This window comes from Brevibacillus sp. AG (assembly GCF_028369215.1).
Classification (GTDB): Bacteria; Bacillota; Bacilli; order Brevibacillales; family Brevibacillaceae; genus Brevibacillus; species Brevibacillus porteri.
In genome coordinates this window covers 1-94,328 of record NZ_JAQMYO010000016.1, presented here as the reverse complement: position 1 = coordinate 94,328, position 94,328 = coordinate 1, and the positions used below count along the sequence as shown (strand labels likewise).

Sequence of the window (94,328 nt, the reverse complement as noted above, 5' to 3'; positions counted from 1 at the left end):
AAAACGCCTTAACAATGGTTAAGGTACCTGCAAAGTTCTCAGAGTATGCTAAGCAGCATACTCGTCACTTTGTCAGGGATTTGGAGGCTTAGCTCAGCTGGGAGAGCATCTGCCTTACAAGCAGAGGGTCGGCGGTTCGATCCCGTCAGCCTCCACCATAAAAAATGGGGAGATAGTGAAGTGGCTAAACACGGCAGACTGTAAATCTGCTCCCTCCGGGTTCGGCGGTTCGAATCCGTCTCTCCCCACCATTTTTTTATTTTGCGGGTTGTTGGGGTATAGCCAAGCGGTAAGGCAACGGACTTTGACTCCGTCATTCCTAGGTTCAAATCCTAGTACCCCAGCCATTTTGCGAGCCATTAGCTCAGTTGGTAGAGCATCTGACTTTTAATCAGAGGGTCGAAGGTTCGAGTCCTTCATGGCTCACCAGTTTTTTAAAATTATAATAGGTGCCCTTAGCTCAGCTGGATAGAGCGTTTGACTACGAATCAAAAGGTCGGGAGTTCGAATCTCTCAGGGCACGCCACTTATCGGGAAGTAGCTCAGCTTGGTAGAGTACTTGGCTTGGGACCAAGGGGTCGCAGGTTCGAATCCTGTCTTCCCGACCATTTTTATATGCGGGTGTAGTTCAATGGTAGAACTCCAGCCTTCCAAGCTGGTCGCGTGGGTTCGATTCCCATCACCCGCTCCATATGCTTACTAGAAACGAGAAACCGAAATGGTTGCTCGTTTTTTTGTGTTTTTGACAAAGCTTGTCCGACAGGTTATTTATGCAAAATCATGTCGAGTTGAGTCATTTTGCTTTCCGGGGCTACAATATAGGGGTAGAGAATGAATGAACGAAGGAAAGGGTGGCACTTCTATGAACAAAAACATGAGCATTGTTGGTGTACCGATGGATCTAGGTGCAGACCGCCGCGGAGTTGATATGGGACCTAGCGCTATCCGTTATGCAGGTGTGGTAGCACGCATGGAAAAGATGGGTTTCAATATTGAAGACCGAGGAGATATTTTTGTAACGCGCCCTCATCACTTCACCGAGACGGAAAATCATAAATACCTGGATGAAGTCGTGGAAGCCAATGAAAAGCTTGCCAATGTTGTAAGCGATATCATGACTGCTGGTCGATTCCCACTCGTATTGGGGGGCGATCACAGCATTGCCCTTGGAACCATTGCAGGTGTGGCTAAGCACGTAAAAAACCTGGGCGTGATTTGGTTTGATGCTCATGGTGATCTGAATACGGGTGCCACTTCTCCATCGGGAAATATTCACGGTATGCCTTTGGCAGCGAGCTTGGGTTATGGGCATGAGCGTCTGACGAGCATTGGGGGATATACACCAAAGGTACAAGCAGAAAACGTGGTCATCATCGGTGCGCGTGATCTGGATCAAGGTGAGCGTGAATTGATCAAGCGTATTGGAATGAAGGTTTTCACCATGCATGAAATTGATAAATTGGGTATGGCTCGAGTTATGGATGAAGCAATCGCGCATGTGTCCAAAAACACAGATGGCGTGCATTTGAGTCTCGATTTGGATGGACTTGATCCACACGATGCTCCGGGAGTAGGGACGCCAGTAATAGGTGGTATCTCCTATCGTGAAGGGCATGTCTCATTGGAAATGCTGGCAGATGCAGATATTCTTTGTTCGGCAGAATTCGTAGAGGTCAACCCGATTCTAGACCGAGAAAACATGACAGCTCGCGTTGCAGTCGCTTTAATGAGTTCCGTTTTTGGCGATAAATTACTGTAAAATAAATGAAGATCATCATGAAAAAAGAGAGGCTTTTGGCCCTCTTTTTTTGTTTTTCCGCATCTTTACATTGATAGGGGAAAGCGGTACATTCTAAGGATGGAGACGAAGTTTATTTAATAGCTGGTCCAGTTGTACACTTAGCGTAACTAATTCTGGAGTAATGCAGGCTTGTTTTTTGTACTGTTCGTTGAGTTCTTTTCGCAGCATCTCAATCTCGAGGAGAACGTCTTTTTTTGACAATCGTTGCACTCTCCTTTCCACCCGTGAGATAAATGAGCTATCATTACTTATATATAGAGGAAAGCAAAACGCTTATTCCTCTATTTCCCAACAAATTATCCGCACAAACACAAGATAAAAAATGAAACCATATGCAGTATCATCCGTATATAGGATTACGGTATTGTGGGGAGGATCGCATGGATTTTGTAGAGAAACGGTTGACTCAGCGGGCAAAACGCGGAGACCGTGAAGCTTTTGCGGAGTTAATCGAGATTTATAAAGACAAGATATTTCAGCTCGCATATCGTATGGTGGGAAACCGTCAGGATGCAGAGGACATCGCGCAAGAAACATTTTTGCGTGTCTATGCCAATTTGCATTCATACGATGACAGCTATAAGTTCTCCACGTGGATCTACAGGATCGCGACCAATCTATGTATCGACCGTGGCCGGAAAAAACGACCTGACTTTTCATTGGATGAAGAAACCGAACCAGGGCAAGGCCTGGACTGGTATTCACGCCTGTCTTCTAACGAGCGAACACCGGAAGACAAAGTCGTAACGCAGGAGCTGCAGGAGACGGTGCAAGATGCTTTGTCTCATTTACAGCCCAAATATCGCTCGATTATGATCTTGCGTTATATTGAGGATTTGTCGTTGCAGGAGATCAGCGATATCGTAAAGCTTCCCATAACGACAATCAAGACGCGTATCCACCGAGGAAGGGAAGCATTACGCAGCAAGTTGCGATTGATGTGAGAAAGGAGAAAATCACGATGGAATGCCGGGATATGATTTGCCTCATCCACGAATATTTAGATGGGGACACTGATGAATTAGCCAATCTGCAATTGCAAACACACATACAGTCTTGTGTGAATTGTCGCCAGCATATGCATGAGTTGCAGAGAGCCATCGCGTTTGTTCAAAGCGCTTCACATATTCATGTCTCTTCTGATTTTACAGCTCGTGTACTTGCGCAATTGCCTGCGCCGACAAAAGCGAATCTGTTATCAGGATGGCTTCGAAATCATCCGTTTTTGACAGCTGCAGCGGTATTTCTCTTTTTGATGACCGGCAGCGTATTCAACAGTTGGTTTGACCGGGATGACACTTTACAGGTATCATCTGCTAATTTGGATAAATTAAAAATAGATCGTGAACGCAATGTCGTAGTTGTACCAGCAGGAACCAATATTAATGGAGACTTGGTTGTCCGCAACGGAAACGTAGATGTTCAAGGCCATGTAACAGGAAATGTTGTGGCTATTGAAGGAAAAGTGTTCGTTGCATCGACCGCCCAAGTCGTGGGAAATACCGAATCAATCGAAGCAATCGTAGATTGGATTTGGTATGAGGTGAAAAATATTGGAAATGACTTGCTTCCGATCTTGCCATAAGAGAAAATAGAGAGTACAGCTATCAGAGCACGGCAGTGGAGCCGTGCTTTTTCCGCAGGAGATAGACTGACTTCATTAGATGGAGCGAGATATGGGGGCTTCGTTATGATATCGATATCCATGGAATATGGGGATTTGCTACGGTATGCAACGGATATTTTACTCGTTACATACGTGTTCTATAAAATCATTATGCTTATTCGCGGGACGCGCGCTGTACAATTGCTGAAGGGGATTATGGTCATCGTCATCACATGGTTCCTTAGCAAATATTTTCAGCTGACGGCACTGCACGCGCTGATGAATCAAGCTTTTACATTCGGGGTTTTGGCGGTCGTCATCATCTTCCAACCGGAGTTGCGTCGAGCACTGGAGCAGCTTGGTCGAGGCAAGCTTTTTTCCCGTTCAAGCAGTACGCAGGATGACGAGGCTGTTAGCCGCTTGGTTCAAGAGGTGGGCAAATCGGTTACGTACATGGCCAAGCGTCGTATTGGTGCATTGATCGTCATTGAGAGAGAGACGGGTCTAAATGACTACGTGGAAACGGGTATTGGCATTAACGGGCGAGTCAGCTCAGAGCTGTTGATTAATATTTTCATCCCGAATACACCGTTGCATGATGGTGCAGTCATTATGCGAAAAGACATGATTATGGCTGCTGCCTGTTATCTTCCACTGTCTGAAAACAATTCCATCTCCAAGGAGTTGGGGACGCGCCATCGTGCGGCAATAGGGTTAAGTGAGGTTTCCGATGGCATTGCGATCATCGTATCCGAAGAGACTGGTCAGGTGTCCTTTGCCGCGCATGGAGCAATGAATCGCAATCTGACGGAGGCGCAACTGGCAGAGATGCTGACAGAACAGCTTCAGCCTCTGTCCAAAGGCAAATCCATGGGAAGTCGTTGGCAATGGAGGCGAAAACATGGATAAATGGTTAAACAGTCACTGGTTTGCACGTGCTGTTGCGTTGCTTTTGGCTATCATGACATGGATGATTGTCAATCTGGAAGCAGAACAAACGACGACTCCTGAGGCAAGTCAGCCAACTTTTATTGATAGTGTCAATTTGCATGTGAGATACGATACCGATCGTTATCAGGTGGTCAAGCAGCAACGAACGGTAAAGGTCGCCTTGGAAAGCAATAATCCTTTTTATCGACACAATTTCTTCCCAGAGGAATCGTGGGAAGTGTATGTCGATGCGACAAGCCTGGGAAAAGGAACACATCGTGTACCTGTCCAGTACAAAGGATTCCCGGATGAAGTCAAGGTAGGGATCATCCCGAATATCGTGGAAATTACATTGGAAGAGAAAAAGACCGTTGAGCGTGAAGTTTCCGTGGAGAAATTGGGACAGGTCGCCCCTGGTTACACGGCTGGAGAGCCTATTGTGAAGCCGTTTAGGGCGCTTGTAAGGGTACCTGAAAGCCAAGTGAATAAGGTAGCAGCAGTTAAGGCTTCGGTTGACTTGGAAGGGGCTACTTCGGCAATCAAGACAACGGTTCCGCTCAAAGTCGTGGACAAGTCTGGTAACGTGATTCAAGGGGCGGATGTGGTGCCACTTACGGTAGAAGTGAACATCCCCGTAACGAGTCCGTTTGCCAAAGTGCCAATCAAATTAAACTTGACGAATGAATTACCAAATGGCTATAGTTTGGCTAGTATGGGTATGAATGTGGAAGAGGTCACGGTATATGGACCGAAGGAAGTCATTGATGGCATCAAATCCAACACATACCCAGGCCCGGAAATCGATCTCGGCAACATTACATCAGATCGCGATATAGAGTTAAAGATACCGTTAATGGATAATATTGTGAAGGTCGAGCCGGAGTATGTGACCGTATCGCTGAAAGTCGTTCCATCAACGACCAAGCGTTTGGATAAAATTCCGATTCGCATTAGCGGGCTATCAGAAAGCATGGAAGCAAAGGTACTATCCACCGATGGCCAGGAGATGTCTACAATCGACTTCGACGTGATCGGCGCACCAGACGTGCTGAATCAGTTGAGGCATGAAGACTTGCAGGTCGTAGCAGATGTCAGCAATATGCCGGCGGGTGTATACGAAGTACCATTGAATTACATCTTCAATCAGTCGGAGTATATCAAGACTTCTGCGGGCGCACCTAGAAAGGTCACAATTCAAATCACGAACAAGCAAAGGTAGACATAAGCTGTTGTGTGCACAAGGAAGGAAATGAGGGACAATCATGGGGAAGTATTTCGGAACAGACGGTGTACGCGGTGTAGCAAATACACAACTGACACCCGAACTGGCATTTAAAATCGGACGCGTTGGCGGTTACGTTCTCACCAGACACAAGCAGGAAGGGAAACCAAAAGTGGTGATTGGGCGCGATACGCGCATTTCCGGACAAATGCTGGAAAACGCACTTTTGGCTGGACTGTTATCGGTTGGAGCAGAAGTGGTCAGATTGGGTGTTATCTCCACCTCGGGGGTAGCGTATCTCACACGTGCACTTGGTGCAGATGCGGGTGTTATGATCTCCGCCTCTCACAATCCGTTTCCGGATAACGGAATCAAGTTCTTCGGCAGCAACGGTTTTAAACTGTCCGACGAAGTGGAAGCTGAAGTAGAACAGTATTTGGACGCGGCAGAGGACACTTTGCCTCGACCAACAGGCGAACAAATCGGGACGGTTCTGGAATTCCTTGAGGGTGGACAAAAGTACCTCTCTCACTTGAAGAGTACCGTATCTGAGCGATTTGACGGTCTGAAAGTAGTCCTGGACTGTGCAAATGGTGCTGTCTCATCATTGGCAGCTCGTCTGTTTGCGGATGTGGACGCTGAAGTGATCACGATTGGTGCGAATCCGAATGGAATCAACATCAATGACCAGTGCGGTTCAACGCATCCTGAACGTCTAGTAGAAGAAGTATTGAAGCATAAAGCTGACCTGGGTCTTTCCTTTGATGGGGATGCGGATCGCTGCATTGCAGTAGATAATACTGGTGAAATCATCGACGGCGACTATATTATGGCGGTCTGTGCACGAGCACTCAAGGCAAAAGGAAAGCTCAACAACAATACAGTTGTCACGACAGTAATGGCCAACATGGGCTTCTTTAAAGGGATGGAAGAGTGCTCCATCAATACGACGAAGACTGCTGTAGGGGATCGCTATGTAGTAGAAGAGATGCTGCGCGGCGGCTATAATCTCGGTGGCGAACAATCCGGTCATATCGTCTTCCTGGACTACAATACGACAGGAGACGGTCTGTTAACTGGTTTGCAGCTCTTGAACATCATCAAGGAGTCTGGCAAGCCGTTGTCCGAGCTCAAACAAGTGATGGTCAAGTATCCGCAGCTTCTGATCAATGTCCGTGTAGAGGACAAGTCAAAGCTGAATGGCAATGAAGCGATTGCGCAGGCGATTCGTGAAGTGGAAGAAGATTTGGCTGGCAATGGTCGCGTTCTGGTTCGTCCGTCCGGAACAGAGCCAATCGTACGTGTCATGGCAGAAGGTCCAGATGCGGCTCAGTTGGAAGGGCTCGTGAATCGGATTGTTGACGTGGTTAAACAAGAACTGGTGTAAAATTAGTGTAAAAAGTAGCAGGGAGCGGTTTCGATGCCGCTCCCTTTTGCATACAACTAAAATACGACGACGAGATATTGTCGCTCTCCACAATCTGTGGTACAGTGTTCATGTGCGCTAGCACCAAGAAAGAAAAAATTGGGAGGGATTGTGCAAAAAAGAACAAGCATCGTAAATCAAATGCATACCATTGAAAAGCGCCAGCACTGAGGCTGCCCGACATGGAGCCCAGTGGACGAGGTGGAGGTTTATCGAAGCATTCGGCGGATACCTCCCGGCAGCAGTATCACTGCCGCAGAGCACAGGGACAAAACATCAGGGTGATCTGATGGACAAAACCTTGCGTGTGATACGTTTTTTACCATTGCCGAAATAGATGAAACAGAATGATCATATAAAAAACATGGAATGGCGGGGGACTCACCCCCGTACCATTGTTCGGGTCGAAGTCCCTCGCCAAATTGGAAGGGGACCATACACTTATGTGCGGAATCGTTGGATATATTGGAAATAAACAAGCGCAAGACATCGTGATCGGAGGACTTCGCAAGCTGGAGTATCGCGGCTATGATTCAGCAGGGGTCGCTGTCGTGAATGCAAACGGATTGGAGTACTCAAAAGCTCAGGGTCGACTGGCTGTTCTCGAAGGTCGTTTGGAGTCGAATCCATTGGCTGGTTCTATGGGAATCGGGCATACACGTTGGGCGACACACGGAAAACCGTCTGACGAGAACTCCCACCCACACACAGACGAGAAATCGGCTTTTGCAGTCGTTCACAACGGGATTATCGAAAACTTCCTGCCATTGAAAGAAGAGCTGCTGGAAAAAGGCTACACGTTCACTTCTGAGACAGATACCGAGGTTATCGCTCACTTGCTCGCTGACATGTACGACGGCGATATCGTTTCTACAGCGCGTCGTGCTGTTCAACGCATGCGTGGTGCCTATGCATTGGGAATCATGACAGAGCACGAGCCAGATAAGCTGGTAGCGATTCGTTTGGCTAGCCCGTTGGTAGTTGGTGTGGGTCAAGGCGAGAGCTTTATCGGTTCTGATATCCCGGCTATTTTGGAGCATACACGTGACGTGTACATTTTGAACGAAGGCGAAATGGCTGTATTGACTCGCGATGGTGTGGAACTGATGAACGCAGAGACCGGCGAGAAAATCGAGCGGGAACTGTTCCATGTCGAGTGGGATCTGGTACAAGCGGAAAAAGGCGGATATGATTCCTTTATGCTCAAGGAAATGCACGAGCAGCCTCAAGCTGTTCGCGATACCATGGGTGCCCGCATTGACGAGGACAACAAGCGAGTGATTTTGCCTGAGCTGAAAATGAGCGATGCGGAGCTGGCGACATACGATCGAATCTACATCGTGGCATGCGGTACTTCCATGCACGCAGGTCTCGTCGGTAAGGATGTTATCGAAAAATGGACTCGCGTACCTGTAGAGGTAGCAGTGGCTTCTGAGTTCCGTTACCGTGATCCGATCTACACAGACAAGACACTGATGATCGTCATCAGCCAATCTGGTGAGACAGCAGACACGCTGGCTGCGCTACGTGAGGCGAAGAAGAGCAACGTGAAGGTATTGGCTATCACCAACGTGGTAGGCAGCTCTGTAGCTCGTGAAGCTGACGAAGTGATCTTTACGTGGGCGGGCCCAGAAGTAGCGGTAGCATCTACGAAAGCATACACCTCCCAAGTCGTTGCCCTGTACTTGTTCAGCCTGTATCTGGCTCAAGTAAAAGGCACCATGGCGGCTGCTGAGGTTGCTGAGGTTGTTGAGCACCTGAGCGAGATCCCTGGCAAAATCGCTTCCATGCTGAATGACGATGATCAAATTCGTCGCTTTGCAGAGGGCACAAAAGAGGTAAGCAGCCTGTTCTTCATCGGCCGCAGCCTCGACTATGCGGTATCGCTGGAAGGCTCTCTGAAGCTGAAGGAAATCTCCTACATTCACTCCGAGGCGTATCCAGCTGGTGAGCTGAAGCACGGTACACTTGCGCTGATTGAAGATAATGTTCCAGTTGTAGCTTTGGCTACGCAACCAGACATCTACGAAAAAACGGTAAGCAACATCGTGGAAGTAAAAGCTCGCGGCGCTCATGTACTGGGCTTTGCGACTGAAGGCAACCACGACCTGGCGAAGAGTGTGGATGAGGTCATTTACATGCCAGCCACACTGCCAATGCTCACACCGATTCTGACCGTCATTCCATTGCAATTGCTTGCTTACTACGCTTCTGTCGCTCGTGGCCTTGACGTGGATAAACCACGGAACTTGGCGAAGAGTGTGACGGTTGAGTAGGGTAGAAGAATAAGAACATCCTTTGTGTCAAAAGAAAATAAAGTATTAGACTGAAAAATAAAGTATTAGACTAGGAAAATAAAGTTGTAGACTGAGAAAATAAAGTATTAGACTCACATTTCTGGCCATACTGCTACAAGGAGCTCTTCTACTGTCTACAGAATCGACATCTAGAACAATCAACATGACTCCATTTGGGGCTGCCTTCGGGTAGCCCTATTTTTTTGTTCGTGGAGGTGACATCATGGCAAAAAGAAAACGCGAGATCACGGAAGCAAAGATTGAACGATTCATTAAAGAAGGAAGAGGCCAAGGGACGGGCAAGGAATACCTTCCTTGGCTTAGAATTCAAGACGTTCCCTCGGAAGGCAGAGCAACTCGTGGAGTTGGCTGGACGACTGGCCGAAGACATGAGTTACTTTCTGATATCGAACGCGATTATTGCTATCTGCTGGATTATTCCGATGATGTATCGGATATCCGCGAGCAGTTCCCCCTTCTTCCACTCGAAGAAACTTTGTTAATTGCAGAAAAAGTAGGCGTTGAGCATCCAACAGATCCTAAAACCGGAATCCCGATTGTGATGACAACGGACTTCATGATTACGTTCAAAGATAAAAACTATGCTAGGACGGTAAAGCCTGCCTCTCAAATTGAAAATGAGCGTACGATTGAAAAATTCGAAATTGAGAGGTTGTATTGGGAATCGCGACATGTCGATTGGGGAATGATCACGGATCAAGACTTGCCTGAAGCATTGATTCGAAATATCGAATGGGTTCACAAAGAGTATCATAACGATGATGTTTCCGAATTAGGCGTATATACAGTTCAGAATTTGCAGCGAATGCTGGCATCTCGTTTGCAAGATGGAGAAACAATTGCTAGAGCCTGCTTATCTTGCGATGAACAACTAGGACTGGAAGTAGGTACATCATTGGCGATGTTTCGTCACTTTATTGCTCGTAAGATATGGTCGGTAAATATGAATGAAAGAATTCAGCCAACGCTTGCAGCGAAGGACTTCATTGTTAACGTACAGGTCGAAAAGCTTGCGAAAGGCGGGTAAAAATCTTGCAAACTCTGTTTGAGAATATGGTTGTTGAGTGGAGCCTGTCTCACTCTGAGAATCGTCTTATCGAACGTATATTATGGATATCACCCTCAAGAGATTTGCTCTTTATCATTGCGATGCAAGATGACAAAGCATTTCCAGTCATGAAGACTTACACTGAGTATACAGTCGGTTTTGAGTCGAATCTTTGTAGACAAATTGAATGGATTAACGACAGCATCCCTTTATTGGATTCAGGAATTGATAGCGAGCATCTGTCTTTGCGAGATAAATCATGGGACGCAATCAAAGAAATTGTTGTGGACGAACCGGCGTGCTTCGATAAAGGGTTTCGAGGAGCGCGAATTCGAGAAGCACAAGAACGGACAGGTCTACATAAGAGCACCCTTTACCGTTATTTGCGTAGATATTGGCAAGGTGGGAAGATGAAAAACGCCCTATTGCCCCACTTCAATAATTGCGGGAGTTTCGGAAATGACAGGGAACCAAAGGAGATAAAGCGTGGTCGTCCGAGAAAGTTTGAAGACGCGCCTGTAGGCATTAATATCGACGAGGAAACCAAGCAGTTACTTCGTTCCGGCATCCGATTGTTTTATAACAACAAGGATAAAGCGCCGCTAAAGCATGCCTATCAGAAAACACTCGAAAAATTCTTTGCATCTGGGTTCAGACAAAGCGGGAATGCTCTTGTGCCCATTCTTCCTCCACCTGAGAAGTTGCCTACATTCGGGCAATACAAGTACTGGTTCAAGAAAGAAATGGACTTGGAAGATACGCTAAAAAGCCGACATGGAAATAAAAGATTCGCGTTAGACTTTCGTCCGATTCTCGGAAGCTCTACCTATGAAAGCTTCGGTCCCGGCTCCCGATTTCAGATCGACGCAACTGTAGCTGACGTTTACTTGGTTAGTGAGTATCGGCGAGAATGGATTATTGGCCGTCCGATTATCTACATCGTGATTGATGTATTCAGCCGATACATTGCCGGTATTTATATTGGGTTAGAAGGTCCTAGCTGGATTGGGGCCATGATGGCACTTGCCAATACGACGACCGATAAGGTTCGATTTTGTGCGCAATTTGGAATCGCTATTGAACCTGAGGAGTGGGTAAGCAGCCATTTGCCTCAAAAACTGACGGCGGACCGGGGAGAGCTTGAAGGCAATAAACCAAGTCATCTTATCGATGTATTGGGTGTGGACGTAGAAAACGCTCCTCCTTATCGTGCAGACTGGAAGGGAATTGTAGAACAGCAATTCCGATTAACCAACCTGCGAAGCATCCGATTCATTCCGGGAGCTATCAAAGAGCGATTTCGCGAACGTGGCGAAAGAGATTATCGCTTGGATGCGAAGTTGACCCTCCGCGAGTTCACTAAAATCATGATCCAAAATGTTTTGTATCACAATAATAATCATCATATGCTCTGGTATGACCGGAATGAATTCATGGTTGCAGAAGATGTAACACCAATACCGAGAGAGTTGTGGCGTTGGGGAATCATTAATCGGAATGGCCGACTCAAGAAACAGCCAGAGCATATCGTGAAGTTGAATTTGATGCTGCAAGGAGAAGCTACAGTAACCTCTGCGGGGATTCAATTTAAGGGTATGCATTACGGATGCGATCTGGCGATGCGCGAGCAATGGTTCGTTAAGGCGCGTGCGGGTAAAACGTGGCGAGTTAAGGTGTGCTATGACCCTCGCTCGACGAATGAAATTTATCTGTGGCTGGATAATGGTCATCAGTTTGTGACATGTACGCTTCTTGAACGCGAAGAGCGATATCAAAATAAGAGGTTCGAGGAAGTAGAAGATTTACAGGAAATCGAACGATATCAAGGACGACATCAAGAAACGAGCAATATGTATTCCAAAGTAGAGCTCGATGCCCAGCGGGAGGCTATTGTGAAAGAGGCAACCCAGAAGACGAACGAGGCCATTAAGCACAGCGAGGAAAGCAATAATCAGCGCGTTAAGGGCTCAAGACAACGACGTACGAACGAGAAACTATTAAATCGAGAACAAGAAGCGTTTCAGTTATCTGAGAAGGCTCCATCTACGGAGCGTCCAAGCGATAATGTGGTCCCCTTGAAACGTGATAATCACAACGAGATGAAACAATCGTATATTCCGCCAGCGGATAAGCTATCGAAAATCAAAGCTTTTTTGAATGAAGAAGGTGATGACGAGTGAGCGAATTCGATATTCCGTTATTTCATTTCAGCCGCGGCGAATTTGTAGAAGCCGATTATCAAGATCCCCTGTTGGAGGACTATCGTGGTAATCCACTCTTAGAAGCCTTGCCGGCGATCTGGGACGATAAGACAGTCGTGAACAAACTGGCCTCCAAACCGATTTTCCAAGTATCCGAGCGAGATCTACCTGTCCATCTCCGACTTCATTGTGTTCAACGCATTTCTCGAGATTTTTTCCGGCCTTTATCCAGACATTTGGAATTGCAGAGTAGCATCTCTAGGTTGATTAGAGACGGTTATGTAGGGCGTAACCCACTTACCCCCAACTATGCATTCAGGGCTCGTAAAGACGCCTATGAACTCATTATGCAAGGCAACACAAGTGGGTATCCGGTGAATACACCCACTTCAGCCGGGTTCGCTTTAGTTGGAATATCCGGCATCGGCAAATCTAGCAGTTTGCTTCGCATTCTGCAGATGTATCCACAAGTGATTTTGCATCGCAAATATCAAGGCCAAGATATGCCTGCACCGTATCAAATTGTATGGTTGAAGATGGATTGTCCTCATGACGGCTCGATTAGAGGACTATGCCTGAACTTCCTTCTAGCGGTAGATAGCTTAGTCGGAACCAAGTATTACAAGAAAAACGCGACTAAGAATCCGGACGAATTGCTCCCTTTAATGGCTCAAGCCGCCGCTGTGCATTGCCTGGGAGTGCTTGTCATTGATGAAATTCAGAACCTGCAAGAGGCCAAGGATGACCGAGCGGCACAAATGCTTAATTTCTTCGTTCAATTAGTCAACACCATTGGATTGCCGGTCATTCTGGTTGGAACGTATAAGGCTCTTCCTGCACTTAACGGAGAATTCAGGAATGCCCGGCGTAATAGTGGTCAGGGAGACGCCACATGGCACCACTTCAAGAAAGACGACGAATGGACTTGGCTGCTGCAAGGGCTGTGGAAATATCAATGGACGAACAACAAAGTGGATTTAGACCAAACCTTTATCGATGTCATGTATGACGAGTCTCAAGGAATATCAGACATCGCGATTAAGTTGTTCATGTTAACCCAGTGGAGAGCACTTGATAAAGAAATTGATCATATTACACCGGAATTAATCCGTTCTGTTGCGAAGGATCGATTGACCCTCATTCGACCGGCTTTAGAAGCTTTGCGTTCAGGGAAGAAGAAACAAATTCAGAAGTTTGCCGACATCTACGACAGCGTGTCCATCGATGATTACTTGGACAGAATTGAAGCTGAACAACGGCAGGCCGAACGTTTGGAAGTTATCCGTACAGAGCTGGGTTACGATGTGACCGAGCAAACGGTTACTGAATTAAGCGCATGGCTTATTGATGTTGGAGTAGACCAAGGAATAGCGCTTAAGTCAGCGCAAGAAGTGACAAAAGCTCATTTGCACGAACTTGATCATGTGGATTTACATAAAGAAGCACTGAAGCATGCATTGGCTATTCAGAAGAAAAATCCGATACCTGACAAGTCATCTGAGCTGCGCCAAAGAAGGAAGCCGAAAATTGTGCCCTCAGAACCAGCTGATATACGTGTGATCGTATCCCATGGAAAGAAGAAAAAGATGGCTGCTTACGATTCGCTTAAGATTGCGGGATACATTAAAGATCCCTTAGAATTTCTCGGTTAAAGGTCGTGAGCAAATGATACAAGGTTGTGTGCTTCCAATTCCATATCCGGATGAACTCCTCTATAGTGTCATAACTCGATATCACTTACGAATCAACAATGAGAGTCCAAAATGGACTTACAGAGAAATATACGAGACTGATAACGTAATTCCAACAATCGACCTTCCGAGTCATCTTGAAGCATTATCGAAAAGTAGCAAATTACAAGGGATGTGTGCTGATGTTTGGATCGATCGCCACACCTTTTTCCTGTATTACGCTCCTTTTCTACCGAGAGAACGTGCTAATCGAGTAAGAACATTAATGAAAAGCTCGGATGGATCGGGTATTCATGCTCTGGTAGGTATTACTGCAAGCACGATTGATAGAACGAATCGTTTGCGCTTTTGCCCTTCGTGTTACGAGCAAGATATTCAAAGGTATGGTGAACCCTACTGGCATCGAATTCATCAATTACCTGGCGTATATCTTTGTCATGTGCATCAAAGGATTTTACATGAAATCACGGCACCATTGTCTGATCGGCATGGGCTAACTGTTCTGCCGATTTCCAGACATATGTTTCGTTCGGCACCAATCATTGAATCTTTACATGATAAAATAATCGATCACCTATTGGGTATTGCAGATGATATTCAGATGCTCGTCCAATTGGACGAGCCGCCAGCTTTATATGATTCACGGCAGAAAATCCTTCCTAGATTAGCAGAGCAGGGATTCGTGACAGCGGGAGAGCATATTCGACAACAAAAACTGGAAGAACAGCTTGTCCGTTTTTATAGCCCCGAGCTATTAGAATTGCTCGAGAGTAATCTGACGGATAGGGACTACTCTTGGTTGGCGCTATCAACAAGAAAAGTGCGTTGGGCCATTCATCCTTTGCGGCAACTACTTCTTATCCGCTATTTGTATGGTTCATTTGGCGATTTCCTAAATTGTTCGAAAGATTATGACGGGCCATTTGGTATTGGCCCTTGGCCATGTCTCAATAAAGCAGCTGAACACTATGAAGAGCTTGTTGTAACGCAATGTAACATTACTCGTTGCTCTGATACTGGACGCCCTGTCGGGACCTTCATGTGTTCGTGCGGCTTCTCCTATTCTCGGAGAGGGCCAGATCAATTGGAAAAAGATAAGTTTCATCGAGGACGCATTAAGTCGTTCGGGCCCGTATGGGTAGGCAAACTTGAACAATGTATTCAAGAGGGGTTATCCTACCGTGCCGTCGCTAATATTCTTGGGGTAGACACGAATACCGTGATTAAATATGCCCACACCGATATAGTTGAAACAGCTAAACAGCCGCATGAAAGGAGATCCCAAAAGGCCAGAAGGAATCTTTCCTCGCCCGTTTCAAGGAATGCACCCATGATACGCGTTGATTGGGAAAAGCGCGATTTGGAGCTAAGCTGGGAGGTTGAATCGGCATGCAAATCTATTTTATCCGATCTCAACTCCAAGCCTATTCGGATTTCGATTGCTTTAATCGGCAAACGTATTGGCAAGTTAAGTTGGCTTGAGAAACACGGCGATAAGCTTCCAGTAACAATGCGGACCATGTCAACCTATTTGGAATCGGTAACTCAGTTTCAGAAGCGCAGAGTACGCTGGGCAGCAGAACAACTGACAGGTGAATGGCCATTGAAACGGTGGAAAATTGAGAAACTTGCAGGGCTAAGGCCGAATTATTCGCAAGAAGTATCCGATGAAATAGATCGTTGTATCGGTCAAAGCAGATTTATGTACACAGTCATATCTTCAGAGGGGACATCTTCATGGTTGCACTGAAACTGAAATCTTGGCCATTTCCGGAGAACCAAGAGGCAGAGTTAGTTTGGTTTGGCTCTCCGTTTATGGATTACAAGGGGAACTGGCGCATTCGTGTGGCGTTCAGAACGAGTGCCTCGGGGATAAAAGTTGTATCCTACCCTTGGGGAACACTTCCTTATTTGCGCATAGGTCAAATCTATTCGAACGGCGTTTATGATCAGATCAGACCTATGAGCGGATCAGCATTCCAATTTAGGATAGATTCCCTAGATCAAGGGACAGTTACAAACAGTTTTAAGCTGCCGAAGCGTCTAATCGATTTCGGTAAAAATCCAGAACTCGGGCTGCAGAATATTATTCAGTATCGAACAAGTGGTCCAACGTACTGTATTCCAGTCATTGAATTAGTCAGAGCCATGTTCATTAATTCGAGGTACTTGGCCTATTATTTGCTTCAACCGCACGGTTTGGAACTGCTTGTCGATAATAGTCATTCTCAGGGGAGAATATTTCATTTCGATTTGACCAGTCGAGTTCCGGCCAAATTAGCTACCGACAATAATGCACGTCATTTATCATGGATACATACAGACTCCAGGATTCGATCCTTGTGGGATTCCGTTTATCAGAACATGTTCAGTCAAGCGGTTAAGAATTCGCCATACAATCCTACTGCAACATTTAAAAAGGGTATACCACTTGACGTTAATCTGCCTGTGATAGGCCCTATTGAATTACATGTTCGAGGCGATCAGTTTATTGACTATGTATTGGTAAAAGAAATTCTCGCAATTGGCGGCTTTCGGCATCCGGCAGATGAGATCCTCTTCTGGCACCCTTCCAAGAAAAAGCGTGAATGGAGTGCTGGTGATAAATCTGTTCGAATCACCTCTGGAGCTAAGAATAATGACTATGTTCTGAATGATCAAAGCGACAATGCCAAAGAAGATACCAACCAAGATGTCCTCGAAACTCCGCCTGCGATCATGAAGTTCGTCAATTATCCTGTTGTTGAGACGCGTCGGCTAAATGTAAAACATTCGAATACCGGAACAGACGTGATTGTATCATCAGGACGAGGCGGGAAATATGCGGGAACTAAAGAAATAAGTACTCAGGACTCCATGGTTGGAGGAGACACTCCTCCTATCGAATTTTTGACCCTGGAGACGATCCCTGTAAATGAAGCAACAGGGTTAGAGTCGTTTTTTCAAATGATTGAGATTCTTAAGAAGTTATTTTTGGTAAACATCAAAATGTCAGTTTTGCGGATTCCTCTAGGGAAACGCTTCTCTGTCTGTCCAAACGGAACTCGTAGGACTTGTGCTGTTGTTCAGGTAGCATACGGAAACTCGGCATTATTCATTATCGAAGTGGCAAGACCTGATGATTGGTCTATATCGACACTAATACTTCGACCAATTAATAAGATTGAGATGAAGGTTGTTGAGCAAAGCATTAAGCAGCTTCTCAACGGATTAGTACAAAAAGGCGGCCATTGGGATCAGTCCGTCCTTAATCAATGTAATGGAATGAGTATTGAAAAGCTGAAGCATTATCAGAGTGACACGATACCTGATTGGGCGAATAGACTTTTCGGTAAATTCATGAACTAAAAAACCGTTCTAAGCTGGCCATCCTTAGATCGACTGAAAAGCTTCGTACAGGATATGAACTGAAGGCCGACCTTGTATTTGTGATTCATGAAGCTAATGTAGCCGTGCAGTGCAAAAAGTATTTGCAAGCTCATCCGGAACCGAAATAACTTATTTTCGCTGCGGTTCCGGAGGCACTCCCGTCGGCTTATGACGTTATTTTTTAGCCATAACTCTTAGTATTAGTTTCAGGCATTTAGATGTATAACTGTAATATTCGTGGTATTATTTAGGCTATCCCATTAGTTTTCTCGAAAGGAAGGAGTTGGTTCTAATGTCAATGATCCCATTTAAAGTTTCAGCTAGAGCCGCGCGCTTAATAGGGCGAGAAAATGTAAGTAATGCAGAAGGGGCAATAATAGAACTGGTAAAAAATTGTTATGATGCGGATGCCAACTCCAGTTTGATTTTTTTTGAAAACCATTTTAGAGATATTCCAGTTGCCCTCACAAGCGATGAGTATAGTAGTTTGCTTAGTTACGATTTTGATTTGTCCCCTTATTACTCTCTGCAAAAAGGTAAATATATCTTAAAAAGTGAAGCGAAAGAAGACGGTGTGTTACTATCCTTTTTTTTAAGTTTTAACGTCTTGTATATTTTTGATGATGGGAGTGGAATGAGTTTAGATGTAATTAAGAACTCATGGATGACAATTGGCACAGACAACAAAGCCACAAATTTCATTAGTGAAAAAGGGAGAGTTAGAACTGGTGCCAAGGGGATAGGAAGATTTGCCTTAGATCGCTTGGGAAGTAAATGTGAGATGTGGACTATTGAGAAGAATAGTGATATTGGGCAGCTCTGGATTGTTGACTGGGAAGACTTCGAATCAGAGGGAAAAAATCTTGATGACGTTTATGCGAACGTAAGGGAAATTAATCGGATTGAATTTACAAACACAATTCAAAATTTAATTCTGAATAAAATAGATTTGGCGAAATATAAAGAAGATCAACTTGAAAATTTCATGCCTGAAAAATATACGACAGGGACTTTGTTGAAAATTTCTGGATTAAGGGATGTATGGAATGATAAATATACAGATAGAGTATTCGCGAGTTTGGATTCATTAATTCCACCAAGGGAACAAAGAGTATTTGACATATTTATGTTTGTGTTAAATAGTTCAAAGCTATATGGTGGTGTATATTCTTCAGCTTGTTATGACTACGACTATAAGCTCGAAGCAACTGTGGATGGCCAACAGTTGGTTAAAATTGTAATTAATAGAGATGAGCTGGATTTAGACAAAATAGATCATGATTTATTCAAGTTGAATGACTTTAAGGCCCCTCCTGTTGATATTGCAACATTCCAAAGAAAAGAATTTGAACTTAAATATCATGTTAAAGAATTGCTTCCCAGACATAAGGATAAAGATTTAAGCACACTATCGAATTTTTCTTTTCATTTTTATTTTATTAAACGTGATGGTTCGGATGATGATGGCAAATATCCTTATAAATATGTTGATGCTAACAAAAGGAGGTCGTGGTTAAACAGAAATGGTGGAATAAAAATATTTCGTGATTACTTCAAAGTACGGCCATATGGTGATCCTAATTCTGCGTCCTTCGATTGGTTAAAACTGAGTGAAAGGGTGCAAAGAAGCCCAGCAGGTGTTGGTAAGTCAGAAGGTGCATGGCATGTTCGAGCCAATCAAGTGTCTGGGAGCATTTTCATTTCAAGATTGCATAACGTGTTTGAAGACAAATCAAGCAGGGAAGGGGTACAAGAAACAGAGGATTTCGAGATCTTCCAAGAGTTGATAATTGCAATCATTAGAGAGTTTGAAAAAGACCGACAAAAAATTATGAGAGCTTTAAAGCAATTAAGAGATAAGAAAGATGAAAAAGATAGAATAAAAAACGAAGGAAGTAAACTAGCTGATGAAACAATAAAAAATAAAGGTACTGAAAGTCAGCAGAATACAACTACTGAGCCAGATAGTTCAGAAAAGATTGAACAACTAAAAAAAGATAATCTTTTATTGGCGCAGTCCGTAAAAACTTTTCAAGAGGTTGTTGAAGAAAAAGAGTCTGAACTAAGGTTGATCAGAGCTTTGGCTGGTACGGGAATTGCTTTAACTTCGTTGTCGCATGAAATAAAAACTGTGGTAGCACCATTTGTTTCAAGAAATGTTCATTTAAAAAGTTTAATACAAGATGCAGTTATCGATCTCTCAAAACATGAAAAAATAAATACTTTTATTGATTTAATGATAGAAAAAGATAAAGTTCTTAAGGGTTGGTTAGATGTTTCATTAAATATCGTTTCCAAAGATAAACGAAAAAGAAAACAGTTGAATCCATTCGATACTATTAACCGAACGATTCAGGCTTGGTTGCCTGCATTAAATGAACGAAATATTGATATCAATATTCATCAAAGGAATGGGCTGGCAATTGACTGGAGAGCGTATGTTATCGACATTGAAAGTATCTTTAATAATTTAATTATTAATTCATTTACAGCATTTCAAAGTAAGGAACATCAAGGTGAAAGGGCTATTAACATAACAATTATAGGTGATACCGATAGCAAGAGCTTTGAAGTCCTCTATCAAGATTCTGGTCCAGGTTTATCTGAGGTAATAAAAGATAAAAACGAAATATTTGAACCCTTTTTTTCTACAAGTTCTGATGAGGGTACTGGTTTGGGAATGTGGATAGTTAAAACAACGGTTATGGAGTATAAAGGCACCGTGGAAATTCTGGATTCTGAAAAAGGATTTGAGTTAAAGTTTACTTTCCCGTTAAGAAATGAATAGGAGAATCAGATTATGGGCGACTTTAGAATCGGATTAATTGAAGATGATCTTATGATGGAAGCAATGATAATAGAAAGGCTTAACAGGGGTAACGGTGAGCATACTATCACCTCGGAGGCCATAGATTTTCATGATAGGAATCTAGAAGAGTTAATCGATCTTATTTATAGTGAAAGATATGATGCTCTAATAATTGATCATAAACTTAAAGCTAACAACTCACATATTACATACGAGGGAACAGATATTGCCCTTGCCGTGGAAAAAATCGTATATTTCTTTCCAGTTTTCATACTAACTTCATATCCAGTGAATGCCGAATCGGATAATAAGTTTAGTGATGTGAATAAGATTTACTCAAAAGATAAGTATGTAGAAGACCTGACTTACGAGTTTGTAGATAACATTAACCTGAAAATCATTAATCAAATACTGCATTTCAGAAATAGAATTGATGCTGCGGAACAAGAGTTACTTGTCTTAAAGGAGAAAGAGAATCTGAATGATTTTGAAAAAGACAAGGTGTTGGAACTAGATCACTTACTTGAAAAAAGTGTTTGTGGTCGTAAAGCAACGCCTTTATCATTAAAAAGCAAAGACGAGGATTTACAAAAGTTAATTAAATTGGCGGAATCTATTATAAATGAGAGTGATACAGGTGGAACAGACTCCGGTATTAAATAGATTTAAATTTCGTTTACAAACTCCACAGAAAAGAAATATTGCGTATCAAGCGGATGTTTTATATACGCAGTACAGAAAGGAATTAAAAGAAGATTTTAAAGGCAGATGTGGGTACTGTGATTCTTTATTTAGTATTGTAAAGAAGGATTATCACATAGATCATTTTGTACCGCGGAGAGTTCTGAAGAAATTCCCTGGTCATGCACATTTAATTCATGAATATAACAATTTGATTTATTCATGTCCTTCTTGTAATGGAAGTAAGAGCGGTAAGTGGCCATCGGAGCACCCTGACGAATTTATTAAAGGTGAACAGGGATTCGTTGATCCTTGTCAAGATGCGTATGGGGATTTGTTCTTTAGAGATAATGAGGGTAAAATTCATCCCAATAACACTCAATTTCCTGTAGCCTCCTATATGTACAGGGAATTGAAATTATATTTAGAAACTCACAGTGTTGTTTGGAAGATCGAACAGTTGATGAATCTAATAAAAGCATTTTCGCCTGAAGGAATTCAGGCTAATAAAGTTGAATTATTTGAACAGCTACAGATATATCTAAATAAACATTTCGAAATGGATATCAGAGATAATGAATATCAAGAGTGAAGGCTCCTTTTACACACCAACTGTTTTGGCAAATTTCTTAATGTCAGAGTCATTAAGCTTTTTTCATGATACAGAGGGCATTTCAATTTTAGAACCGAGCTGCGGGGACGGTGTCTTTTTGGCAGCACTATTAGAAGATAAAAAAGGTGCGAAAAACGTAAATTCCATTTATGCAGTTGAAAAGAATATGAAAGAACTAAAGAAAGCAAAAACTACTAGGAAAGAATTAATTGATAACGGGATTATCCCCTCTTATTTTGTTGCTGATTTCTTAAATTTTAAACCTAAGGGGTCAACTAAATTTGAATTAATAATTGGGAATCCACCGTATATTCATAAAAAACATTTATCAAGTGAACAAATAGAACAATCAAAAGAAATTTTAGAACTTAAAGGAATTAAAAATACCAGTATATCTAACATATGGATTTCTTTTGTTGTTAAAGCTATTGATATGCTGAAGGATAACGGTGTGTTATGCTATATCCTTCCGTCGGAAATGCTACAGGTTAAGTATGCAAAAGAAATAAGACGATTACTTTTTTGTGAGTTCGATGAAATTACTTTTCTAACTTTTTCCGAAAAAATATTTACTGATATTGAACAAGATGTAATAGTATTGATCTGCAAGCGTAAGAGTGAAAATAAAGTAATCAAGCATGGTAGTCTTACGCGTGAAAGAGATAGCTTCAAAATTGAGTATCGTACTATAAGTCCAAAGAGCTACTTTCAGGATAAGTGGCTATGGTACCTTTTAAAGCAAGAGGAAGTTGCATCTATAAAAAAAATATTGGACCAATTTACCAAAATCAATGACCTGTGCGAAAGTGGGGCGGGTATTGTAACCGGTAATAATGACTATTTTATTGTTTCTAAATCCTCTATAAAAAAATATGGCTTACAGAAATACTGTAAACCAATCTTAAAGAAAAGTTTTTTTATAAAAGACACTATAATTATTCGTGAAAATGAATTTCGAAAAATATCTGACAAAGAACTACCCTGCTATTTAATTGATTTAAACAGAATAAAATCCAATAGAATGCCCAAAAGGATTAAAGAATATATAGCGAAGGGCGAATTGGAAGATGTACATAAAGGTTATAAATGCAACATCAGACCAGAGTGGTATAAAGTTCCCTCGATTTGGAGCTCGGAAGGTGTATTCTTCAAAAGGAGTCATTTATATCCTAAGATACTGTATAACGAGTGTGGAGCTTTTATAACTGATACAGGATATAGAATAAAAATGAAAGAAAGTGTTTCCATAAAAAATTTGGTTTTTTGTTTTTATAATTCTCTTACGTTGTTACTTGCAGAATTAAATGGAAGGAATTATGGTGGCGGGGTCTTGGAGGTTACTCCAAAAGAATTCCAAAATCTCAGGCTCCCTTTTTATGATGCGGGAGAGATATTATTTGAACAATTGCAGCAGCGGTTTAGTTCAGGGGTTCCGATTGAGGACATTTTAGATTTTACTGATAGGGTTATTCTACACCAGCAATTTGACATTAGCATGGAGACAATACAAATGATAAAGAATGTTAGAAAAACGCTCTTAATTAATCGATTGCCAAATGGATATAACAGCCCAGAGTAACCGACTAAATAATTGCGACTGATCTCAGTCTTTTTGGTGAGATCAGTCGCAATTTATACAAAGATTACAACTGAATTGGTTTTCGTCGTTTATTTTGGGGGTAACCGTTTTGTTCGAGGAAGTCCAACACTTGAGTAATTGTGATGTGCCCTCCTCCTTTATTTTCAACATCAACAAGATACTCCATAAGGGCATCTCGTTTGAAGACGACATCTAGGTACTTGAATTTATTTAAAATTTCAGTTTCTTTGATGATATTCATGAATAATCCCCCCTTAGCTATATTATGATCTCCAAATTAAGCCATTCCATTCATGCGCGGTTCCTGTAGTCAGTCTAATACTTTATTTTCTTGATAGAGCACTTCCGATTAATCATAAGATAAAGTCAGTCTAAAACTTATTTTTCAAAAGCTGACGATTTTCAAACTGAAAAACCCAGTCAAATTAACAACTCCAGTCTAATACTTTATTTTCATAGAACACTTTGTCGGTGTTCGTTGACATTAGAGTAAGTAAGTTTACATTAGACTTGGTAAAGAGTATAAAGTTTTTCTTTGCGATTAAAGTCATGTTAATAAGTCGAGTGAAATTCAGGTATGCACATCTGTTTTTCCTCGGCTTATTTTTATTTTCAAGCCATAAATTTACCGGAGTGCAAATTAGGCACTCTGCAATTGCCAAACCCCGCCACAAGCTCTATCAGAGTCGAGGCGGGGTTTAACGGTATAACGTACTTTTAACTTCTATGGTTCCTCATTTGCAAACATCTCCAACGTAGCGATAAGAATGTCTTTCTTTTCAATATAGTAGTCTACATATGGAGAACCTATTAGCGCCGCACCTTCAATCATTGAACAAAAATCATAAACAGGTATAGGGCGTCCGATTCCTAGGGCAGCACCTACTGTCGATAGTAATGCCAGTAAACGAACCGGGTTCCATTTCCATTCCAAGAGTTGAAGAAGTTGGATGGCACTAGAAGCTCTTTTCGTTTGCTCGAGCGTATATACTTCGGGGAATCGCCCATCCGTCTTGTAGGTATGGAAAAACTCGTTGTAGTAAGCTTCTGCTGCGAAATCGATATCGCGGTACATTTCTCTAAAATCAGTGTAAGGCTGACTTTCATTCTTCATTACTGTCACACCAACCTTATTTAAATTTCCCTCTTCTGTCATAGGGTAATGGGGGAGATTGGAAAGTTGTCCCAGCTTGATATGCGCACCTTCATCATAAAATGAATACCCATCTTGATCAACTACTCGTTCTGCACGACTTTTGTTAATACTAAATGTGTCTTTTCAGTTCATTAATTCATTTTGAAGTATTTCAAGATCATCTAAATCCATTTCGCTTTTTTGTACGACCTTATTCCAAACTTGCAAAGTATCTTACCAATTAAGTAAATTGAACTAATAACAAATAACATCGGCAATAATGACTATATGGCTCAATCAACGTAACATACGATTCTTGTTTTTACATTGGGTTACGATGTGTTTCGTAGATCAACAGTATATAGATATTTTGAAACCAGGGGAGGATTAACATTGAAGGTTTTAGTAGTAGAAGATGACAAGACCATTGCAGATGGTTTGCACTATTCGCTTTCCAGTGAGGGTTATGAAGTCGTTCTTTGTGAAGGGAAACAAACTGCAATTGAAACAATCAAGCAACAACGTTTTGATATTTATTTACTGGATCTAACTTTGCCAGATGGTAATGGCTATGAGATTTGCGAATATGTAAAAGAAAATCAGGCGGCACCTGTCATCTTCTTGACGGCGTGTGATGATGAAATCAATGTGGTTCGGGGGTTAGATATGGGAGCAGACGACTATATCACAAAGCCGTTTCGTATTCGGGAGCTGATTAGCCGAATGAAGTCATCCCTTAGGCACTACCAAAAAGACCATACCCCGACTGACAAAGTGAAGATTGGAAATGTTGTCGTAAATACGAAACTGGCTAAAGTGTACAAAGGAACCGAGGAAGTGATGCTGACTGCTTTAGAATACCGTTTACTGTTGGCATTCATAAATAATAGAGGGCAAGTTCTGTCCAGAAATCAGTTGTTAGAGGGCATTTGGGATCTAGATGGTAACTTTATCAATGACAATACCCTTTCTGTCTACATTAAGCGGCTTCGAGAAAAGTTGGAGGATGATAGCCAGAATCCCAAAGTGATAGAAACCGTACGCGGACTTGGCTATCGAATGAGTGGAAGTCATGCTTAAAAACAAAGAAATACGGAAGTTATGTATATATAGCGTGCTTATTTCCATCATGGGGATCACGATTCTTTGGATAATCGATTGGAAAGCGGGGATTGTGGCGATTGCTATGGTATTTCTGCTCCTTTCCTATTTTTTTCTGTTTACCCGCAAACGCTATCAGGACATCAGTAAGCTCGCTTATTATTTGGCTTCTGTCTATTCAGGCCAACCCACGATGGATATTAGGGATAACGTTGAGGGTGAATTGAGCATTCTGAAAAATGATATTTATAAAGTCACATTAACGTTGTCTGAGCAGTCTACTCTTCTGAAAAAGGACAAACAATACTTGGCAGATACTCTTTCGAACATCTCCCATCAACTAAAAACGCCACTTGCCTCCATGTTTGTCATGGCTGATTTGTTAAACAACCCGAGTCTGCCAAAAGACAAGAGGGAGGAGTTCTTAGGCAAGATTATCAATCAGCTGAAACGTATTGAATGGCTCGTGACTTCATTGCTCAAGCTGTCCAAAATCGATGTGCAGAGCGTTATTTTCAAGAAGGAATCCGTATCTGTCAAAAAAATGATAAACAAGGCATTAGAACCACTCCTTGTCCCCATGGAATTAAAAAATCAGGAGCTTTCTTTTTCCTGTAAAGAAGACCTTTTCGTGTATGGAGATGAAAACTGGACGGTAGAAGCCATTTTGAACGTAATTAAAAACGGAATTGAGCATACGCCGGTTGGGGGACGTCTTGCTATTTCGTGTGAGGAAACACCATTGTATACACAAATTGTCATTGCCGACAGTGGCGAGGGGATTAGCCCGAAAGATGCTCCACACATTTTTGAACGATTTTATAAAGGGAAGAATGCTGGAGCGGATAGTATTGGAATAGGGCTAGCTATGTCAAAAACAATCTTGCAAAGTCAAAACGCCGATGTGTTTATGGAAAGCCAGATTGGTGTAGGCACAGCATTCAAAATCAAATTCTACAAGCAAATGATTTAGATGACAAAATTGTAAGATTGAATGTCACCGACGAGACATCTTTGGCAGCTATTCTATACGTAATAACGAATCTAGGAGGTTCATGATGGAGATTTTGCGAGTAGAGAACCTGTCAAAGACGTACGGTGATGGTGAAACAGCTGTTACTGCACTGAACGATATCTCATTTTCCGTACAAAAAGGGGAGTTTGTGGCGATCATTGGACCATCTGGTTCAGGTAAGTCTACCCTTCTGCATATTCTGGGGGGCGTTGATACGCCCACATCCGGTAAGGTGATTGTTGACCAGACTGATATGTACGCGATGGATGAAACGGCACTGGCCATCTTCAGACGCAGACAGATTGGGCTTATCTATCAATTTTACAATCTGATCCCTGTCCTTACTGTAGAGGAAAATATTACTCTACCATTGCTATTGGACGGTAGAGAAGTAAATCAAGATATCTTTTCCGATATCGTAGAGACTCTAGGTCTTCAACAGCGATTAAAGCATCTGCCAAACCAGCTTTCTGGAGGACAGCAGCAGCGTGCGTCCATTGGCCGTGCCTTGATTAGCAGTCCCGCCATTGTATTGGCTGACGAACCTACGGGAAATCTAGACAGCAAAAACAGTGCTGAGATTGTGAAGCTCTTGAAAAAACTACACAAAGAGCGGCATCAAACCCTGATTGTTATTACACATGACGAAAACATTGCCTTACAAGCGGACCGTATTATCGGCATTCAGGATGGCAGGATTTCTAGAGATGAGGTGATCAGGCGATGAATATCGTAAATCAGCTCACTTTACGCTATATGAAGCAGAATAAGAGCCGTACTCTTGTTACCATCATTGGGGTTATCATTTCTGTCGCAATGCTTACAGCAGTATTTTCGATTAGTAGTTCTTTCATGGATATGATGCAGAGAAACACGATTGCCTACACTGGTAAATGGCAAACAGCTTTTCTCGATGTTGCAGGAGAAGATGTTGCGGTTATTACAAATACAGAAGCAATTGAAAGATACGACATTGACCAGGAACTCGGATTTGCACGACTTTCTAACTCTGCAAACAGGGCTAAGCCATATTTGTATATTACTGGACACAGTAATCATGATGTAATAGGGGTCAGCCCAATTGATGGGCGTTTGCCTCAGAATGAAAATGAACTGGCACTTTCATCACAGTTTCTTCAAACCGCCGGTGTTAGCTGGAAGGTTGGAGATGTAGTCACATTAGATTTTGGTAAACGTAGCTTGAATAAAGATGGTACGAGCGAGATGTTGGGCAACAATGATGCCTACCAATCAAAGGAAGTCTTTACGCCTACAAAGACGAAAACATACACCATTACCGGGATTGTTCAAGCACCAGCTAGAGAGCAGGATGCAATGGCTGCATACCGTGCATTTAGTGGTCTTTCAGAGGGTGCTTTGGAGGAGGGTTTTCCCTACACGGTAAGAGTTGAATATAAGGATTTTAAAGGTTTAGGGAATGACATTTATGAAACGAGTGACACGATCGCTAGTAAGGTGAGCGGAGTAAAGAATCAAGTTAAATCTAAAGGAGTAAAAATCAAGTACAACCGGGATCTTTTGCTTTATTCAGGGATTTCGAGTGATTCCCGCTTTCTTAACACCATGTATCTGGCAGTCCTTACCGTTGGAAGTATCATTCTGATTGGATCTTTCTCACTCATCTATAACGCGTTTTCGATCTCGCTTTCAGAGCGTAGTCGCACTTTAGGGATGTTATCTAGCGTAGGGGCAACCAAACAGCAAAAAAGGGCTTCTGTATTTTTTGAAGCTGCTGTGATCGGGGTCATAGCGATTCCAGCTGGGTTGTTTTTCGGGTCCATTGGTATTGGGGTTACTCTCCATTTGCTTAGTCCATTCATTCAAAAAATGTTTGTCGTTAGTGAACCGATGCGATTGGTGATAGAGCCGTACAGTATGATTGCTGTCATTTTGTTTTCCATTTTGACGCTGCTCATTTCTGCATGGTTTCCAGCAGTGAGGGCATCGAGAATTACACCGATAACTGCGATCCGCCAGACAAAGGATATCGAAATAAAAGGAAAAGATGTACGTACATCCAAAATGACCCGTAAGTTGTTTGGATATGAAGCGGAACTAGGATTAAAAAATCTGAAAAGGAATAAACACCACTATCGCTCAACTGTCTTTTCTCTTGCGATCAGTGTAATCTTGTACCTTGCAGCTTCTTCCTTTTCGTTGTATATGGATAAGTCCTATAATATGGCACAAGCACCGCTACCATATGATCTGTCCGTATACGCAAGGGGAGCCGATTGGGAAAGGGTACGTTCATTAACAAATGATTTGATGTCTGTCCAAAACGCAACAACAAAAGTGAAGACTCAACTTCTTTATAATGATCTATACCTAAACGAAAACGAGGTTACCACAGACATCTCCAGTCGCCATACTCTTAATCCAGATGGGAAATACAACATGTCTGCAAAGATTGTTTCTCTTGATGAGGCTTCTTTTGCAGCGTACCTGCAATCCGCGGGGATTGATGCAAAGAAATTGGAAGGTGACGAGATTTCCGCCATACTTGTCAATCAGATCACCTTGAAGGAAAAACATAATTTTACAGATATCACTCAACTAACCGTACAAGAGGGATCAGAAATACCTCTCACTATGATTGAAGGAGCTAAAGTCCGAATTGCTTCTATCACGGATAAACGTCCACCTTTTATGCTACGATACGAGGAAGATGTTTCTAGCGTGACATTTGTCGTTTCTGAACGAGACTTTGACAAGCTACGAAAACTAGGTAACGATATGCTGACTGAGCAAATTTTCAGCGAGGTTGAATTTACAACAGAGCAGTCTGCGGTATTGGAAAATGAAATAAACCCGATTATTAACAGATATCCAGATATCCATGTCTATACGACCAATCTGATTGCGGAGCGTCAGGATGCACTGAATCGCGCCACAGTCACATCCGTATTCCTTTATGGGTTTGTGGTTCTCATCGGACTCATTTGCATGGCAAATATTATCAACACGATTTCGACTGGGATGGCCTTGAGAAAACGTGAGTTTGCGATGTTGGCTTCCATAGGCATGACACCAGAGGGCATGAAGAAAATGCTACGCTTCGAAGGATTCTTTTATGGAATGAAGTCGCTTATTTACGGTTTACCGATTAGTTTATGCGTGATGTTTTTCATCTACATGAGCCTTAGCCGTAATTTTGAATTTGCTTTTACGTTGCCTTGGGCGAATCTCATCATTGCAGGGATAGGTGTGTTTGTCATTGTGGGTACATCCATCCTCTATGCGACTAGAAAATATAAAGAACAGAGTATCGTGGAATCGCTGAAGAACGAAAATATCTAATGTAGAGGGTAATTTTGGGACTAGCGAAGAATGGTTATTCAATCCATAAAAAAGAAGGATAAAAATCACAACGATTTTCATCCTTCTTTTTGCTATTTTAATGATTTTTAACTACTTCTTGTCCCCGCACATTCCACGTAAGGGCAAAAACAAGAGCAGCCAATGCGCACGAAGCCGTCAGCAACATAAATCCTGCATCCCAGCCGGAGGCATCAACGATAACCCCCATCAATGCATTCGCTGTAACTGTACCGCCCAGGTAGCCAAACAGACCCGTCAGCCCTGCAGCGGTTCCGGCAGCTTTTTTCGGAACAAAATCAAGGGCTTGCAAACCAATCAGCATGACTGGACCGTAAATCAGGAAACCGATAGCGATCAGGCAAATCATATCGACCACGGAATTTCCAGGTGGGTTGAACCAGTAGACCAGAACAGCGATCAATACGCCGAGCATAAAGACAAACCCTGCGGGTCCACGGCGGCCCTTGAACAATTTATCGGACAGCCAGCCGCACAGGAGCGTTCCCGGGATACCTGCCCATTCGTACAGGAAGTAGGCAACGCTCGACTTGCTCATATCAAAGCCTTTTTCTTCACTCAAATAGGTCGGCGCCCAGTCCAGAACACCGTAACGGACGAAGTAGACGAAGATGTTGGCAATCGCGATTGCCCAAACCCATTTGTTGTTCAACACATATTTGAAAAGGATTTCTTTTGTGGAGAATTCTGTTTCAAACGTTTTCTTCTCCTTGTTTGGATAGTCATTGCGATATTCTTCAATAGGCGGCAGGCCGACTGACTGCGGCGTATCGCGAATTAAGAAATACGTAATGAATCCAAAGACAATGGCAACCAGAGCAGGCAGGACAAACACGCCTTCATACCCGGAAGAGGTATTACCCGAAAGCCCGGTGAACATTGCTACACCTGCAACAGCGAGGGGGGCCATCAAGCCACCACCAACGTTATGGGCTACATTCCAAATGGCTGTTTTATTTCCTCTTTCACTTACACTAAACCAGTGTACGAGAACACGCCCGGATGGAGGCCAGCCCATTCCCTGGAACCAACCGTTCAGGAACAGCATCACAAACATGATCGAGACGGATGAAGTGAAGTAAGGAACAACGCCCATCAGCAAACTAATAAGTGCAGAAAGAATTAAACCGGCAGGCAAGAACATTCGCGGGTTGCTTCGGTCTGAAAAAATGGCCATTACAAACTTGCTGATCCCGTAGGATATCGAAATGGCGGATAACGCAAAACCGAGCTCTGATCTTGTAAATCCTTCTTTAATCAAATAAGGCATGGCGAGTGAAAAGTTTTTGCGGATGAGATAGTACGCCGCATAACCGATGAAGATTCCGAGAAACACCTGAAGCCTGAGCTTTTTATACTCAGAATCAATTTGTTCGTCAGGCAATCTGTCAATCGGCGGTGCAGGCTTAAACAGCTTGAGCATCTTATTCCTCCCCCTACGTAATTTCTAACAATGATGACGATACACGTAAAAAAACCCATACCTTAATGGCGCTTTCAAAAATGAAAGTGCCAAAAAGTATGAGTCTCCGAATCTCCATCATAGTTAACTTGTTAAGTGTATTCTATTATTCTGTGAAAACGTTGTCAACGAAGTTATTCTGGGTTATTTTTCCATACGAAGATGCGATCTATAGCGAACGGTCATGTAATCGTATAGCTGGAAGTATGATATGTCTGTCTCTGTGGGAGGCAGGCTAAGAAAATTTTCCGCAAAAACGCGGTCGCACCTCTTCGAAAAAGCCTCGATAGAGGTTTTCTTACGTATACTTTATTCATAAAAATACATTATTTCCAAATATAAGGATATCTTTATATTAGCTCATCTGTATGAGGGGGGTTAAGCAAAGATGTAAATGACACTCTTTTTTGCACAAGTAAAAATGAAGGAGGCTTTGTTTGATGCATTTGATGAGAAAAGCAGGAGTTTTGGTAGTGCTGTCGCTTATCTTAATTTTTTCTATATTTCCGCAGTCTTCACACGCCATGACACCGTGGACTCCCAACACCGTATACAAGTTAGGAGACATGGTTACATACCAAGGGCAAGATTACAAATGTACATTTGCTCATACATCACTTGTCGGATGGGAACCACCCAACGTACCGACACTGTGGCAACTGCAAGGTCCCTCTGCTCCCGATACCATCCCACCTACGTCCCCCACAAATCTTAGTGAAGTAGGGATATCAAGTAGTTCGGTCAGCTTATCTTGGTCAGCTTCTACGGATAACATAGCTGTTCAGGAGTATCTCGTCTACAACGGAGATACACTCGCTGGTACATCGAGTACAACATCCTATACCGTGACTGGGCTTCTAGCAAATACGACATATTCATTCACGATACAGGCAAAAGATGCCGCAGGCAATGTATCCCCACCCAGCGCCTCGATAACCGTAACAACTTTATCTAAATCCCCAAATGAACCGGTATCCAAACGAGTTTTGATCGGCTACTGGCATAATTTTGACAATGGTTCTACGGTACTCAAGCTAAGAGATGTCTCAGATAAATACGATGTAATCAATGTTGCGTTCGCAGAACCAGTCGGTGGCGATCATGCGACAATGGGATTCGTGCCGTTCAATGCATCGATTGAGGAATTTAAGTCGGATATCGCCTTCTTGAAATCAAAGGGGAAGAAGGTCCTCATCTCGATTGGCGGAGCGAATGGTACAGTAGAGCTGACGACGGAAGCTGCCAAACAAAATTTTATAACCTCGATGACCTCGATCATTCAAACGTATGGTTTTGATGGTATGGATATTGATCTGGAAGGAAGCTCCCTGTCGCTAAATGCGGGGGACACTGATTTTAGAAATCCGACAACGCCGAAAATTATAAACTTAATTTCAGCGACTCAGACGATCACGAATACATTTGGCCCATCCTTCATTTTGACGATGGCGCCAGAGACGGCTTATGTCCAAGGAGGCTACGCTTCCTATGGTGGGCCGTGGGGCGCTTATCTTCCTGTGATTCATGCCCTTCGCGATCGAATGAATTATATCCACGTCCAACACTATAATTCCGGAGCGTTAGAAGCATTAGATGGTCGTACGTATCAACAAGGAACGGCTGATTTCCAAGTAGCGATGGCAGAAATGTTATTGAAGGGATTCCCTATCGGTCGTAATCCTAATAACATGTTTCCGGCCTTGAGGGAAAACCAAGTCGCAATCGGGCTACCTTCTGCTCCAAGTGCTGCCGGGGGAGGCTATACGTCTCCTGCCGATATCCAGAAAGCACTTCAATACTTGGTAAAAGGCACGTCTTTTGGAGGAACTTACAAACTCCAAAATCCAGCTGGATATCCGCAGTTCCAAGGAGTTATGACCTGGTCTATCAACTGGGATGCAAAAAATAACTATTCGTTTGCCAATCATGTTCGCACTTCGCTTGATTCACTGAGCCAGTAATAACGTGCCAATTAAGAAAAAACACCCACTCTCACGGGTGGGTGTCATTGTCACTATGCAAATTTGATCTGAGTACGACCATCCTCTATAAGTAAGGATAAATAAGTCTGATGTAGCGTACGCCCAGCTCTATGCGAAGCAATTTGATATGGTTGCTTCTTTGAAGTTAATCCACGCTGCTTTTTTCGTTATGGAAGCATGATTCTTGGTTGTGTAGGTGAAGCCATAAATTCATGTAAAAAGGTAGTTGTTCCGTTTAGCAAAATTTGTACATTTGTAATATATCAAAAAATCAGTATAATGATACTTATTTGTCTCTATGGAGTGGACTTTGATTAGAATAGCCACCCATCGAAGAAATAAATCATACAGAAAGTGAGAGTCTATTGCAGGGTCGGGAGAAGTTTATCTTAGTGGGGGGACATCTATGAAAAGTATGCTGACGAAGGTAAGTCAAGTAAGTCTGGTAAAACAAATAATTGTAGGTTTGATTATTGGTATTATCCTGGCTATAACGATTCCCGAAGTAGCAAAACCCGTAGTAGTTTTAGGTTCTTTATTTGTAAGCGCTTTGAAAGCGATTGCACCTGTGTTGGTACTCTTTTTGGTTATGTCAGCTATTGCTCAACATAAAAGTGGGCACCAAACGAATATGAAATTCATAATTGTCTTATACCTTTTAGGAACCTTTTTAGCTGGATCAGTCGCCGTTATTGCAAGCTTTCTATTCCCTGTAAGCTTAACACTTGTAGAGGGAGCTAAGGATGTGACGCCTCCTGGCGGTGTTGTTGAGGTTCTCAAGACATTACTGCTAAATGTGGTTGATAACCCAGTTAATGCAATTGTTAAAGCGAACTATATCGGTATTTTAGCTTGGGCGGTACTTATTGGTTTAGCTTTACGAAATGCCGTTGATACGACAAAAACGATGATTTCTAATTTTTCGGATGCCGTTTCGAAAATGGTTGGTTGGGTAATTAAGTTTGCACCATTAGGAATCATGGGACTAGTATTTGAGTCAATTACTACAAATGGACTTGCTGCGTTACTAAGCTATGCGAAGTTACTCGCTGTTCTGATTGGTTGCATGCTCTTTGTGGCACTGGTTGTCAATCCAATCCTTGTCTATTCAGCTATAAGACAAAACCCTTACCCGCTTGTTTTCAAGTGTATAAAGGAAAGCGGCATTACAGCATTCTTTACACGAAGCTCAGCTTCAAATATTCCTGTAAATATGAAATTATGTGAAAATCTAGGTTTGAATAAAGATAGTTATTCAGTCTCGATACCATTAGGGGCTACTATTAATATGGCTGGTGCAGCTGTTACGATTTCTGTTTTGACCCTTGCAGCGGTTCATACACTTAGTATTCAAGTGGATGTCCCTACCGCTATCATCCTTAGTATAGTATCGGCTATATGTGCTTGCGGTGCATCAGGGGTGGCTGGCGGATCTTTATTACTAATTCCTCTAGCATGTAGCCTCTTCGGTATTTCAAATGAAGTTGCGATGCAGGTAGTCGGAGTCGGCTTTATTATTGGAGTGTTACAAGACTCTTTTGAAACGTCACTTAACTCCTCTTCAGACGTTCTTTTTACAGCAGCAGCTGAGTTTAAAGAGTGGCGAAAAGAAGGAAAGAAAATAAGTATCTCCAAAGCAGCATAGGTGAATGAACAGCACCCCAATTTTGAGACTTCATTAACCATTGGGGTGCTGTTTTATTTTGGTAGATCGAGAACCTCACAGAAACGCTGTTACCGCGTTTCTCCACGTATAAAATTATAGAACTAAGAAAGAACAGCCTGCTTTTGAAATCCTCTCATAATCCCCACAAGCATCTCTTTATCCATCTGCAATTCACTTTGCCCCACTTTTTGCAGCAGCTTCCTGGTGTTGTCATTCGGGAAAGAGATACTCCGCTTCCAATACGAATGGAACAAGCTCATGGATGCATTGAAGGCTTTCTCTTCTTCGGTTAGCAGCTCGTCTGTTTCAAATGGAACAGGAACTAGATTCGGAAAATCCAAGACTTCTTTGATGCAATCTACTACCAATTGTTGGGTAGGTGGAACAGGGTTGGTAGCATGATAGATTTCCTTATGTTCCCCATGAGTAAGTGCTGCGAGCAAGACAGAAGAGACATAGTCAACCGGAACGAGGTTCGAGTTCACGTCGACATCCACCAAGATCCGGTACTTTTGCTTGTCCCAGCCTTCTGTTCGCGATGCTCTTCTTTTCAGTACGCGAAGACCTTTTAATAATCCATACAAGCCAAAAGTGGTATCGGCTTCGCCCGTTTTGGAATCGCCGATAATGATCGACGGTCTGACAATGATGGTCTCCATTTTGTCGCTGTAGGAGAAGACGAGATGTTCCGCCAAGCATTTTGTCTCTTCGTAGTTGTTTACGAAGGAGCGTTCCGGGCTGTATAGCGCTTCTTTTCCTTCTGTTTCGGTGCCGATGGTGTAAGCCGTACTCACATAGATAAAGCGGGGGGAGCGAATGGCTTCTGCGAATTGTAATGTATTTTTTGTTCCCTCTACATTTACCTCGTACGTCTGCGGTTTCTGAGCGGGATCGAAGGACAGGTATGCGGCAATATGGTACATCGCATCTATTTTTTTGTTGAGCTGTCCCAGATCATTTTCAGAGACGCCCAAGTCTTTTTTCGAAACATCACCTAGTAAAATATGTACCCGTGTCCGGTGTTTTTCGGCAAAGCTATGCAACAAATCGCTTGCCTTCTTTTCATTTCGAGCGAGTAAGTAAAGGGTATGGCCTTCGTTTAATAGATCTTGAGAGAGTTTTTTTCCGAGAAAACCTGTTGCTCCGGTTACAAGGATATTCATATGGTTAACCAGCTCCGTATGTTTGTTAGGTAGGGAGTTGCTGAAATATCAATAATTCATTATATGATGAAAAATGCAGCTTTGACGAGTGCGGATGAAACGGTATCGTGAAAATACACTGAAAAAACCTCCAGAGCTGCTATTGTTTGTATATCTGAATTTTACGACGATTGGCAAACTGTCGTGTTTGGATGCAGTGAAGTTTCAGAGTGGTAGTAATAGGGGAAATATACTTTACATGAACTTGGACAAGGCCAGCACAGCTATGGGGCTTGGCCGTCTATCCGTACGCCTTTAGTCGACCTGTGAGGCGGTGTTTGGGCTGCAAAAAACGGTTTGTTCGGCTGCTCTCACAGCAGCTAGTTATCTTATTTCCATAAGAGAGGAGTCATCATAGATGATCAAAAAGATGTTTACTGGCTATAAAGCATCGCTATCCAAGCAGATGCTGTTTTTTCTCGTCTTGCTTATCGTTGTTCCTTCTGTCGTTCTCAGCCTTTCCTTGACACAACTGGCACGCAACCAGTTAGAGCGCGAATTGTTGTCCCAAGTTGAATCGGTTACCACAATGATTACACAAGTACTCAATAATTCGTACCGGGATTATTCTGTTACGATCGATAGCTTTGCGGATGTTCAAGTTCCTCCTGGGCAAAATGCGGATACGTATATCTACGATCGTATCCACAACATAGAGAAAGACATCGACAATGTTTTGGCTGCGTTCATGTACTATGACAATCGATACTACAACTCTGCGAAAAAGGAAATTGATCCGACTACGCGAGATTGGTACAAGCAAGCGATTCAGCATAAAGGGCAGATCATTGTGACGCCCCCTTACATCGACGCGGTCAGTGGGAGCTACGTGATTACGTTTGCCAAGACGCTCTCGGGCGGTACAGGAGTAGCGGGTATCGACGTTTCTATCGATCACTTAAACAAGCTGGTAAAGACGTACAAGATCGGTGAAAAGGGATATGTCAGCCTGTTCGATCAGAACAACGTGACGATGTCGCATCCGCGATTCCCACAAGGCAAGCCACTTGAAGACGAGCGCTTCCAAGTGATGCGTGATCAAGAGCAGGGTTCTTTTGAAATGGACGTTGACGAGCTTCGTGAATATTACCATTTCAACAAGCAAAATTCGCTCGGATTGAACGTCGTTTCCGTGATTGATTGGAGTGAAATCAAGCAAAAAACAGGGCCACTGTTACGGATGTCGTTCATGTTTATCGTGCTTTTGCTTGCCCTTATTGCCTTGTTTGTCTGGATCTTCATGAAACGGACTGTGCGACCTATCCTACAATTGAAGCAACTGACCGATTCGATCGCGCAGGGGGATTTGACAGTCAGGTCCATCGAGAGCGGAAGAATAGATGAGATTGGACAGCTACAATCCAACTTCAATACGATGTCGCAATCGTTGTCCGATGTTCTGCGTCAAATTACCGATCATTCCGAGCAAATCTCTGCTTCCTCCCAGCATTTGTCTGCCAATTCGGAGGAGAACGTGCAAACGATTGAACAAGTGGCAGCCTCCATGCAAGAAATAGCGTCCATGTCTTCCGATATGAATCGGAGTATAGATACCGTGAAGCAATCGGCGACGCAAGCGCAACAGGAGCTGGATGATGCCATCCGCATTCTGCGTGAGAGCACGGAAATGTCGCAGCTCATCACAGGTTTGGCCAATACCGGAGAGGAGTCCCTCGGAGCGGCGAGACAACAGGTGAATATGATCGTGGAGCATTCCACTCGTTCAAAAGATGAGATGGAGGAGTTAAAAGGGGTTGCTGGAGAAATTAGCGGGGTGACGAATTTTATCCAGGAAATCGCCTCTCAGACAAATTTACTTGCGTTGAATGCAGCTATTGAAGCGGCACGTGCCGGGCAAGAAGGCCGCGGGTTCGCTGTCGTTGCTGATGAGGTACGCAAGCTGGCTGATCAGACAGGTTCTGCTGCTGAAAAGATCGACAGTCTGATCGGCGAGGTTCAGAATCGCGTCCTGCACATGGTTAGACGTACGGAGGAGGGCGTGGATTCTGCTACAGCGGGAAGTGATTTGACACAATCGGTTGAGCAGCGCTTTACGGAAATGTATGAGGCCATTAACCGCATTGATGCGCACCTCGCGCAAGTAGCTCGCGTCAGCGAAGGGTTGATGCAATCAAATACATTGATGCTTGTGGCCTTTGGTGAATCGAGTGCCATGAGCCAAGCCACTGCACAAGAGGTCGACCAAGTCGCCGCAGCCAGTGAAGAACAGAATGCTTCAATGGAGGAAGTGGCGGCTTCGGCAGCGCACCTTGCTAACATTGCGGAAGAGTTGCAGTCATTGGTTCAGCGTTTTAAATTGCAACGCTAACAGTAGTTGTAGTGATGGAGAGAAAGAAGACCAACAGACGTTGGTCTTTTTTTTGTCCAAGTTGATCGTAATAGTTACCTAAGTAACGTAAGCGTAACTTCTATTGAATTATCAACAAATGATCGATTTGGACGAGATTTCATGATTACGGTCAGTCCAATTAACGATACGATAAGCGCTTGTGCGGTAGCTTTCGCGTCTATACTCGAATCGAGTTCACCTGTTTGGATACCTCGCTCGATTGTTTCTTGAAAGATGACAGAGAGGTACATTTGGTGTTCCCTTGTCAAAATCTCAAATTTCTCATCATGAGGGGCAAGTTCGACCATGGTATTAATGCAAAAGCATCCGCGGCTGAGACCTTCCGTATATTCCTCGTCGGCCACCTCTTTAAAAAAATGGCGAAACGCCTCTTTTACGGATGGATTGTTTTGAAGCTTCGTTCGTATCTCCGAAGCACGAGACATCGTGTATCTGCGTAGTGCGGCTTCGAACAATTCTTTTTTGTCCCCAAAGGTTGAGTAAATACTGGGGCGCTGGATACCCATTCGGGAAGTTAAATCACTTAATGAGGTAGCTTCATACCCCTTCTCCCAAAAGAGCTGCATAGCTGCATCGAGTACTTTTTCTTCGTCAAATTCGCGTGTTCTTGCCATAAAGAGTTCCTCTCATTACTCATGTATTCGAATCTATGTAACTGCCAGTGGATTTATTTGTACTGAACGGTAATTTATATTTTATTGGTTTTCATCTGCGTTGTCAATTTTAGGACGGTTTATCCTACCGTAAAAAGAATGCTGTTGACAGAAAAAGAAATAGTGGGATATATTTACTGGGCACAATAACGTACCGATCGGTATGTTATTTTGTTCTAAACGTAAAATGAGAGGAGGTAAGGTGAAGACAGATGGAGGAGGTTAGCGAAAAAGTAGCGGCTAAAGCCGATAGGAAGGCAGATTCAGTGCAAGGCTCTCCCATGCCTTTCTATGTAACACTATTGTTTGCGGTTGCTTGCGGGATGTCGGTTGCGAATATCTACTTCGCGCAACCACTACTTGATCATTTGTCGATTGAGTTCGGAATTGATTATTCCATCATTGGGATTCTCATTACCCTTACGCAAATCTTTTATGCAGTAGGACTGTTGCTGCTTGTGCCACTTGGCGATCTATTGAATCAGCGTCGCTTGATTATCGGTCAGATGTTTTTATCTGTGGTAGCGCTGGTTATCGTAGGGACTGCCTCCACCAGCACAGTACTATTCGCAGGTATAGCTGCGGTAGGATTGCTTGCCGTTGTGACGCAGACAATTGTTGCATTTGCGGCGACAATGGCCGCCCCTGCTGAGCGAGGACGAGTGGTGGGAGTCGTTACAAGTGGAATCGTTATTGGCATACTTCTAGCGCGAACCATTGCAGGAGTTTTAACAGATCTTGCGGGGTGGCGTGCCGTATATCTGGTCTCTGCTGCATTTCTATTGGGATTGGTTTGTGTATTATTTCGGGTATTGCCAAATAGGGAGCGGGAGGTAAAGCCGCTATCCTACTTCCAGTTGCTTGGATCGGTCCTGATGTTGTTCGCACAAGAACGGCTATTACGTATTCGTTCTGTTCTGGCTATGCTGATTTTTGCTGCCTTTAGTATTTTGTGGACGCCATTGGTACTGCCTCTGAGTGCGCCGCCATTATCTTTGTCGCATACGGCGATCGGGGCGTTTGGCCTCGTAGGAGTTGCCGGAGCGTTAGCTGCAGCAAGGGCAGGGAAGCTCGCAGATCGAGGTTACGGACAGAGAACGACGGGCTTTGCCTTGAGTCTATTGCTACTATCGTGGCTGCTAATCGGCTATTTAGAACAGTCGCTATTTGCCTTGGCGATAGGTATTGTTTTGCTTGATTTGGCGGTGCAGGCCGTACATGTTACGAATCAAAGTATGATCTTCACCTTGGGGGCAGAGGCGCGGAGTCGGCTCACGGCGGGGTATATGGTTTTCTATTCGATCGGCTCTTCTGCTGGCTCCATTGCCTCGACCTATACATATGCGCATTTTGGTTGGGAGGGAGTATGCTTGCTCGGAGCCTCTGTCAGTGCTTTGGCTCTGGTGTATTGGGCAGTGACCAGACGGGTTTCGGCTATTACAAGAGAATAGAGCTGCTGGAATAGTTCGAAAGTGAAGATATCTGAAATGAAACTATTTTGCTTCCAGAGCTGTTGACTGATACAAGTTTTGCAAAAGGAGAGATGGTCTGTGGAGATTGGTATTACTTCGTTTGTGGAAACGACGCCGGATGTTCAGACAGGTGAAGTGATGAGCCACGCACAGCGATTGCGTGAAGTTGTCGAGGAAATCGTCCTCGCTGATCAGGTTGGGCTTGATGTATTTGGCATAGGTGAACATCATCGCAAGGATTATGCGGCTTCTTCTCCAGCAATGGTGCTGTCTGCGGCTGCGCCACTGACAAAAAGGATTCGGCTGACAAGTGCTGTGACAGTGCTTTCTTCGGCTGATCCAGTGCGTGTTTTTCAAGATTTTGCGACACTCGATGGCCTTTCAAATGGACGGGCAGAGATTATGGCGGGACGGGGTTCCTTTATTGAGTCTTTTCCCCTATTCGGCTATGACTTGAATGACTATGATGAGCTGTTTGATGAACATTTGGAACTGCTCCTTAAAATACAGGCGTCCGAAAAAGTAACCTGGAGGGGCGGTCATCGGCCAGCTATTCAGAATTTGGGCGTGTATCCACGACCTGTTCAGAATCCTTTACCTATATGGATTGGCAGCGGAGGCAATCAGGAGTCTGTTGTTCGTGCAGGTCTGCTGGGATTGCCACTGATGCTAGCGATCATTGGTGGAAGTCCTCGGCAGTTTGCACCACTTGTGCAGCTTTATAAGAAGGTGGCCGTGCACGCTGGTCATGACGTATCGCGATTAACAGTTGGGTCCCATTCACTAGGATTTGTTGCGGAAGAGACGGAACTAGCGGCAGATACATTCTTTCCTTCTACCCAAGCAGGAATGAATAAAATCGGAAGGGAGCGGGGCTGGGCGCATTATAACCGTGCTAGCTTCGATGCCGCACGCAGCTTCGAAGGAGCGTTGTATGTGGGTGATCCAGAGACGGTTGCTCAAAAGATCATTCACCTTCGCAAACATGTAGGCATGACACGCTTTATGATGTATGTGCCGATATCTACGATGCCTCATGATCAGGTAATGAGAGCCATTGAGCTCTTGGGAACAGAGGTAGCGCCTCGGGTGCGAGAGGAAATAACCAAGTGGGAAGCAGAGACACAGCAAGAATCAACATTTGCTTAAGGGAGGGATTCACGTGGATTTTCATCGTCGAGTACTGCCGGAATTAAGGCAAACATTAGCGCAATTCCCTGGTTTTCAACTCGAAGAAAATTTGGAGTCGAGCAGGGCCATGCTGAGAAATCCGCCTATTGTGAAGTCAGAGCATGTACGTACCACAAGTCGAATGATTCAAGGCGCAGCAGGAGAGATGCTAGCGAAAATATACGAGCCCGCCCAGCGGACAGGCAGTAAGCTTCCGGCCATGCTGTGGATTCACGGAGGAGGCTATGTGCTGGGGCACCCCGATATGGATGATGCTCTCTGCGAACGCTTCGTACAAGCGGCTAATTGTATCGTCGTATCGGTCGATTATCGTCTGGCTCCCGAACACCCCTATCCAGCCGCCATCCATGACTGTTACGCCGGGTTAACGTGGATGACAGACGAAGCAGAGTCACTCGGCATCGATTTGGATCGGGTTGCGATTGCTGGTGCAAGCGGGGGAGGGGGGCTGACCGCAGCACTTGCTTTAATGGCTCGCGACAAAGGTGGACCAGCCCTTATTTTCCAAATGCCGTTGTATCCAATGATCGACAACCGTAATCGTACAGCGTCGAGCTATGAAATTGAGGCTGAAAATGCAACCTGGAACCGGACAAACAATTTGGATGCGTGGAGTATGTACTTGGGCGAAGGTACCGACGACAGTCAGCTATCCGCATATGCGGTGCCATCGAGAGCAGAAAGCTTGGCGGGGCTGCCGCCGACCTATACGTGTGTAGGACAGCTCGATTTGTTCCGAGATGAGACGATCGAATATGTGACGCGCCTTGCACAAGCGGGCGTAGACGTAGAATTTCATCTGTATCCCGGCTGCTACCACTGCTTTGAAGTGTTTGTCCCCGAAGCGGAAGTGAGCCAGCGTGCCAGCCAAAGCTATGTGGATGCGATGGCAAGAGCGCTTAATCCTGACTAATCTAAGAGACAGAGACAGAGACAAAAAGCACAACAACCGAACGAGGGCGATCTCGGCGATTGTTGTGCTTTTGTAAGCTCTTATAACCGCAGTGGCACAAAAATTTTCGGTCATCTTCTCATTGAATCGTTCCCTGTTTTTCCTCCATCACATCATTGATTAATATGACTCCATGCGAAAGGGTCGTTCCGCCGCCGAATGCTCCGGCTACCGCTACTGTTTCAGCAATTTCTTTTTGGGAAACTCCGTCGTTGAGAGCTGCTTCCAAATGATAGACAATACAGTGCTCATTTCCGGAGTAAAGGGAGATAGCCAGTGCCTGCAAATGCTTATGCTTGGATGACAATTCACCGGACGAAAAGCATTGGCTGGTGAATTCATTATATGCTCGCAAGGCCTCTGGCATCAGCTGTCCAAAAGCTTGCAGTCCTTCACGATACTGTTCGGCCAAATAGTGCTCCATGGTTCCATTTCCTCCTATTTTAAAATCGCTGATAGTATTTCTTTGCTGGTAAATTTTCATACTGCTTATCCTTGATAGAGGTAGGATCACATTCCGAAATAATTGATTTGTCACATATTATTTCTTCTTTTTAGATACAAGTATATTTGGTTATCAAGTATTTTCCTTGTAAATATAATTGTGGATATTATAAAAACATATTAAAATGTATGAAGTGATCAACAAATGTTACGTAAGGCAAGTGAGGTGAATAATCTTACTAACTAGTAGGAATGCTTGATAAGAAGTGAAGAGAATTTTAAGCGGCAGTTTTTCAATCAATAAAATCAGAATGACTAGAAGCTTTCCAAAAATACCGCCAACAGCAGAGAGGAAGAGGAATCTTACGTGGAAAACAAAGAACTGAAGAGAGGCCTGGAAGCCCGTCATATTCAGATGATTGCTTTGGGCGGTACGATTGGTGTTGGGCTATTTATGGGGTCTGCCAGCACGATCAAATGGACAGGACCATCTGTCATGCTAGCTTATGCAATTGTAGGAATTTTTATTTTTTTCATCATGCGTGCAATGGGTGAAATGCTGTATATGGAACCGAGTACGGGTTCATTCGCGACTTTTGGGCATAAGTATATCCATCCGTTAGCAGGTTATATGACGGCTTGGAGTAACTGGTTCCAGTGGGTCATTGTCGGGATGGCAGAGATCATCGCCGTTGGGCAGTATATGCAGTATTGGTTCCCGGATTTACCGCCTTGGATTCCAGGCATAATTGCCATGGTGATTCTCGGTGCAGCAAACCTGGTCTCGGTAAAATCATTTGGTGAATTTGAGTTTTGGTTCGCCATGATCAAAATTGTAACGATCGTTTTGATGATTATTGCAGGGTTTGGATTGATTTTCTTTGGCATTGGAAATGGTGGAAACGCAATCGGATTATCGAATCTGTGGGAGAATGGCGGATTCTTTACGGGCGGTTGGACAGGCTTTTTCTTTGCCCTTTCCTTGGTGATTGGGGCGTATCAAGGTGTCGAGCTTATCGGGATTACCGCAGGGGAAGCAAAAGACCCGAGAAAAACATTAACGAGTGCGATCCAAAGCATTATCTGGCGTATTTTGATTTTCTATATCGGTGCGATCTTTGTTATTGTAACCGTTTACCCTTGGGATCAATTACAGGCAATCGGCAGTCCGTTCGTTGCTACTTTTGCGAAGATTGGTATTACCGCTGCTGCAGGTATCATTAACTTTGTGGTGATCACTGCTGCTATGTCTGGCTGTAATAGTGGGATTTATAGTGCAGGGCGTATGCTGTATACCTTAGGTGTTAATGGCCAAGCCCCGAAAGTTTTTACGAAGCTGTCTTCGAATGGTGTGCCGTTGTTAGGTACGATTGGTGTGTTGATCGGTCTGGGCATTGGGGTTATCTTAAGCTATATCGCCCCAGAAAATCTCTTCGTGTATGTGTATAGTGCGAGTGTGCTGCCTGGTATGGTACCGTGGTTTGTCATTTTGATCAGTCAAATCAGATTCCGAAAAGCAAAGGGTGCTGAAATGGACAACCATCCATTCAAAATGCCTTTTGCCCCAGTGAGCAACTATTTGACTATTGCTTTTCTCATCATGGTACTCATTGGTATGTGGATCAATGATGACACACGCGTTTCCCTGATTGCCGGAATTGTCTTCTTGGCGATTGTGGTCATCAGCTTCTTTGCACTAGGAATTAGCAAGGCCGTACCACTGGACGAGCAATCAAATAAGAAGTAACGAAAGGGACCAACATTTGTTGGTCCTTTTTTTGTTCATCAAATCGCCTTTGTACGGCATACCTACTTCGTTTATCATTAGGATGACTGGACTGGTTAACCGTCTTCGGCTGCCAATGTCCGGGCTCGTCAATGGGTAGACTAAAGCGGGATACTCATTCATGATCTGAGAAAAAAGGAGCATAAGAATGAAACAACGCAACTATACACCGATTATCGTTATTCTCACCATAGCGATTAACACGCTGATCGCCATCTTGTACTTCATGCCGAAGAACAATGATTTCAGCCATCTCGATCTGACCTTTCTGCCGTTTTTTAATGCTGTCATGAACAGTTTTACCTTTGTATTTCTGGTTGCCGCACTCGTTTCCATCCTGAAGTTCAAAAACATGAAGATGCATCGAGGATATATTTTTGCAGCCTTCTCGACAACAGCTCTCTTCTTGGTTTCGTATGTGATCTACCACGGAATGGCACCTAGCACTTCCTACGGGGGAGAGGGAATTCTGCGGCCGATCTATTACTTCATTTTGATTACACATATTCTGCTGTCGGCGCTTATCGTGCCTTTTGCGCTGATTACGACTGCACGTGGACTCAACATGAAGGTGGAAAAACATAAAAAAATCGCCCGCTGGACGATGCCGATGTGGCTGTATGTCAGTGCGACGGGTGTCATTGTTTACATCATGATTTCTCCGTACTATTAATCAAAAAAAGAGCATTAGCTGCTGAAGGCTAATGCTCTTTTTTTATGGCCGAAGCCTTTATATTTTCGTTTCACGTTTCTTAAACCAGCGTTTGGGCAGGAAATAAATGAGCCCGGAGACGACAAGAAAAGCAGTTAAAATGGAGATAATCTCTAACACAGTCACATAGTTAAGGTCTTCCCATTCGCCCACATGCAGTCCGTAGAAGAAATCTAAAATGGGATCTTGTTTCAAGGCTGTGATGTGCCCTTCTGAAGAAACAGTCAGCCGCAGAATAGGTTCTCTGCTGACGTAGACTTTGAAAGAGTCACCTGATTTTGCGATCGATCTGATCTCAGCCCAAGAATATTCCCCAGTTTCTACTAACTTCTCCCCCACATAGGCAATGGTTAGCTCTTCTGGTTTTGCGGGTACCTCGATCATTGTGGTTTTCAAGTCTGTGGCTTTTTCCTGATACCAAGGAACATTTAACAGGAGAAAACCAGTAATGGCCCACATCAGCAAGAAAAGGCTAACGATAAGTCCGATGTAGCGGTGGAAGTTACGGTTCCACTTCTTAAATAGCATGCAGGGTTACTCCTCTCGATGACGTTCTTGATGATTATATAAACTTTGTTGATAAAAGGAGATGGCTCACATGAGCTATTTTCCTTGAACAATTCGTGAATCAAAACCTGGTGCATTTACCAATCCCAGTGGCTTTGTTTCATTCCAAGGTTCTCGGCGAGTATGGAAGCGATCGGTTGCTTGATGGGGGCAAGTGAATTTGCCGTGCAGCTGGATTCTGGCTGATAATTCAATTCCTGCGCTTTTTTCATATCAGCTTCGGCTAGATTGTTCGTTTTGTTAGCTTGCTCATAACAGGGCGGTGAAATATACGTCTTGTTCGTGTGCTCCAATATGATACGTGTATCGGGGGAAGGGCTAGCCTCAACAGGAATGGAAAGCACGCCTGTTACTGCGACTACAGCACCAATGCCAATAAGAAGTCCTCGCTTCATCATATTCACTCCATCTATTTAATAAAGGATTGTCCAAATGAGCCGATTTATTGTAACACCATATTTTCAAGACAGTAATGGCTCATTATAGCTATTTACATGGAAAAACCACCGCCTCCAATCGGGGACGGTGGCTGGTTTTATTTAGTAAGAAATCTCTTTGCCGTTTTCATCGACTCCCAGAGCTTGTTGTGCCATGATCTTGAACTCTTCCAGTCCTGATTTCAACGCAAAGGTGGCAAGAATGACGGGATACACGGATGTCATTTCTGCAATGTGCTCATGCATGCGCGGCCATACACGGCCTCCTGCTTTTTCGTAGCGTTTGATGAAATCAGCCAAGCCTGAATCCCCAAACAACATGTAAAAGACCGTAAAGTCCGTCGCTGGATCAGCTACTTCGGCCTCCGTCCAATCCAGGAGCCCCGTTACCTTTCCGTTTTCATCAACCAGGATATGCCCCGGATGGAGGTCACCATGCACGAGAACAGAGTGAGCAGGCCAGAATGTATCATCCGCAAGCCATTTTTGCCAACGATCCCATAGCGCTTGAGAAACGCCAAAGACGCGTTTGACTTCATTCATCTTTTCTCGAAGGCTTGCTCGTGCTTCGCTAGGCTGCTTGACGCGGATACCAGCATCTCGAGCAAGATCATGATGGATACCGTGTAACTCGACCAATGCTTCTGCCCATGTTTGTATGCACAGCTCAGGTAGAGATTCAGGGTTCAAATACCACTCATAATTTTTTGTTTCCATATTGATCGTTGCCATCGGTGTGCCACTTAGGATCGGATAAGCGATGAATTCAGAAGTGTGAACCTGCCAATCCGGTACTTCTACACGTAGATGTTTTGCCACGAGATCTAACACCTTTTTCTCGTAACGAGCTGTCTCCACGACATCGTCACGGCGCGGTTGGCGCAATACCCATGGGACGACATCTATCGTACTTGCAAAAATCGCAAGGAAATCTAAGCCAGATTCATTCACTTTCACGGTAGTTGGGTCTACAAGGATTCCGTTGTTTTTCGCGATGGCGAGCATTTGCTCTACATTGTTTTTAGACATAATAAAAACACCTCATTCATGAATAGTTAAAATCAATCAAACACAAATAAACTCATCCCATTCCGAGTTTTGAAAATGGCTGAGCCGACTTGGGGTCTTGTCGATATTAACGAAGTCTCATGAATGCGATGCCCATTGCAATGTCCATCATTGTACCCTCCTATAATTGAAAACAAAGATAGTGTACCATGGAATCTAACGAATAGCGACGAGGAGATAAGCGATGATGAAATTGATATCTTGGAATGTAAATGGACTTCGCGCATGCGTAAACAAAGGGTTTTACGAGTACTTCAAAGAAGCGAATGCCGATATAGTTTGCTTGCAGGAAACGAAGCTGCAAGAAGGTCAAATCGAGTTGGAGATCGGCGAGGAGTATCATCGATATTGGAACTACGCAGAGAAAAAGGGCTATTCCGGGACGGCTGTTTTTACAAAAATGGAACCACTCTCTGTTCGTTATGGACTGGAAGAAAACCATGAGCCTGAGGGCCGCGTGATTACTTTGGAGTTTCAGGATTTCTACTTGGTCACGGTCTACACCCCGAATGCGAAGCGTGATTTGTCGAGATTGGATTATCGGCTGGAATGGGAGGATCGGTTTCGGAACTACTTATTGCAGCTGGATGCGAAGAAGCCCGTGGTGGTTTGTGGGGATCTGAATGTCGCCCATCAAGAGATTGATTTGAAGAATGCGAAGTCGAATCGCAATAATTCTGGCTTTACGCCGGAAGAGCGTGAGAAGATGACGAGATTGCTTTCATCCGGATTTGTGGATACCTATCGATATTTTTATCCGGATCAGACCGATGCTTATACGTGGTGGTCTTTTATGCCGAAAGTGAGAGAACGGAATATCGGATGGCGTATTGATTATTTTCTTGCTTCTGAGAGGCTAGCTCCATCGTTGCTCGGGGCGGGAATTGACTCACAGGTGATGGGAAGCGATCATTGTCCAGTTGTGTTGGAGCTGGGGAACATCGAATAAAGAGTGGGAGGAAGGGTAGGATATGAGTGAGTATGCCATGCCTGTAGTCAGCAATTGTGAGGGTGAGTGACCTGAAATAGCAAAACTGCCTATAATCAAACAATTAAGACGAAATTGGATATAAGCGAACTTTGATATGAGGGAGTGGAGTTTCGTACAATGAAAACGTAAGACTTCTAAATGAAGAGGGGATAGGATATTGCTAACCATTAATTTGTTACTAATTGCTTTTCTGATTGTTGCTACTGCATTTTTTGTGGCAACTGAATTCGCAATTGTAAAGCTTCGCCCAAGCCGTGTGGACCAACTGGTCATGGAAGGGAGAAAGAATGCTCTTGCTGTTCAGAAAGTAGTTAGTAACCTAGATGGATATTTGTCAGCGTGTCAGTTGGGGATTACGTTGACAGCCATTGGCTTGGGGGTATTAGGGAAACCGACGATTGAAAGCATCATTAGCCCATTTCTTACGCCTTATTTACCCGAACAAGTCGTTGCAGTTCTGTCGTTTGTGATTGCTTACTCGCTTGTTACGTTTCTACATGTGGTTGTCGGGGAACTGGCACCGAAAACAGTGGCGATTCAAAAGGCAGAAGCGGTTAGCTTACTTTGTGCGAAACCTATTATTTGGTTCTATAAATTGATGTACCCTGCAATCTGGGTGCTGAATGGCTCTGCTGCTCTACTTGTGCGTTCATTCGGGATGAAACCGACCAAGGAGCACGAAGAAAGTCACTCAGAAGAAGAACTGCGAATCATTTTGACGGAAAGCTATGAGAGCGGCAAAATTAATCAGTCTGAGTATGGGTACGTTAGCAATATTTTTGCTTTTGACGAGATGCTGGCTCGCGAGATTATGGTCCCACGGACAGATATGAGCTGCTTGCACAAAGAATATACTCTTGAGCAAAACCTGCGAATCATGAAAGAAGAGCAATATACCCGTTTTCCGGTTATATCGCAAAACAAAGATCATATTATCGGGATGATTAACACGAAAGAGTTCTTTCTGAATTATGCCGATGATCCAAATTTGGATATGTCCAAGCTCATCCGACCGTTTTTGACGGTTTCAGAGGCTACTCCTGTAAAAGATCTTTTGAAAAAAATGCAGAAACAAAGAACGCATATCGCCATCCTGATTGACGAATATGGCGGTACCTCCGGAATGGTTACGATTGAAGACATTTTGGAGGAAATTGTAGGTGAGATCCGTGATGAGTTCGACGCGGAGGAAAAAGCCGAAATCGAAATCGTGGAAGAGAACAGCCATGTGATTGTGGACGGAAAGGTACTGCTCTCCGAGGTTAACGATTTGCTTAACGCCAATATTAATGAAGAAGAGCTCGATACCATCGGGGGGTGGCTATACAGTCAAAATTCGACGCTCAAAGAAGGTATCCAATGGCAATACGATGATCTCGTCTTTACGATCAGAAAGAAAGACAAGCATCGCATACGGAAGATTGAGATTCAGAAGGCATTGGAAGTCCCAGCTCGTGAACTGCAGGATGTAACGTAACGAAAAGATGGTACCTTATTGAAAGTATCGGCAAAAGGAGCTTACGTGGAAAAATACGAGCGTGTAGAAGCTGCGGAAGTACCGAAAAATATTACGTTGTAATCTCACAAAAGAAACGGGGCCGAATGATGGGGTCCCGTTTCACTTATTAAGCGAGATTATATATAAACAATGTTGTAGGTAGGTTTCGTTACACCGTTCGCGTACTGTTTCATGTCCACTAACTCGAGTTTGAGACGTGGCTTCGCACTTCCGAATAGAGGGATACCTTCACCGACCATCACCGGATTCACTTTCAGCACTAATTGATCAATCAGTTGATGCGCCAGTAACGCTCCTGCCAATTCACCGCCCCCACACAGCCACAGCTTGCCGTTTTCTTGCTGCTTGAGATTCTTGATAAATTCGATGGCATCGCCTTTGATCAGCTCGACTTCTGCATTGGATTCAAACTGCATGGAGTTTGAGAAAATATAATGCTTGATTCCCTTATAGCCTGGTTCGCCCGGCTTGGCACCGAATTTAAACCCAAACTCGTAGGTTTTGGCGCCCATCAGCACAGCATCATATTCCTGAATTTCAGATAAAAAGTCCGGTACATGTTCTCCCTCAAATAAAAAGAGAGTGTTTTCAATATTTCCATCCATGATCCCTTGATCGGCAATAAAATTGTCTAATGATACGGCAACATGATAAATTAATGAGGCCATTTGGAAGTCCCTCCTTTTTTCTCCATTTCATTTTATGTGAAATTAATAAGGGCTTGCACGTATTTTATTTGAAGAGGAGGATCGACATGAAACAAATGACGCCGGAAGAACAAGAGCTTCTTGAGGAATTATATAAATCGGACGACAGAAAAGTAGAAATTCTCCACTCCTTGGCCAGGAAGGGAAGCATGATCACTCTGACCTTTCTATTACCATTTGCCTTGGAGGAAAGAGAAGAAATACGAAAGGCAGCACTTGTGGCTGTCCATCAAATAACCTCACGCCTGCGTAACCAAGATTTAATTGGCTTGGATCAATACATACGAAGATTGACGCCTTATTCAAATAGGAACCAGTTGGCTGCATGGCATGAATTGTTACCGGAGGACATCCGGGCTTTTTCAATAAACGATGCGTCAGACCATAGCTTCATCGGAATTTGCAGCTTCCATCGAAACGGATATGTAAGGGAAGCGGCGATTGAACTGTTGTTAAAACAGGTGACGGGTGCAGAGATTCCTTTTTTGCTGATTCGATTGAATGATTGGCAGCCCAAAATTCGTTATCTCGCATTTAAGGCATGTAAGCTGAGATTCCGTCCAGATTATGTGAAACACTTTCTCGAATCCATTTTCTTGTTGAAGCATTTGTCCGCATACTATAACCGTGAAAAGTTCACCGATTTCCTAGCAGAGATCGACGCAATGTTTCGTCATCTAGATAATCGAGACGTGTTACGAAGTGGTTTTCACTCAAAAGACCCGGTTGTTCGGCGATTTTGCTTTGATTTGGCAATTAGCCTTCATGATATCGATCCAGATGAGGTCATTACAGAGGCTTTGATTCAGAAAGATGCTTTGATCAGACTCCGGACGGTTAGGTATCTGTGCAAACAGGACGAAAATGATCGACTAAGAAGATGGCTCGCTCGAATTCAACGTGACGTTTTTCCTTCGATTCGCCAACTGGCCCTACAAGCTTATGTGGATCGCTTTCCTGAGGTATCGACTGATGCGTTGCTTGCTGCTCTGCTTGATGGACATAAATCCATCCGCGAAATGGCCCGATTTTATTTGAGGGAAAAGAAGATCGATTTCGCTGCCTATTATCGGGGAAAATTGGTTGGAACCGAGGAGCAGGTGATACCAATAGCGATTGTAGGAGTAGGGGAAACGGGCGTGAAAGCAGATGATCAATGGATTCTTCCGTTTTTGCTCCATGAAAATGAACGAATACAAAGAGCAGCCGTGAAGGCACTCGCCATGCTGAATCCGGAAGATCACATCGAAGTTTTTATCCGCGCTCTACAAACCAATAAACGAAGCGCAGCTCGTGAAGCAAAACAAATACTAGCGGATCGGGTAGAGCTTCGTCATGCGGACATGCTCTGGGAGATGCTCGAAAAAGATGTAGGCATTCACGTGAAGAAAAACATTCTCTTCTTATTTTCGAAAATGAACAAGGCAGACAGTATTCCATTATTATTACGGGCATGTGTTGTGCAGGAAAAAGAAATACGCGATGAGGCAATCCTTTATGTCGAGCATTGGCTGTATGGATATAATAGAAGGTTCTATTTGGGATTAAAGGATGAACAGCGTGAAAACATTAGCTATATTCTTGAAGAAGTTCGGGAGTTTCTGCCGGAGGATATAGCTGAATCCGTAGAGTCACTCCTTGCGAAAAAATAAGGAAGGGGCACCTTTATAGGTGTCCCTCTACTTCGTATTTCAGTTTGTCCTCAACAGTTCTTTTAAGGTGGCATCAATAAACGCGGTATCGACAGGGTTAAGCCCAAACCCAGCCAAGTGTCCCCAGATTGATTCTATCGGCTTAAAGGTAGCGCTGGGGATGTGCTTCGTCTCATATTCACTGTCTTCTGGCGTGAAATACAAATCAGTCCGTACAGGCATCACAACTGTTCGTGCCTGGATGCTTCGCAACGCCGCCTCAAAGTTTCCGTTGTACCTATCATTTTGACTAATGTCGGCATGCTGCCAGGTCCACATCATCGCCAGTAAATCGTTTGCATCCGATGGAACAAAACTCTCTTCCCAAAATCCCGAGATAAATTCGGAAAGGGTCTCATAGCCCAAAGCTTTATAGCATGCCTCGCGGTAAAATGGCTGTGAAAACCCCCAACTCGCATAAACGCGCCCTAAGGTACGTAAGCCAGCCTCGGGAGATGCTGTATACTGCCCGTTGTTCCAAGCTACATCGGCCTGCAAGGCTGCTCGGATGCCTTCGATCAAGACGATGTTATGCGGCCATGTTTTTGCAGTTCCAGCAAAAGGAGCTAATCGTTCGACCATATCTGGGTAGCTCGCCGCCCAATGAAAAGCCTGGATGGCCCCCATCGACCAGCCAGTTGCCAGCGCAATTTTTTTGATGCCAAACCGCTCTGTAATGAGTCGATGCTGAAGGGCGACATTATCGTAGATCGTAACGTGTGGAAAATTGGCCTGATCATACGGGCTGGCTGTATTGCTCGGGGAGGACGATAGCCCGTTGCCGAGCATGTTGGGAATGATGATAAAATATTGATTCGGATTCAGAGCCTTATCTTCCCCGATAAGCCATTCGTTTTGGTAATGCTGGTCTCCAAACGATGTAGGAAATATAATGACGTTATCCTTGGCTGCGTTGAGCGTGCCATACGTTTTGTAAGCAATATATGCATGTGGTAGGGTCACTCCTGACTGTAAGCGAACCTCTCCCAAGTGAAAAATATCGTAATCCATCTCGCATTGCTCCTTTGTAAGCATGATTTTTTTTAACTATAAACGTTCCCGTACAGGGGAAAGTCAAGGGAATGATAGATTGGGGTTTTTCCATGTTTAAGATCAGTGAATTTTCCCGATTGAGCAGAGTGTCATTAAAGACGCTTCGCTTTTATGACCAGATTGGCATTTTGAAGCCAGCGGATATCGACAAAGAGACTGGCTATCGGTTTTATGCAGCAGAGCAATTAGTTACGCTCAATCGAATCCTCATGTACAAGGACTTGGGATTTACGTTGCAACAAATTCAGCAATTGCTTCATGAAGAGATGTCCATGGAACAACTACAAGGCATATTCAGGCAAAAAGAAAGGGAAACGAAACAGCTCCTTGAGGAGGAGCAAGCACGATTGCATCGAATCAAGGAGCGTCTGCTATCGATCGAGCAAAAGGGGTATGGAGAACAAGAGGTTGTCTTTAAACAAGTCGAAGCTCAAAAAGTTGTCTCGTTCCGTGCGGAAGGGACGGTAGAAGAGATTCCGATGCTTTTCGATCGACTGGCTCATTATGCAGGCAAGCAGCAGAGAGGGATGCTTTCTCCCATCGTTTTGTGGAAGGAATCGGAGAGAGACGAGACGGCATTCGAATTGGAGATCGGCTATGTACTCAAACAGGACATTCCCTTGCCATCTGATAGGTTGGAAATACGTATGCTGCCAGAGGAGCCGATGATGGCCACCCTGGTCCAACGTGTAGAGCCATTCGTTCCTTCTACGGCCTGTATTGACTTGGCAAAATGGATAGAGCGCAATCAATACCGGATCAAAAAAGATCAGCCAGGCAGAGAAAACTATCTGCAATCCCCGGATGGGGGCGATACGTATGTAGAAGTACAAATTCCTATTGAATCTCCATAAACAAGGCCAGTACCTGTATAGACGACGAGGTACTGGCCTTTTGCTTGTGTTCATTTGACGCTGGTGGAAGGCAGGTAGTACAGTAATGTTGAACGAAAATACAGAAAATTACAAAGGGGAAAGAAGGGAATCCTGCTATGAATAGAAAAGCACGTCGGTTCATTGATCTGAGTGTGCCTCTTGATCGTCTGGCAAAAGAACCGTTTCCACCTGAGATTCAATACAATAGTCATGAAGAAGGGGCTGTCCAAGCTGCGCAATATTTCGGATTGCAACCAACGGATTTTCCTGAACAGAAAGCTTGGGCGAGTGAAACGGTAACACTCACGACACATACAGGGACACATGTAGATGCACCTTGGCATTACTGGCCAACTTCCGAGGGAGAGCCAGCGAGAACGATTGATCAGTTACCGTTGGAGTGGTTCTACGGAGATGGTGTCCTGCTTGATTTTAGTGGGAAACCGTCTGGCTATGAAATCACGGTGAATGATGTAAAGCAGAAGCTCGCCCAAATCCAATACGAACTAAAACCGTTCGATATTGTCCTGATCAGGACGGATGCGGATAAAAGATACTATGAAGAGCACTATTTCCTATCACATGCAGGGGTATCGGCGGAAGCAACCCATTGGCTGATTGATCAAGGAATTAAGGTCATGGGAACCGATGGGTGGGGATGGGATATCCCGTTTTCCGTTCAAGCCGCTAACTATAAACAAAATCCGCGCGATGGCGTATTATGGGCGGCTCACTATGTGGGAAAAGAGAAAGAGTATTGCCAAATTGAAAAGCTCGCGAACTTGGAGCAATTGCCGAGACCCTACGGGTTTACCGTTTCTGTGTTTCCTGTAAAAGTAAAAGGGGCGAGCGCGGGATGGGCGCGTCCTGTTGCCATTTTCGAAGAAGAGGAGTAGTTGCATGGGCATGAACAAGAGAGCGAAAGTTCTGTTCCTCCTATTCTTCTTGGGCTTTTGTTTCATCATGATCGCGTATGTTTCCCTGATCTGGTATCCTGCATTACCATTCGATTCCAAGTCCAAAAGAGAAGTGACAGAGCTGTTGGGCGAAAACAGGGGAACCATCGTCAAATTGACGACGGAGGAAAACGTCGATTGGTATGGGTATGGGCCGCAAGCGAATCAAGCTTCAGCGGCAGAAGCGATGAAACGAGCAATGACAGAAAAAGGCTGGACCTTTATCCAGCAAGAAGGGGCCGGATACTTTTTTGAACGGAGGAAAGAGAAGATGATTATCACGTCACAAATGTGGACGGGCAACTATGTACTCTTTCGAATCCCCGCAGGTGTTCTATAGAGACCAGGAGGCAAAATGAACGGAATGGCTGGACGCATTAATCTACGCACGCATCGCTTTCCACAACAAATATTTCTCTCGTAAACAAACTGCACAAGGCCGATATCCCGCAGCAATAGCGGTTGCTTCATCCGCAAAAAATACGCGATGGCGCACATAACCGCCTCGCGTAATGGCTCTGATGGCAGAGGGACAATCCAGTCGGCCATATATCCTACCTGGTCGATACCCTCCTAATGTACCCGGAGTATCACTTTGATAAAAAGAGCGATCAGCTCCGAGCAGGGTGTATGTTTTGGCAGAGTCAGTATCTTGAGGTGCTGGCTTTTTTGGCGTAGGCATATGGCTCCCCCCTCTATCGGTACGTATGTCGGGTTCACTCCAACAGGAGGAAGCCACAGTCAGCCTACATCAAGTGCTTTGACATTACGAGAATTTCGGAATCGCGAAGTAGGCACTCAAGCGGTGGTTGATCTGCTCCTCGGTAAGCTCAGGGAACAATCTCGCTTCCTTCACCATATCGTACAGACGCTCCATCGGCTCGCGGCCATCGGCTTTTTTCGCTTTCGCGTCGTTTTTGAGCAGCTCCCAAATCCCAATCACATACTCGCGTCTGGTGATATCTTGTTTGCGGAAAAAGAAATCGAGGCGCTCTACATGGTCTATGAATTCGTCGCCGAAGCGCTTGTCCACTTCCCCGCGCAGGAGGGCGATTTCTGCTTCGTACATCGGACGCTCGTTGCCTTTCTCCTTGCTGATCCAAGGTGTCTCCAGTACAAGCGGCAGGTGGCGGATTTTCTCGTGGTTCACGATGTAGTTCATCGCATCAAAGCCGATGAGTCCCGCACCGATTGGCGCATGGCGGTCTTTGCCTGCCCCGCGGAAGTTTTTGCTGTCATTCAAGTGAACGACAGCGAGACGGTCCAAGCCGATTGTCCGGTCAAATTGTTCCAAGACGCCATCGAAGTCGTTGACGATATCGTAGCCAGCATCGTGAATATGGCAAGTATCCATGCAGACGGTCAGTCTGCTGTTGTCTTCTACTTTCTCGATGATGGCCGCGATTTCCTCAAAGCTGCGACCGATTTCCGTTCCTTTACCCGCCATCGTCTCCAACGCGATTTTCACGTTGGTGTCTTTGATGCCTGTCAGAACTTCATTCAAGCCTTCTGCAATTCGGGCGATGCCGTATTCTGCATCCTTGTCTGTGTACGCGCCAGGGTGCAGCACGATATTTTTGACGCCAATGTAGTCGGTCCGGCGAATCTCTTCTTGCAGAAAGCGGACAGCGAGCTCATAGGTATCGTCCTTGTAAGAGCCCAAGTTAATAATGTACGGGGCATGTACCACAATTTCATCCACGCCCTGCTTAGCCATTACTTCTTTGCCTTCCGTAATGTACTGATCCTCGATCGGCTTGCGGCGGGTGTTTTGCGGTGCACCCGTGTAGATCATAAAGGTACTCGAGCCGTAGGTGGCTGCTTCTTCGGCGGCATTCAGCAGTCCCTTACCGGAGAATGATACGTGCGAACCTATTTTTAGCATAGGATAGAACCTCCTTTGATTAATAAAGAAAACGCCATAAATAAAAAGTAGCGTACGACTCCCAATTCGTCCAAGCCTTGGACAGCTCTCGTATTTCTGCTTTTGTCGGCTTTTTTTCTTTGCCGAGTAAAAATTTGATCGCATTGTGCAGGCCGACATCATCAATGGGAAAAGCAGAGGGAATTCGCAGACAGCGCATGAGCACATAGTTGGCCGTCCACGGTCCAATCCCGCGAATACTGGTCAAACGTTTCTCCGCAGTTTGATAATCTCCTCCGTCCCATAATAGCTCTTTCGATAGTTTCCCTTCAACGATGAGTTGTGCGACGTCAATCAAATACTCGCATTTCTTGGTCGTCATGCGCAATCCATCCAGATCAGCGACGGATAATCCGGCGATTTTTTCCGCTGTGGGAAAAAGCCAATACGTCTGTCCTTCGAACTCTACCCGTCTTCCGAATGTCTCTACCAACCGTCGTTTAAGCGTGTACGCATAGGTCAGGTTAATTTGCTGTCCAATGATACCCCAACTGAGCGCTTCAAACAGGTCGGGAATACCCATGGTCCGCAGCCCGTAGAACTTTTCAACAGCCTGCTGTAGAAGAGCATCCCCTGCGGCAAGCTCATAAAACGGAACCAGATTTCGATCGAGATCGAACCAATCGCGAACATAGCGTGCTACCTCCATCCGGACTGTTTCAGTGGGAAGCGAAGGGCTGAGAAAACGCACAGTCAATCCTTGATCGATATCTGCGTGAATTTCGACCACTTGTGGATCTTGTTCAATAGGGATGGCTTTGTAGAGGCGCCCGTTTTGAATGTGAAACATGCATTCGTTGGATGCTCTGGACAAGTAGTGAAGATTTTGCGAAAAACTGAATTCCGTAGGTACGGACAAGATTATTTCTTCTCTATTATCGACCCAAGCCTCGTGTGATAGACCGCTTGTCATGCGAAAACCTCCTGTCTGACTTCCTTCTAGTTTTATAACAAGAAAAGCGATACTGTCATTTCGTTATCTTGCTATTTTAATTTTCTAGCAGTACGGATCACGTTGCGTAGGGGTATACTGTCGGTAAGAGCAAGCGATTCGATAACGGCTATGGCAAAGGAGATGACATGTGTTGGAGGAACGGGTAACTGATGAGCGATGGCAGGCCATTATTCATAACGATGTGTCTTACGATGATCAATTTTTTTATGCGGTAAAAACGACGAAGATCTTTTGTAGACCGTCTTGCAAGTCGAAGCCGCCGAAGAGGGAGAACGTGCGAGTTTTCCAAAATGCAAGCCAAGCTATGCGGGAAGAATTTCGCCCATGTAAACGATGCAAGCCCACAGGAGAGAGGTTGCCTGATCGTGAGTGGGTGGCACAAATTACACAGTATATTGATTCTCATTATAACGAAAAGCTGACGTTGGAGCATTTGGCGGATATGTGCCATGGCAGTCCGTTTCATTTGCAGCGAACATTTAAGCGACTCATGTCAATGACGCCCGTGGAGTACATCCAGAAAAAGCGGATAGACAGGGCGCGAGAGCTGCTGGTTCATTCGAACAACCAGATCGCGGATGTTGCGCAATTGGTAGGAATGCCGAATACGCCGTATTTTATCACGTTGTTTAAAAAAATGACGGGCAAGACCCCGAGTGAATATCGCCAACAGTGCGTCAAACAATAAACGACATAAGCTGCTCGTGAAATGTAATATCTTTAGAAGTAAGAAGCATGGAAGATAAGAAAGAAAAAGGAGCACTGCCAAAATGAGCGATATGAAAACCTTGCGAGAAGTATTTAAAAAGACCACTTATCAAATCGCCGGGCACAGCAAGAGAGACCTCCATCAATTGCAGCAGGTCCTGTCCAGGGTGGATGGGAATGTAGAGGGTGATATGTACGGAACAGGCGAACTCATCGGGAATTTCGAGAGCAAGATGGCCGAATATTTGGGCAAAGAGTCTGCCGTGTTCTTTCCCAGCGGTACGATGGCCCAACAAATCGCGTTACGCATCTGGTGCGATGAGAAGGGAATCAAAAAGGTCGCCTATCATCCGCTCTGCCACTTGGAGATTCACGAGGAAGATGGGCTCAAGGAGCTGCATCAGATTGAGGCAGTCTTGCTGGCGGATAAAGACAGAGTGATTGAACTGGACGATGTTCTCGGCATGGACGACGATATCGCGTGCCTGTTGCTGGAATTGCCACAGCGTGAGATTGGCGGACAGCTGCCCTCGTATGAGGATTTGGAGGCGATCTCCCGGTATTGTCGCGAAAAAGGAATTCGGCTGCATCTAGATGGTGCCCGGCTTTTGGAAATCCTGCCGTATTACCAGAAATCAGCCGATGAGGTATGCGCATTGTTTGATAGCGTGTACGTTTCCTTTTACAAAGGGATAGGCGGAATTGCCGGAGCGATCCTGGCTGGGGATGAAGATTTCACGAAGCAATCGAAGGTATGGAAAAGACGCCATGGCGGGGATCTGATTAGTTTGTACCCGTACATTGTTACGTCAGAATACCATTTTGAGCAAAGAAAACATAAATTCAATCAATATTACGAGCATGCAAAAGAGCTGGCGAGATTGTACAACCAATGCCAGGGGATATCTACGAGACCGGCCGTGCCTGTGTCCAACATGTTTCATGTGCACGCAGATTTGCCGCAAGAAGAGCTCGAGCGTATCATGGTCTCACTTAGTGAAGAGACAGGGATTGGCTTCACGCATTATGTAAGACAGAAAGACGAATCTTCTAGCTCCTATGAGGTAAGTATTGGCGATCGGTATGCGATGATCCCGAAGGAAGAACTAGCATTGGCATTCGAAAAACTGAATCAGAAAATAGGGGAGCAGAAATCAAAAGCCGAGTAAATGAATCCATTTCGGGGCGGTGGCAGTCTGGTGCTTACAAATTCATACCGGGCTGCCGCAGCATTTTCAGAAAGAAGAGAAAGGGAGCATTATGTTCATTATCAGACCGTACGAAAAAAGCGACTACCCTTCGATTATGGCTTACGATTTGCCGCTAGAACAAGCGATCTACACGTCTATGCCAGTCGATATCATCGAAGTATCTCAAAACAATTCTGATCAGCAGCCCTATGTGATTTTTGACCAAGGTCATCTAATCGGCTGTTTTGCCTTATTCACACCACAGACAGGCAATCCCTACACACCAAATGAACAGGCGATTATTTTTAAATCGTTCTCGATCGATTCCCGTCATCAAAAGAAGGGATACGCTTTGAAAGCTTTACAGAGCTTGCCTGACATCGCACGAGAGTATTACCCCATGCGGGATGAAATTGTGTTGACGGTTCATCATACAAATACCCCGGCGATCCAACTGTATAAAAAGGCGGGTTTTGTAGATCAAGGATTAAGGTTTGCGGGAGAATATGGCGAGGAGCTGATTTTTCATCTCGATTTGACAGTTTCAAAATGAGTTGATAAAATGAATGACAGTCAGTCAGTTATAATCGTTCGGTTAAAAGGAGGGAAGTTACTTGGCGGTCAGCAAAGACGATAAATATTCCAAAATCCTCAACGCGGCTATCGAGATCATATCGGAAAAAGGGCTGGATAAGACGTCCATATCCGATATCGTAAAAAAAGCAGGGATTGCCCAAGGGACGTTTTACCTGTACTTCTCATCCAAGATGGCTCTGGTTCCAGCGATTGCTGATAATCTGCTGACGATTACCTTCCAGCGGATCAATGATAAGCTGAAGGGAAAAAGTGATATCGAGAGCGTTCTCGAAGTGTTGGTCGACGAGACCTTTTCCTTTACCGATGAATACAGGGATGTCATCATCCTTTGCTATTCCGGATTTGCACTTGATAATTCATTGGAGACATGGGGAACGATCTATAAGCCTTTTTATGAGTGGATGGAAGGCGTCCTCGTGCAAGCAATCAGTGATAACGCCATCTTGAAAGATATTGATGTGAAATGGACGGCCAAAATTATTATTACGCTTGTTGAGAATACAGCGGAACGCTATTACAGTAGCGATCAGAAGAACGTAGCACCAGATGAATATAAAGCGGAAATCCTGCGTTTTTGCAAAAGATCACTAGGTATCCAATAAAGAAGTATTGGAGCATATCCAATTCTTTTTTTATTTGGCACAAAATGACTGACGTTCATTCATTGTTAACACAACAAGAACAACGAAGAGGTGATTACCATGGCATGGTTTTATTTAATCATTGGCGGAATGATCGAAATTGCTTGGGCATTGGGACTGAAGTTCTCGGATGGATTCACGAAGCCCGTAGTGAGTGTCGTCACGGTTTTATTGATCGTTACCAGCTTCTACTTTTTTGCTCAGGCCATGAAACGAATTCCAGTCGGAACTGCGTATGCGATATTCACAGGGATTGGTGCAGCGGGAACGGCCGTCGTTGGATTTACGTTTTTGGGTGAGGATGTATCTTTCTTGAAAATCGTTTTTATCCTGTTGCTGCTCACGTGCATTATCGGATTGAAGCTGTCGAGCAAGCCAGAAGAAGAGAACGCATAACAACTTGGAGGTGGACAGTATGGCATGGGCGATGTTGATTATCGCTGGTTTCGCAGAAATTGGTGGAGTGATTTCGTTAAAATTGACCGAAGGATTTACAAAATGGAAGCCAACGGTTGCTTGTTTGATCTTCGCAAGTATTAGCTTTTATCTGCTCTCGTCCGCTGTACAGACGCTCCCGGTCGGAACAGCTTATGCTGTATGGACGGGCATTGGCTCAGCGGGTAGCGTGCTGGTAGGGATGTTGTTTTTCAAAGAGTCGAGGGACAGGAAACGGATTCTGTTCATTACAGGGATTGTCATCAGTATTGTTGGTTTGAAGTTCATCGCATAGTGATAGCGAAAAGCCCCTTTCTAGCAGCGTGTGCTGTAAGAAGGGGGCTTTTCGCTAGGGTTTCACTGGTTCGCCTGTACGCCAAATCGGGTAAACAATTGCCAGATCAGCTCTCGTCTGCTGGATACCCCAGTTTTTACGAAGATGGACTTCAAATGATCCTGAACCGTATAAGCGGAGATGTGCAGTGTGCGTGCGAGCTCCTTCGTGGAAGCGCCGCGGACAATCTGGTCGAGTATTTGCTTTTCCCGTACAGACAATCCGTATGCTTCGGCGATGAGCGGCAGCATGTCAGCAGGTTTTGCGGGACCGAACAATGCAGCCAGGTGCACCGTGCTGCTTTGGGTGTTCATCGGGCTTGCCTGAATCGTCATGTAAGGGCCATCTGGCATGCGAATGCAGACTTTTGCCATGGATGTCTTGTGACCTGATTCTGTCAGCTGGGAGAGTGCCCGCGAACAAACCGCTCTCACTGGTCGGGGCAAGGTATCGCGATCAATTGACTCCCATTGGCGCAGCAAGGTCAGCCATTTTTCCGCTGTGGGATTGGCAGCGAGTAAGGTGAACTGATCCGACAGCATCAATATTCCTATCTCTTCTTCCATCCATGTATTTTCCTCAGCGGGTAAGGACAGACTCGTCTTTCGCAACTGATACGCAATCAGCGGCGCCAAAGCCAACATACATTCACGCTCCTGCTCAGAAAAAAAGGGACGTCCCTGCGAACGAAACAACGTTAAATAGCCCCAGCATGCACCGTCGTACTTGAGGGCAGCACGCATCTCATCATGAAAACCGGCGGGGAGCAGAACATTGCGATAGCGGTCACTGCGTGCAAGCTGGCCATCGGTCGCTTGACTCAACGTAGCGACAGGCTCAGCCGCTTTGCACAGATGATCATATCGATTGAAGTCCTCGCGCAAGTATTCATGCTCAAAAATGCCATGATGAATGGCTTCCACCCCGTCTTCCGTAATGGCTCCGGTGGATAAAAGTGTTTGCGGATCAACGGCGGTACAGCAGGCCCCGTCAAAAGGGACGAACTCCCGCAATAGCTGCAAGAGCGCTGTCCGATAGTCTTGTGAAGAGTGAGAAAAGCGTTCAGCTAGTGCCATCACTTTTCGTTTGCTCGCTTCCCGATTTGTGCTCATCTGTATTCTCCTGTACGTCTAGTGGCAAAGGAAAATCCCATCTTTGTGGGATGGTGCTTTCCTCGTTCCTCTTTATAATTGAGAATAATTCTTAGTCTAAATTTACAAGATACGCGAGGAGTTGGAAAGACCATATGAGCCAGCGGCAGCGCTTTTTCATGATGATCGCGATTTGTCTGGGTGCATTCTTGTCTCATTTTACGGCGGGGATTGTCAATGTCTCGCTCCCTCAGTTCACATCCATTTTCCAGACGGAGCTGGCGATCGCACAATGGATTACAACGGGTTATTTGCTTGTCATTGCGTCTCTTCTTCCTTTCATGGGCAAGCTGGGAGATCGATACGGGCATCGTGTGCTGCACAATTACGGCTTCCTGCTGTTCACGGTAAGCTCTGTCTTGGTGGCATTTTCGACGACGATTACGATGCTGTTGATGCTTCGAATCGTGCAAGCCGTCGGAGCGGCTATGTTCCAGGCTACCAATATCGCGCTCATTGCGATGTTGCTCCCAAAAGAAATGCGGGGAAGGGCAATGGGGATCATGAGCACAGCTGTTGCCCTTGGTGGCATGACCGGACCGATTGCAGGTGGGATGATCGCGTCGTGGTTGAGCTGGGAGTGGTTGTTCCTCATTCATGTTCCTGTCGCGATCTTGGCTACGGGGCTGGCTTTTCGTTACATTCCTTCTCATGAGCAGGCGAAGAAGGCCCGTTCACTAGATCTCGTTGGGGCAGGTCTGTTCATGCTACTGGTCAGCTCAGTCATTATGGCGATCTCCAATGGAAACGGGTGGGGCTGGGATTCACAAGGGATGCTCATTCTTTTTGGGGGTGTACTCGTCTTGGCAGGGGCGTTTGTCTGGTGGGAGCGGCGACAGTCCGTGCCGTTTTTGCCCGTGGCGGTCTTTCGCCTATCAGCTGTGTCCAGTGGATTGTTCATTAGCTTTACTTCGTTTGTGCTCGCGAATCTCGTTCTGGTTGTCATGCCGTTTTACTTACTTGATCAAGCGCATGTTTCCCCCTTGACGGCAGGGTATATGATGACTGCTTACCCACTGATGCTGGCGCTGACGGGTCCTTTTAGTGGCTGGGCTTCGGACCGCTATCGGGCACGGCCACTCATTTTTGCAGGTCTTGGTGCGATGGGGGCAGGGATGACCGTATTGGCGATCTGGCTAGAGGTATTATCAACGGTGGAAATCATCGCGTTACTGGCTTTGGTGGGGGCAGGTATGGGGCTGATTGCTTCGCCCAACAACAGCTACATCATGCGCCACGTCCCGTTGGAGCATGCGGGTGCGATCGGAGGCATGATCGCCTTGACACGCAATGCAGGGATGGTGGTCGGCGCAGCGTTGGGACTGGGCATGATGAATGGCGAATCGAATCAAGCAGTGCAGCCGATGATCGATGCGTATCGTGCGGTTTTTGAAGCAGGTGGCCTGATTTGGCTGAGCGGTTTGTTGGTCTGGTGGTATGCGGGACGTCTGGAGCGGCAGAAAAAGAGAGGCACAGAGGTGGAGAAGGCATGAGCAAGGATCGAATTGTGGTAGTCGGAGGGTACGGTCATGTAGGGGCAACGATTTGCAAGAATTTGGGTAACGCGTATCCGGGACGGGTGTATGCTGCCGGACGCAGCTTGGAGAAGGCGGAAGCATTTTGCCGAGAAGCAGATGGGAAGGTGCTGCCGCTTGAGCTCGATATTCACAAGCCGTTAGACCAAAGCATGCTGGAAAAAGTAAAGTTGGTGGTCATGTGTCTGGATCAGACGAATACGGCTTTTGTAGAAGGGTGTGTGCGGAATGGAACGCATTATCTCGATATTTCAGCGAATGGCCATTTTTTGACGCAAATCGAACAATGGGGGAGCCAAACTGAAACGAAGAATGTGGGAACCGCCGTGCTCAGTGTAGGACTGGCGCCAGGTCTGACCAACCTGCTCGCGGGGGAAGCTCATCGCTTGCTGGACCAGGTGAGTGAGCTGGATATATACATTATGCTTGGTCTCGGTGATCGACATGGGAGGGCCGCGATTGAATGGACTGTCGATAACTTGTGCACGAGCTACGAGGTGATCAACAATCATCAGCGTGTAACCGTAGAGAGCATGACAGAGGGCAAGCTCGTTGATTTTGGACCGGAGCTGGGGAAAAAGCGCGCGTATCGATTTCCGTTTTCTGATCAACAGACATTGGTACGCACCTTGTGTATCCCTACAGTATCTACCCGACTTTGTTTTGATCTGGATGGGATGACGAGAGTGGTGGCGGCCCTTCGGAGTATTGGAATTTGCCGATTACTCCATCAACCAAAAGTACGGGAAGCCGTGATGGAAGCGTTTGGACGTTGGAAAATGGGGGATGATCGGTTTGCCATCAAGGTAGAGGCACGGGGAAAACGGGGAACTAACGAGGCGACAGTAGAGTGTCTGCTTTTTGGGCGCGATCAGTCCAACATGACCGCAATGGTGGCGGCTGCCGTAGCAAAATCGCTGTATGAAGAAGCGTTTCCTCCAGGAGTCCACCACATGGAACAACTGTTTTCATTAGAAAAAATGAGATATTGGCTGGAGCAGGAAGCATCACTGACCATATTTGTCAGGGAAGCCGGTCTATGATAGAGCTATCGACGAACCAAAGAGGGGGCTTTATCATGACGCACTATGCCAAAAACATGTACGACTTTCACACGTGGGCGAATCAAACGTTAATCAATCGCTTGAAGGAACTTCCGGAAGGTGTTTACGAGCAGGAGGTCCAAAGCGTTTTCCCGACAGTAGCAAAAGTGGTGGAGCATATTTATATGGTGGACCAAGGCTGGCTTCACATTTTGCAGGGCATGGACATGCGAGCGGCATTGAATGAGGCATGGAAGAAGGAACAGGAATTAACGGGAAAAAGCTTGGAGGAAGTAGAGCAGATGTATGCCGAGCTGGTCGAGCAATACAGAGTGTTTCTCAGCCAAGAAGAAGATTTGGATCGCCACATTGTCCTCGACAATCCGTACACGAGAGTACGCGATACGAGCTTGGCAGAAATCATCATGCAAGTGGTCAATCACGGAACGTATCATCGTGGAAACATAACGGCGATGCTGCGCCAAATGGGGTATCCTTCTGTCATGACCGAGTATGCTCTTTACTGGTACGAAACCTGATAAAAGTGTGTGGGGCTGGAAGAGATTTCATTCTTCTGGCCTTGGGGTGTTGACAAGGGAAAATTTTAGTCCTATAATTATCTTAAATTCAAGATATTAATTTTTGTAACATTGTCATCCTACTTCCCCAAGAAGGTGCTTTTTTAAACATCATTATCTTTAATTTAAGATATTAAAAAATGAATGAAAAAAATCGAGGAGGAAGTCCCATGAGTGAATTCACTACTCTTGTAAAAAACAGAAGATCCGCGAACAAGTTTCTAACGGATGTAACGATAACACCTGCTGAGATCGATGAAATCATGTCGCTGGTCAAGTTCGCGCCATCTGCATTCAATTTGCAGCATGCCCACTATGTAGTTGTCACCGATCCAGAAGCAAAAGAGCGTGTATACGAAGCGGCATATAGACAATATAAGGTAAAGACCGCTTCGGCAGTTGTGCTTGTATTTGGAGACAAGGAAGCGTACCAAAGTGTAGAGCGCATCAATGAAGGTCTCCTTCATTTAGGGATCATGGATCAACGCGAGTACGATCACAATAATTCCTCTGTCAGAGCGATGCACGAGTCTGGAGGAGAGCAGTTCAAGCGCGATGAAGCGATCCGCAATGCCAATTTGTCCGCAATGCTGTTCATGCTCGCTGCAAAGGATAAAGGCTGGGATACTTGCCCGATGATCGGATTCGACCCAGCAGCCGTTCAAGAGATAGCAAAGGTTCCGGACAGCTTTGTGCCAGCTTTGATGATCACGATTGGAAAAGAAGATACATCCAGCCAGCGTGTGAGAGGGTACCGCAAGCCCGTTGGAGAGTTTGTGAGCTACAACACATTCCAAGCAAGTAAATCATAATTAGAGGAGGCTATTCAAAATGACACAGCAAACAGCAGGGATTCACCATATCACAGCTTTTGTCACAAGCGCCCAAAATAACGTTGATTTTTATGCAGGGTTTCTCGGATTGCGCATGGTGAAAAAAACGATTAACTTCGATGCGCCAGATGTGTATCATCTGTACTTCGGGAATGAGGTCGGCAGTCCAGGTACAGCGATCACCTTTTTCCCGTGGGAATCTGGTCGCCGCGGACGCGTGGGCGGTGGACAGGTGGGCTATACGACTTTCTTGATTCCGGTAGGGGCGTTTTCCTTCTGGGAGGATCGACTGAAAAAATTCGGAATCGAGTACCGTCGCGTGGAGCGTTTTAACGAAACGTATCTGCAATTTACGGACAGAGACGGCTTGCAGCTGGAGATTGTGGAACGTGAAGGAGGCCCAGCGAGCAAATGGTCCTTTGGCGGAGTGCCGGCTGACAAGGCGATCAAAGGCTTCGGCGGAGCGATCTTGTACAGTATGGCTCCAGCCCACACCATGGATGTTCTCGAGAGACTGATGGGACTAACCAGAGTTGGCGAAGAAAACGGCCTTGTCCGTTTCCAGGCTCACGGTGATTTGGGCAATGTTATTGACGTGAATGCCGAGCCGATACCAAGAGGAGAAGGTGGCGCAGGAACGATTCATCACATCGCATGGCGTGCTATAGACGATCAGGATCACCAGCAATGGCAGCAGCGCGCGGCCGAGTCCGGTCTTCATCCAACAGATATTATTGACCGTCAATACTTTAACGCCATTTACTTCCGCGAGCCGGGCGAGATTTTGTTTGAGATTGCGACCGATCCTCCGGGCTTTGAACGAGATGAGCCATTTGATACATTGGGCGAAAAACTGATGCTCCCCGAGTGGTATGAGTCACATCGCGCCCAGATTGAGCAAGGCTTGCCACCGATTACAGTCAGAGTGTTGGAGGAAGATAAATCATGAATTTGAAGCACATTTTTCGAAAAGGAACCGATTCAGAAGCACCAACATTGTTGCTGCTACATGGAACAGGTGGAGATGAAAACGACCTCTTGCCACTGGCCAATCGCATTTATCCAGGCGCTTCTGTTCTGAGTGTCCGTGGGAATGTTCTCGAAAACGGCATGCCACGATTTTTCCGACGCTTAGCTGAGGGTGTTTTTGACGAAGAGGATTTGGTCTACCGCACGCAGGAGCTGCATGATTTTTTGGATCAGGCGGCGGTTACGTATCAGATCGAGCGAGACAATATCGTGGCAGTCGGCTATTCGAACGGGGCGAATATCGCAGGTAGTCTCTTGTTCCATTACCCGAATCCGCTAAAAGGGGCGATTCTTTATCATCCAATGGTTCCACGCCGTGGGATAGCTCTGCCTGATATGTCAGCCATTCCGGTGTTTATCGGAGCCGGTACGAATGATCCGATTTGTACGGCACAAGAGACGGAGGAGCTGAACCGACTACTGACAGAAGCAGGTGCTGACGTGACTGTGCATTGGGATTCGCATGGTCATCAGCTGACGGTGAAGGAAGTAGAGGCTTCGGCCGCGTGGTTTACAGAGATGTTTCGCAAGTAATCGATGAGTAACAAGAGCGGCGACCCTGGTGTCTGCCGCTTTTTTGTGTGCGCAAACAGTTGTTTTTCCGGGAAAAGAGCATGCTTCCCGCAGATTTAATCAGATGTGTAAAAGTCTTCAAGAACCAGCAGTATTCATTCATCTCTTGTTCATATTGCTTCTTTACTATTGATCCACGTAGGTGCAAGCCATTGACGATTTGCAGGATGGTAGACAAGTGAGTATCATTCAAAATAATGAAGCAGGAAAACCAGAGGGCGGAGTAACAAGGGGGCCAGCTTGATGAAACTGACGATTCTGATTGCAGATGACGATCCACATGTACGTGAGCTATTGCGATTTTATTTAGCAAAAGAGGGATACCACGTCTTGGCTTGTGTGGATGGAGATGAGGCTTCGCAGCTGTTGGAACAGGAATCAGTCCAGCTCGCCATCGTGGATGTGATGATGCCAGGCAAAAACGGCTGGGAGCTGTGCCGGGAGATACGGGAATTTTACGACCTCCCTGTCATCATGCTAACGGCAAAGGGCGAGGTGCGCGATAAGGAAAAAGGCTTTTTGGCGGGGACGGATGATTATTTGACCAAGCCATTTGAGCCTACCGAATTGCTGTACCGCATCAAGGCCTTGCTGCGGCGTTATCAGATGGTCAGCAAACAAATCATCGTCATAAACGATACCGTCATCGATCGGATCAGCCATGTTGTGAAGGTGAAAGAAGAGTTGATTCATTTACCGTTAAAGGAATTTGAACTGCTTGCCCAGCTTGCCAGTTTTCCTGAACGGATCTTTACCCGAGATCAACTGTTGGAGTTCGTATGGGGCGGCGATACTGAGAGCGATAGTCGGACCATCGATGTGCATATTAAGCGGCTGCGAGAGAAATTTACGGAGAAAACAAATGACTTTGTCATTTCTACCGTTCGCGGCTTAGGCTACAAGCTGGAGGTACGAGGCCAGTGAAATCTCTCTACGTCCGGTTAGTTCTTACCTTCGTCGCAATTGTACTGATCAGCGGCACACTTGGATTTTTATTGGCAAATGAGTACTATCAACGCAATTTGCGTGCTTATAATGAACAAAAAATCACGAGCATCGGACAGCAAATCATCGATTTGTATGAGCATAAATCCACACTCGACCTGCCCGCCTTCATGACTCATGTCGCCAATTTGAATTTTCAGCTACATCTCGTGGATGAGAATGGCGCAGTAAGCCAATTCGGAGCACCTTTTCGCGATCAGCAGATAGAGCCTGCCATCGTTCAAAGAGTGTTGGCGGGTGAGACTTACAGAGGGATTACAGAAGAACAGCACAGCTGGTTTGTGACCGGATTTTTTGAAAACACGCTGACAAACAGCATTGGCTTGCCGCTTACAGCAGAAGGGAAAAAATACGCCCTGTTTGTACGACCAAATATTGAACAGCAGTTTGGCGAAGTGCATATTATGTTTGCCTTGCTGCTGGCAGCGATGTTTGTACTTAGCCTGATCCTGATTTTGATATTTACCCGTTATTTGGTGAAGCCGATCGAGAAACTGAGTCATGCGACCAAAAGGCTGGCAGAAGGGCAGTACGACATCCACCTGGACATCTCTCGCCGGGACGAAATCGGCGATTTGGCTATGCATTTTGCCAGGATGACAGAGTCACTCAAACAACTAGACGAGATGCGCCAAGAGTTTGTCTCCAATGTCTCACATGAAATCCAGTCTCCATTGACATCGATCCAAGGCTTTTCTCAAGCTATCCGCAGCGGCGGTGTGACAAGCGAACAGCGGGAGACGTACTTGACTATCATCGAAGAGGAGAGCAGGCGGCTGTCTTCCTTGAGCAAGCAGCTGTTGACGCTCGCTTCCCTGGACAAAGAGACAGGTCTGTACGAACCGACACGTTTCCGACTGGATGAGCAGATCAGGCAAGTCCTCTTAATTTTGGAGCATCAGTGGCAACAAAAAAAGCTCGTGATGGAGCTCACTTTACCGGAGACTTTCATCGTGGGTGACAAGCAGCTACTCAATCAAGTATGGATGAACCTGCTTGCCAATAGTATCAAATTCACCCCAATAGCTGGCTCTATATCCATTGCGATACAAAAGGATACGCGAATCGGCGTGACCATTCGGGATACGGGGATCGGCATGTCCGAAGAAGAGCAGGAGCATGTCTTTGATCGTTTTTACAAAGGAGACAAGTCACGCAATCGGGAAGCGACGGGAAGCGGTCTCGGTCTTTCTATCGTGCAAAAAATTTTGCAGGTCGCAAAAGGCAGCATTCACATTCAAAGCCGTATAGGCGAAGGGACAACGGTCACGGTCAGCCTACCGACGGGTGAGCATCCTACTGCGTGAACGACAAACGATTCATAACGAAGCGAAGCAAGGGAGTGATTTCCATGAATATCGGCAGGCGTGTACTCGCCGCAGTCATATCCCCTTTTATTACGGGTCTGTATGCTGCGTTGATCATCTACATCTATCGTGATCCAAGCGCCCCGTATGGGTTCGGACAAGAGTATTTGCTGGGTGTGCTCTTCAGCATGGCATTGAATCTAGTTGTCTTCGTATGGCTGTCGGTATTCGTGGACTGGCTAGTGAGTCGATCACACTTGATCGGGTGGAATAAAAACGCTGTGCGTTTCGGCGGGTATGCGGTCATCGGCTATGTGCCTGTGTTTTTTCAATGGCTAATGAGTATTGATCTGCAAGCTGCCTTGTTTTATCCGCAGGCAACGGTTTTTGTGTTTGCTGCGATATGTTACTTCCTTATATTTGTGGGAATAGAGGCGGTCAACAAGCGTCTTCATACAGAAACCGAGCCATCCGTAAAAGGCTGATTTTATAAGGATTTACCCGGAAAAACGAGGGAACCCCTCATGGTTAATCAAATGTTTAAAATACTGATCAAGCGGTTGTGTACCATTGAATGACATAATAATGGTTTGCGTTACCACCGAATAAAAGAAAATCATTCCACTCATCATAAATCAGCGTGTTAGTGGACCCAGCTGTCACAATGGAGCCAAAATCAATTTCAATACCTAGTTCTTCTAGTTTGCCAAGCGTATTTTTTACGTCTATTTTCATGAATACCCCAAACCTTATGAGGGGATCAATGACCCGACTAAGTACGAGCTGTCTGTTGCTATTTTTGACGTTTATCTCTTCCCAAGCCCATTCTTCACCCCAGTATTCGAGACGCTCCATTAAAAGTAGAAAAGCATCCACCGGATGAGGGACTTCTGTTTTTTCGAGAGACAAGAGATAGGCTGAAGCCTCCCAACGTGGCTGCCGGTCTTCTTGAATATGAAAATGATCGACGAACTTTCGGTTATGGATACCCTGTAAACAATGGATTACCGCATCCTTGTTTATCATGTACGAACACACCTCCTGACTATTTCTTAAAAAAGCCATCTTAGACCTATAACAAAAAAGCCCGAGCAATCAGGTAGCTCGGACAATGGTTTTCTGTTCTTTGGCGTGTTCAATCCCCGCAGATATGAGATGGCGTACATGGTCATCATCCAACGAGTAAAAAACGAGTTTACCTTCTTTGCGGTACTTGGCTAGTCCCATGTTGCGAAGTAGCCGCAGATGGTGGGAGGTGTTAGCGATCGAGCTTCCGATGATAGCAGCCACATCACAGACACAGAGCTCGTCTTCCATCGAGAGGATGTGAATGATTTTGGCGCGGGTGTCATCGGCCAACGCCTTGAAGATTTTTGCTACCCCTTCTGATTCTGTGGCGAACGGCTTTAACCGATTTACTTTTTCCTCATCAAAACATTGGATTTCACAGATGTCATCCACTGTAACCATCACCTCATGCTCTACAATGTCCTACTATTATAGACATTTGCGGAGAAAGTGAAAAGGAAAAACGACATTTTCATGGCAGTGTAGTGTCCCTCTTCGTTTTCGTGTAAGATGAACATGATCCAAGAAATGGGGAGAGAATACCATGAGTGCGCAACCAAAGTGCCCGAAGTGCCGGTCTGCAAAGATCGATTTCACGGAGTCGATCAATAAGCCATTATACATAACCATTTATGTAGCGGTTTTGGCAGTGCTTGCCTTGATCGGCATTTCCGTGAAAGGGACTCCTGTCATCTTTTTGTTCCTCGGACTGTCAGGGGCATTTATTCTGTTTGCCGTTCGTCTTGCCTTAGAAAAGCGTAAAGTAATCAAGTGCAAATGTCTGGACTGTGGGGAGCGTTGGCAGACCACCCCAACACCTGTAGAAGCTCGTACCAAGTAGCACGACTCCTAGTAATAGGGGTCTTTTTTTATTCTCGATCTGTAAAAAAATGGGCGAAATATTCAAATCAATTCTTGAACGAACCAGAAGGATACGATAATATAATAATTAAATATTTGTTTGAATGTTTGTGGATTGATTTCATTCGAAGCTGGGCAAAATAGATGCTTGGAAAAAGGTGAGAACAGATGGCAGAAGAACGAAAAAAAGAAGAGTGTTGCAGTGGGCATCAGTGCGGCAGTGAGCATACGCATGCTGGTAAAATTCTCACGGTTCTCGAGCCTGCGGCTGCGGCAACAGAAACCGCAGGAATTCTTTCTTCACAGGCTGTTGTCTATCGCGTTACAGGTATGGATTGCAGTTCGTGCGCCAAATCTCTGGAAAAGCATATGCAGACGTTGCCAACCGTAAAAGAGGTAAACGTGAACTTTTCCACGGGTAAAATGCAGCTCGTCGCGGATGGACTAGGAGCCGATGTGGTGGTGAAGGAAGTCGCGAAGGCTGGATACAGTGCCATGCTGCTTACGAGACGTACCGCCAAAGCAGTACCGAAAACGGATCAAGCAGGGACGGTACTGACGACAATTTCCGGTGTGTTATTGGCTCTCGGTTTTCTAGCCTCCCTTTCACCAAGCGTATCTCCACTGGTCGTTACTGTGCTCTATGCGTTGTCGATCATAAGTGGCGGCTACCGACCTGCGCGCAGTGCTTTTTACGCGATCAAAAGTGGTTCACTGGATATGAACGTATTGATGTCTGTTGCGGCTATTGGAGCAGCATTAATCGGTGAGTGGCTGGAGGGCGCGACGGTCGTCTGGCTCTTTTCCATCGGAAACTTGCTGCAAACCAAGTCGATTGAAAAAACACGCGACTCCATACGCAATTTGATGGATTTGGCTCCGCCTGAAGCGTGGGTCAAGGTAGGGGAGTCTCTTACCCGCAAGCCTGTTGAGGACATCGCTGTCGACCAAGTCATCGTAGTGAAGCCGGGAGAGAAAATCCCGCTGGATGGGGTGATTGTACACGGGACATCGAGCGTCAATCAGGCCCCGATTACAGGTGAATCGATTCCCGTAGATAAGCTGGTCGGTGACAGCGTTTTTGCAGGGAGTGTCAACGAAAGCGGCGCGGTGGAGATCAAGATAACAAAGCTGGTGGAGGATACGGCGATTGCCAGAATCATTCATCTCGTGGAGGAAGCGCAGGAGAAAAAAGCGCCTACTCAGGCGTTCGTCGACAAATTCGCTGCGATCTACACGCCAATCGTGCTCGTGCTTGCTTTGTTCGTGATCGTATTCCCGCCATTATTCGGACTCGGTACCTGGGGAGAATGGTTTTACAGAGGACTTGAGCTGCTGGTTGTTGCTTGCCCGTGCGCACTGGTCATTTCCACGCCAGTTGCGATTGTGTCTGCGATTGGAAATGCCGCGAGAAACGGCGTCCTGATCAAGGGCGGTACGTTTTTGGAAAAGGCAGGAGCGATTAACGCCATTGCCTTCGATAAAACGGGCACATTGACGGAAGGGAAACCACAGGTTGCAGCGGTTATCGAGATGGAGGGAAGCGCAGACGAAGTAGTGTCGATCGCCAGAACAATTGAAGAGCGTTCTTCCCATCCGATCGCACAAGCGATTCTCACCTATGCGAAACAAAAGCAGGTCGCTTCCCAGAGTGGGCAAGATTTCAAGGCGATCGTCGGAAAAGGGGCGAGCGCTGTCATCGGAGCCGAGACATTTTATGCAGGGAAGCCCGCCTTGTTTCAAGAGCTGGGAGTCGATTTGTCGGCATGGCAAACGCAAATCGAGTCGTTGCAGAGTGAGGGACATACGCTGGTGGTTATCGGTACCGCAACGAAATTGATCGGGATGATTGCCGTTGCCGACACCATTCGTGAGATTACGGTTAGTGCCATTGGCAAACTCAAAGCGGCAGGTATTGAAGACATCGTGATGCTGACTGGTGACAATGCTGGTACGGCGAAAAAGGTAGCGAGTCAGACGGGTGTAAATCGTTATTTTGCAGAGTTGTTGCCGCAAGATAAGGTAGAGGCGGTTAAGAAACTCCAACAAGAAGGCAAGGTCGTCGCCATGGTGGGTGACGGGATCAACGATGCGCCTGCTCTCGCATCAGCTGACTTGGGGATTGCCATGGGTGGAGCTGGCACCGATACGGCAATGGAGACCGCGGATATCGTACTGATGGCTGACAATCTAGAAAAGCTGCCGCACACGATGAAGGTCAGCAGAAAAGCACTCGCGATTATCAAGCAAAACATCTGGTTTTCGATCATCGTAAAGCTGGTCGCACTCGTGCTGATATTCCCTGGCTATCTAACCTTGTGGCTGGCGGTGCTCAGTGACACGGGAGCCGCATTGCTGGTCATCTTAAACAGCATGAGACTCTTGCGAATGAAGGACTAAATAAAAAAGGGAGATGAGCTGTCGAGGCTCTCTCCCTTTTTTTGTGTGTATATGGTTTATGGTTTACACCAAGACGCCGCCGCCGTATCTTTCGAATTCTTTCTGGGTGCAAGCAACAAAGTGACCGCGCTCAATTTCACGCAAGACGCGTTCTTCCCCTTGATCTCGCAAATATTCCTGGTCATCGAAAACGATGCGCTTACGGTTACGCTCATAATCAGGGTCTGGCAATGGAATTGCCGAGAGCAACGATTTGGTGTACGGATGAATCGGATTCTCGTACAGGCGATTACTTTCTGCCAGCTCCACAATACGTCCGCGGTACATCACACCAATGCGGTCACTGATGTATTTAACCATGGACAGGTCATGGGCGATGAACAGATAAGTCAGGCCTTTTTCTTTTTGCAGGCGCTTGAGCAGGTTAATGACCTGCGCCTGAATGGACACGTCGAGGGCAGAGATCGGTTCATCGGCAATGATGAATTCCGGATTAACAGCCAATGCCCGTGCAATCCCGATCCGTTGGCGCTGTCCGCCGCTGAACTCATGCGGGTAACGGTTTGCGTGCTCGCGGTTGAGGCCAACGGTTTCCAACAGCTCGTGTACCTTGGCGATGCGTGCTTCCTTGGTCGCCAGACGATGAATGTCCAGACCTTCTGCAATAATGTCGGATACAGTCAGACGTGGATTCAACGACGAGTACGGGTCTTGGAAGATCATTTGGATTTTGCGGTTGAGCCATTTCTTTTCTTCAAGTGTTTTCTTTTCGTGTACACTGTTCCCATTGAACAAGACCTCTCCGCCAGTTGCATCGTACAGGCGAAGGATGGTTCGTCCTGTGGTGGATTTACCGCAACCGGATTCACCCACAAGACCGAAAATTTCCCCTTTGTAGATGTCAAAGGTGATACCATCTACAGCTTTCAGCGTATGACCATTCCCGAGGTCAAAATGCTGTTTCAAATCTTTGACTTCAACCAGCTTCTCACGGTTCTCGTAGTTGATCGTTTTTTTGGTGCTCACTGGAGCCTCAGTCGCATCATCAGAATTGACTTTTCGTCTCACAGCCGAAGCAGGCGGTTTGATGTCAGGTGCCATTTCATGCAGGAGCCATGTTGCCGCATAGTGCGTGTCGGAGATTTTGAACATCGGTGGTTCATATTCCAGATCGACCTTCAACGCAAATGGGTTACGAGCCGCGAAGGCATCACCTACAGGTGGCTTGAACATGTCAGGCGGCGATCCAGGAATGGACATCAGTTCGTCGTCGCTGGCATCGAGGCTAGGCATGGAACCTAATAGACCCCAGGTATACGGGTGCTTAGGATCGTAGAAAATTTCATCGACTTTACCGATTTCCACAATTTTACCTGCATACATAACCGCTACACGGTCTGCCATGTTAGCAACTACACCGAGATCATGCGTAATAAAGATGATCGAAGTACCCATCTTCTTTTGCAGTTCCTTCAGCAACTCCAAAATCTGCGCTTGAATCGATACGTCCAGAGCAGTTGTCGGCTCATCGGCGATGATAATTTTTGGATTGCAGGCCAGTGCGATGGCAATGACAATCCGTTGGCGCATCCCACCGGAAAACTGGTGCGGGTATTGATCGACACGTTCCTTGGCAAATGGAATCCCTACCATTTCCAACAGTTCAATAGCACGGCTGCGCGCATCTGCACGGTTCAGCTTTTGGTGCTTGATGAAGCTCTCCATGATTTGGTTACCGATAGTCATCGTCGGATTCAAGGAAGTCATCGGGTCTTGGAAGATCATTGAGATATCGCGACCGCGAACATCCTGCATTTCTTTTTCGGAAAGCGTAACCAAATCTCTTCCTTCAAAGAGAACTTGTCCTTTTGGAATGCGTCCAGGAGGAGAAGGAATGAGGCGCATAAGTGCTTGTGAGGTGACGGATTTACCGGAACCGGATTCACCAACAATTGCCAGCGTTTCTCCTTTTTCCAGATCAAAGGAGACGCCTCGTACTGCTTTGACTTCACCTGCATACGTATCGAATGACACATGCAAATCTTTTACTTCTAAAACTTTTTCCATATAATCCTCCCTTTCGAGCATGCTTTGCCGTGATTAACCCTCCATGTATATCCAACAATCTCTCTAGTAGGAATTTTTACGAAAATGAAAATCATTATCATCATTATACTATATTCATTAACCATTGTTAAAAAATTTTTTTATACGTTGCATATCCATACAGCTTTTTTAGCGTTACCAAATGAGAGCCCAGTCATACTATGCATCAATGCAGCAGAATACTGGCTTATAAGGAGGTAACGCTTGTGAACAAGCTCAATAAGTCAAAGGAAATCGCACTCACTTTTGATGATGGACCAGATCAGTTGTGGACGCCTCGTGTGTTAGATATATTAGCCCACTATCAGGTAAAGGCAACTTTCTTCTGTGTGGGACAAATGGTGAAGTACTACCCGAAAATACTGGAGCGGATCGTAAGGGAAGGTCATATTGTAGGAAATCATAGCTGGGATCACCCTGACTTTACGAAAATACCTCTCTTGGCTGTTCAGGAGCAGGTAGAACGTACCTCGGATCAGATCGAAAAGGTAGTAGGTGTGAGACCTCGGATAGTTCGGCCGCCATATGGAGCAGTGAATGAGGAGGTCATCCAGCTGCTTGCAGCGAGCGACTACGAAATGATTTTGTGGGATATAGACAGTTGGGATTGGAAAGGTCTCACCGGCCCGCAGGTAGCGAGAAACATCTTGGGACATGTCACCCCAGGAGCAGTCGTGCTTCAACATTCCGCTGGCGGTACAAAGGACACGCTAAAGGGGAGTGTGGATGCCTTGCCCTATGTCATTGAGGTGTTAAGTGAACAGAAATATACCTTCTCAACCGTTTCCGCCATGTTTCAACTGGCGGCGTATCGAGAAAAGACCTGTCCTGTCGAGAAAAGGAAAAGAGGCAGATAGAGGAAATGGATTGAATTCTGTGGTAATTAGTAGAATCAGAAGATTTCTTTCAGGGGAGCGAATCCGTCCATGTCAAAAGCCGATAATATGCTCTCCATTTTGTGGCTGTTGAAGACCGGCAAGCGAATGACAGCCAAGCAATTGGCAGAGATTCTCGAGATCAATATTCGCACCGTTTATCGCTATATCGACTCACTGTGTGCGAGCGGTGTACCCATCATTTCCGATGCCGGACACAATGGTGGCTACAGTTTACTTCAGCATTTCAATGAAGCTCCGCTGTTTTTCGACCTCAACGAGCAAAAAGCCCTCATTCATGCAGCGGCTTTTGCCCAAGAAGCCGGTTATCCCTTCGGAGCAGATTTACACCGGGCCATTTCCAAGCTAAAACGTTATACAAATGAAGAGCAGCGTGACGCGATTGACCGACATAGTATCGGCTTCGAGGTGATCCAGCCTCCTGTTGATCCTTCTCTCGAATCTACCTTACAGGAACTGGAGCTGTCTGTTGCCAATGGATACACCCTTTCGATGGAGTATCAGAAAGCCTACCAGACAACGAGACAGAGGCGTCAAATCGATCCATACGGGCTCGTTTATTGGAAGGGAAACTGGTATATCGTTGCCTATTGCCATCTCCGAGGTACCATTCGCAGCTTTCGTGCAGATCGTGTCTATGAGATCCAACGTACAGAAGCCAGCTTTCAACGCCCTCCTGAATTTTCTGCGCGCCATTTTTTTCTCTCGAATTTACTACCGGAAGCAGACAAGCAGGGCAACACCATTTTGATCAAGGTCAAAGGAAGACCACAGTCACTCGCTGATTTGTGCAGGCATTGGTATCTCGGACATACGGTGATCGAGCGCAGCGAGGCACAGGTGATCTTTCAAGTAGATGAGCAAATGGCCCATTCGATCCTTCCTCATTATCTTTTGCCATACGGAAAATCCATTCAAGTTGAAGAGCCAGCCTTTGTAAAAGAGCGTTTGGCTGCCATCGCTGCCGATTTATTTCATTTTTATCAGTCGACTTGAATTCACTGACCATTTTTGTCAGGAGAGTTGATTTATATTGAAAGCAAAGAAGAGATGGAAAAAGTGAATGGAGGCAGATTGATTATGAAGCATGAAGCATTGCGTTTGTACGAATATCATGTATGGGCAAACGAAAAGGTATTCGAGCGGTTGCAGGAGGTACCAGAGGGAGTAAGTGAGCAGGAGGTTCCGAGTGTGTTTCCGACCATCACCCAGACGTTGGCTCACATTCTCAAGACGGATTATGTTTGGTTGTTGGCCATGAAGGGGGAGAGCTACGAAGAGGTAGGACCAAAAGTAGGGGTTCTCTTGCAGGAATTAAAAGGGAAGAAAGTATACGAGCTGCGAAAACTGTTTGCCGAATCAGCCCAGCAGTTCAGAGATTTCTTCGGGCAAATCTCGATGGAAGACACCTCGGCTTATACGCATCCGGCGTTGGGTACGGTTCATGCGAGTTATGCCGATATCGTCCAACATGTCGCCAACCACGGAACCTATCACCGAGGCAATATCTCCGCCATGCTCAGACAAATGGGTCACGCGGGCGCTTCCTCCGATTACATTTTCTATTTGTTCGAAACCTCCGCGGTAGAACAGTAAAGGTTTTTTCATCTTTTATCAGCTACCGAAAAAAACAAGCAGCTTGTAGAGGGAACAGGAGAAAACAGCGAAGATCTTATGGACACCGACCGAGACGTAATGCAAAAAGCGAAACACGCCTTTAAGCGTCCACCTCTGAGAAACATCCAGATTGGACCACTTTGGACGCGGTTTCGCTTTTTGCATGGAGTCGGCCAGTCAATCCCCCAATGGGTGGCCCTAGAAGCTGAGTCGTTTTCTCCTGTTCCCTCTCCTCCACTACAGCCACGCAAACTGCTTGTTTTTTAAGGATTCATCGTCCGAGCAATCCGCCCCTCGAGCCCGTTCAAGAACTGACTAATGTTCGGTTTGGTGTCACCGATGATGCTTTCACCAGGCTTGCCGGGTTCAAAGATCACGTCCTTGTTTTTGACGACCTCGATCAAATAATCCCTGACGATCTGTCCTGTTTTCGTAGCGTCATATTTCTTGGCAAAGTGCTGATATTCTTCTTTGACGGCTGGGAGCAACTTCATTGTTGCTTCGTCTATTGTCTCATAACGGTAATCAGACAAGTATGTTTTGAGATAGTCGATATAGAGCGTACGGAGCTTCACTGCACGTGGGCTGCTGCGGTAGTTGACCAAATACTCTTCGACTTCAACCATTCTCGGTCCGAGCTCAGCTCGCGTGATTTGCAACCCGCCGTCACTCAAATACGGTTTGCCCGTTTCCGTTTCTTGAATGGACAAGTAGTCCTTCCCTTCCTCATCGAGCGAAGCGGCATATTTTTGCAATGCCTTGTAATCCACTTGCCAGTAGAAGGACATGTCTTTCGTCGCCTTTAAGACGAGTCCGCCCTCTGTTTGATGGAGGAGCCATTTTTTGAAGCCGTCATCGCCTTCTAGCTTGTTGAAATCATATGGGTATTGCAAGGCATACAGCTTATCCGCATTTCCCGGCTGGGAGAGGAGTGCCTTGAAGTTATCGTTTATCGTAGGCAGATGTTTTTCATAATACTGATCAAGGGCAAAAAATAATTGATCGGCGGTTTTCGTGTCCGTTTTCGCCAGATGCTGATCCAAAAAAGCAGTTAGCTCATTCGCTTCCTTGGCTTGCGCAGCTAGTACGGTGAACTGTTTGAGCAAATCATCCGCTGGCTTTTCGGCTTTTGTTGCATCAGCAGGGGACTTCCCTGTGTTTTCCGTTGCAGGTGGGGTAGGGTCTTTTACCGTTAGTTGATCAGAGGTAGAGACGCACCCTGTCACAAAAGTAATCGCGACGAGGCTAGAGACAAAAGGTAGAACATATTGTTTCATATCTTCATTTTCACTCCGTTATGTTGAATGGTTGGTTCCCTTTCTATTGGTACGTACCATACCACGTTCAAGTTATCGGTTCAAATCGATCAAATATTCCTGATAGGAAGCAAGCGTCACTTTTGATATACTTTCTCTATTGTTGGTGAGAATGATTATCAACATTTACATAGAGGATCGGGCAGAGGTGAGAACATGAACGAAACACAAGCCTTGGTTCAACAATTCACAGAGAAGACCATGGCAGAAGCCATTTTTAAGCTGCGTGACATTACATGGCTCAAAGCACAAGGACATGACCGACTACGCCAACAATTCACTCATACGCATATTTTGCTGGTAATAACCGGGGGACGAGGGCGCCTGCGACTGGAGAACGAGGAGTACCAATTGCGGCAGGACGCGATTTATGTATGTCCTCCTATGCTTACGTTTGGCATCGTCCCTGATTCGGCTGATCATTTGGAGATGTACATGCTTCGTTTTGATGTCTTTATGGAAACGAGAGACAGACATCGGCGCTTCCAAGCTCTTCGGGAAATGGATCTGTTTCCTTTTCGGGGAGAGATCTCTGTCCAATCGGCAGGGCAGCTGCCTGTCTATTGTGATTTGATCCAGAATCTATGGAAGCAGGAGACGGCACTCGAGCGTTTTCGAGGTCAACACACTTTTCAAGAGCTATGGTACCACATCGTCAAGCATGCTCACTTCTCGACAACAGATTCTGGAATGGCGCTGGAGCGGGCACGCGCACATATGGAAGAGCATTACTCGGAAAATGTGACGATAGAACAGTTGGCTCGCATCGCAGAGGTGAGTCCAAAATATTTCGTCGATCTGTTCAAAAAAACGTATGGCATCTCAGCTATGGACTATTTGGCAGAGCTTCGCATCAGCCGGGCGAAGCAGATGATGGTGCAGTCGCATGCCAAGCTGCGCGATATCGCTCATCAAGTGGGCTACAATGACGAGTTTTACTTTAGCCGAAAATTCAAGAAAGCTGTCGGAGTTTCACCGACTCTCTATATGAAAAGCCGCCAACGAAAAATTGCAGCGTACGGCTCGACCGTTATCGGGCATTTACTGGCTTTGAAAATGATTCCTTACGCGGCGCCACTGCACCCGAAATGGACGGCTTACTATCATCACACCTATCGAAACGATATCCCGGTCCATCTGAGCGCGTTTCGAATTAACCAAAATTGGAAAGCCAACATCGAAATGCTTCGCGATGCCAAGCCAGACGTCATCATTGGCTTGGACGAGACGAGTTTGCAGGAACAGAAGCATCTGGACGAGATTGCGCCCACTTTGTATGTACCTTTTGAAGAGCAGGGGTGGAAAGAACAACTGCAGCTTATGGCAGACTTTTTGGGTGAGTCCGTGGAAGCGCATCATTGGCTTTGCGAGTATGAGAAAAAGGTGAAGAGGGCCCGGGCAAAGCTTCAACATGCTCTGGGCGATGAAACGGTGCTCATCGTGCGGATTTTGAAAAACCAGCTCTATGTCCACTGCAATCGCAGTATGAATGAAGTGTTTTATCAAGATCTGCAAGTCAAATCTGCTTTTGTCTCGGAACAGAACGAGTACGACCAGCTTGTGACCGTACAGGAATTAACTGCACTCGCGCCAGATCGCTTGCTGCTGTTGGTTTGCCAAGAGGCTGAAACGTTGGCATGCTTCCAAGCCTTGAAAGCATCGGGACCATGGCAAGAGATCGAAGCAGTCCGCAACAATCGGGCGCATGTCATTATGTCGGACCCTTGGCGAGAATACTCGGCAACGGCTCATGAACGGATCGTGGAAGAGAGTGTGAGATTGTTTTCAGGAGATCGTCCATGTTGATTCTGGATTTCGTCCATGGTCGGGCATGAGTGGATGCTTTATAATCACGAATGATAATCGTTATCACTCACGTGGAGTGAAACCTTACATTTCTGAGAGGGGTCTTTCAAGAATGAAAAAGATATACCTAGGCTTGAGCATTGCAGCGTTGACATTGGCTCTGACTGCGTGCGGCGGAGGAAAAGAAGCAGCGAATAACACGACTGCACCTACCGCAGCACCTGCGACAACAGCTACAGCAGAAAAGCCAGCCGATGATGCCAATAAAGCAGAAACACGCACGATTAAATATTTAGATAAAGAATACACCGTCCCTAGCAAAACAGAGCGGATCGCCATTGTAGGCAGCATGGAGTCCATGGAAGATTCACTTGTGCTGAACGTAAACCCGGTAGGCGCGATTTCTGTAGGCGGCAAATTCCCGGAGATGTTTGCACCGATTACAGGCGAAGCCACATCCATCGGGGAAAAAATCCAACCGAACCTGGAAACGATCCTGTCCTTGAAGCCGGACGTGATCTTGGGCAGTAGCAAATTTCCACCAGAAATGGCTGAGAAGCTGAACAAGATTGCTCCTACTTTCCCCGTTTCTCACATTTCAACCAACTGGGAAGCGAATCTGCAATTGTTGGGTGAACTGACTGGCAAGCAAGCTGAGGCAGAGAAAGCACTCAATGAATATAAATCAGGGATTGAAGCGGCAAAAGCAAAATTGGGAGACAGCGTGAAGGATAAAAAAGTATTGGTGATTCGTCTGCGCCAAGGAAACATCAACATCTATCCAGAAAAGGTGTTCTTCAACCCAGCTCTGTACGCAGACCTTGGTTTGACTGCACCTGAAGAAGTAAAAGCAGCGAAGGCACAAGAAATTATCTCCATGGAGAAATTCAGCCAGATCAACCCGGACTACCTGTTCATCCAATTCTCTCCAGATGAGAATAAAGACAAGCCGAACGTATTGGAAGATTTACAGAACAACCCGATTTGGAAGAGCGTGAATGCAGTGAAAAACGGCAAAGTTTACGTAAACGTAGTTGATCCTCTCGCACAAGGCGGTACTGCTTGGAGCAAAACACAATTCTTGAAGGCGGCTGTTGAAAAATTGTCTGCCAAGTAAAAGTGGGCGAGGTAGGCTATGCAATCCAAAAAAGCAACTTCCATGATCATACTAGCTGTTTCGCCATTGGTGATCCTGCTTACAATCTTGCTCTCCATTCATTACGGAGCCAAGTCGATTGATGCCGGGACCATTTATCAAGCTCTCTTTGCCTTTGATGAAGGGAATGTGGATCATCAAATTGTCATGCACTCTCGCTTGCCGAGGGTTTTGGGCGCACTCATGATCGGAGCATTTCTGGCGATATCAGGAGCGTTGATGCAGGGGATGACGAGGAATTACCTCGCGTCCCCCTCTATTATGGGCGTGTCTGACGGTTCGGTCTTTGCCGTTACGCTGTGCATGGTTTTCCTTCCATCCGCTACGAGTGTCACGATGATTACCATGTCCTTGATCGGTTCAGCATTTGCGGTGGCGATGGTACTCGCTTTTTCCCGACTGTTGCCAAACGGCTTGACACCCGTGGGTATGGCGGTCATCGGTACGATTACGGGTACCTTTTTGAGCAGCATTTCAGCTGCGATTTCTACTTATTTTCAAGTCTCGCAAAACGTCAGCTTCTGGTACAATGCTAGGCTGCATCTCTTGGAGCCGGGCCTGGTGAAGCTAGCAGTTCCTTTTGCCATCGTCGGTATTATCCTCGCACTTCTTTTGTCCAAATCGATTACGATCTTATCCTTGGGCGACGAAGTATCTCGCGGTCTCGGACAGAGAACGGTGATGGTCAAAGTGCTGGCAACGACTGCTGTTGTCATTCTGACGGGTATTTCCGTAGCGTTGGCAGGAAAAATCGCTTTTGTCGGGCTGATTATTCCGCATATTACCCGCTTTTTGGTAGGTCTCGATTATCGATGGATCATTCCATGTGCAGGTTTATTGGGCGGTATTTTCCTTGCCTTGTCTGACGTTCTCAGCCGATTTATGAACAGTCCGTTTGAGACCCCAATCGGTGTGGTGACGGCATTTATTGGCGTTCCGTTCTTCCTCTATTTGATTTACAAGAGAGGAGGGGGAAAGCATGCCTAATCAAAAAGGTAAATTTCGTTTGCTGTTTCTCGTCAACATCGCCTTGATTTTGCTGGCGATTTATACCAGCCTGACCAACGGTGTATTTGACATGACGGTGTTGGATGTCATCCGTACGTTATTGCGTATTGATCCTGTAGCGGAATACGATTTGGTTATTTTCGATTTCCGCCTGCCGCGGATTGTTATTGCGGCGTTAGTCGGCTTTGGCTTAGGGGTCGCTGGTACCGTCATTCAGGGGATCACCCGTAACGGGCTGGCTGATCCGGGGATTTTGGGTATTAACGCCGGGGCAGGAGCCGCTATCGTCGCCTTTATGTTTTTCTTCGGTGGACAATTCATGGATGCGAGCTGGTATTCCATCATCGCCATGCCTTTGTTCGGTTTGACAGGCGGATTGCTTGCGGCTGGACTGATTTATCTATTTGCTTGGCGTAACGGAGCGCTTGACCCACAACGACTGATTCTGGTGGGGATCGCCATTGGCTCCGGGTTGGGTGCCGTGTCACTGTATCTCTCGTTAAAAATGAATCCCAACGATTTTGAAATGGCAACCGTATGGCTCTCGGGAAGTATCTGGAGTGCCAACTGGACGCATATTGCTGGGATGCTACCATGGCTAGTCATACTCATTCCTATTTTGATGCGCAAGGTGCATATTCTCGATTTGCTTCAATTGAGTGAGGAGTCCGTCAAGAATCTAGGTGTGTCCGTGGAAAAGGAGCGCAATATTCTCCTGCTATCGAGTATCGGGATCGTGAGCGCGTGTGTCTCGGTTTCGGGAGGCATCGGATTCGTCGGCTTGATGGCACCGCATATTGCGAAGCGTTTGACGGGAATCCAGCACAGGTATGTTCTTCCCTTGTCAGGGACAATCGGGATGCTTATGGTCGTGGTAGCTGACTTTATCGGCAAAACTGTGTTCACACCCATTGAACTGCCAGTGGGTATCGTCATTTCGATCATCGGTGTACCGTATTTCTTCTATCTTCTGAGTAGAAGAAAAAAATAAAGAGGGGACGTGCAAATTGTGAGGGGACAATTGTTTGCAGAAGTATGCCATCACCGAGCATTGCTCGTATATTTGCCGCCATCCTATAACAAGAGTACGTCCCGTTTTCCCGTCATGTATGTCCATGATGGCGGTGACTTATTTGATCCTGCGTTTAGTACCGCAATCGATGTAATCGAAGATAAGTTTGCAGAGGGAAAAATTCCTGAGCTAATTCTCGTCGGCATCCAGCCAGGAAACCGCAGGGATGACTATACACCTTGGTTTTCCAAAGCGATCTCGCCTGAGCGCAACATTGATTTTGGCGGGCAAGGAGATGTGTATCTTTCTTACGTCGCCAATGAATGTAAGGCGTATATCGACAGCAAGTACAGGACAGACCCTAGGCCGGAAAAAACAGGGATCATCGGATTTTCGCTTGGTGGCTTGATCTCGATGTACGCTGCGCATCAATATCCGGACGTTTTTACGAAAATCGGCAGCATTTCGGGATCGTATTGGTATGAAGGCATGGTTTCGTTTATGCGGGAAAAGAAAATGTACCGTCCCGGACTGCGCATCTACATGGATGTTGGCAGTAAGGAAGGCGCTAAAAAACAAAACATCCAGAAACAAATGGTCCCGCTGACAAAAGAAGCGCATCAGATATTGGCTGATAGCGGCTTCGCAGCAGATCAGCTCGTCCTGCTCATTGACGAAGGGGCGGATCATTTGAGTGAATGTGCAAACGCCAGATTTCCGGGGGCGTTGCAATGGCTCTGGAATGAGAAGGAGGAAACAGAAATGGAACTGGCCAAATTGATTAGAGAGCGTCGCTCGATTCATCGCTTTACAGATCGTGAGGTAGACCCTGCGTTGGTTACAGAGCTGATGGATACAGCCGTGTGGGCGCCGAATTATCACATGACACAACCGTGGCGCTTTATTGTGACGTACGGGGACGGCAAGAGAAGAATCGCGGAGGCCGTGCGGATCATGAAGGAAAAGCGGGAGATTGATCCTGCGAAAAAGAAAGAAGTCGGCGAGAAGTTTTACAATAAAATTATGGCGATTCCGATGCTGATGACGGTGATCATGGAAGAAAGCCCGAACCTGATTACGCGCCAAGACGACTTTGCTTCGACCAGTATTGTCATTCATAACTTTAGCTTGCTGGCGTGGGAAAAAGGCATCGGTCTGACGTGGGAGACGTACCCATGGATTCACGAGCCGGAATTCCGTGAAGCGCTGGGCATTCGACCAGGAGAAAAAGTGCTGGGGAACCTGCATATCGGTTATCCAGCCGCGATCCCTGGCGCTCAGCCGCGAATTCCTGCCGCAGAGCGCATCACACTTGTCGACAAAGCATAGGACAAGATCAAGTGAATTTTTCTTGTCACAGAATTACTTTTTGTGGTACCCTTGGGTCATTCTACAAGAAAGGGTGACCATTAAGCCAATGATCTGCTAACTCCTATTTCCGCAAAACCAATCGGATAAAACGATGCGTTTTTGGATAGGGGTAGTATGTGCATATTGGCGAATAGATGGTAGATCCTTTTTAGACTCAACAAAGGGTTTCTATGTCTTTTTGACGATAATATGCGTAGCCTCCTGTCCAGATCGCAATGGATAAGGAGGCTTTTTTATGTCAAATGTTTTGAAAAACCGCTATGTCAGGGCTATTTTGTTATCAGCATTTCTGCTGCAAATCGGAGTATGGGTGCGCAACATGGCGATTCTGCTCTATGTGATGGATCATACAGGAGGCGATCCGTTCGCTGTATCCATGATTTCTGTGGCGGAGTATGCGCCAATCTTTCTGTTTTCCTTTCTTGCTGGTACGTTTGCTGATCGCTGGCAACCGAGAAAAACGATGGTCTGGTGTGAGGTGCTGAGTGCTCTATCGGTTGTCGGAGTGCTGCTAACCTTCGTTTACGGCTCGTGGAAGGCCATCTTTTTTGCCACACTCATTTCAGCCATTCTTTCTCAGTTTTCTCAACCGTCCGGAATGAAGCTGTTCAAGCTGCATGTACCTGGTGAACAACTTCAGGTAGGAATGTCAGCGTATCAGACTATTTTCGCGATCTTCATGGTATTTGGTCCGATTGTCGGTACGTTTGTGTTCCAGCAATGGGGGATGGAGGTTGCTATGGTCATCACTGCGGTTGCGTTTCTCTCTGCGGCCGGTGTCCTGTATTTGCTGCCGCCAGATCGCGTCGAGAAAGAAGAGCAGCAAGAAACGGCACTGCTTGGGGAGATGGTCAGCGGGATTCGTTATGTGTTCTCCAGTCGCGTATTGTCAATGCTTGGCTTTTGCTTTTTGGCTGTGGGCTTCTCATTGGGAATGATTCAACCGCTTGGGATTTTTATCGTGACCGAACAACTGCAATTGCCGAAAGAAAGCTTGCAATGGTTAATTACCGCCCAAGGTGTGGGGATGATTGCTGGAGGGGCCATGACGATGGCAGCTGCCAAAACGATTCCGCCGCAAAAGTTATTAGTTATGGGACTTCTTGGAAATGCAGTCGCAGTAGCGATTTGCGGGATGTCCACCAATCTGTGGCTGACGCTTGTTGCCCAGTTCATCGCGGGATTGCTCTTGCCCTCCATTCAAATTGGGATCAACACTATGCTGCTTAAAAATACCGAGAGTACCTTTATCGGTCGGGTGAATGGAATACTGACCCCGTTGTTTACAGGCTCTATGGTCGTCATGATGAGTATTACGGGGGTATTGAAGCTGTATCTTCCGCTCGCAGTCATATACGGGATCGCTGCATTCCTGATGATCATTGGTCTCAGCTTTATTTTGCCGCTTTATCGTATGAGGGAAGGAAACGTGGTGCAAAGTACAGAACAGACTGGTATATAAGCGTTTGGTAGCAAAGGGAGGCTTGGACCAGATGGTGCACGAACAGATTTCTTCTATAGAAGGTTTGAAGATGGTAGCTGCTGTTCGCGAGCTGGCGATACGGTTGCCAGAAGTAACGGAGCAGGTAGACGCTTTTGGACATACATCGTTTCGCGTAAACGACAAGCCGTTTGTCATTTTGGGAGAGGGGGGCACTGAAGGCCCCTCCCTTTCTGTGAAGGTGCTGAAGACGACCCAAGAGATTTTGCTTATGCAGGAGCATTTTTATAAGACACCGTACATCGGTCATCACGGCTGGGTTTCGATCCTGAACAAAAACGTGACTAGCTATGGTGAAATCGAGGATTACATACGGGAAGGCTATATGTGCGCGGCTCCCAAGCGATTGGTAAAGCAATTACAACACCTCTCCTGATCGTTCCTGTATAATTTGGGCGTAACGAGTAATGAGCGAACGTTCGATACAGCAGCATTCAGACAAAGGGGGAGCCGGTTTTGGATTGGAATCTCCAGCAGATGAGCAAATTGCTTGAGGTCGTTTTTGAAAATGCCCATGAACCAATGATCGTAACGGACAAGGACGGAAAAATACTCTTATTGAATCGGAGTTATCGAGAATTTCTGAATGTACAGGACGTGATCGGACAGCCAGTGACGGATGTCATCGAAAACACGAGGATGCATATTGTCGGTCAGGAAGGTGTTGCCGAGATCGCCGACATTCAGCAAATAAAAGGACAGAACATGATTGCGCATCGCATACCGATTATGGACGAAGGGAAAGTGATTGCCGTTCTGGGAACGGTGCTGTTCCAGGATGTGCAGGAGCTCACTGCCTTGGCTGCGATGGTTGCTCAGCTGAAGGACGAATTGACCTATTATAAGAAAGAGCTGCGGCGGCGAATGGGGGCTACCTATCATTTTGATCAAATCGTCGGGTACAGCCAGAAGCTGCAGGAGCTTAAAAAATTTTCTCAGAAAGTTGCGAAAAGCGATTCGACTGTGCTCATCACAGGTGAAAGCGGGACAGGCAAGGAGCTGTTTGCCCACGCTATTCATGCCGAGAGCAAGCGCAAAATGGGTCCTTTCATTCGGGTGAATTGTGCCGCTATTCCGGATTCTTTGCTAGAATCAGAGCTGTTTGGCTATGAAGAAGGTGCGTTTACCGGAGCTGTTCGCCGCGGAAAAAAGGGAAAGTTCGAGCTGGCTAACCACGGAACCATTCTGTTGGATGAGATCGGGGACATGCCATTGCCGCTGCAAGCCAAGTTGTTGCGCGTGTTGCAGGAAAAAGAAGTCGAGCGAGTAGGGGCTGTACGGACGACGCCAATCGATGTGCGGGTGATCGCTTCCACGAATTCGGACATGCTTCAAAGCATCAAGGAAGGGAAGTTTCGGGCGGATCTCTATTATCGGTTGAATGTCGTGTCACTCTCGATCTCTCCGTTGCGAGAGCGTCTGGAGGATTTGCCGGAGCTGGTTTCGAATCTGCTCAAACAGCTTGGCGAGTCCACTGGCGTAGCGGTCAGGGCCATTGATGAAGAGGTATGGAACGTACTTCGGGGCTACTCCTGGCCAGGCAATGTACGAGAGTTGAAAAACGTGCTGGAGCGAGCCCTGCATCTAATGGAAGACGATGTCCTGAAAAAGGAGCATATTTGGCTGCCTGTATCGGACGAAGGGTCACTCGCGTTCTTATCGGTTCCAACTCATACCGTTCGACCATTGAAACAAGTTATAGAAGAGGCTGAGCAGGAAGCACTTCGACAAGCGATGCAGCAAGCAGGGGGGAACAAGCTTACCGCCGCCAAGCTGTTGCAAATCAGCAAGTCCAGCTTTTACGAAAAGTGGGAGAAGTACCAATAGTACGAGGCGCGTATAAGTCGGGGATGTGGTGTTGAACCAGGTTCGCGGCTTTTTTCATCTGTAGGAATAACGTTTTGGTAGATTCCGGTTTTCTGGAATAGAGCAAGGTGACCTCCCGCTTTAACCCAGTAGCCTTCCTTGACCAGATTCCCTAAAAGGTGGGCTGATTTTTGCTAGATTCCATAAAACCGGACAAAAAATTCCGGAAATCCGGAAAAACTGCAAGCGCTATCATCTGCTTGCAAACAGTCGAGGCACGATGAACGGGTATGGTTGAACGATTTTTCTGGAATCGGCTGGAGTTGGCATGGTCCATGCAATTGAGTTGGATATGAAAGCGTTTTCTTCGTGTGAATACACACCATTTCCTCTGTAAGCGGAGGAGAAAATTGAAAGGAGAATTATATGATCATCGAAGTGTTATCCATCTTGATTTCGCTCGGTCTCCTGATGTTTTTTGCGTATCGGGGCTATCCTGTTATCGTATTTGCCCCTATTTTTACGCTGCTGGCCGTTGTCCTTTCCGGGATCTCTCTGCTGCCGAGCTACACCGAAACCTTTATGACGAATGCAGCAAACTATGTGAAATCATTCTTCCCTATTTTCTTACTGGGTGCCATTTTTGGAAAAGTCATGGAGTTGAGCGGTGCTGCCTCGTCCATTGCCCACACGATTGTGAAGGCACTCGGTTCCAATCGTGCGATCTTGGCTGTCGTTTTGGCTTGTTCGATTTTGACGTATGGAGGGGTTTCCCTGTTCGTTGTGGCATTTGCTGTGTATCCGTTTGCCGCTGCGATTTTCCGTGAAGCCAATATTCCTAAGCGTCTCATTCCAGGAACGATTGCGCTCGGTGCTTTTACGTATACGATGGACGCTTTGCCAGGTACACCACAAATTCAAAACATCATTCCTACGACTTATTTCGGTACGGATGCTTATGCTGCACCTGTTCTTGGAACGATCGGCGCCATTATGGTTTTCGTTGGCGGAATGCTATGGCTGGAGCGCAGACGCAAGCAAGCTGTCACTGCTGGGGAAGGCTACGGCGAGGGACATACGAACGAGCCAGAGCTGATCAAAAATGAATCCTACATGAACATCTGGGTCGCGATTCTCCCGTTGGCATTAGTGCTCGTGGGTAACTATTTGTTCAGCAGAGGGATTTGGACAGTAGAGACGTGGTACGATCCGGCGATCCTCAAAGAATCATTTAAGATTGAGAAAGTGAAAAATGTTGTCTCTTCTTGGTCACTGATTATTTCGCTCTGTCTTGGAATTATTGCCGCAATTTTAATCAATGTGAAGCAAGTCAAAAACAAGCTGGCGAGTGGTTTGACGGCAGCCGCGATGGGCTCTCTCTTGGCGATCTTCAATACTGCTTCCGAAGTTGGGTTCGGAAACGTTGTGAAAACATTGCCGGGCTTCAAGCTCATCCAAGGCTGGATTATGGGCGCAAGTGAACATCCGTTGGTTTCTGAGGCACTGGCTGTAAACGTACTGGCAGGTGTGACAGGTTCAGCGTCGGGCGGTATGTCGATCGCGCTGGAGGTTATGAGCAAGCAATACCTAGAGATGGCAAATGCTGCGGGAATCAGCCCTGAGTTGCTGCACCGTATTGCCTCGATGTCTTCCGGTGGTATGGACACATTGCCGCACAACGGAGCGGTCATTACACTGCTCGCGATTACTGGTTTGACTCATCGTCAATCGTACAAAGACATTTTCGCGATTACGGTTTTGAAAACAGCTGTGGTGTTCATTCTGGCATTCGCCGTTTCTATTTTCTAATTTTCATCAGAGATCGACCAGTTTATAGACAGAGAAAATGAGGGACAGGAGAGGAGATAGTAGGGTATGGAGAAGTTGTTGGAGCAGCAGGTAGCAGTAGTAACAGGGGCTGCGAGCGGAATTGGATTGGAGATTGCCCGGACGTTTGCCGAGGAAGGGGCGAAAGTCGTCATACTGGACTTGAATGGGGAAGCAGCGGAAGCAGCAGCAGCCCAATTGCAAAAGGAAGGTCATGAAGCAATCAGCTTTGGTTGTAATGTTACTGACGAGGTACAAGTGCAGGCGTGTATCCAGCAGACAGTCAAGATTTTTGGCAGACTCGATATCTTAGTGAATAACGCCGGATTACAATTTGTCTCTCCAATAGAAGAGTTTCCGACTGCAAAATTTGAACAAATGCTCAGTATTATGCTGACAGCGCCTTTTGTTGCGATTAAACACGCGTTCCCCATTATGAAGCAACAAGGTCATGGTCGTATCATCAATATGGCTTCGATTAACGGCTTGATTGGCTTTGCGGGGAAGGCAGCGTACAACAGTGCCAAGCACGGGGTCATCGGGCTCACCAAGGTTGCAGCCTTGGAAGGGGCAGTGGCTGGTATTACGGTAAATGCCATTTGTCCGGGGTATGTCGATACGCCGCTGGTACAAAACCAATTAGCGGATTTGGCTAAGACAAGAAATGTGCCGTTGGAAAAGGTGATGGAAGAAGTCATCTACCCGCTCGTGCCGCAGAAGCGACTGCTGCAAGTAAAGGAAGTAGCGAACTACGCTGCCTTTTTAGCTAGCAAGAAAGCGTCAGGTGTCACGGGTCAGGCTGTCGTCATCGATGGCGGGTATACAGCGCAGTAAGCCTGTTAAAGTCCCTATTTTTATAGGGGCTTTTTCATTTTCGCTATCTTTTTTTTAAAAAACTAGCAAAAAGGTATTGTATTCTCTTTTTAGATATGATAGATTATTCCTTGTCGCCAAGAACGACGACAAAATACGAGAAAAGAAAACGAGATTCGATAAAAAACTTCTTGACTCGCAAATAACGAACGTGATAAGATATGAAGCGTTCGACAAAAATGC

At 45.7% G+C, this 94,328-nt stretch carries 84 protein-coding genes and 7 tRNA genes; 71 read left to right on the top strand and 20 right to left on the bottom strand.

The features are described from left to right. The first annotated feature begins 82 nt into the window (after window positions 1-82). The 8 genes from POF51_RS29015 (at window position 83) to rocF (ending at window position 1,759) form a co-directional block, all read left to right on the top strand. Window positions 83-158: transfer RNA gene (locus POF51_RS29015), tRNA-Val, on the top strand. Window positions 159-166: 8 nt separating this feature from the next. Beyond that, window positions 167-251, top strand: a tRNA-Tyr gene (locus POF51_RS29010). Window positions 252-272: 21 nt separating this feature from the next. Further along, window positions 273-347 (top strand) — tRNA-Gln (locus POF51_RS29005). A gap of 6 nt (window positions 348-353) precedes the next feature. Further along, a tRNA-Lys gene (locus POF51_RS29000) sits at window positions 354-429 on the top strand. A 20-nt stretch (window positions 430-449) separates the two neighbouring features. After that, window positions 450-526, top strand: a tRNA-Arg gene (locus tag POF51_RS28995). A 5-nt stretch (window positions 527-531) separates the two neighbouring features. Then, window positions 532-608 (top strand) — tRNA-Pro (locus POF51_RS28990). Between the two features lie 9 nt (window positions 609-617). Further along, window positions 618-691: transfer RNA gene (locus POF51_RS28985), tRNA-Gly, on the top strand. Window positions 692-862: 171 nt separating this feature from the next. Then, window positions 863-1,759, top strand: a complete 897-nt coding sequence (gene rocF / locus POF51_RS28980; RefSeq protein WP_271756567.1) for an arginase — start codon at window positions 863-865, stop codon at window positions 1,757-1,759. Window positions 1,760-1,852: 93 nt separating this feature from the next. Here rocF and POF51_RS28975 read toward each other — a convergent pair whose 3' ends face one another. Further along, window positions 1,853-2,011 carry an aspartyl-phosphate phosphatase Spo0E family protein gene (locus tag POF51_RS28975; RefSeq protein ID WP_017247071.1) on the bottom strand — a complete coding sequence of 53 codons (159 nt, stop codon included), beginning with the start codon at window positions 2,009-2,011 and terminating at the stop codon, window positions 1,853-1,855. Between the two features lie 170 nt (window positions 2,012-2,181). On the opposite strand from POF51_RS28975, the gene sigW reads away from it, so the two are divergent. The 15 genes from sigW (at window position 2,182) to POF51_RS28900 (ending at window position 23,294) form a co-directional block, all read left to right on the top strand. Next, window positions 2,182-2,745 carry an RNA polymerase sigma factor SigW gene (gene sigW / locus POF51_RS28970; protein WP_016742677.1) on the top strand — a complete coding sequence of 188 codons (564 nt, stop codon included), beginning with the start codon at window positions 2,182-2,184 and terminating at the stop codon, window positions 2,743-2,745. Between the two features lie 17 nt (window positions 2,746-2,762). Then, window positions 2,763-3,386: a zf-HC2 domain-containing protein gene (locus POF51_RS28965; RefSeq protein WP_069852820.1), complete on the top strand. Its 624-nt coding sequence runs from the start codon at window positions 2,763-2,765 to the stop codon at window positions 3,384-3,386. Between the two features lie 105 nt (window positions 3,387-3,491). Continuing rightward, window positions 3,492-4,316, top strand: a complete 825-nt coding sequence (gene cdaA / locus POF51_RS28960) for a diadenylate cyclase CdaA (protein ID WP_017247073.1) — start codon at window positions 3,492-3,494, stop codon at window positions 4,314-4,316. After that, window positions 4,309-5,556 (top strand): CdaR family protein, encoded by a 1,248-nt coding sequence (locus POF51_RS28955; protein WP_017247074.1) that lies wholly within the window; start codon window positions 4,309-4,311, stop codon window positions 5,554-5,556. The genes cdaA and POF51_RS28955 overlap by 8 nt, the downstream gene beginning before the upstream one ends. Before the next feature lie 43 nt (window positions 5,557-5,599). After that, complete coding sequence (gene glmM, locus POF51_RS28950; RefSeq protein ID WP_069852817.1) at window positions 5,600-6,946, top strand: phosphoglucosamine mutase; 1,347 nt, start codon at window positions 5,600-5,602, stop codon at window positions 6,944-6,946. A gap of 482 nt (window positions 6,947-7,428) precedes the next feature. Beyond that, window positions 7,429-9,261: a glutamine--fructose-6-phosphate transaminase (isomerizing) gene (glmS, locus tag POF51_RS28945; RefSeq protein ID WP_069852815.1), complete on the top strand. Its 1,833-nt coding sequence runs from the start codon at window positions 7,429-7,431 to the stop codon at window positions 9,259-9,261. A gap of 244 nt (window positions 9,262-9,505) precedes the next feature. After that, complete coding sequence (locus tag POF51_RS28940) at window positions 9,506-10,330, top strand: TnsA endonuclease N-terminal domain-containing protein (RefSeq protein ID WP_271756565.1); 825 nt, start codon at window positions 9,506-9,508, stop codon at window positions 10,328-10,330. Between the two features lie 5 nt (window positions 10,331-10,335). Next, window positions 10,336-12,531 (top strand): Mu transposase C-terminal domain-containing protein, encoded by a 2,196-nt coding sequence (locus tag POF51_RS28935; protein WP_271756564.1) that lies wholly within the window; start codon window positions 10,336-10,338, stop codon window positions 12,529-12,531. Then, window positions 12,528-14,204 (top strand): ATP-binding protein, encoded by a 1,677-nt coding sequence (locus POF51_RS28930; RefSeq protein WP_271756563.1) that lies wholly within the window; start codon window positions 12,528-12,530, stop codon window positions 14,202-14,204. Before POF51_RS28935 ends, POF51_RS28930 begins: the two co-directional genes overlap by 4 nt. A 13-nt stretch (window positions 14,205-14,217) precedes the next feature. Continuing rightward, window positions 14,218-15,993, top strand: coding sequence for a TnsD family Tn7-like transposition protein (locus tag POF51_RS28925; protein ID WP_271756562.1), 1,776 nt, complete (start codon window positions 14,218-14,220; stop codon window positions 15,991-15,993). After that, window positions 15,981-17,591, top strand: coding sequence for a Tn7-like element transposition protein TnsE (locus POF51_RS28920; protein WP_271756561.1), 1,611 nt, complete (start codon window positions 15,981-15,983; stop codon window positions 17,589-17,591). Before POF51_RS28925 ends, POF51_RS28920 begins: the two co-directional genes overlap by 13 nt. Window positions 17,592-17,904: 313 nt before the next feature. Next, window positions 17,905-20,400: a sensor histidine kinase gene (locus POF51_RS28915; RefSeq protein WP_271756560.1), complete on the top strand. Its 2,496-nt coding sequence runs from the start codon at window positions 17,905-17,907 to the stop codon at window positions 20,398-20,400. Between the two features lie 12 nt (window positions 20,401-20,412). After that, the gene (locus POF51_RS28910; RefSeq protein ID WP_271756559.1) at window positions 20,413-21,084 is read left to right on the top strand and encodes a hypothetical protein; all 672 of its coding nucleotides are present in this window, start codon (window positions 20,413-20,415) and stop codon (window positions 21,082-21,084) included. Continuing rightward, a complete protein-coding gene (locus POF51_RS28905) occupies window positions 21,059-21,694 on the top strand; it encodes an HNH endonuclease (RefSeq protein ID WP_271756558.1) in 636 nt (211 codons plus the stop codon). Before POF51_RS28910 ends, POF51_RS28905 begins: the two co-directional genes overlap by 26 nt. Then, entirely contained in the window at window positions 21,678-23,294 is a 1,617-nt protein-coding gene (locus tag POF51_RS28900) for an Eco57I restriction-modification methylase domain-containing protein (RefSeq protein WP_271756557.1), read from the top strand. The genes POF51_RS28905 and POF51_RS28900 overlap by 17 nt, the downstream gene beginning before the upstream one ends. 64 nt (window positions 23,295-23,358) lie before the next feature. Here POF51_RS28900 and POF51_RS28895 read toward each other — a convergent pair whose 3' ends face one another. Together POF51_RS28895 and POF51_RS28890 are read right to left on the bottom strand one after the other, a co-directional pair. Further along, complete coding sequence (locus POF51_RS28895; protein ID WP_271756556.1) at window positions 23,359-23,556, bottom strand: hypothetical protein; 198 nt, start codon at window positions 23,554-23,556, stop codon at window positions 23,359-23,361. Between the two features lie 483 nt (window positions 23,557-24,039). Continuing rightward, entirely contained in the window at window positions 24,040-24,429 is a 390-nt protein-coding gene (locus POF51_RS28890; RefSeq protein ID WP_069852776.1) for a hypothetical protein, read from the bottom strand. A gap of 414 nt (window positions 24,430-24,843) precedes the next feature. Here POF51_RS28890 and POF51_RS28885 point away from each other — a divergent pair, with 414 nt between their 5' ends. From POF51_RS28885 to POF51_RS28870, 4 genes are all read left to right on the top strand, one after another. Continuing rightward, on the top strand, window positions 24,844-25,530 hold the full coding sequence (locus POF51_RS28885; RefSeq protein ID WP_069852773.1) for a response regulator transcription factor: 687 nt from the start codon (window positions 24,844-24,846) through the stop codon (window positions 25,528-25,530). Beyond that, entirely contained in the window at window positions 25,523-26,524 is a 1,002-nt protein-coding gene (locus tag POF51_RS28880; protein WP_069852771.1) for a sensor histidine kinase, read from the top strand. Before POF51_RS28885 ends, POF51_RS28880 begins: the two co-directional genes overlap by 8 nt. Before the next feature lie 85 nt (window positions 26,525-26,609). Further along, window positions 26,610-27,293: an ABC transporter ATP-binding protein gene (locus POF51_RS28875; RefSeq protein WP_069852769.1), complete on the top strand. Its 684-nt coding sequence runs from the start codon at window positions 26,610-26,612 to the stop codon at window positions 27,291-27,293. Then, window positions 27,290-29,887 carry an ABC transporter permease gene (locus POF51_RS28870; protein ID WP_069852766.1) on the top strand — a complete coding sequence of 866 codons (2,598 nt, stop codon included), beginning with the start codon at window positions 27,290-27,292 and terminating at the stop codon, window positions 29,885-29,887. Before POF51_RS28875 ends, POF51_RS28870 begins: the two co-directional genes overlap by 4 nt. Before the next feature lie 97 nt (window positions 29,888-29,984). Here POF51_RS28870 and glpT read toward each other — a convergent pair whose 3' ends face one another. Continuing rightward, window positions 29,985-31,349, bottom strand: a complete 1,365-nt coding sequence (gene glpT / locus POF51_RS28865) for a glycerol-3-phosphate transporter (RefSeq protein ID WP_069852764.1) — start codon at window positions 31,347-31,349, stop codon at window positions 29,985-29,987. 479 nt (window positions 31,350-31,828) lie between these two features. Here glpT and POF51_RS28860 point away from each other — a divergent pair, with 479 nt between their 5' ends. Then, window positions 31,829-33,349, top strand: a complete 1,521-nt coding sequence (locus tag POF51_RS28860; protein WP_069852761.1) for a chitinase — start codon at window positions 31,829-31,831, stop codon at window positions 33,347-33,349. A 427-nt stretch (window positions 33,350-33,776) separates the two neighbouring features. After that, the gene (gene sstT / locus POF51_RS28855) at window positions 33,777-35,015 is read left to right on the top strand and encodes a serine/threonine transporter SstT (protein WP_069852759.1); all 1,239 of its coding nucleotides are present in this window, start codon (window positions 33,777-33,779) and stop codon (window positions 35,013-35,015) included. A 122-nt stretch (window positions 35,016-35,137) separates the two neighbouring features. On the opposite strand, the gene POF51_RS28850 is transcribed toward sstT, so the two are convergent. Beyond that, on the bottom strand, window positions 35,138-36,199 hold the full coding sequence (locus POF51_RS28850) for an SDR family oxidoreductase (protein WP_271756555.1): 1,062 nt from the start codon (window positions 36,197-36,199) through the stop codon (window positions 35,138-35,140). Between the two features lie 397 nt (window positions 36,200-36,596). Here POF51_RS28850 and POF51_RS28845 point away from each other — a divergent pair, with 397 nt between their 5' ends. Further along, on the top strand, window positions 36,597-38,567 hold the full coding sequence (locus POF51_RS28845) for a methyl-accepting chemotaxis protein (protein WP_271756554.1): 1,971 nt from the start codon (window positions 36,597-36,599) through the stop codon (window positions 38,565-38,567). Window positions 38,568-38,641: 74 nt separating this feature from the next. Here POF51_RS28845 and POF51_RS28840 read toward each other — a convergent pair whose 3' ends face one another. Further along, the gene (locus POF51_RS28840; protein WP_106834293.1) at window positions 38,642-39,223 is read right to left on the bottom strand and encodes a TetR/AcrR family transcriptional regulator; all 582 of its coding nucleotides are present in this window, start codon (window positions 39,221-39,223) and stop codon (window positions 38,642-38,644) included. A 251-nt stretch (window positions 39,224-39,474) separates the two neighbouring features. On the opposite strand from POF51_RS28840, the gene POF51_RS28835 reads away from it, so the two are divergent. From POF51_RS28835 to POF51_RS28825, 3 genes are all read left to right on the top strand, one after another. Next, complete coding sequence (locus POF51_RS28835) at window positions 39,475-40,713, top strand: MFS transporter (protein ID WP_442869622.1); 1,239 nt, start codon at window positions 39,475-39,477, stop codon at window positions 40,711-40,713. A gap of 99 nt (window positions 40,714-40,812) precedes the next feature. Beyond that, window positions 40,813-41,883, top strand: a complete 1,071-nt coding sequence (locus POF51_RS28830; RefSeq protein WP_069852748.1) for an LLM class flavin-dependent oxidoreductase — start codon at window positions 40,813-40,815, stop codon at window positions 41,881-41,883. A gap of 13 nt (window positions 41,884-41,896) precedes the next feature. Further along, window positions 41,897-42,838, top strand: a complete 942-nt coding sequence (locus POF51_RS28825) for an alpha/beta hydrolase (protein WP_069852745.1) — start codon at window positions 41,897-41,899, stop codon at window positions 42,836-42,838. Window positions 42,839-42,956: 118 nt separating this feature from the next. Here the strand turns inward: POF51_RS28825 and POF51_RS28820 are convergent, their stop codons facing one another. Continuing rightward, window positions 42,957-43,301 (bottom strand): carboxymuconolactone decarboxylase family protein, encoded by a 345-nt coding sequence (locus tag POF51_RS28820; protein WP_012684054.1) that lies wholly within the window; start codon window positions 43,299-43,301, stop codon window positions 42,957-42,959. A gap of 387 nt (window positions 43,302-43,688) precedes the next feature. Between POF51_RS28820 and POF51_RS28815 the strand changes: the two genes are divergently transcribed. Further along, a complete protein-coding gene (locus POF51_RS28815) occupies window positions 43,689-45,068 on the top strand; it encodes an amino acid permease (protein WP_017247098.1) in 1,380 nt (459 codons plus the stop codon). 187 nt (window positions 45,069-45,255) lie between these two features. Further along, window positions 45,256-45,780 carry a DUF420 domain-containing protein gene (locus POF51_RS28810; protein ID WP_017247099.1) on the top strand — a complete coding sequence of 175 codons (525 nt, stop codon included), beginning with the start codon at window positions 45,256-45,258 and terminating at the stop codon, window positions 45,778-45,780. 57 nt (window positions 45,781-45,837) lie between these two features. Here POF51_RS28810 and POF51_RS28805 read toward each other — a convergent pair whose 3' ends face one another. The 3 genes from POF51_RS28805 to mphJ all read right to left on the bottom strand — a co-directional run bounded on the left by POF51_RS28805 (window position 45,838) and on the right by mphJ (window position 47,852). Beyond that, window positions 45,838-46,347 carry a PepSY-associated TM helix domain-containing protein gene (locus POF51_RS28805; protein ID WP_017247100.1) on the bottom strand — a complete coding sequence of 170 codons (510 nt, stop codon included), beginning with the start codon at window positions 46,345-46,347 and terminating at the stop codon, window positions 45,838-45,840. A 116-nt stretch (window positions 46,348-46,463) separates the two neighbouring features. Beyond that, the gene (locus tag POF51_RS28800; RefSeq protein WP_244521847.1) at window positions 46,464-46,784 is read right to left on the bottom strand and encodes a hypothetical protein; all 321 of its coding nucleotides are present in this window, start codon (window positions 46,782-46,784) and stop codon (window positions 46,464-46,466) included. A gap of 141 nt (window positions 46,785-46,925) precedes the next feature. Continuing rightward, window positions 46,926-47,852 carry a macrolide 2'-phosphotransferase MphJ gene (mphJ, locus tag POF51_RS28795; RefSeq protein WP_069852737.1) on the bottom strand — a complete coding sequence of 309 codons (927 nt, stop codon included), beginning with the start codon at window positions 47,850-47,852 and terminating at the stop codon, window positions 46,926-46,928. Window positions 47,853-48,078: 226 nt separating this feature from the next. Here mphJ and POF51_RS28790 point away from each other — a divergent pair, with 226 nt between their 5' ends. Both POF51_RS28790 and POF51_RS28785 read left to right on the top strand, forming a co-directional pair. After that, window positions 48,079-48,840, top strand: a complete 762-nt coding sequence (locus POF51_RS28790; RefSeq protein ID WP_069852829.1) for an exodeoxyribonuclease III — start codon at window positions 48,079-48,081, stop codon at window positions 48,838-48,840. Window positions 48,841-49,039: 199 nt separating this feature from the next. Next, window positions 49,040-50,359, top strand: a complete 1,320-nt coding sequence (locus tag POF51_RS28785) for a hemolysin family protein (RefSeq protein WP_069852735.1) — start codon at window positions 49,040-49,042, stop codon at window positions 50,357-50,359. A gap of 158 nt (window positions 50,360-50,517) precedes the next feature. On the opposite strand, the gene POF51_RS28780 is transcribed toward POF51_RS28785, so the two are convergent. Then, window positions 50,518-51,069 (bottom strand): dihydrofolate reductase family protein, encoded by a 552-nt coding sequence (locus POF51_RS28780; protein ID WP_069852732.1) that lies wholly within the window; start codon window positions 51,067-51,069, stop codon window positions 50,518-50,520. Window positions 51,070-51,155: 86 nt separating this feature from the next. Here POF51_RS28780 and POF51_RS28775 point away from each other — a divergent pair, with 86 nt between their 5' ends. Further along, entirely contained in the window at window positions 51,156-52,760 is a 1,605-nt protein-coding gene (locus POF51_RS28775; protein ID WP_271756553.1) for a HEAT repeat domain-containing protein, read from the top strand. 39 nt (window positions 52,761-52,799) lie between these two features. On the opposite strand, the gene POF51_RS28770 is transcribed toward POF51_RS28775, so the two are convergent. Next, entirely contained in the window at window positions 52,800-53,810 is a 1,011-nt protein-coding gene (locus tag POF51_RS28770) for an alpha/beta fold hydrolase (RefSeq protein ID WP_069852728.1), read from the bottom strand. A gap of 92 nt (window positions 53,811-53,902) precedes the next feature. Between POF51_RS28770 and POF51_RS28765 the strand changes: the two genes are divergently transcribed. From POF51_RS28765 to POF51_RS28755, 3 genes are all read left to right on the top strand, one after another. Beyond that, window positions 53,903-54,706 (top strand): MerR family transcriptional regulator, encoded by an 804-nt coding sequence (locus POF51_RS28765; RefSeq protein WP_069852827.1) that lies wholly within the window; start codon window positions 53,903-53,905, stop codon window positions 54,704-54,706. Window positions 54,707-54,843: 137 nt separating this feature from the next. Further along, window positions 54,844-55,623, top strand: coding sequence for a cyclase family protein (locus tag POF51_RS28760; RefSeq protein WP_069852725.1), 780 nt, complete (start codon window positions 54,844-54,846; stop codon window positions 55,621-55,623). A gap of 4 nt (window positions 55,624-55,627) precedes the next feature. Beyond that, window positions 55,628-56,023, top strand: coding sequence for a hypothetical protein (locus POF51_RS28755; RefSeq protein WP_069852723.1), 396 nt, complete (start codon window positions 55,628-55,630; stop codon window positions 56,021-56,023). Between the two features lie 42 nt (window positions 56,024-56,065). On the opposite strand, the gene POF51_RS28750 is transcribed toward POF51_RS28755, so the two are convergent. The 3 genes from POF51_RS28750 to POF51_RS28740 all read right to left on the bottom strand — a co-directional run bounded on the left by POF51_RS28750 (window position 56,066) and on the right by POF51_RS28740 (window position 58,520). Next, window positions 56,066-56,365, bottom strand: coding sequence for an Ada metal-binding domain-containing protein (locus POF51_RS28750; protein WP_069852721.1), 300 nt, complete (start codon window positions 56,363-56,365; stop codon window positions 56,066-56,068). A gap of 84 nt (window positions 56,366-56,449) precedes the next feature. Beyond that, on the bottom strand, window positions 56,450-57,568 hold the full coding sequence (locus POF51_RS28745; protein WP_069852718.1) for a deoxyribonuclease IV: 1,119 nt from the start codon (window positions 57,566-57,568) through the stop codon (window positions 56,450-56,452). Between the two features lie 19 nt (window positions 57,569-57,587). After that, entirely contained in the window at window positions 57,588-58,520 is a 933-nt protein-coding gene (locus POF51_RS28740) for a DNA-3-methyladenine glycosylase 2 (protein ID WP_271756552.1), read from the bottom strand. A gap of 169 nt (window positions 58,521-58,689) precedes the next feature. Between POF51_RS28740 and POF51_RS28735 the strand changes: the two genes are divergently transcribed. The 6 genes from POF51_RS28735 (at window position 58,690) to POF51_RS28710 (ending at window position 62,428) form a co-directional block, all read left to right on the top strand. Continuing rightward, window positions 58,690-59,250, top strand: a complete 561-nt coding sequence (locus POF51_RS28735; RefSeq protein WP_035290891.1) for a bifunctional transcriptional activator/DNA repair enzyme AdaA — start codon at window positions 58,690-58,692, stop codon at window positions 59,248-59,250. 82 nt (window positions 59,251-59,332) lie between these two features. Then, complete coding sequence (locus POF51_RS28730) at window positions 59,333-60,439, top strand: threonine aldolase family protein (RefSeq protein ID WP_069852713.1); 1,107 nt, start codon at window positions 59,333-59,335, stop codon at window positions 60,437-60,439. A 91-nt stretch (window positions 60,440-60,530) separates the two neighbouring features. Next, complete coding sequence (locus POF51_RS28725; protein ID WP_069852710.1) at window positions 60,531-61,013, top strand: GNAT family N-acetyltransferase; 483 nt, start codon at window positions 60,531-60,533, stop codon at window positions 61,011-61,013. A 61-nt stretch (window positions 61,014-61,074) separates the two neighbouring features. Then, on the top strand, window positions 61,075-61,659 hold the full coding sequence (locus POF51_RS28720) for a TetR family transcriptional regulator (protein ID WP_017247116.1): 585 nt from the start codon (window positions 61,075-61,077) through the stop codon (window positions 61,657-61,659). Between the two features lie 99 nt (window positions 61,660-61,758). Then, window positions 61,759-62,094 (top strand): DMT family transporter, encoded by a 336-nt coding sequence (locus POF51_RS28715; protein WP_069852707.1) that lies wholly within the window; start codon window positions 61,759-61,761, stop codon window positions 62,092-62,094. Between the two features lie 19 nt (window positions 62,095-62,113). Beyond that, a complete protein-coding gene (locus tag POF51_RS28710; protein ID WP_069852705.1) occupies window positions 62,114-62,428 on the top strand; it encodes a DMT family transporter in 315 nt (104 codons plus the stop codon). A gap of 62 nt (window positions 62,429-62,490) precedes the next feature. On the opposite strand, the gene POF51_RS28705 is transcribed toward POF51_RS28710, so the two are convergent. Next, entirely contained in the window at window positions 62,491-63,579 is a 1,089-nt protein-coding gene (locus POF51_RS28705) for a response regulator transcription factor (RefSeq protein ID WP_069852702.1), read from the bottom strand. 134 nt (window positions 63,580-63,713) lie between these two features. On the opposite strand from POF51_RS28705, the gene POF51_RS28700 reads away from it, so the two are divergent. The 9 genes from POF51_RS28700 to POF51_RS28660 all read left to right on the top strand — a co-directional run bounded on the left by POF51_RS28700 (window position 63,714) and on the right by POF51_RS28660 (window position 72,006). Next, complete coding sequence (locus POF51_RS28700; RefSeq protein WP_069852700.1) at window positions 63,714-65,111, top strand: MFS transporter; 1,398 nt, start codon at window positions 63,714-63,716, stop codon at window positions 65,109-65,111. Further along, the gene (locus tag POF51_RS28695) at window positions 65,108-66,196 is read left to right on the top strand and encodes a saccharopine dehydrogenase family protein (RefSeq protein ID WP_069852698.1); all 1,089 of its coding nucleotides are present in this window, start codon (window positions 65,108-65,110) and stop codon (window positions 66,194-66,196) included. The genes POF51_RS28700 and POF51_RS28695 overlap by 4 nt, the downstream gene beginning before the upstream one ends. Before the next feature lie 35 nt (window positions 66,197-66,231). Beyond that, a complete protein-coding gene (locus tag POF51_RS28690; protein WP_069852695.1) occupies window positions 66,232-66,735 on the top strand; it encodes a DinB family protein in 504 nt (167 codons plus the stop codon). Between the two features lie 209 nt (window positions 66,736-66,944). Further along, window positions 66,945-67,586, top strand: a complete 642-nt coding sequence (locus tag POF51_RS28685) for a nitroreductase family protein (RefSeq protein ID WP_271756551.1) — start codon at window positions 66,945-66,947, stop codon at window positions 67,584-67,586. A 19-nt stretch (window positions 67,587-67,605) separates the two neighbouring features. After that, window positions 67,606-68,556 (top strand): ring-cleaving dioxygenase, encoded by a 951-nt coding sequence (locus POF51_RS28680; RefSeq protein ID WP_069852691.1) that lies wholly within the window; start codon window positions 67,606-67,608, stop codon window positions 68,554-68,556. Beyond that, window positions 68,553-69,170 (top strand): alpha/beta hydrolase, encoded by a 618-nt coding sequence (locus POF51_RS28675; RefSeq protein ID WP_271756550.1) that lies wholly within the window; start codon window positions 68,553-68,555, stop codon window positions 69,168-69,170. Before POF51_RS28680 ends, POF51_RS28675 begins: the two co-directional genes overlap by 4 nt. 282 nt (window positions 69,171-69,452) lie before the next feature. Next, window positions 69,453-70,133, top strand: coding sequence for a response regulator transcription factor (locus POF51_RS28670; RefSeq protein ID WP_069852686.1), 681 nt, complete (start codon window positions 69,453-69,455; stop codon window positions 70,131-70,133). Further along, window positions 70,130-71,521 carry a sensor histidine kinase gene (locus POF51_RS28665; protein WP_069852684.1) on the top strand — a complete coding sequence of 464 codons (1,392 nt, stop codon included), beginning with the start codon at window positions 70,130-70,132 and terminating at the stop codon, window positions 71,519-71,521. Before POF51_RS28670 ends, POF51_RS28665 begins: the two co-directional genes overlap by 4 nt. A 44-nt stretch (window positions 71,522-71,565) precedes the next feature. Continuing rightward, window positions 71,566-72,006 carry a hypothetical protein gene (locus POF51_RS28660; RefSeq protein ID WP_069852682.1) on the top strand — a complete coding sequence of 147 codons (441 nt, stop codon included), beginning with the start codon at window positions 71,566-71,568 and terminating at the stop codon, window positions 72,004-72,006. Between the two features lie 67 nt (window positions 72,007-72,073). On the opposite strand, the gene POF51_RS28655 is transcribed toward POF51_RS28660, so the two are convergent. Together POF51_RS28655 and POF51_RS28650 are read right to left on the bottom strand one after the other, a co-directional pair. Next, window positions 72,074-72,547, bottom strand: a complete 474-nt coding sequence (locus POF51_RS28655) for a hypothetical protein (protein WP_069852679.1) — start codon at window positions 72,545-72,547, stop codon at window positions 72,074-72,076. Between the two features lie 69 nt (window positions 72,548-72,616). Beyond that, window positions 72,617-72,991 carry an ArsR/SmtB family transcription factor gene (locus POF51_RS28650; protein WP_035290894.1) on the bottom strand — a complete coding sequence of 125 codons (375 nt, stop codon included), beginning with the start codon at window positions 72,989-72,991 and terminating at the stop codon, window positions 72,617-72,619. 142 nt (window positions 72,992-73,133) lie between these two features. On the opposite strand from POF51_RS28650, the gene POF51_RS28645 reads away from it, so the two are divergent. Beyond that, window positions 73,134-73,430, top strand: coding sequence for a hypothetical protein (locus POF51_RS28645; protein WP_069852677.1), 297 nt, complete (start codon window positions 73,134-73,136; stop codon window positions 73,428-73,430). A gap of 188 nt (window positions 73,431-73,618) precedes the next feature. Continuing rightward, window positions 73,619-75,850 (top strand): heavy metal translocating P-type ATPase, encoded by a 2,232-nt coding sequence (locus POF51_RS28640; RefSeq protein ID WP_271756549.1) that lies wholly within the window; start codon window positions 73,619-73,621, stop codon window positions 75,848-75,850. A gap of 63 nt (window positions 75,851-75,913) precedes the next feature. Here POF51_RS28640 and POF51_RS28635 read toward each other — a convergent pair whose 3' ends face one another. After that, window positions 75,914-77,917, bottom strand: a complete 2,004-nt coding sequence (locus POF51_RS28635; RefSeq protein WP_334312684.1) for an ABC transporter ATP-binding protein — start codon at window positions 77,915-77,917, stop codon at window positions 75,914-75,916. A 245-nt stretch (window positions 77,918-78,162) separates the two neighbouring features. Here POF51_RS28635 and POF51_RS28630 point away from each other — a divergent pair, with 245 nt between their 5' ends. The 3 genes from POF51_RS28630 (at window position 78,163) to POF51_RS28620 (ending at window position 80,448) form a co-directional block, all read left to right on the top strand. Next, window positions 78,163-78,813 (top strand): polysaccharide deacetylase family protein, encoded by a 651-nt coding sequence (locus POF51_RS28630; protein ID WP_244521845.1) that lies wholly within the window; start codon window positions 78,163-78,165, stop codon window positions 78,811-78,813. A 69-nt stretch (window positions 78,814-78,882) separates the two neighbouring features. Further along, window positions 78,883-79,848, top strand: coding sequence for a helix-turn-helix transcriptional regulator (locus tag POF51_RS28625; RefSeq protein ID WP_069852668.1), 966 nt, complete (start codon window positions 78,883-78,885; stop codon window positions 79,846-79,848). 84 nt (window positions 79,849-79,932) lie between these two features. Further along, the gene (locus tag POF51_RS28620) at window positions 79,933-80,448 is read left to right on the top strand and encodes a DinB family protein (RefSeq protein ID WP_069852825.1); all 516 of its coding nucleotides are present in this window, start codon (window positions 79,933-79,935) and stop codon (window positions 80,446-80,448) included. A gap of 284 nt (window positions 80,449-80,732) precedes the next feature. Here the strand turns inward: POF51_RS28620 and POF51_RS28615 are convergent, their stop codons facing one another. After that, window positions 80,733-81,746, bottom strand: a complete 1,014-nt coding sequence (locus POF51_RS28615) for a hypothetical protein (protein ID WP_069852666.1) — start codon at window positions 81,744-81,746, stop codon at window positions 80,733-80,735. Window positions 81,747-81,941: 195 nt separating this feature from the next. Between POF51_RS28615 and POF51_RS28610 the strand changes: the two genes are divergently transcribed. From POF51_RS28610 to POF51_RS28565, 10 genes are all read left to right on the top strand, one after another. Next, complete coding sequence (locus tag POF51_RS28610; RefSeq protein ID WP_069852664.1) at window positions 81,942-83,591, top strand: AraC family transcriptional regulator; 1,650 nt, start codon at window positions 81,942-81,944, stop codon at window positions 83,589-83,591. Window positions 83,592-83,703: 112 nt separating this feature from the next. Further along, window positions 83,704-84,708 carry an iron-hydroxamate ABC transporter substrate-binding protein gene (locus tag POF51_RS28605; protein WP_069852662.1) on the top strand — a complete coding sequence of 335 codons (1,005 nt, stop codon included), beginning with the start codon at window positions 83,704-83,706 and terminating at the stop codon, window positions 84,706-84,708. 18 nt (window positions 84,709-84,726) lie between these two features. Continuing rightward, a complete protein-coding gene (locus POF51_RS28600) occupies window positions 84,727-85,734 on the top strand; it encodes a FecCD family ABC transporter permease (RefSeq protein WP_017247137.1) in 1,008 nt (335 codons plus the stop codon). Next, window positions 85,727-86,746, top strand: a complete 1,020-nt coding sequence (locus POF51_RS28595) for a FecCD family ABC transporter permease (RefSeq protein WP_069852659.1) — start codon at window positions 85,727-85,729, stop codon at window positions 86,744-86,746. Before POF51_RS28600 ends, POF51_RS28595 begins: the two co-directional genes overlap by 8 nt. 9 nt (window positions 86,747-86,755) lie before the next feature. Further along, window positions 86,756-88,096, top strand: coding sequence for an alpha/beta hydrolase-fold protein (locus tag POF51_RS28590; protein WP_083261754.1), 1,341 nt, complete (start codon window positions 86,756-86,758; stop codon window positions 88,094-88,096). 277 nt (window positions 88,097-88,373) lie between these two features. Continuing rightward, a complete protein-coding gene (locus POF51_RS28585; RefSeq protein WP_069852656.1) occupies window positions 88,374-89,600 on the top strand; it encodes an MFS transporter in 1,227 nt (408 codons plus the stop codon). Window positions 89,601-89,631: 31 nt separating this feature from the next. After that, window positions 89,632-90,015, top strand: coding sequence for an MmcQ/YjbR family DNA-binding protein (locus tag POF51_RS28580; protein ID WP_069852653.1), 384 nt, complete (start codon window positions 89,632-89,634; stop codon window positions 90,013-90,015). Window positions 90,016-90,095: 80 nt separating this feature from the next. Further along, window positions 90,096-91,466: a sigma-54 interaction domain-containing protein gene (locus POF51_RS28575; RefSeq protein ID WP_069852651.1), complete on the top strand. Its 1,371-nt coding sequence runs from the start codon at window positions 90,096-90,098 to the stop codon at window positions 91,464-91,466. A 405-nt stretch (window positions 91,467-91,871) separates the two neighbouring features. Further along, window positions 91,872-93,254 carry a GntP family permease gene (locus POF51_RS28570; protein ID WP_017247143.1) on the top strand — a complete coding sequence of 461 codons (1,383 nt, stop codon included), beginning with the start codon at window positions 91,872-91,874 and terminating at the stop codon, window positions 93,252-93,254. Between the two features lie 66 nt (window positions 93,255-93,320). Then, window positions 93,321-94,106 carry a 3-hydroxybutyrate dehydrogenase gene (locus POF51_RS28565; RefSeq protein ID WP_069852648.1) on the top strand — a complete coding sequence of 262 codons (786 nt, stop codon included), beginning with the start codon at window positions 93,321-93,323 and terminating at the stop codon, window positions 94,104-94,106. The last annotated feature ends 222 nt before the right edge of the window (window positions 94,107-94,328 follow it).

Coding starts and splice junctions, on each gene's coding strand:
- POF51_RS28650 (WP_035290894.1), bottom strand. CDS start 72,991: ATGGTTACAGTGGATGACATCTGTGAAATCCAATGTTTTGATGAGGAA.
- POF51_RS28660 (WP_069852682.1), top strand. CDS start 71,566: ATGAATATCGGCAGGCGTGTACTCGCCGCAGTCATATCCCCTTTTATT.
- POF51_RS28780 (WP_069852732.1), bottom strand. CDS start 51,069: ATGGCCTCATTAATTTATCATGTTGCCGTATCATTAGACAATTTTATT.
- POF51_RS28645 (WP_069852677.1), top strand. CDS start 73,134: ATGAGTGCGCAACCAAAGTGCCCGAAGTGCCGGTCTGCAAAGATCGAT.
- POF51_RS28715 (WP_069852707.1), top strand. CDS start 61,759: ATGGCATGGTTTTATTTAATCATTGGCGGAATGATCGAAATTGCTTGG.
- POF51_RS28730 (WP_069852713.1), top strand. CDS start 59,333: ATGAGCGATATGAAAACCTTGCGAGAAGTATTTAAAAAGACCACTTAT.
- POF51_RS28755 (WP_069852723.1), top strand. CDS start 55,628: ATGGGCATGAACAAGAGAGCGAAAGTTCTGTTCCTCCTATTCTTCTTG.
- POF51_RS28880 (WP_069852771.1), top strand. CDS start 25,523: ATGCTTAAAAACAAAGAAATACGGAAGTTATGTATATATAGCGTGCTT.
- glmM (WP_069852817.1), top strand. CDS start 5,600: ATGGGGAAGTATTTCGGAACAGACGGTGTACGCGGTGTAGCAAATACA.
- POF51_RS28745 (WP_069852718.1), bottom strand. CDS start 57,568: ATGCTAAAAATAGGTTCGCACGTATCATTCTCCGGTAAGGGACTGCTG.
- POF51_RS28705 (WP_069852702.1), bottom strand. CDS start 63,579: ATGAGCACAAATCGGGAAGCGAGCAAACGAAAAGTGATGGCACTAGCT.
- glmS (WP_069852815.1), top strand. CDS start 7,429: ATGTGCGGAATCGTTGGATATATTGGAAATAAACAAGCGCAAGACATC.
- POF51_RS28700 (WP_069852700.1), top strand. CDS start 63,714: ATGAGCCAGCGGCAGCGCTTTTTCATGATGATCGCGATTTGTCTGGGT.
- mphJ (WP_069852737.1), bottom strand. CDS start 47,852: ATGTCTAAAAACAATGTAGAGCAAATGCTCGCCATCGCGAAAAACAAC.
- POF51_RS28850 (WP_271756555.1), bottom strand. CDS start 36,199: ATGAATATCCTTGTAACCGGAGCAACAGGTTTTCTCGGAAAAAAACTC.
- POF51_RS28835 (WP_442869622.1), top strand. CDS start 39,475: ATGGAGGAGGTTAGCGAAAAAGTAGCGGCTAAAGCCGATAGGAAGGCA.
- POF51_RS28910 (WP_271756559.1), top strand. CDS start 20,413: ATGGGCGACTTTAGAATCGGATTAATTGAAGATGATCTTATGATGGAA.
- POF51_RS28585 (WP_069852656.1), top strand. CDS start 88,374: ATGTCAAATGTTTTGAAAAACCGCTATGTCAGGGCTATTTTGTTATCA.
- rocF (WP_271756567.1), top strand. CDS start 863: ATGAACAAAAACATGAGCATTGTTGGTGTACCGATGGATCTAGGTGCA.
- POF51_RS28955 (WP_017247074.1), top strand. CDS start 4,309: ATGGATAAATGGTTAAACAGTCACTGGTTTGCACGTGCTGTTGCGTTG.
- POF51_RS28920 (WP_271756561.1), top strand. CDS start 15,981: ATGGTTGCACTGAAACTGAAATCTTGGCCATTTCCGGAGAACCAAGAG.
- POF51_RS28610 (WP_069852664.1), top strand. CDS start 81,942: ATGAACGAAACACAAGCCTTGGTTCAACAATTCACAGAGAAGACCATG.
- sigW (WP_016742677.1), top strand. CDS start 2,182: ATGGATTTTGTAGAGAAACGGTTGACTCAGCGGGCAAAACGCGGAGAC.
- POF51_RS28820 (WP_012684054.1), bottom strand. CDS start 43,301: ATGGAGCACTATTTGGCCGAACAGTATCGTGAAGGACTGCAAGCTTTT.
- POF51_RS28760 (WP_069852725.1), top strand. CDS start 54,844: ATGAATAGAAAAGCACGTCGGTTCATTGATCTGAGTGTGCCTCTTGAT.
- POF51_RS28890 (WP_069852776.1), bottom strand. CDS start 24,429: ATGAAGAATGAAAGTCAGCCTTACACTGATTTTAGAGAAATGTACCGC.
- POF51_RS28605 (WP_069852662.1), top strand. CDS start 83,704: ATGAAAAAGATATACCTAGGCTTGAGCATTGCAGCGTTGACATTGGCT.
- POF51_RS28770 (WP_069852728.1), bottom strand. CDS start 53,810: ATGGATTACGATATTTTTCACTTGGGAGAGGTTCGCTTACAGTCAGGA.
- POF51_RS28900 (WP_271756557.1), top strand. CDS start 21,678: ATGAATATCAAGAGTGAAGGCTCCTTTTACACACCAACTGTTTTGGCA.
- POF51_RS28625 (WP_069852668.1), top strand. CDS start 78,883: ATGTCAAAAGCCGATAATATGCTCTCCATTTTGTGGCTGTTGAAGACC.
- POF51_RS28925 (WP_271756562.1), top strand. CDS start 14,218: ATGATACAAGGTTGTGTGCTTCCAATTCCATATCCGGATGAACTCCTC.
- POF51_RS28810 (WP_017247099.1), top strand. CDS start 45,256: ATGAAACAACGCAACTATACACCGATTATCGTTATTCTCACCATAGCG.
- POF51_RS28875 (WP_069852769.1), top strand. CDS start 26,610: ATGGAGATTTTGCGAGTAGAGAACCTGTCAAAGACGTACGGTGATGGT.
- POF51_RS28790 (WP_069852829.1), top strand. CDS start 48,079: ATGAAATTGATATCTTGGAATGTAAATGGACTTCGCGCATGCGTAAAC.
- POF51_RS28600 (WP_017247137.1), top strand. CDS start 84,727: ATGCAATCCAAAAAAGCAACTTCCATGATCATACTAGCTGTTTCGCCA.
- POF51_RS28765 (WP_069852827.1), top strand. CDS start 53,903: ATGTTTAAGATCAGTGAATTTTCCCGATTGAGCAGAGTGTCATTAAAG.
- POF51_RS28860 (WP_069852761.1), top strand. CDS start 31,829: ATGCATTTGATGAGAAAAGCAGGAGTTTTGGTAGTGCTGTCGCTTATC.
- sstT (WP_069852759.1), top strand. CDS start 33,777: ATGAAAAGTATGCTGACGAAGGTAAGTCAAGTAAGTCTGGTAAAACAA.
- POF51_RS28675 (WP_271756550.1), top strand. CDS start 68,553: ATGAATTTGAAGCACATTTTTCGAAAAGGAACCGATTCAGAAGCACCA.
- POF51_RS28685 (WP_271756551.1), top strand. CDS start 66,945: ATGAGTGAATTCACTACTCTTGTAAAAAACAGAAGATCCGCGAACAAG.
- POF51_RS28805 (WP_017247100.1), bottom strand. CDS start 46,347: ATGCTATTTAAGAAGTGGAACCGTAACTTCCACCGCTACATCGGACTT.
- cdaA (WP_017247073.1), top strand. CDS start 3,492: ATGATATCGATATCCATGGAATATGGGGATTTGCTACGGTATGCAACG.
- POF51_RS28750 (WP_069852721.1), bottom strand. CDS start 56,365: ATGCCTACGCCAAAAAAGCCAGCACCTCAAGATACTGACTCTGCCAAA.
- POF51_RS28800 (WP_244521847.1), bottom strand. CDS start 46,784: ATGATGAAGCGAGGACTTCTTATTGGCATTGGTGCTGTAGTCGCAGTA.
- POF51_RS28580 (WP_069852653.1), top strand. CDS start 89,632: ATGGTGCACGAACAGATTTCTTCTATAGAAGGTTTGAAGATGGTAGCT.
- POF51_RS28640 (WP_271756549.1), top strand. CDS start 73,619: ATGGCAGAAGAACGAAAAAAAGAAGAGTGTTGCAGTGGGCATCAGTGC.
- POF51_RS28740 (WP_271756552.1), bottom strand. CDS start 58,520: ATGACAAGCGGTCTATCACACGAGGCTTGGGTCGATAATAGAGAAGAA.
- POF51_RS28710 (WP_069852705.1), top strand. CDS start 62,114: ATGGCATGGGCGATGTTGATTATCGCTGGTTTCGCAGAAATTGGTGGA.
- POF51_RS28570 (WP_017247143.1), top strand. CDS start 91,872: ATGATCATCGAAGTGTTATCCATCTTGATTTCGCTCGGTCTCCTGATG.
- POF51_RS28680 (WP_069852691.1), top strand. CDS start 67,606: ATGACACAGCAAACAGCAGGGATTCACCATATCACAGCTTTTGTCACA.
- POF51_RS28670 (WP_069852686.1), top strand. CDS start 69,453: ATGAAACTGACGATTCTGATTGCAGATGACGATCCACATGTACGTGAG.
- POF51_RS28845 (WP_271756554.1), top strand. CDS start 36,597: ATGATCAAAAAGATGTTTACTGGCTATAAAGCATCGCTATCCAAGCAG.
- glpT (WP_069852764.1), bottom strand. CDS start 31,349: ATGCTCAAGCTGTTTAAGCCTGCACCGCCGATTGACAGATTGCCTGAC.
- POF51_RS28775 (WP_271756553.1), top strand. CDS start 51,156: ATGAAACAAATGACGCCGGAAGAACAAGAGCTTCTTGAGGAATTATAT.
- POF51_RS28690 (WP_069852695.1), top strand. CDS start 66,232: ATGACGCACTATGCCAAAAACATGTACGACTTTCACACGTGGGCGAAT.
- POF51_RS28915 (WP_271756560.1), top strand. CDS start 17,905: ATGTCAATGATCCCATTTAAAGTTTCAGCTAGAGCCGCGCGCTTAATA.
- POF51_RS28615 (WP_069852666.1), bottom strand. CDS start 81,746: ATGAAACAATATGTTCTACCTTTTGTCTCTAGCCTCGTCGCGATTACT.
- POF51_RS28940 (WP_271756565.1), top strand. CDS start 9,506: ATGGCAAAAAGAAAACGCGAGATCACGGAAGCAAAGATTGAACGATTC.
- POF51_RS28565 (WP_069852648.1), top strand. CDS start 93,321: ATGGAGAAGTTGTTGGAGCAGCAGGTAGCAGTAGTAACAGGGGCTGCG.
- POF51_RS28725 (WP_069852710.1), top strand. CDS start 60,531: ATGTTCATTATCAGACCGTACGAAAAAAGCGACTACCCTTCGATTATG.
- POF51_RS28840 (WP_106834293.1), bottom strand. CDS start 39,223: ATGGCAAGAACACGCGAATTTGACGAAGAAAAAGTACTCGATGCAGCT.
- POF51_RS28895 (WP_271756556.1), bottom strand. CDS start 23,556: ATGAATATCATCAAAGAAACTGAAATTTTAAATAAATTCAAGTACCTA.
- POF51_RS28635 (WP_334312684.1), bottom strand. CDS start 77,917: ATGGAAAAAGTTTTAGAAGTAAAAGATTTGCATGTGTCATTCGATACG.
- POF51_RS28965 (WP_069852820.1), top strand. CDS start 2,763: ATGGAATGCCGGGATATGATTTGCCTCATCCACGAATATTTAGATGGG.
- POF51_RS28695 (WP_069852698.1), top strand. CDS start 65,108: ATGAGCAAGGATCGAATTGTGGTAGTCGGAGGGTACGGTCATGTAGGG.
- POF51_RS28595 (WP_069852659.1), top strand. CDS start 85,727: ATGCCTAATCAAAAAGGTAAATTTCGTTTGCTGTTTCTCGTCAACATC.
- POF51_RS28620 (WP_069852825.1), top strand. CDS start 79,933: ATGAAGCATGAAGCATTGCGTTTGTACGAATATCATGTATGGGCAAAC.
- POF51_RS28870 (WP_069852766.1), top strand. CDS start 27,290: ATGAATATCGTAAATCAGCTCACTTTACGCTATATGAAGCAGAATAAG.
- POF51_RS28655 (WP_069852679.1), bottom strand. CDS start 72,547: ATGATAAACAAGGATGCGGTAATCCATTGTTTACAGGGTATCCATAAC.